97 protein-coding genes and 3 riboswitches (1 of these 100 cut by a window edge) are annotated in these 115343 nt (G+C 48.9%); of the genes, 68 read left to right on the top strand and 29 right to left on the bottom strand.

The features are described 5' to 3' along the window. From GQF01_RS18570 to GQF01_RS18490, 17 genes are all read left to right on the top strand, one after another. Positions 1–608: the 3' portion of an NADH:flavin oxidoreductase gene (locus tag GQF01_RS18570; protein WP_161408201.1), read on the top strand. The gene continues 496 nt to the left of window position 1, outside the view; the window shows 608 of its 1104 coding nt (coding positions 497–1104); its start codon lies beyond the left edge, outside the window; its stop codon occupies positions 606–608. A gap of 48 nt (positions 609–656) precedes the next feature. Continuing rightward, positions 657–1229, top strand: a complete 573-nt coding sequence (locus GQF01_RS18565) for a TetR/AcrR family transcriptional regulator (RefSeq protein ID WP_161408200.1) — start codon at positions 657–659, stop codon at positions 1227–1229. 86 nt (positions 1230–1315) lie between these two features. After that, positions 1316–1906, top strand: a complete 591-nt coding sequence (locus GQF01_RS18560) for a TetR family transcriptional regulator (RefSeq protein ID WP_161408199.1) — start codon at positions 1316–1318, stop codon at positions 1904–1906. Positions 1907–2072: 166 nt separating this feature from the next. Further along, on the top strand, positions 2073–2813 hold the full coding sequence (locus tag GQF01_RS18555) for an SDR family oxidoreductase (protein ID WP_161408198.1): 741 nt from the start codon (positions 2073–2075) through the stop codon (positions 2811–2813). A 110-nt stretch (positions 2814–2923) separates the two neighbouring features. Next, positions 2924–3442, top strand: a complete 519-nt coding sequence (locus tag GQF01_RS18550) for a TetR/AcrR family transcriptional regulator (protein WP_161408197.1) — start codon at positions 2924–2926, stop codon at positions 3440–3442. Between the two features lie 186 nt (positions 3443–3628). Then, a complete protein-coding gene (locus GQF01_RS18545) occupies positions 3629–4801 on the top strand; it encodes a mandelate racemase/muconate lactonizing enzyme family protein (RefSeq protein WP_161408196.1) in 1173 nt (390 codons plus the stop codon). 40 nt (positions 4802–4841) lie between these two features. Beyond that, complete coding sequence (locus GQF01_RS18540) at positions 4842–5885, top strand: zinc-dependent alcohol dehydrogenase (protein ID WP_161408195.1); 1044 nt, start codon at positions 4842–4844, stop codon at positions 5883–5885. Next, on the top strand, positions 5882–6649 hold the full coding sequence (locus GQF01_RS18535) for an SDR family NAD(P)-dependent oxidoreductase (RefSeq protein ID WP_161408194.1): 768 nt from the start codon (positions 5882–5884) through the stop codon (positions 6647–6649). Before GQF01_RS18540 ends, GQF01_RS18535 begins: the two co-directional genes overlap by 4 nt. Positions 6650–6669: 20 nt before the next feature. After that, positions 6670–7659, top strand: coding sequence for a sugar phosphate isomerase/epimerase family protein (locus GQF01_RS18530; protein ID WP_161408193.1), 990 nt, complete (start codon positions 6670–6672; stop codon positions 7657–7659). Between the two features lie 22 nt (positions 7660–7681). After that, positions 7682–8491 carry an SDR family NAD(P)-dependent oxidoreductase gene (locus GQF01_RS18525; protein WP_161408192.1) on the top strand — a complete coding sequence of 270 codons (810 nt, stop codon included), beginning with the start codon at positions 7682–7684 and terminating at the stop codon, positions 8489–8491. A 19-nt stretch (positions 8492–8510) separates the two neighbouring features. Beyond that, entirely contained in the window at positions 8511–9284 is a 774-nt protein-coding gene (locus tag GQF01_RS18520; protein ID WP_161408191.1) for an SDR family NAD(P)-dependent oxidoreductase, read from the top strand. Between the two features lie 31 nt (positions 9285–9315). After that, positions 9316–10638 (top strand): alpha-galactosidase, encoded by a 1323-nt coding sequence (gene melA / locus GQF01_RS18515; RefSeq protein WP_161408190.1) that lies wholly within the window; start codon positions 9316–9318, stop codon positions 10636–10638. Positions 10639–10799: 161 nt separating this feature from the next. Further along, entirely contained in the window at positions 10800–12134 is a 1335-nt protein-coding gene (locus tag GQF01_RS18510) for an ABC transporter substrate-binding protein (RefSeq protein WP_161408189.1), read from the top strand. Positions 12135–12203: 69 nt separating this feature from the next. Next, positions 12204–13139 carry a carbohydrate ABC transporter permease gene (locus GQF01_RS18505; RefSeq protein WP_161408188.1) on the top strand — a complete coding sequence of 312 codons (936 nt, stop codon included), beginning with the start codon at positions 12204–12206 and terminating at the stop codon, positions 13137–13139. Continuing rightward, a complete protein-coding gene (locus GQF01_RS18500; protein ID WP_161408187.1) occupies positions 13136–13954 on the top strand; it encodes a carbohydrate ABC transporter permease in 819 nt (272 codons plus the stop codon). Before GQF01_RS18505 ends, GQF01_RS18500 begins: the two co-directional genes overlap by 4 nt. A gap of 100 nt (positions 13955–14054) precedes the next feature. Next, the gene (locus tag GQF01_RS18495; protein ID WP_161408186.1) at positions 14055–15710 is read left to right on the top strand and encodes a cache domain-containing sensor histidine kinase; all 1656 of its coding nucleotides are present in this window, start codon (positions 14055–14057) and stop codon (positions 15708–15710) included. Then, positions 15707–17215 (top strand): response regulator transcription factor, encoded by a 1509-nt coding sequence (locus GQF01_RS18490; RefSeq protein ID WP_161408185.1) that lies wholly within the window; start codon positions 15707–15709, stop codon positions 17213–17215. The genes GQF01_RS18495 and GQF01_RS18490 overlap by 4 nt, the downstream gene beginning before the upstream one ends. Here the strand turns inward: GQF01_RS18490 and GQF01_RS18485 are convergent, their stop codons facing one another. Further along, positions 17216–18118, bottom strand: coding sequence for a helix-turn-helix transcriptional regulator (locus GQF01_RS18485; protein WP_161408184.1), 903 nt, complete (start codon positions 18116–18118; stop codon positions 17216–17218). Positions 18119–18269: 151 nt separating this feature from the next. Here GQF01_RS18485 and GQF01_RS18480 point away from each other — a divergent pair, with 151 nt between their 5' ends. Then, on the top strand, positions 18270–20096 hold the full coding sequence (locus GQF01_RS18480) for an APC family permease (protein WP_161408183.1): 1827 nt from the start codon (positions 18270–18272) through the stop codon (positions 20094–20096). 293 nt (positions 20097–20389) lie between these two features. On the opposite strand, the gene GQF01_RS18475 is transcribed toward GQF01_RS18480, so the two are convergent. After that, positions 20390–20917, bottom strand: a complete 528-nt coding sequence (locus GQF01_RS18475) for a hypothetical protein (protein ID WP_161408182.1) — start codon at positions 20915–20917, stop codon at positions 20390–20392. Positions 20918–21203: 286 nt separating this feature from the next. After that, positions 21204–21372: riboswitch (cyclic di-AMP (ydaO/yuaA leader) on the top strand. A gap of 119 nt (positions 21373–21491) precedes the next feature. Here GQF01_RS18475 and GQF01_RS18470 point away from each other — a divergent pair. The 10 genes from GQF01_RS18470 (at position 21492) to GQF01_RS18425 (ending at position 33408) form a co-directional block, all read left to right on the top strand. Next, the gene (locus GQF01_RS18470) at positions 21492–21908 is read left to right on the top strand and encodes a hypothetical protein (RefSeq protein ID WP_161408181.1); all 417 of its coding nucleotides are present in this window, start codon (positions 21492–21494) and stop codon (positions 21906–21908) included. Next, entirely contained in the window at positions 21895–22443 is a 549-nt protein-coding gene (locus GQF01_RS18465; RefSeq protein WP_235959919.1) for a hypothetical protein, read from the top strand. The genes GQF01_RS18470 and GQF01_RS18465 overlap by 14 nt, the downstream gene beginning before the upstream one ends. A gap of 156 nt (positions 22444–22599) precedes the next feature. Next, entirely contained in the window at positions 22600–22677 is a 78-nt protein-coding gene (locus GQF01_RS37105) for a potassium-transporting ATPase subunit F (protein WP_145659149.1), read from the top strand. Between the two features lie 47 nt (positions 22678–22724). Next, a complete protein-coding gene (gene kdpA, locus GQF01_RS18455) occupies positions 22725–24395 on the top strand; it encodes a potassium-transporting ATPase subunit KdpA (RefSeq protein WP_161408254.1) in 1671 nt (556 codons plus the stop codon). Between the two features lie 30 nt (positions 24396–24425). Continuing rightward, positions 24426–26468 (top strand): potassium-transporting ATPase subunit KdpB, encoded by a 2043-nt coding sequence (kdpB, locus tag GQF01_RS18450; protein WP_161408180.1) that lies wholly within the window; start codon positions 24426–24428, stop codon positions 26466–26468. A 28-nt stretch (positions 26469–26496) separates the two neighbouring features. Then, complete coding sequence (kdpC, locus tag GQF01_RS18445; protein ID WP_161408179.1) at positions 26497–27060, top strand: potassium-transporting ATPase subunit KdpC; 564 nt, start codon at positions 26497–26499, stop codon at positions 27058–27060. Between the two features lie 73 nt (positions 27061–27133). Beyond that, positions 27134–29434 (top strand): histidine kinase, encoded by a 2301-nt coding sequence (locus GQF01_RS18440; protein ID WP_161408178.1) that lies wholly within the window; start codon positions 27134–27136, stop codon positions 29432–29434. A 7-nt stretch (positions 29435–29441) separates the two neighbouring features. After that, positions 29442–31001, top strand: coding sequence for an ATP-binding protein (locus tag GQF01_RS18435; protein ID WP_161408253.1), 1560 nt, complete (start codon positions 29442–29444; stop codon positions 30999–31001). Beyond that, positions 30967–31662, top strand: a complete 696-nt coding sequence (locus tag GQF01_RS18430) for a response regulator (protein WP_161408177.1) — start codon at positions 30967–30969, stop codon at positions 31660–31662. Before GQF01_RS18435 ends, GQF01_RS18430 begins: the two co-directional genes overlap by 35 nt. Positions 31663–31734: 72 nt before the next feature. Beyond that, entirely contained in the window at positions 31735–33408 is a 1674-nt protein-coding gene (locus GQF01_RS18425; RefSeq protein ID WP_328803480.1) for a ribonuclease J, read from the top strand. Positions 33409–33715: 307 nt separating this feature from the next. On the opposite strand, the gene GQF01_RS18420 is transcribed toward GQF01_RS18425, so the two are convergent. The 3 genes from GQF01_RS18420 to GQF01_RS18410 form a co-directional block, all read right to left on the bottom strand. Beyond that, on the bottom strand, positions 33716–34708 hold the full coding sequence (locus GQF01_RS18420) for a zinc-binding dehydrogenase (RefSeq protein WP_161408175.1): 993 nt from the start codon (positions 34706–34708) through the stop codon (positions 33716–33718). 160 nt (positions 34709–34868) lie between these two features. Continuing rightward, positions 34869–35699, bottom strand: a complete 831-nt coding sequence (locus GQF01_RS18415) for an exopolyphosphatase (protein ID WP_161408174.1) — start codon at positions 35697–35699, stop codon at positions 34869–34871. A 328-nt stretch (positions 35700–36027) separates the two neighbouring features. After that, positions 36028–36717, bottom strand: coding sequence for a response regulator transcription factor (locus tag GQF01_RS18410; RefSeq protein ID WP_328803483.1), 690 nt, complete (start codon positions 36715–36717; stop codon positions 36028–36030). 287 nt (positions 36718–37004) lie between these two features. Between GQF01_RS18410 and GQF01_RS18405 the strand changes: the two genes are divergently transcribed. Then, positions 37005–38303, top strand: coding sequence for an EAL domain-containing protein (locus tag GQF01_RS18405; protein ID WP_161408172.1), 1299 nt, complete (start codon positions 37005–37007; stop codon positions 38301–38303). Positions 38304–38313: 10 nt separating this feature from the next. Further along, a complete protein-coding gene (locus GQF01_RS18400) occupies positions 38314–41553 on the top strand; it encodes a response regulator (protein ID WP_161408171.1) in 3240 nt (1079 codons plus the stop codon). A 58-nt stretch (positions 41554–41611) separates the two neighbouring features. Here GQF01_RS18400 and GQF01_RS18395 read toward each other — a convergent pair whose 3' ends face one another. Next, a complete protein-coding gene (locus GQF01_RS18395) occupies positions 41612–41944 on the bottom strand; it encodes a DUF5658 family protein (RefSeq protein WP_161408170.1) in 333 nt (110 codons plus the stop codon). Positions 41945–42440: 496 nt separating this feature from the next. Then, the gene (locus GQF01_RS18385) at positions 42441–43997 is read right to left on the bottom strand and encodes an ABC-F family ATP-binding cassette domain-containing protein (protein WP_161408168.1); all 1557 of its coding nucleotides are present in this window, start codon (positions 43995–43997) and stop codon (positions 42441–42443) included. A 170-nt stretch (positions 43998–44167) separates the two neighbouring features. Between GQF01_RS18385 and GQF01_RS18380 the strand changes: the two genes are divergently transcribed. Genes GQF01_RS18380 through GQF01_RS18370 form a run of 3 tightly spaced genes read left to right on the top strand, consistent with a single transcriptional unit; the run spans position 44168 to position 47159 of the window. Beyond that, positions 44168–45679: a spore germination protein gene (locus GQF01_RS18380; protein WP_235959916.1), complete on the top strand. Its 1512-nt coding sequence runs from the start codon at positions 44168–44170 to the stop codon at positions 45677–45679. A 30-nt stretch (positions 45680–45709) separates the two neighbouring features. Further along, complete coding sequence (locus GQF01_RS18375; RefSeq protein WP_161408166.1) at positions 45710–46918, top strand: Ger(x)C family spore germination protein; 1209 nt, start codon at positions 45710–45712, stop codon at positions 46916–46918. Positions 46919–46925: 7 nt separating this feature from the next. Further along, positions 46926–47159, top strand: coding sequence for a hypothetical protein (locus tag GQF01_RS18370; protein ID WP_161408165.1), 234 nt, complete (start codon positions 46926–46928; stop codon positions 47157–47159). A 20-nt stretch (positions 47160–47179) separates the two neighbouring features. Here the strand turns inward: GQF01_RS18370 and GQF01_RS18365 are convergent, their stop codons facing one another. The 3 genes from GQF01_RS18365 to GQF01_RS18355 form a co-directional block, all read right to left on the bottom strand. Then, positions 47180–48319, bottom strand: coding sequence for a GerAB/ArcD/ProY family transporter (locus tag GQF01_RS18365; RefSeq protein WP_161408164.1), 1140 nt, complete (start codon positions 48317–48319; stop codon positions 47180–47182). A 112-nt stretch (positions 48320–48431) separates the two neighbouring features. Next, positions 48432–49886 carry a stalk domain-containing protein gene (locus tag GQF01_RS18360; protein WP_161408163.1) on the bottom strand — a complete coding sequence of 485 codons (1455 nt, stop codon included), beginning with the start codon at positions 49884–49886 and terminating at the stop codon, positions 48432–48434. Between the two features lie 131 nt (positions 49887–50017). Further along, positions 50018–50524 carry an SRPBCC domain-containing protein gene (locus GQF01_RS18355; RefSeq protein ID WP_161408162.1) on the bottom strand — a complete coding sequence of 169 codons (507 nt, stop codon included), beginning with the start codon at positions 50522–50524 and terminating at the stop codon, positions 50018–50020. 287 nt (positions 50525–50811) lie between these two features. Here GQF01_RS18355 and GQF01_RS18350 point away from each other — a divergent pair, with 287 nt between their 5' ends. Beyond that, positions 50812–51075, top strand: coding sequence for a hypothetical protein (locus GQF01_RS18350; RefSeq protein WP_161408161.1), 264 nt, complete (start codon positions 50812–50814; stop codon positions 51073–51075). Between the two features lie 284 nt (positions 51076–51359). Here GQF01_RS18350 and GQF01_RS18345 read toward each other — a convergent pair whose 3' ends face one another. Together GQF01_RS18345 and GQF01_RS18340 are read right to left on the bottom strand one after the other, a co-directional pair. Beyond that, positions 51360–52163, bottom strand: coding sequence for a DUF2935 domain-containing protein (locus GQF01_RS18345; protein WP_235959913.1), 804 nt, complete (start codon positions 52161–52163; stop codon positions 51360–51362). A 96-nt stretch (positions 52164–52259) separates the two neighbouring features. Next, positions 52260–53147 carry an AraC family transcriptional regulator gene (locus GQF01_RS18340; RefSeq protein WP_161408159.1) on the bottom strand — a complete coding sequence of 296 codons (888 nt, stop codon included), beginning with the start codon at positions 53145–53147 and terminating at the stop codon, positions 52260–52262. A 121-nt stretch (positions 53148–53268) separates the two neighbouring features. On the opposite strand from GQF01_RS18340, the gene GQF01_RS18335 reads away from it, so the two are divergent. The 3 genes from GQF01_RS18335 (at position 53269) to GQF01_RS18325 (ending at position 56040) form a co-directional block, all read left to right on the top strand. Then, positions 53269–54342, top strand: coding sequence for a Gfo/Idh/MocA family protein (locus tag GQF01_RS18335; protein ID WP_161408158.1), 1074 nt, complete (start codon positions 53269–53271; stop codon positions 54340–54342). A 17-nt stretch (positions 54343–54359) separates the two neighbouring features. Then, positions 54360–55196 carry a sugar phosphate isomerase/epimerase family protein gene (locus tag GQF01_RS18330; RefSeq protein WP_161408157.1) on the top strand — a complete coding sequence of 279 codons (837 nt, stop codon included), beginning with the start codon at positions 54360–54362 and terminating at the stop codon, positions 55194–55196. 559 nt (positions 55197–55755) lie between these two features. Then, positions 55756–56040: a hypothetical protein gene (locus GQF01_RS18325; RefSeq protein WP_161408156.1), complete on the top strand. Its 285-nt coding sequence runs from the start codon at positions 55756–55758 to the stop codon at positions 56038–56040. A 180-nt stretch (positions 56041–56220) separates the two neighbouring features. On the opposite strand, the gene GQF01_RS18315 is transcribed toward GQF01_RS18325, so the two are convergent. Next, positions 56221–58536, bottom strand: coding sequence for a helix-turn-helix domain-containing protein (locus tag GQF01_RS18315; RefSeq protein ID WP_161408154.1), 2316 nt, complete (start codon positions 58534–58536; stop codon positions 56221–56223). A gap of 149 nt (positions 58537–58685) precedes the next feature. Here GQF01_RS18315 and GQF01_RS18310 point away from each other — a divergent pair, with 149 nt between their 5' ends. Then, positions 58686–60203, top strand: a complete 1518-nt coding sequence (locus tag GQF01_RS18310) for an extracellular solute-binding protein (RefSeq protein WP_235959906.1) — start codon at positions 58686–58688, stop codon at positions 60201–60203. Between the two features lie 313 nt (positions 60204–60516). Here the strand turns inward: GQF01_RS18310 and GQF01_RS18305 are convergent, their stop codons facing one another. Further along, the gene (locus GQF01_RS18305) at positions 60517–60675 is read right to left on the bottom strand and encodes a hypothetical protein (protein WP_161408153.1); all 159 of its coding nucleotides are present in this window, start codon (positions 60673–60675) and stop codon (positions 60517–60519) included. 340 nt (positions 60676–61015) lie between these two features. Between GQF01_RS18305 and GQF01_RS18300 the strand changes: the two genes are divergently transcribed. From GQF01_RS18300 to GQF01_RS18275, 6 genes are all read left to right on the top strand, one after another. Then, the gene (locus tag GQF01_RS18300) at positions 61016–62551 is read left to right on the top strand and encodes an extracellular solute-binding protein (RefSeq protein WP_161408152.1); all 1536 of its coding nucleotides are present in this window, start codon (positions 61016–61018) and stop codon (positions 62549–62551) included. A gap of 109 nt (positions 62552–62660) precedes the next feature. After that, on the top strand, positions 62661–63608 hold the full coding sequence (locus GQF01_RS18295) for an ABC transporter permease (protein WP_235959903.1): 948 nt from the start codon (positions 62661–62663) through the stop codon (positions 63606–63608). Positions 63609–63629: 21 nt separating this feature from the next. After that, positions 63630–64505: a carbohydrate ABC transporter permease gene (locus GQF01_RS18290; RefSeq protein WP_161408150.1), complete on the top strand. Its 876-nt coding sequence runs from the start codon at positions 63630–63632 to the stop codon at positions 64503–64505. A 45-nt stretch (positions 64506–64550) separates the two neighbouring features. Further along, positions 64551–65654, top strand: coding sequence for a glycoside hydrolase family 88/105 protein (locus GQF01_RS18285; RefSeq protein WP_161408149.1), 1104 nt, complete (start codon positions 64551–64553; stop codon positions 65652–65654). Between the two features lie 544 nt (positions 65655–66198). Beyond that, positions 66199–66909, top strand: coding sequence for a metallophosphoesterase family protein (locus GQF01_RS18280; RefSeq protein ID WP_161408148.1), 711 nt, complete (start codon positions 66199–66201; stop codon positions 66907–66909). Positions 66910–67061: 152 nt separating this feature from the next. After that, complete coding sequence (locus GQF01_RS18275; protein WP_161408147.1) at positions 67062–67973, top strand: AraC family transcriptional regulator; 912 nt, start codon at positions 67062–67064, stop codon at positions 67971–67973. A gap of 160 nt (positions 67974–68133) precedes the next feature. Here GQF01_RS18275 and GQF01_RS18270 read toward each other — a convergent pair whose 3' ends face one another. The 5 genes from GQF01_RS18270 to GQF01_RS18250 form a co-directional block, all read right to left on the bottom strand. Further along, positions 68134–68901 carry a DODA-type extradiol aromatic ring-opening family dioxygenase gene (locus tag GQF01_RS18270; protein ID WP_161408146.1) on the bottom strand — a complete coding sequence of 256 codons (768 nt, stop codon included), beginning with the start codon at positions 68899–68901 and terminating at the stop codon, positions 68134–68136. A 363-nt stretch (positions 68902–69264) separates the two neighbouring features. Beyond that, positions 69265–69654 carry an ArsR/SmtB family transcription factor gene (locus tag GQF01_RS18265; RefSeq protein ID WP_161408145.1) on the bottom strand — a complete coding sequence of 130 codons (390 nt, stop codon included), beginning with the start codon at positions 69652–69654 and terminating at the stop codon, positions 69265–69267. 1 nt (position 69655) lies between these two features. After that, positions 69656–70078: an SRPBCC family protein gene (locus GQF01_RS18260; RefSeq protein WP_161408144.1), complete on the bottom strand. Its 423-nt coding sequence runs from the start codon at positions 70076–70078 to the stop codon at positions 69656–69658. Between the two features lie 31 nt (positions 70079–70109). Further along, a complete protein-coding gene (locus tag GQF01_RS18255; RefSeq protein ID WP_161408143.1) occupies positions 70110–70490 on the bottom strand; it encodes a hypothetical protein in 381 nt (126 codons plus the stop codon). 137 nt (positions 70491–70627) lie between these two features. Further along, positions 70628–71605, bottom strand: coding sequence for an aldo/keto reductase (locus GQF01_RS18250; RefSeq protein ID WP_161408142.1), 978 nt, complete (start codon positions 71603–71605; stop codon positions 70628–70630). 499 nt (positions 71606–72104) lie between these two features. Here GQF01_RS18250 and GQF01_RS18245 point away from each other — a divergent pair, with 499 nt between their 5' ends. Continuing rightward, positions 72105–73091 (top strand): Gfo/Idh/MocA family protein, encoded by a 987-nt coding sequence (locus GQF01_RS18245; protein WP_161408141.1) that lies wholly within the window; start codon positions 72105–72107, stop codon positions 73089–73091. Positions 73092–73159: 68 nt separating this feature from the next. On the opposite strand, the gene GQF01_RS18240 is transcribed toward GQF01_RS18245, so the two are convergent. Continuing rightward, entirely contained in the window at positions 73160–74518 is a 1359-nt protein-coding gene (locus GQF01_RS18240) for an APC family permease (RefSeq protein WP_202556443.1), read from the bottom strand. A gap of 88 nt (positions 74519–74606) precedes the next feature. After that, positions 74607–74709, bottom strand: a riboswitch (guanidine-I (ykkC/yxkD leader). A gap of 191 nt (positions 74710–74900) precedes the next feature. Further along, positions 74901–75002, top strand: a riboswitch (guanidine-I (ykkC/yxkD leader). Positions 75003–75074: 72 nt separating this feature from the next. Between GQF01_RS18240 and GQF01_RS18235 the strand changes: the two genes are divergently transcribed. The 7 genes from GQF01_RS18235 to GQF01_RS18205 all read left to right on the top strand — a co-directional run bounded on the left by GQF01_RS18235 (position 75075) and on the right by GQF01_RS18205 (position 86318). Continuing rightward, positions 75075–75791 carry an urea amidolyase associated protein UAAP1 gene (locus tag GQF01_RS18235; protein WP_161408140.1) on the top strand — a complete coding sequence of 239 codons (717 nt, stop codon included), beginning with the start codon at positions 75075–75077 and terminating at the stop codon, positions 75789–75791. Between the two features lie 24 nt (positions 75792–75815). After that, complete coding sequence (locus tag GQF01_RS18230) at positions 75816–76466, top strand: urea amidolyase associated protein UAAP2 (RefSeq protein WP_161408139.1); 651 nt, start codon at positions 75816–75818, stop codon at positions 76464–76466. Between the two features lie 23 nt (positions 76467–76489). Beyond that, on the top strand, positions 76490–80110 hold the full coding sequence (uca, locus tag GQF01_RS18225; protein WP_161408138.1) for an urea carboxylase: 3621 nt from the start codon (positions 76490–76492) through the stop codon (positions 80108–80110). Positions 80111–80126: 16 nt separating this feature from the next. Continuing rightward, on the top strand, positions 80127–81959 hold the full coding sequence (gene atzF, locus GQF01_RS18220) for an allophanate hydrolase (RefSeq protein ID WP_161408137.1): 1833 nt from the start codon (positions 80127–80129) through the stop codon (positions 81957–81959). A 328-nt stretch (positions 81960–82287) separates the two neighbouring features. Continuing rightward, entirely contained in the window at positions 82288–82614 is a 327-nt protein-coding gene (locus GQF01_RS18215; RefSeq protein ID WP_202556441.1) for an ArsR/SmtB family transcription factor, read from the top strand. After that, positions 82595–83035, top strand: a complete 441-nt coding sequence (locus GQF01_RS18210; RefSeq protein WP_161408136.1) for an SRPBCC family protein — start codon at positions 82595–82597, stop codon at positions 83033–83035. Before GQF01_RS18215 ends, GQF01_RS18210 begins: the two co-directional genes overlap by 20 nt. Positions 83036–83642: 607 nt before the next feature. Then, complete coding sequence (locus GQF01_RS18205) at positions 83643–86318, top strand: YhgE/Pip domain-containing protein (protein WP_161408135.1); 2676 nt, start codon at positions 83643–83645, stop codon at positions 86316–86318. A 120-nt stretch (positions 86319–86438) separates the two neighbouring features. On the opposite strand, the gene GQF01_RS18200 is transcribed toward GQF01_RS18205, so the two are convergent. Together GQF01_RS18200 and GQF01_RS18195 are read right to left on the bottom strand one after the other, a co-directional pair. After that, entirely contained in the window at positions 86439–86774 is a 336-nt protein-coding gene (locus GQF01_RS18200) for a type II toxin-antitoxin system PemK/MazF family toxin (protein ID WP_161408134.1), read from the bottom strand. Beyond that, on the bottom strand, positions 86771–87040 hold the full coding sequence (locus GQF01_RS18195) for an AbrB/MazE/SpoVT family DNA-binding domain-containing protein (RefSeq protein ID WP_235959900.1): 270 nt from the start codon (positions 87038–87040) through the stop codon (positions 86771–86773). Before GQF01_RS18195 ends, GQF01_RS18200 begins: the two co-directional genes overlap by 4 nt. A 262-nt stretch (positions 87041–87302) precedes the next feature. On the opposite strand from GQF01_RS18195, the gene GQF01_RS18190 reads away from it, so the two are divergent. Then, positions 87303–87983, top strand: a complete 681-nt coding sequence (locus GQF01_RS18190) for a phosphatase PAP2 family protein (protein ID WP_161408132.1) — start codon at positions 87303–87305, stop codon at positions 87981–87983. Beyond that, positions 87980–89161 carry an MGDG synthase family glycosyltransferase gene (locus GQF01_RS18185; RefSeq protein WP_161408131.1) on the top strand — a complete coding sequence of 394 codons (1182 nt, stop codon included), beginning with the start codon at positions 87980–87982 and terminating at the stop codon, positions 89159–89161. The genes GQF01_RS18190 and GQF01_RS18185 overlap by 4 nt, the downstream gene beginning before the upstream one ends. A gap of 191 nt (positions 89162–89352) precedes the next feature. On the opposite strand, the gene GQF01_RS18180 is transcribed toward GQF01_RS18185, so the two are convergent. The 3 genes from GQF01_RS18180 to GQF01_RS18170 form a co-directional block, all read right to left on the bottom strand. Beyond that, complete coding sequence (locus GQF01_RS18180; RefSeq protein ID WP_161408130.1) at positions 89353–90261, bottom strand: ArsR/SmtB family transcription factor; 909 nt, start codon at positions 90259–90261, stop codon at positions 89353–89355. Between the two features lie 165 nt (positions 90262–90426). Next, a complete protein-coding gene (locus GQF01_RS18175; protein ID WP_161408129.1) occupies positions 90427–91437 on the bottom strand; it encodes a LacI family DNA-binding transcriptional regulator in 1011 nt (336 codons plus the stop codon). A gap of 137 nt (positions 91438–91574) precedes the next feature. Next, the gene (locus GQF01_RS18170; protein ID WP_161408128.1) at positions 91575–92165 is read right to left on the bottom strand and encodes an AAA family ATPase; all 591 of its coding nucleotides are present in this window, start codon (positions 92163–92165) and stop codon (positions 91575–91577) included. A gap of 206 nt (positions 92166–92371) precedes the next feature. On the opposite strand from GQF01_RS18170, the gene GQF01_RS18165 reads away from it, so the two are divergent. The 9 genes from GQF01_RS18165 (at position 92372) to GQF01_RS18125 (ending at position 107187) form a co-directional block, all read left to right on the top strand. Next, positions 92372–93523 (top strand): serine hydrolase domain-containing protein, encoded by a 1152-nt coding sequence (locus GQF01_RS18165; protein WP_161408127.1) that lies wholly within the window; start codon positions 92372–92374, stop codon positions 93521–93523. Between the two features lie 57 nt (positions 93524–93580). Then, positions 93581–94291 (top strand): 4'-phosphopantetheinyl transferase family protein, encoded by a 711-nt coding sequence (locus GQF01_RS18160; protein WP_161408126.1) that lies wholly within the window; start codon positions 93581–93583, stop codon positions 94289–94291. A 190-nt stretch (positions 94292–94481) separates the two neighbouring features. Further along, on the top strand, positions 94482–95927 hold the full coding sequence (locus GQF01_RS18155) for a DEAD/DEAH box helicase (protein WP_161408125.1): 1446 nt from the start codon (positions 94482–94484) through the stop codon (positions 95925–95927). Positions 95928–96099: 172 nt separating this feature from the next. Continuing rightward, entirely contained in the window at positions 96100–97044 is a 945-nt protein-coding gene (locus tag GQF01_RS18150; RefSeq protein WP_161408124.1) for a carbohydrate ABC transporter permease, read from the top strand. 20 nt (positions 97045–97064) lie between these two features. Beyond that, the gene (locus GQF01_RS18145; protein ID WP_235959891.1) at positions 97065–97892 is read left to right on the top strand and encodes a carbohydrate ABC transporter permease; all 828 of its coding nucleotides are present in this window, start codon (positions 97065–97067) and stop codon (positions 97890–97892) included. A gap of 123 nt (positions 97893–98015) precedes the next feature. Continuing rightward, on the top strand, positions 98016–99356 hold the full coding sequence (locus GQF01_RS18140) for an ABC transporter substrate-binding protein (protein WP_161408122.1): 1341 nt from the start codon (positions 98016–98018) through the stop codon (positions 99354–99356). A gap of 103 nt (positions 99357–99459) precedes the next feature. Further along, a complete protein-coding gene (locus GQF01_RS18135) occupies positions 99460–101247 on the top strand; it encodes a cache domain-containing sensor histidine kinase (protein ID WP_161408121.1) in 1788 nt (595 codons plus the stop codon). A gap of 2 nt (positions 101248–101249) precedes the next feature. Beyond that, positions 101250–102878: a response regulator transcription factor gene (locus tag GQF01_RS18130; RefSeq protein WP_161408120.1), complete on the top strand. Its 1629-nt coding sequence runs from the start codon at positions 101250–101252 to the stop codon at positions 102876–102878. Between the two features lie 736 nt (positions 102879–103614). Then, entirely contained in the window at positions 103615–107187 is a 3573-nt protein-coding gene (locus tag GQF01_RS18125; protein WP_161408119.1) for an OmpL47-type beta-barrel domain-containing protein, read from the top strand. 309 nt (positions 107188–107496) lie between these two features. On the opposite strand, the gene GQF01_RS18120 is transcribed toward GQF01_RS18125, so the two are convergent. After that, positions 107497–108177, bottom strand: coding sequence for a hypothetical protein (locus GQF01_RS18120; RefSeq protein WP_161408118.1), 681 nt, complete (start codon positions 108175–108177; stop codon positions 107497–107499). Positions 108178–108354: 177 nt separating this feature from the next. Here GQF01_RS18120 and GQF01_RS18115 point away from each other — a divergent pair, with 177 nt between their 5' ends. Further along, entirely contained in the window at positions 108355–109578 is a 1224-nt protein-coding gene (locus tag GQF01_RS18115) for a multidrug effflux MFS transporter (RefSeq protein WP_161408117.1), read from the top strand. Between the two features lie 99 nt (positions 109579–109677). Continuing rightward, entirely contained in the window at positions 109678–110538 is an 861-nt protein-coding gene (locus GQF01_RS18110; protein WP_161408116.1) for a hypothetical protein, read from the top strand. Positions 110539–110616: 78 nt separating this feature from the next. Here the strand turns inward: GQF01_RS18110 and GQF01_RS18105 are convergent, their stop codons facing one another. Beyond that, positions 110617–111228 (bottom strand): DedA family protein, encoded by a 612-nt coding sequence (locus tag GQF01_RS18105; RefSeq protein ID WP_161408115.1) that lies wholly within the window; start codon positions 111226–111228, stop codon positions 110617–110619. Between the two features lie 28 nt (positions 111229–111256). Beyond that, the gene (locus tag GQF01_RS18100; protein ID WP_161408114.1) at positions 111257–112198 is read right to left on the bottom strand and encodes a DNA-3-methyladenine glycosylase family protein; all 942 of its coding nucleotides are present in this window, start codon (positions 112196–112198) and stop codon (positions 111257–111259) included. Between the two features lie 155 nt (positions 112199–112353). Here GQF01_RS18100 and GQF01_RS18095 point away from each other — a divergent pair, with 155 nt between their 5' ends. The 3 genes from GQF01_RS18095 to GQF01_RS18085 are packed head-to-tail and all read left to right on the top strand — an operon-like array spanning position 112354 to position 114337. After that, positions 112354–112896 carry a bifunctional transcriptional activator/DNA repair enzyme AdaA gene (locus GQF01_RS18095; RefSeq protein ID WP_161408113.1) on the top strand — a complete coding sequence of 181 codons (543 nt, stop codon included), beginning with the start codon at positions 112354–112356 and terminating at the stop codon, positions 112894–112896. A 23-nt stretch (positions 112897–112919) separates the two neighbouring features. Further along, entirely contained in the window at positions 112920–113483 is a 564-nt protein-coding gene (locus GQF01_RS18090; RefSeq protein ID WP_161408112.1) for a methylated-DNA--[protein]-cysteine S-methyltransferase, read from the top strand. A 32-nt stretch (positions 113484–113515) separates the two neighbouring features. Then, on the top strand, positions 113516–114337 hold the full coding sequence (locus GQF01_RS18085) for an SPL family radical SAM protein (RefSeq protein WP_161408111.1): 822 nt from the start codon (positions 113516–113518) through the stop codon (positions 114335–114337). A 3-nt stretch (positions 114338–114340) separates the two neighbouring features. On the opposite strand, the gene GQF01_RS18080 is transcribed toward GQF01_RS18085, so the two are convergent. Then, complete coding sequence (locus tag GQF01_RS18080) at positions 114341–115276, bottom strand: helix-turn-helix domain-containing protein (protein ID WP_161408110.1); 936 nt, start codon at positions 115274–115276, stop codon at positions 114341–114343. Positions 115277–115343: the final 67 nt, after the last annotated feature.

The raw sequence follows: 115343 nt of genomic DNA, 5'->3' as shown, positions 1-115343 counted from the left end.
GGCTAGGTTTTGACGGGATTGAGCTGCACGGCGGTCACGGCTACTTGATCGATCAATTTTTCTGGGAAAAAACGAATCATCGGAAGGATCGCTATGGGGGCAACTTCGTTGAGCGGACGCGTTTTGCTGTTGAGATCATCGAAGCCTGTCGTGAGGCGGTTGGACCTGACTTTCCCATCATTCTACGGTTCTCGCAGTGGAAAATAGGTTCGTACGACGCCAAACTGGCAAAATCGCCAGAGGAGCTCGCTCAGTTTCTGGCACCTCTGGTGGAAGCCGGTGTGGATGCATTCGATTGCTCTAGCCGGCATTTCTGGGAGCCCGAGTTCTTCGGCTCAGAGCTGAATCTTGCAGGCTGGACCAGGAAACTGACAGGCAAGCCGACCATCACTGTCGGTTCGGTGGGGCTTGAATCTGAGCCGTTCGATCAGAAAGAGGAGCACGAAATGATCGACAAGTTGCTGGAACGACTTGAGCGCGAGGAATTTGACCTGGCTGCAATTGGCCGTGCCCTCTTGGCAGACCCTGCATGGGCTGTGAAGATTCGCGAAGGTCGGGATCGTGAGCTCATTCCATACACCGCAGATCGTCTGAAGGACCTTATGTAGCGGGCAGCTCGAAATGCTATACTAATCTCTGTATGAAGGGGGTAGCGTATGGCTAGAAACAGAGAGTTTGAAGTTAATGCCGTACTAAGCAAAGCGATGGGCGTTTTCTGGGAAAAAGGCTATGAAAAAACATCCATGCAGGACTTGGTTACGGAAATGGGCGTCCATCGAAGAAGCATCTATGATACCTTTGGGGACAAGCATGATTTGTTTATGAAAGTTATTGACCGGTATGAAGATGTGATCGGTACTTCTATATATCATGCCAATGGGCATACATCGCCGAAGAAAGCGATTAGAGACATTTTTGAACGAGTGATACGTAAAAAAGAAGATAAACCCCGAGGCTGTTTAATGGTCAACACAGCTGTGGAGATGGCTATACATGATGAGGAAGCCGCGGCCAAGGTCAATGAGAGTTTTGCCAAGACGGAAGAACGCTTGCAAGAGCTTGTTGAACTCGGCATCCAGTCAGGAGAAATAGGGGCCAGTCATGATGCGCTGAAGCTTTCACAGTTTCTGAACAATACGCTGCTCGGACTGCGGGTTCTGGTTAAAACGACGGAAGATGCTGAGAAATTGCAGGGGATCGTAGAAACAACGTTATCTATGCTCGATTAGACAAATGACAGAATGCCATAGTTGATACTTTAAGTTTGTTGATTCCATGTGCTATGATGAGAATCATACTTAGGGAGAAGACGGATATGGCTAATGATCAACCCTTAACAAAGGAAGCAATTCTAGAAGCCGCGGAACAAGTTCTGCGACGCTATGGCCCAGAGAAGACATCTGTTGTTGATGTCGCCAAAGCCCTTCAGGTCAGCCACGGGACATTGTATCGACACTTCCCGAGCAAGGTGGCCTTGCGAGAAGCCGTAACCGAGCGCTGGCTGCTTAGGATTGCGAAACCTCTGGAGGAGCTTGCGAGTCAACCGGGTGGCAGTGCGGGTGATCGGCTGCGGACATGGCTCCAAGCGCTGATCCAAAGCAAACGTAAACATGTGATTGAGGAGCCGGAAATGTTCGGTATGTATTCAGCGGTCACCTTGGAAGCCGTGGATATGATCACGGAGCATGTGCAGCATCTCATCACTCAGATGACGGGTATTATCGAGGATGGCGTTAACTCGAAGGAGTTTCGTTCTGATGGTGAACCGGAGGCTATGGCGAGGGCTATTTTCTTCGCTACAACAAGATTCCATCATCCCGCTCATGCCTATGAGTGGTCGTCATCCACGATTGAGCAAGAGTTTGAGTTGGTATGGGAATTAATCCTCTCGGGGATTTGCAAATGACAAGGAGACCTGGCGGTGATTATCCGCTAGGTCTTTTTTTGCGTAGCGAGGCGGCCTCGGGCCCACAACTGACAAATATATAAATTTGTCAGTTGTAATTTGTTATCCCTATGCATATAATAGATTCATAAGCCAAACAATGAACATAACAAGGAGGAATTATCGTATGTCTAACTTATCCGGGAAAGTAGCCATCGTAACAGGAGCATCCAGAGGGATCGGAAGAGAAATAGCCGAGCTTCTAGCCAAACATGGCGCGAAGGTCGTTATTAATTTCGCCAGCAACCCTGCTAAAGCACAAGAGGTGGTGGCGAGCATAAAAGAAAACGGCGGAGAAGCTTTACCCATTCAGGCGGATATGAGCCAAGTGTCCGATATCGAGCTGCTTTTTCAACAAACACTAGCCGCATATGGACAAGTCGATATTCTCGTAAATAACGCTGGCATTATGATCACGAAGCCGCTAGCGGCTATGACGGAAGAAGACTTTGATATACAGTATGCCATCAATGTAAAAGGCCCTTATTTTGCGATCCAGCAGGCGCTTAAGCACATGAATAAAGGAGGCCGCATTATTAATTTCTCAACGTCCGTTATTGGAATGATGTATCCTACCTATAGTGCTTACGCAAGCACGAAGGGAGCTGTAGAACAAATTACGCGCCAGCTCACCAAAGAATTGGGACCGGCAGGCATTACGATCAACACGGTAGCGCCAGGGCCAATAAATACGGAGCTTTTCACCAAAGGTAAGTCAGAGGAACAGATTCAAGCCCCCGCGAATTCGAACGCATTTGGACGCTTGGGAGAACCGGAAGATGTCGCGGATGTGGTGCTGTTCTTGGCTAGCGAAGAATCACGTTGGATAACGGGTCAAACGATTCGGGTTAACGGCGGAATGGTGTAAAAGTAGTAAGTTAAAGTTGTGATCTACAACTATATGGGTTATACTAAAGACTAATTAGTGATTGGCCAATCACTAATTAGTCTTTTTGACATGAAAGGAGGCCGCGACAAATGGTTAAGGGGATAACGTCTTCTGATCGACGCAATGATATTATTAATTCCGCTGTCGAAGTGTTTGCCGAATTTGGTTATTATCGTGCTACAACTGCGCAAGTTGCCGAACGTGCCGCTATCTCACAGCCGTATGTGTATCGCTTCTTCACTAAGGAGTCGCTGCTGGAAGCCGCATTGGAACTTTCATGGCAACGTATCCTCCAAGCTTTTGAGCATGTGAAGGAAACGACTTCGCCAGAGTTTCTGGAGTTCGGTTTCATCCGTGCCTACGAAGAGATTACGCAATCACACAGAAATGAAATTTTGCTGCAGATGCAGGCTCAGACGATCCAGGAAGCACCGATCCGTGCTGTGATGAAGCAGGGGATGAATGATGTGAAGCAGTTCGTGATGCAAGCTTTTGAGCAGGCGGGACTGCAAGAGGCTGAAGAGCGTACGACGATCTTTTTGGCGCGAGGCATGCTGTGCAATGTTTCATTAGCCTTGGATATGCCAGATCTGATGATAAAGAAATAATTTTTTTTCAACATAAGTAATTGATTAATTCATAATTAATCCCAGAGAAGGCTAGCACACCAAGCAACCTTCTTCTTTGGCGTTTATCGGAAAAGTCCAACATGTTTTCTCCTTTAGGCAAATATCCGTGCAATTGGATTTGTTACAATGCATATGAAAGCTTGTAATGTCGGTTACTTCTCTATTATGGAAAGTGAAAGGACAGGTTGCGCAATGATCATTACCAATGTGGAGACATTCATCGTCGGGAACTCGTGGAAAAATTGGCTTTTCGTCAAACTGCATACGAAGGAAGGCCTTTATGGCATCGGTGAAGGAACCCTGAATGGGTTTGCCAAAACGGTAGAAGCGGCGATTCATGAGCTGAAGCACCTGTATATCGGGATGGACGTTCATGATGTGGAAACCATCGCATTAAAAATGACGCGTGATGTGTATTCGGATGGCGGTCAAATCCAGGGCTCAGCACTGGCTGCAATTGAAACCGCTTGCTGGGATATTATCGGCAAAGAGGCGGGACTGCCGCTGTATAAGCTATTGGGCGGCAAATGTCACGAAAAGCTGCGCTGCTACGCCAACGGGTGGTATCGAGGCCCGCGTGATCCGCAAAGCTTTCACGAGAAAGCCAAGGACGTCGTCGCTAGAGGTTATACCGCGTTAAAATTTGATCCTTTTGGCAATGCATGGCGCACTGTAGAAAGGAAGGATTTCCGGATTGGACTTGAGATTGTCGCGGCGGTTCGCGAAGCGGTAGGTCCTGACGTTGATCTCCTCATTGAAGGACATAACCGCTTTAGTGTGCATACAGCTCTTCAATTCGCAGAGGCAATGCTGCCTTATGAGCCTACCTGGTTCGAAGCGCCAGTGCCTCCGCAGCGAATCTCCTCCATGGTCGAGGTGGCCAAGCGGAGTCCCGTGCCCATTGCTTGTGGAGAGGATTACTACAACCGCGAGCAGTTCGCTGAGCTGCTGAAACATGACGCGGTGCATATCATTCAACTGGAGCCGCAATATCTCGGCATCTCCGCTTCGAAGCAAATATGCGGAATGGTACATGCGCATGGTGGTGTTACGGCGCCGCATAGCGCACAAGGTCCAATCTGCTCCGTGGTGTGCGCACATTTGAATATGGCTACGCCGAATTTCTTCATCCATGAAATTTTTGACGAGTTTAATGAGCCGTGGGAAGAGCAGCTGCTTACACCGCCACTCAAAGTTGATCGCGGCTATCTGCTTCCGCCAGAGGGTGCTGGTCTGGGCATAGATCTTAACCTTGAAGAGATTGCGAAGCATCCGTATGATCCAGGCCACTGGCTGCCTTTGTTCAAGCAAGGCTGGGAAAAGCGTGAGAAGCATTGAATGAGCGAAGCGAAGTATGTTGCCAGAAGGAGGTTAGCGCATGAAAGCTTTGGTCTATGAAGGGCCCAGCACCATGCAGATAAGGGAGGTGGCTAAGCCAATCCCTGGGCCGGATGAGGTACTGATTCGTGTGGAGCGGGTGGGCATTTGCGGCTCTGAATTAAGCGGCTACTTGGGACATAATTCGCTCCGTAAACCGCCTCTTATTATGGGGCATGAGTTCTCCGGCGTCGTGGAGGAAGTCGGGAATGGCGGGAACGGCGGGGATGGGAACGAGTCCTCAAGGACACGATTCCGCCGAGGAGATCGCGTGACGGCGAACCCGCTCGTGTCGTGCGGTCGCTGCCGCGCCTGCACGACAGGGGCAGCGCAGCTGTGCCCGGAGCGCCAATTAATTGGGGCGCACCGCCCTGGAGCATTCGCTGAATATGTAGCGATTGCGGAGAAGAACGTGTACCGGCTGGACGATCACGTTTCTTTTGATGAAGGCGCTTTCGCGGAACCATTCGCCTGTGCGGTACATATTTGCAAGCTGCTCAGACCGCTGCCGACAGATCGTCTCCTGATTATGGGAGCGGGGCCAATCGGTCTGCTGGCTCTACAGGCTGCCAAGGTGTACGGCTTGCAGCAGATCGTAGTCGTCGATATCAATGAGCAACGACTCGAGATAGCGAAGGAACTGGGAGCTATAACCGTAACTCGGGTAAGCAGCCTTGTGGATGGGCAGTCCTTCGACGCGGCTATTGATGCTGTCGGCATGGAGTTGACACGCCAAACTTGCGTGGAGTCGGTGCGGCCGGGGGGAAGGGTCATTTTCACAGGTCTGCACGAGGAAGCAAGCCGTCTCCCGATTAATACAATTATTCGCAGCGAGATTCAGATGACGGGGGCTTTCGCCTACCATTCGGATGACTTTGAGACAGCGCTTCAGTGGATTAGCGAAGGTCGCGTCAACTTGTCGCCGTGGACGAAGCTTGCTCCGCTTGAAAGCGGAAGTGCCTGCTTTGAGATGCTTATCAAGAACCCAGGGAAGATCGCGAAGATCCTATTAACGCTAGATGAGAAGGGGGAGTTTGTTCAATGAGCTTGGAGCTATTCAAATTAGATGGCCGTGTTGCTTTAATTACGGGCGGAACACGGGGGCTTGGTTATGTCATGGCTCAGGCGTTGGCAGAAGCCGGGGCTGATGTAATCGTGACGAGCCGTGAGAAGGAGAAAGCGGAAGTTGCTGCGCGCGCGATTGCCGAGTCAACCGGCAGACGGGCGCTCGGCCTAGCTGTGGATGTCACGATAGCCGAGCAGGTTGAGGCGATGGTTGCAGATTCCGTTCAAGCGTTTGGACGGATTGATATTCTGATCAACAATGCCGGTATTAATGTGCGGAAGCCGATTGAGGATTTTGATGAAGCGAGCTGGGATCTCGTTCAGAACACGAACTTAAAAGCGCCATATCTATGCGCCCGCGCCGTCGCCAAAACGATGAAAAGCCAGCGCTACGGCAGGGTCATCAACCTGTCCTCCATGCTGGGCAGCATCGCCCTGCCGGAAAGAGGCGCTTATTGCTCCAGTAAAGGCGGACTCATTCAGCTAACGAAGGTGCTCGCATTGGAATGGGCGCCTTATAACATTACAGTGAATGCCCTTTGTCCTGGGCCGATTGCGACGGAATTGAACACGGTTGTGATGAATAATCCGGAAGCTAACCGCTTTTTTATCGATAATATCGCTTTGGGACGTTGGGGCAGACCTGAGGAGATCATTGGGGCTATTATTTATATGGCATCGGAGGCATCCAGCTTCATGACAGGGGCATCGATGGTTGTTGATGGTGGTTGGACGGCGAGATAGAAGGGAAAAGGTGAGTTCGGATGAAACTTGGTCTTGCTGTATACGGCACTACGTTTATGATGGGCATCCATCCTCGTTCGACACGTCCGCGTATTACGGCGTCTCAATTGCTTGAACAGGCGACCCAGTACGGGCTTCAAGGCATTGAGCTTCCGTTGTCGCTGCTTGAGGGAGAGGATGCAGCTGCGCTAACGCGTCAAGCTAAGGCTAGAGGGCAGTATCTCGTCGTGGCCTCAGGGGGCTATGATCCGAAACCGCTCAAGGAAGCTATTGAAGCTGCTGGGAGACTAGGCGCACCAACTGTCCGTACGGTTGTGGGCGGCGCGGATTTTGGCGGCGATCGACGCAGGATGGCAGGGCGATGGTCGTCATTTTTACAGGAAGTGTTATCAGGGCTGGGAGAGGCTGCAAGAGCCGCAGAGCAGGCAGGTGTCGTGCTGGCGGTGGAGAATCATCAGGATTTGGCTTCCGAGGAGCTGCTCTGGCTCTGTAGGGAGATCGGCTCGCCACACTTCGGCATTACGCTGGATACGGGTAATCCGCTGGCGACGGCGGAGGAACCGGTTGATTTTGCAAGGAAGCTCGGACCGCACCTTAAGCATGTGCACATGAAGGATTATTGGATCTATATGAGTGATGAAGGCTATCGTCTCGTACGTTCTCCGTTAGGCCAAGGCGCCGTAGATTTCGCTGCGCTGCTTCACGTGTTTGATGAATATTGTCCGAAGGTCAATATGTCGATGGAGCTTGGAGCGCTCGAAGCGCGCCACACGAGGGTGCTTTGTGAGGATTACTGGCAGGAATACCCTCAGCGTTCAGCGGCACAGCTTGCCCATCTATTGCGGTTCGCGCAGGGGAATGCCAGACCAACGGGAGATTGGCGTACACCTTTTGAAAAAAATGCCCCGGAAGAAGACATTATCGCCTATGAGCAGCGGCAGTTCCTAACGAGCCTGTCTTATTTGCAAAATTTGCTGCAAGAACGCAACACCGCTTCGCAGACGATGTAACCGAGAAGGGGATGGACGCAGGATGCATATTGATCTATCTGGAAAAGTGGCAATTGTCACTGGTGCAGGTCGGGGGATTGGAAGAGTAATCGCCACGGCGCTTGCTAAGGAAGGCGTGACTACCGTTGTCACTGACATTAACGAGTCGTACTTGGAGGATGTTCAGAAGGAGTTTGATCGCAGCGGATGCAAAGGGAGTACGTACCAATGTGATGTGCGCAACTATGCTCAGATTCAAGAAGTCGTTCAGCATGTCGTGGATACGTATGGTCATATTGATATCTTGGTGAACAATGCGGGGGTTGCTGGAGGAGCACCTGTGGACATCCTTTCGGAAGAGGTCTGGGACCTGAACCTTGATATTAATTTGAAAGGCACTTTTCTGATGTGCAAGGCTGTGGCGCCGATCATGAAGCAGCAAAGATCGGGCCGGATCATGAACGCTGCCTCGTTCGCTGCCATCGTACCGAGCTATGGCAGCGCAGCCTACGCGTCATCCAAAGCCGGCGTGGAACAATTCACCCGAGTGCTGGCGGGAGAGTTAGGCCCGTGGAACATTACGGTGAACTGCTATGCCCCGGGAATGATTCCGACGGATATGAATCATTTCGCCGAGCTTGGGGAGCCGCAGCAGCAACGCTTGCTCGATACGCTGACGCTGCGCCGCTGGGGAGAGAAGGCAGATGTTGCTAATCTAATTTGCTTCCTCGCTTCCGACTATGCCGGCTATATCACCGGTACAATGATGGATATTAGCGGCGGGAAGCTGGCTACGCAAATTCCGCGGATAGCCTATGAGAAAGCGGCTGCCGAGGGTGCTTACGAGTTCTAGCAATTATGGAGGGGATAGGATGAAAGAGACGGCGGGCTTTCAATATGACGGTAAAACGGTGCTGGTCACGGGAGCAGCGAAAGGGATCGGCGCTGCAATTGCCGAGCAGTTCCTGCTGTCCGGGGCGAACGTTGTGATTGCTGATGTAGATGAGCAGGGGGAAGATGTTGCTGCTGCATGGCGGATGGAAGGCCATTCGGCACAATTTTTCCGGTGCGATGTGTCCAAGAGCGCCGAGGTGGAGCGGATGGTGACCTTCGCTGAGACATCGTTCGGGGGCCTAGACATCGTGGTGAACAATGCCGGCATCTTCCCCCGAGCAGACTTATTCCAGACGGATGAAGCGTTCTGGGATCTTGTGATGGGGGTTAACCTCAAGGGAGCCTACTTGACCTGCCAAGCGGCCGTGCCTGGCATGATCCGCAGAGGAGGAGGCAATATCGTCAATATTGGCTCCCTCCACGCAAGGAAGGGATCGCCGGACACGCTTGCCTATTCGATTTCCAAGGGCGGTCTCGTCACGCTGACGCTGAATTTGGCAGGCTCGTTAGCCAAGCACCGCATTCGCGTGAACTGCATACACCCAGGCTGGGTCTCCTCCGATGGGGAGCTGGCTCGTCTGGCTTCGGAGGGTGAGGACGAAAAGTCATTGGAGAAAGCATCCCAGCGGATGCCAATGGGCCGGATGCAAAATGGCAAGGATATTGCGGCTGCGGTACTTTTTATCACATCCGATCAGGCAGGACAAATTACAGGGCAGCAGCTTACGGTTGATGGAGGACTTGGTTTGTAATCCGATTCAATAGTGAGGAGTGAGCGTGAGGATGAAGAAGATTGCTTTTATCGGCGCAGGCAGCTTGGTGTTTACGAAAAATCTGGTTCGAGATTTGCTGACATTTCCCGCATTTGAGGCTTGTACCATTGCCTTGATGGATATTTCAGAGGAACGGCTGGCTTATGCCAAGACAGCGGTTGATAACATCATCGCCGCAGGAGGGTATAAGGCGAAGGTAGAGGCGACGACCGATCGGGAGCAAGCGCTAACCGGGGCGGATGGCGTAGTCTGTACCATCCTAGTCGGCGACTTGGAGGTCTGGCGCACGGATATCGAAATCCCCAAGGCCTACGGCGTCGATATCAATATTGGAGATACCCGAGGTCCGTCGGGTATTTTCCGTTTTTTGCGCACGATTCCAGTGATGCTGGAGCTCTGCAGAGATATTGAGCGTTACTGTCCTGACGCGATCTTCCTGAACTATTCGAATCCGATGGCGATGCTGATTAGAGCGATGCAAAGCGAGAGCAAAGTACAAGTCACTGGCTTGTGCCATAGCGTGCAAGGAACGGCAGCGATGCTTGCCGGTTGGATCGGGGCGCCTATGGAGGAGATTACCTACCGCTGCGCGGGCATTAATCATCAAGCTTTCTATTTGGATTACAAATGGAAAGGCAAGGACGCTTATCCACTCATTCGCGAAGCAGTCATGAAGCGGCCAGAAATCTACAATGAGGAACAGGTCCGTAATGAAATGTTTCTTCATCTGGATTACTACGTGACGGAATCAAGTGGTCATAATTCGGAATATAACGCCTGGTTCCGCAAACGCCCGGATTTGATCGAGAAATACTGCACGCATGGAACAGGCTGGAATCCTGGTCATTACGCAGAAATCATCAACTATGCGGAGAAGCTGCGCGGCGGCTGGCATAAGCAGATGGAAGAGTGGCGGGATAGTCCGATCGATCTGAAGCGCGGCGAGGAGTATGCGTCCTATATCTTCAATGCGACGATTGGTGACGGCACGCTCTTCGAATTTAACGGCAACGTACGGAATATGGGGTATATCGATAATTTGCCGCAAGGCTGCTGTGTGGAGGTCCCTGTTCTAGCCTCCAAAGGACGGTTAAGCCCGATTCACGTTGGGGCGCTTCCGGATCATTTGGCCATTCTTGTTAACACAAGCGCCCGCTGCGAGGAACTGGCGGTTCAAGGGGCTCTCACAGGAGATCCGCGGATGATTTATCATGCAATTTGCTTCGATCCCTTAACATCTGCCGTTCTCAGCCTAGCTGAAATTCAGGAAATGGTTGATCGCATGTTCGCTGCGAATCAAGGGTGGCTCCCTCAATTCAACCACCTCACCTAAGCTGTGATTATGTGCATCCCTCCCATGGAAAATAGCGCTTCCACCGTAGATTTGACACACTTGTAAGCGCAACCAAAATTGATATGATTAAGGTGTGAAACATTTCGTATTCACAGATGGCAAATCATCACTTCAATCATGCAAAGGGAGGATTCGTAAAAATGAAAAAAACATTTTTAAGCGTTGCTGCCATGATGCTCACGATTTCCGTTGTTTTTATGGGCTGTTCCAGCCGGCCAAGCTCGGGAACAACGACGACGGACAGTCCGGCAGCAACTACGAAACCGACAACGACGACGGCGGCCAGTACCCCGGATGCCAAGCCGAGTGGGGATAAGATCAAACTAACGGTGTACAGTACGATCTCCGAGCTGCCGAATCAAGAGATGATGAAGGGCATTGCGGCTGATTTTACAAAAGAAAATCCGAACGTAGCTGTTGAATTCCAATTCCCCGGCGCAGAATACGAGAACATTCTGAAGGTTAAAATGGCGGCAAACGATTTACCGGACGTCTTCGACACGCATGGTTGGGCGATTATCCGTTATGGCAAGTATCTAGCCGATCTGCGCAATGAGCCATGGGCCAAAGATATGACGGACACGATCAAGCCTGTCGTCACGGACAAGGACGGCAAGGTAGAGGCCCTCGTGATGAGCGAAGCCAAAGATGGGATCTCCTATAACGCTGAAATTCTTGAAAAATACAGCATCACACCGCCGAAAACCTTCGACGAACTGATGGCGGCAGCGGATAAAATCAAGACATCCAGTAACGGAGCGGTGACGCCGTTCTTCATGTCTGGTGTGGATAACGGGATGATCGGCGGTTTCTCCGATCTGTACGCCACATCGATGTATATCTCTCCATCGACGAACGATGCCAAGACGCTGCTCGATGGGACGTTTGATTGGAACAAATGGACACCGCTTGCGCAAAAGCTGCAGGATATGAGCAAGAAGGGGTATATCAACAAGGACGTGCTGACGGCCAAATACAGTGATATGCCGCAACTGTTTGCACAAGGCAAGGTAGCCTTCGTATTCGGCGCACCGTCCTTCGCGGACGAAGTGTACAAATACAATAAGGCGGCTAAAATCGGCATTGCTCCACTGACCTCGATGGTTGCTGGAGATAGCCAATCCTTCTCAGGCGGTGAGCGCTATACGATGGGCGCCTGGAAAGACGGCAAACACTTGGCAGAGTCCAAGAAGCTGATTGCATTCTTTGCCAAGCCAGCTAATATGTCCAAAATCGCTAATGCAACTAAGCTGCCTGCAGGCCTAAAAAACATTGAGTCCAAGCATGAATTCTCCGAGTACTACAAACAATTCGAGAATATTCGCGTGTTCCCTTATTTTGACCGTGTGTATCTGCCAAATGGTATGTGGGATGTCATGTGCAAAACTGGCGTTGCCTTGCTCGCGGGAACGGTTTCTCCTCAGCAATTCTCTGACAAAATGAAATCCGAATACTTACGTCTGCGCAATCAGTAGAAGTGAAATTGGGAGGGTGTCAACCACCCTCCTTTTTGCTCTACGATCATGAAGGAGGAAGGTGATCTTATGGCTGAATCAAGGACAGTGCTTGTACAGACCCGTTCCCGCAAAACGGAAACAACCTTTAGTCGCCTCGTGCGCAGCGGTGCTTTGCTGAATTTGCTCTATATTCCGGCGCTTCTTTTGTTTTTCATTTTTATTTTCTATCCATTTTTCAAAGGGATCAAAATTTCATTTACGAATTGGGACGGCTACAATCAAGACTACAAATGGATCGGTTTCAACAATTATACCCGGATGTTCACGGATCCAGAGATCCTCAAGGTTATTCGCAATACGGCGATCTATGGGATTGGCAGTGCTGTTTTTCAAAATGTCATCGGCTTGTTATACGCTCTATTCTTAAATCTGAATATCCGAACCCGAGGACTTGTCCGTACGGTCATTTATTTGCCGGTCATTATTTCCTCCTTGATTATGGGGTATATCTGGTACTTCTTCTTCCAGTATCAAGGCGGAGCTATCAATGACATTATTCTATTGTTTCATGATCAGCCTTCGAATTTGCTGGGGGATCCGAATCTGAATGTGTGGATTATTACGTTCGTCAACACGTATCAGTATTTGGGGATCGCGATGGTGCTCTATTTGGCCGGCTTGCAGTCGATTCCTAGGGATTACTATGAGGCAGCGACGATTGATGGAGCGGGTCCCTTACAGCGCTTTGCGCATGTGACATGGCCGCTTATTGCGCCAGCTTTCACGGTCAGCATGGTACTCAATCTGATTGGCGGTCTTAAATTGTTTGATGTCATCGTCGCATTGACCAACAGCGGTCCAGGCTATGCCTCCGCATCGTTGTCTTCGATTATGTATCTGCTCTATTTTGGACGGGAAGATGCCGGCTATGCCGCTACGATCGGTATTCTGATGTTCATCATGATCTCCATCGTGAGTATTACAGCCTTGCTGTTTCTTAGAAAGAGGGAGGTTAACGCATGAAAAACAAACGGAAAAGTCTGTTCACGCTGCTCTCCCTCGTCATCTGCTTGGCGCACATTTTGCCCTTCTATATTTTGATCACGACATCGCTCAAAGCCTTCGACGATCTAAGCTCCAAATGGATGTTTCCGGGCTATCTATACTTCGATAACTTCCGGGATGCCTGGAAGGAAGCGCATCTGGCGGATGCTTTCCGGAGCAACTTCATCGTGACGGTTATCTCGGTAGTCTTGATCGTCATGATTGGCTCTATTGCGGCTTATCCGCTGGCCCGGCGCCAAACGAGCTGGAACAAATTCATTTATGCGGTTTTCGTATCCGCTTTAATCGTTCCCCCATTGACTATTCTGGTTCCGTTGTATAAATTTATGGTAGATATTGGCGGGATGAATCAGTACTGGGGCATTATTCTATTATTCATTACCTTCAATCTGCCTATGACGATTTTCTTGTACACCGGTTTCATCTCTACGATTCCGCGGGATTTGGATGAAGCGGCGATGATTGATGGAGCGGGCCGGTTTCAGCTCTTCTTCACGGTGATCTTACCGCTGCTGAAGCCTGTGACGGCGACGGTTATTATTTTGTCTGGTGTTGCTGTGTGGAACGACTACCAATTCTCGATCTTTTTCTTGCAAAAACCAGAGATGCGGACCATCACGGTAGCGCTTTCATCGTTCTTTGGCCAGTACACGAGCAATGTAGGTTGGGTGGCTGCCGGGTCCTTCATGGGCGCGATTCCGATGACGATTGTGTATTTATTTTTGCAGCGCTACTTTGTCTCGGGACTTGCTTCCGGCGCGATCAAAGGATAATCGCTAGGAGGCTGATATCATCAGACAATCGATACGATTCCGGTTATCTCTACTCTTTTTCATTACCATTGTCATCCCGATTGTCGGTATTGTCGTTAAATTGCCCTCTTATTATCTCGATTTAATTAAAGAACAAGAGTCCTCTCTGCTGGAGGGGACTTTAACTGCGCTTACTTTCGATATTCAAACGTATTTGGACGATTTGGAACGAATGACCGTTACTCCTTATTTGAACAATGAAGTGATGCTTGCTTTGAAGTTGAAATCTACCTCTCAGTGGAAGCTTCTAACCCCCTATGAGCAATATGAGGCAGAAGAAGTACTGAATAAAACTCTCCCTAGCTACCTGAAAAATATGCGAAAGGACATACTCGGAACCATTCTTCTACCGATGGATGGTTCTGTTTATATTACGCCGCCTCTGAGTTTCTCTGATCAAGCGGTGAAAGGTTTTCCTTTTAAAGAGCAGGAATGGTATCTCAAGGCGGTGAAGGCTGACGGGAACGTAGCGTTCACTGGCGTACATAAGCAGGATTATCTGAATAACGTGGATAGTGAGGTCTTCTCAGTTACGCGCCTGATCAAGGACCCGGATTCCAGTCGGCCGCTCGGCATTATTATGGCGGATGCCGACACGGTCCTCTTGGATCAGATGATGAAAGGTATTCGGCTGAGCAAGGGGGCGAAGGTGGTCATCCTTGACGATAATCAGCAGTTAATCTATGCGAATCAGCCCATTACAGGCGATATGCAGCACCAAGTTGCCTCGGGAAGCCGAACCGTTAAGGACGTGAAAGATTCCTACTCGGTCGTTCGGGAGACGATCTCCCGCTCGAATTGGGTGATCGCGATCCTATCGCCGGAAGCTTTCATCCAAACCCATCTGAAGCGGGTCTATTGGATTGGTTCCGCTTTTGCAGCGAGTGGCTTGTTGATCGCGTTGATTCTGTATTTTACAGTCTCCCACTGGATTGTTACGCCTTTCAAGCAAATGATTCAAGTGATGAAGCGCGTTCAGCGCGGCGATATGAATACACTTTATCGGGTAAAAGGAAACGATGAAATCTCCCAGCTGGGGAGCAATTTGAATACGATGATCTATAAGCTTGGTGAGCTAATTGATCGGGAATATAAGGCCGTTCTCGGGAAGCGGAACGCGGAGTATCGGGCTTTACAGTCACAAATTCAGCCACATTTCCTCTACAACACGTTAAATGGTTTCATTGGACTCAATCGAACGGGGCAAAGCATGCAGCTGGAGCGGGCTATTCTATCGTTAAGCGGCATGCTGCGCTACACACTAGAGCATAACGATTGGGCGCAGCTGCAGGAGGAAATCGATTTTATCAACAAGTACTGCGGGCTCCAACAGGTTCGTTTCGCGGAGAAGATTCAGGTGCACATCAGCTGCGATCCGGATGCTCTATCGCTCTTAATTCCGAAGCTGCTGCTGCAGCCGATGGTTGAGAATGCCATCATTCATGGCATAGAGCCATGCGATCATTGCTGTGAGTTAAGAATGGACATCCGTATACAATTGATCCCTGGTGAGACGGAAGAAGCCGTAGTGATTCATATTAGCGATAACGGGGTGGGATTTGAGCCAAGCCAGGTACAGGAGGGCTTAGGCATTCGGAATGTCAGGGAGCGGTTGCAGCTGTCTTTCGAGGGAGCATCGATGAGTATTCATAGTGCTAAGGATGAAGGGACTAGTGTTCAAATCCTACTACCTTTAAAGGATGTGATGCGAAGATGAAATTGATCATTGCGGATGATGAGAATCTGATTCGGGCGAGCATTCGCAGCATGGTTCAGGATGTGGAATCCTCCTGGCAGATTGTTGGCGAAGGAGCGAATGGGGAGGAACTCCTGGAGCTGGTCAACGAACATAAGCCGAATGTCGCCATCATTGATATCCGAATGCCCCGGATGAATGGGCTGGAGGCGATGCGTCTGGGCAAAGCGATCTCGCCTTGCACCAAATGGATCATCTTAAGTGGGTTTTCAGATTTTGCCTATGTGCAGGAGGCTCTGCAGCTAGGCGCGTCTGATTATTTGCTGAAGCCGGTTAATCCGCTTGATTTGGAGAGAGCCCTGACGAATACCGCCAAGCACAACAAGGAATTCATCCAAATGCACAACCAACAATTCGAAAATAGTTTATTTGCCCTTTGCAACGGGCTTACGACCTTGAAGTTTGAGGAGCTGGACAGTGTTTATGTGCAAGGCTGGTTTATCGGTGCTGTTTGTATATTTGACACGACCAAAACAGGGAAGTCCTTATCGGATATGACCTGCGCCTTTTATGATGACCTGCGTGAGCGTATGAAAGGTTTGCTCGTTTATGGCATGAATTTCGCCATGGTGTCGCTGCCTGATGGTGAGTGTGCGGTTATTGGTTCTTGGGATCCGCTCAGAGGGTTTGATTGCAGGGAACAAGTGCAGCATTTTTTTGACGAGCTGGCAGGTATTGCTGAACCTTATCGGCAGGATGGTCTAGCAATAACGATTCTACAAACAGGCGAATGCCGCGGCTTCGACCAACTGAATGCCCAGCTTGTGCAGCTTGGGGAATGGAGCCATCTGCGTGTGGTTCACGGCATCGGGCAGCGCATTAGGTATATGGAGCTGGAGGCCGAGGCTCAGGTTCCTGACAGCTCCAAGATCAGCTTGCTTTTCTGCGCGATTAAGCAGCATATGCATTTCAGGGCGTATTTGAATTATCAAACAGCGGTTGGCGAGCTGGAGGGCTTGCTGCTAGCGGGCAAGCGAAGTTCGAGTGCGCAAACGCGGCAGGCCATTCACCTGTATATGGTGCAGGCACTGGGTGTTGGAGGTGCTTATGCGTATGATTCCGCGCGGCCAGAGTCTGAAGTGATCCGGGAGCTGAGGGAAATGGGGGAAAGCAAGCTGCGGGAGATCAAGCCCAGGGAGCCGGTCACAGCTGATCTGATCGAGCAGGTCGTGAAGTATCTCGAGAAGCATTACATGGACGATATCGGGATAGGTTCAATAGCCCAGCAGCTCAATGTATCCGCCAATTATTTAAGCATGCTGTTTAATAAAAAAACAGGTACGCCATTCGTTAAATATTTAACGAATATTCGCATGCTGAGGGCCAAAGAGCTGCTGCTCAATACGAATTTGCAAGTGAAGCAAATCGCAGAGAAGGTTGGCTACTACAGCACGCGGCATTTTACCAAATTATTTGTGGAGAACTGTTCCAGCTATCCGTCGGATTATCGAAAGAGTCATGTCTAGTCAAATGAATTGCGAGAACCTGCGATACTGCTGAGCGGACATCCCTTCCCACTTTTTAAAAATACGACTAAAGTAATGGAAATCATCATAGCCGACTTCCTGCGAGATTCTCTCGATTTTATTATCCGTTTCGCGTAGTAGCCGCTTAGCTTGCTGATGCCGGACGGATTGCAGGTATTTATTAGGGCTCATGCCCAGCATATCTTTAAAAAGCTTACTCATATAGTCTTCATGGACGTTGATGAAAGAGGCCATATCGCCATTGGTCCACTTTTTTCGATAACTCGTTTTGAGTTCATGAGCTAGATGCTGTAAGCTTTCTTGATATTTCGGGTGAAGGGTACGATCGGTCTCGGCTTGGTGCCGGATGAGCAGTGTGAGCATTTGGAGCATCAGCCCCTTGGAAACCATCTCGAAGCCTTGTTTCTGCTCGGTCATTTCATGGATAGTCGCCTCCATCAGCGAAACGACGGCAGGAGGAAGGGAGATGGAGTACCCGTATGGAAACAGAGGTGTCCCGTCGATAGAAGGCATCGCACAAAAACAATCCACGAGCGGATTGCTTTCATCCACAACAATATCCCCTTGCTTCACGCGCAGGTCGCTAAAGAAATCGAAATGAATCCCCAGCAGATGAACATGCGGCGCTGTCAACACTTCGATGGTGTGATACACGTTAGCTGGTATAAGCAGTAGCCTTCCTGCCGGAATCAGCAGCGATCTGCCCTGTAAAGTAGCCAGCAGTTCGCCTTGAATGACATAGAGAAACTGATAATCGTAAATGCGCCGCGCCCATTTGAATTGAGGCGTTCTTTGGTGCAGTTGAGCCCAATGTACGCTGGGTGCCAGCTCGCGATATGTGGCAGGCCGAATCGGAGATCCCTCTTTCAATGTCATCACCATCCAATGGATAGACTAGGTAGATGTTCGGTTCCATTTTATCACAAGGCTTGTTCGACTTTTGTAGAAACTTGGCAGTGTGATTTGTGGTTCTTATTGTATCTCGGAGGGTAATTTAAGGGAGGATGAACTCAAAAAATTTGGCGGTGGTATGATGTTGTCTGCATTGAAAAGGTTACTTATCGGTCAGCCTTTAAAATCAGCCGAATTAGGGGATCAAAAGCTGAATAAAACAAAGGCATTAGCGATCCTGTCTTCCGACGCATTATCATCGGTCGCTTATGGACCTGAACAGATTCTGATTGTGCTTATCACCATAAGCGCCGCGGCCCTGTGGTATTCGGTACCGATCGGTGTCGGTGTGCTCATTCTATTACTCGCTCTCATTTTGTCCTATCGACAAATTATTTTCGCGTATCCCCGTGGGGGCGGAGCATATGTCGTTTCGAAAGAGAATTTGGGTGTGAATGCAGGCCTTCTCGCAGGAGGCTCCTTACTGGTGGATTACATCCTCACGGTGGCGGTCAGCATTTCGGCGGGGACAGACGCCATTACTTCTGCCTTCCCGTCGCTCCATCCCTATAATGTGAACATAGCTACTCTGCTTGTGATCGCGATAACGATCCTGAATCTTAGAGGGATCACCGAGTCAGCTTCGATTCTGGCCTATCCTGTCTATTTATTCATTTTGGCGTTGTTTATATTAATCTGCGTTGGCTTGTATAAAGAGGTGACTGGAACAGTCTCTCCTGAAGTGCATGTTACTATGGGGACGCCGGTTGCCGGAATTACATTGTTCTTGTTATTAAAAGCTTTCGCCTCCGGGAGCTCGGCCTTAACGGGGGTGGAGGCGATCTCCAATGCGATTCCAAACTTCAAAGAGCCAGGTCCGAAAAATGCCTCGAAAACCTTGGCGGCTATGGGATTGCTGCTTGCCATTTTGTTCTCGGGCATCGTGTATTTGGCTTTTGCCTACGGCATCGTTCCCAAAGCTCAGGAAACGGTAGTCTCACAGATTGCCTCCTATACATTTGGGAGGAACTACATGTACTATATCATCCAAGGCACCACCGCGATGATTCTTGTGCTTGCTGCGAATACCGGATATTCGGCCTTTCCTTTACTTGCTGTTAATTTGGCCAGGGACAAATACATCGCTAGAATGTTTACGATCAGAGGGGATCGATTGGGGTATTCGAACGGGATCATTTTCCTGGCGATTATGTCGATCATTCTGATTATAACGTTTAAAGGCCGGACGGAGCACCTCATTCCGCTGTATGCCGTTGGTGTATTTATTCCCTTTACGCTCGCGCAAACAGGGATGCTGGTGAAGTGGGTACGCGAAAAACCCAAAGGCTGGATCGTCAAACTAACGATCAATTTGATTGGCGCATTGATTAGTTTCACCGTCATGCTGATCTTTTTTATCACGAAGCTGGGGCAGGTATGGCCTGTGTTTATTTTCCTCCCCTTGATTGTCTATACGTTCCATAAAATCAAAAAGCACTACGAGGCTGTCGGAGAGCAGCTCCGAATCACGACATGTGAGCCTTCCGTGGAAATCAAAGGCAATGTGATGATCATACCTGTCGCGGGAATTACACATGTCGTGGAAAATTCCATGAATTATGCCAAATCGCTGGCGCCAGATCAGATTATTGCTGTATATGTGGCGTTTGATCGGGAGGCGGAGAAGCAGTTCCAAGAGAAATGGGAGTGTTGGCAGCCGGATGTGCGGTTAGTGACGCTGCATTCTCACTACCGAAGCATCATCCAACCGTTGACGAAATTCATCGACACCGTGGAACATAAGGCGAATGAGTCGAACTACCGGGTAACGGTCTTAATTCCGCAGTTCATTCCCAAACGAAACTGGCAGCACATTCTCCATAATCAGTCCAGCTTGCTGATCCGCGCGTTTCTGTTGTACAGGCGGGATCTGATCGTGACGACGGTGCCGTATCATTTGAAGAAGTAGAAGCTAATAAAAGTACAGGAATCGGCGGTAATGCGCCATTTCTGTACTTTTTGCATGTAGTGGGAAAAACTCCCTTTAATTCATGGGGATTCTGGCTCGGAATACATAATAACTGGAAAAATTCCAGTTAATTTACTCTTTAACCCTGATTATAAGCTCAATCGCCAACATTAACGGGAGGAATTCCATGTATTCCTGGCTGTAGCTGTGTTACACCACTATTTAGCGGAGTATTTCCAGTTAATCTACAGAGGAGCCCTCCAAAGTTCAAAAAAGGCCGCCCCCTCGGTCATTTAATGACTTTCGTGATAGCTCCGTGCCTTTATGGTTCTTCCAAGGTGGTGCTCTCGTTGCACCCGTCGGATAAACGCTTGAAGTTCCTGCTCGGTTTCACACACAGCCGCGTGCTCTAACCAAAGGAAAAACTTTTTTTTACATATGGCAGAAGCATGCAGCGGGAAGCTATCTCTCGATTTGATCACATATAAGCCAGAGGGAACGTCCTTCCAGGGCGCTGTGAAATTCAAGCGGATAGAAAGCCTCGATCGCTTCTCCCAATCTTGCTCCTTTTGTTTATTTCGTATAGACCTGTACATGTTCATAATCACGTAATGCTCGGAGATCTCGGTCCACTTGGTATATCCAGCTTGCTGCGCTTTGTGAATAACTTCCGATTTCTCCTTACAGAACCAGTACCCGACAATAACAGGGAAACGGTTAGCTTCTTCTAGCCATAAGACACCGAACCACTCGTAAGTTAAAGCGATTGGGTTTAACACTTCGGGGATTAACCCCAAATAATAACGGGTAGCGGAAGCCATCGTCATTTCTCCTTTGTACGTAAGACCTGACAGAAATAATGTGTGTGTGTTCTGCTCCTTAATTGTAAGGCTGAGAGTGATAAAAATGGGGTAAATAAAAGTGGGGTAACCCATAAAAAAACGATAAAAATGGCGTAAATGGAAGGAAAACGAAGCTTGGGTAGGGATAATGAATGCTTTATTTCATTGAAAGCGCACCCATTGATCATTATGCCGAAAATGAGATCGCGGTACGTTTTACAGGCTGAGCTCCAGGGCGTAAGATTCAGATCATCAACTTCACAGCAAGTTGAAAACGCTGAGTCCCCGCAAGGGGAACGGGGGAACCAATAGAGGACGGCTCTAGAGCAACGTCTTCGTGGGGTGAATCCAAGGCAAGCTCCAGCTTGCCAAGGTAGGGTGCTTCCAAGCCCGAATCCGACAGCTAACCTCGTAAGCGGATTGGGAGAGAGCCAACGTTCTATCGTGCTAATCACAGCTTGTATCTACAAGCTGCCATGAAGCCCGAGAGCAGAGATTCTCTGCTCGCAGGCTTCTTTTTGTTGTCCAAAAATTGAGGAGAGTGAATCTACCAATGGTTCCCGAATGCAAGATTACCCGAATTGAATGCTATCGCTTTGATGATGAGTTATCCGACAAATTACTGCCTGGACATGGCCGCGACTGCTTATGCGGCATACTTTCGATCTCAACAAGTCTGGGGACGAGTGGTTTAGGAGATTATGAAATTCCGTGCGGCAACCTGAAGGGGGATCTCGTTCAATGGGCTGTTGTCTTTCAGAAGCTCAAAGGGCTTTCCCTTGAGGACGGTTTGGAATACGTTCATCAGAAGAAAGAGGCATGGGGGGAAACGAGGACTCATGTTATAGAGTCTGCATTAACGGACTTGTCAGATAAGCTTCAACATAGATCTATAGGCAAAAAAGAGCTGGATATTCTATCGAATCGTTCCTATATCTTTGACCATTCAGAGGCTTATGTCTCTTTCTAAGCAGGCATTTTTATGCTTTTTTTATATGCACGCTATAGATTCTTTACCTCATTTTTATGCAGTTCGGCGTTACAATGAGTCAGGAAAGGAAGCGATGAAAGTCATGCAAAGCGATTTGCTGCTAATAGCTGCGCCGACGAAAGCCGGTGAGGACTTTATGAAACAAATAAAGTTGAGTGGCTTCCCTTTTATTGCATTAACCAACAATAAGATGGAAAAACTCAAGCTAGAGGGGCAGGGAGTGAAAAAAATCATCCAAGTGGATACATCGGTACCGGGTTCATCTACACCCATCATCCCCGATTATCCAATCGGAAACATTATTTTGTTCGAAGAGAGCCTAACGTTATGCTGCCGCTATATTCAGATATGCCGCAGCTGGACATCGGGGTCCATGTATGTGATTACCCAAAGCGTAAATCCTAGATTGATTTATAAAGGGTTAGGCGCTGACTACGTTATTTATTCTAAAAATGGTGATGTGAAGTTCCTTTTATCCACTTTATTACAAACAAATAAATTAGGTACTGTCTGATTTGAAGGAGGTGCGCTATGTACAACGATGTGACTATGATTTTATTAATGGCATTAACCTTCCTGGGGTTCTGGGGATTTATGAAATTTTGTGAAAAAGCGTAAACATATGCTTTCGATGCAAGTTTTTGAATGAAAACTTATAGGAGGCAACCAAATGATTGTGATTGGACTAATTGCGGTAGCTATCATGGTGTATCTCGGTTTTGTTTTAGTGAAGCCGGAGAAATTCTAATGGATAAATATGAACTTAAGTAAGCAGGGGGAGAACCTACTATGGGTATGGGATTGTTACAAGTAGTCATTACACTGGTGGTTATCATGCTTTTGGTGAAGCCAGTGGGTAGTTACTTGGTGAAAGTATTTAGCAGTGAAAAGAGTGGCCTGGACCGTGTGTTTGGTCCCTTCGAGCGTGTGTCCTATCGCCTAATGGGTGTTAAAGAAGAAGAAGCGATGGGTTGGAAAAAGTACTTAGGAGCTGTATTAATCGTCAACTTTGTCATGATGATCCTGATGTACGCCGTGTTCCGGCTTCAAAAGTATCTACCACTTAATCCCGATGGGATTGGTAATGTATCGCCAACTATTGCTTTCAATACAGCAATTTCCTTTATTACGAATACGAACTGGCAAGCTTACAGTGGTGAAAACACAATGTCCTATCTATCTCAAATAGTAGGGCTAACGTTCCCGATGTTTACGTCGGCGGCAACCGGCTTCGCCGTGGCTGTAGCTTTTATCCGCGGACTTGTTGGCCGTCAAGACAATCTTGGAAACTTCTACGTAGATATGACAAGAGCGATTACTCGCGTATTTCTGCCGCTTAGCTTCATTGTTGCTTTAGTTCTAGTTTTTCAAGGTGTACCTCAGACTTTGCTGGGAGCTGCTCAAGCGACAACGATTGAAGGGGCCGAACAAACGATTACTCGCGGCTTGGTCGCTTCATTTGAATCGATTAAGCACATTGGCACCAACGGTGGTGGCTGGTTCGGGACGAATGCAGCGCATCCTTTTGAAAATCCAACGCCGTTTACCAATATGATCCATATCATTTGTATGATGCTGCTTCCTACATCACTGGTGTACGCATTCGGATTAATGATTAAAAACAAAAAGCAAGGCTGGACCGTCTTCGCTGCTATGGGAATCATCTTCCTGGTCATGCTTTCTACGATATTCTACGCGGAGTACAAAGGTATTTCTGCTGTAGATGCGCTTGGTGTGCATGGCAATATGGAAGGCAAGGAAGTTCGCTTCGGATTATCCGAAACAGCGCTTTTCACAACCGTTACTACGGCGGCTACAACAGGCTCTGTTAACGCGATGCATGAGTCGCTTACACCGCTAGGAAGCATTGTTCCTTTTGCGGAAATGATGTTGAATAACGTTTTTGGTGGCAAAGGGGTCGGCCTGTTAAACGGGTTGCTTTATCTCATCTTGTCCGTATTCATTTGTGGACTAATGGTTGGACGAACGCCAGAATTTATGGGCAAAAAAATTGAAGGCAAAGAAGTGAAGCTGGCTGCGATTGCGATTCTGACACATCCGCTCATTATTCTAGCACCAACAGCTTGGGCGCTCATTCGCCCTGAATCGGTCACTTCCATAGCGAATCAAGGCATGCATGGTCTATCTGAAGTCCTCTACGCGTTCACCTCAGGTGCGGCTAATAACGGATCTGCCTTCGGTGGATTGAGCGCTGGAACGAACTTCTATGCGATGAGTATTGGTTTGGTTATGCTAGTAGGTCGGTACATCTCGATCATCGCCATGATTGCTATAGCAGGTTCACTCGCAACCAAACGTGTAGTACCTGTTACAACAGGGACACTTCGGACGAATACGCCTCTATTTATGGGGATTTTGATCATGATTATTTTAGTTATCGGTGCTCTAACGTTCTTCCCGGCGCTGGCATTGGGACCGATTGCTGAACATTTGGCAGCGCGTTAAGGATAGACGTAATAGAGAGGGAGGATTTACATGGCAGTGGAACGTAAAAAAACATTATCAAAAGAAATTGTCAATCAAGCTATCGTGGATTCATTCAAGAAACTGAATCCAGCGGTAATGATTAAGAATCCGGTTATGTTCGTGGTTGAGGTAGGAACCGTCATAACCTTGCTGTTATCACTTGCTCCTGATCTATTTGGCTCGACAGAAGTAGGCAGGGCTTATAATATCGCGGTCTTTCTCATTTTGCTCTTCACACTGCTTTTCGCTAACTTTGCGGAAGCGCTGGCGGAAGGGCGAGGTAAAGCTCAGGCTGATTCGTTGCGGAAAACGAAGTCTGATACGAAGGCTCGTCTGGTTCAAAAAGACGGCTCCTATAAGGAAGTGTCCTCCACGACACTGCGTAAGGGCGATGTCGTTCGCATTGAAATCGGTGAGATCATCCCTTCCGATGGGGAAATCATTGAAGGCTTAGCCTCCATTGATGAGTCGGCTATTACAGGTGAGTCTGCTCCTGTTATTAAAGAAGCGGGTGGCGACTTTTCCTCGGTAACTGGCGGTACCCGGGTAGCGTCTGACTATATCGTTGTCAAAGTGACGACTGATCCCGGCGAGTCTTTCTTAGACCGCATGATTGCGCTCGTTGAAGGTGCCAAACGGCAAAAAACGCCGAACGAAATCGCGTTAACGACACTGCTTGCTGTATTGACGCTGATCTTCCTGATCGTCATTATGACGATGGTGCCGATGGCACAGTATTTAAATGTTAAATTAGAGATTTCCACGCTGATCGCTCTGCTGGTTTGTCTCATTCCGACAACAATCGGCGGCCTCTTATCCGCAATCGGTATTGCCGGTATGGACCGTGTAACGCAGTTTAATGTTCTGGCGATGTCTGGTAAGGCGGTTGAAGCTGCAGGCGACATTGATACGATGATTTTGGATAAAACGGGGACCATTACATTCGGGAATCGGATGGCGTCCGAATTCGTTCCTGTAAATGGTGTAACGGCCAAAGACGTCACGTTTGCTTCCCTGCAAGCTTCAGTCAAAGATGAAACACCAGAAGGACGCTCCATTGTAGAGCTTGCCAATAAACTTGGCGAATCATGGCAAACGAGTGCGTACGAAGGTGCGGAAGTTGTCGAGTTCACGGCTGAGACACGTATGTCAGGGCTTAATCTCGTCGGAGGCTCCAAAGTTCGTAAAGGCGCGGTTGACGCGATCAAAAAATATGTAACAGCTTTAGGCGGCAAAATTCCTAATGATTTAGAGACAATTACGAACCGAATTGCTAAGGCCGGAGGCACTCCGCTCGCAGTGGCGATTAATGAGCGAATATATGGTGTTATTTACCTCAAAGATACGGTAAAACCTGGCTTGAAGGAGCGCTTTGCCGAGCTGCGTGCAATGGGTATCAAAACCGTGATGTGTACAGGGGATAACCCACTGACAGCTGCAACGATCGCTCTTGAAGCGGGCGTAGACGAGTTTATTGCAGAGGCGAAACCGGAAGATAAAATTGCTGCGATTAAAAAGGAACAGCAAGAAGGCAAGCTCGTAGCGATGACAGGCGACGGAACGAACGATGCGCCTGCACTGGCACAAGCGGACGTAGGTTTGGCGATGAATTCAGGTACGATGGCTGCGAAGGAAGCTGCCAACATGATCGATCTGGATTCGGATCCAACGAAACTGCTTTCTGTTATTTCCATCGGGAAACAGCTGCTGATCACGCGTGGAGCTTTAACGACGTTCTCCATCGCAAATGATATCGCTAAATACTTCGCGATTATTCCTGCGATGTTTATCCTAGCTATGCCGCAGCTGCAGGCCTTGAATATTATGAATCTGGCATCGCCGGAATCAGCTATTCTATCTGCTTTAATTTTCAATGCCATTATCATTCCGCTGCTGATTCCAATAGCGATGAAGGGCGTTAAATATCGCGCGATGTCAGCGGATCGATTATTGTCTCGCAATGTGCTGCTGTATGGTATTGGTGGTGTGGTCGTACCTTTCATTGGGATTAAAATCATTGATATGGTACTTCACGGACTGAATATCGTTTAAAGAGAAAGAGAAACGAGGAGATAGCGTCATGAAATCGGTTTTCGTAGCAATTCGTGTATCTATATTGTTCATGATCGTTTGCGGGCTCATCTATCCGCTTGTTACGACAGGTGTAGCTCAAGTCTTATTCCCCAAGCAAGCGGATGGAAGTCTGATCGAATCCGGCGGAACGGTCATTGGCTCGGAATTACTGGCTCAAGGCTTCGAGTCCCCTAAGTTGTTTCATCCGAGGGTATCTACAGCCAAGTATGATCCGACAGCTTCCTCAGGCTCCAATACGGCGGTAGCTTCAAGCGATTATGCGGCTTCGTTGGCCGAAAAGATTGATGATTTGAAGAAGGAAAATCCAAGCTTAACCGATATTCCTGCTGATTTAGTCACGATGTCTGGCTCGGGCTTCGATCCGGATTTGTCACCGGAAGGGGCTAAGGCACAAGTGCCTAGAATCAGTAAAGAAACGGGAATTGCAGAGAACGTGCTTAACGGTCTCGTTGATCAGTTTACAAAAAGCAGACAGCTCGGTTTTCTCGGTGAGCCAAGGGTGAATGTAACTGAACTGAATATAGAGCTGCTAAAACAAGTGAAGTTGTAAGTAGCAGGCAACCACTCTCGATAGGTCGAGAGTGGTTTCTGCGTCATTTTGAGGAGAAAGGAGTGGTGCTGGATTGGACGGTTTCAAAAGAAAAACGCCGGAAGAGATTCTATTATCCATCTCCAAATTACATCGTGGAAGCCTGAAAATATATATCGGTGCGGTCAGCGGCTCAGGAAAGACGTACCATATGCTGCGGGAAGGGCATAATCTGAGGCAGCAGGGGATTGACGTGGTCATCTGCGCAGTATCAACCCTGCAAAGGCCAGAAACCGTGGAACAATTAGGAGATTTGGAGAGAGTGCCGAGCATTCATTGGATGAAAGACGGCGTTGAGCAAAAAGATTTAAATCTGGACGCATTAATGGAGAGAAATCCCGAGGTTGTCCTCGTAGACGGGCTGGCCCATCTTAATCGACCAGATGCCCGGTTCCCTAAGCGCTTAGATGATATTAAATTTCTACTCGCCAATAATATTAGTGTGATTACCACTGTGAATGTGTATGAGCTGGCTGCCACGAGGGATGTTGCTCATAAGTTAACAGGTATTGAAGTGGGCCATTGTGTGCCCTCAGATACGCTGGAGCTGGCTGATGAGGTTCGATTAATTGATGCAACGCCCGAAATGATTCTTAATCGACTGGAAGAAGGCCATCTCAAGGGGAATAAAGATTCTGCGCTATTCAAGCGAGGTAACTTAGGCGTACTAAGAGAACTGGCCTTGCGTCTTGTTGCAGAGGACGTGAATGACTCCCTGGAAGCGCATCGTGAGCAGATGGGGATTCTAGGTCCGTCAGGGGCGACAGAGCGCATTCTCGTAACTGCCCAATATCATTGGAATGGCTCCATTTATGTGCGGAGAGGTCAACAGATTGCCAAGCGATTGAACGGTGATCTTCATGTTGTGACACTGCGTAAATTCAATAAACCGCTCTCGAAGGAAGCGGCTGCTTTTCGAAGGTCCATCATGAAGCTTGTTGAAAAAGTAGGCGGCAAATTCGAGGAGCTGCCGCTGCGAATGCGCCGTTGTATTCCTAAGGCTTTAGTTAGTTATGCCATTCATCATAAAGTTACTCGTATTGTCTTAGGGCATTCCAAACAAAGCAAGTGGCAAACTTTTTGGCAAGGGTCTGTGATCAATGGCATTTTGAAAAGAGTCAAGAATATCGATGTGTTTCTGGTTGCTGATCGTGCCTCTCGGGATGGGGAGCGCATTCTTCCTACTCATATGCAAGTGTCGAAGGAGCCGTACAAATATAAGCGTCTTAGCAATCAAGAAGTCCAAGCAAAAATTGAAAAAATCAAACGAGGGAGGTTCAAAGTCTATATTGGAGCCGCCCCAGGCGTAGGGAAAACGTACACTATGCTGCGCGAAGGCAATGATTTGCTCAAAAAGGGCATTGATGTGAAAATCGGGTTGCTTGAAACGCACGGAAGAAAGGGCACGATCGAACAGATTGGAGAACTAACCATTATGCCGCGGGCAGAAATTGCCTATCAAGGTGTAAAGCTTGAGGAAATGGATACGGAAGCTATTATAAAAGCGCGGCCTGAAGTCATTCTGGTGGATGAATTAGCCCATTCGAATGTACCTGGAAGTAAATATAAAAAAAGGTATGAAGATGTGCTGGATATCTTGGAAGCAGGCATATCCGTCATTGCAACGGTAAATGTACAGCATTTGGAGAGCTTAAATGACGCCGTGGAGCAAATTACGGGCATTCGGGTTCGTGAAACGGTGCCGGACAGTATTCTTCGGGCAGCCGATGAAGTGCAGCTAATTGATGTGGCTCCTGAAGCCCTACAGCTTCGTATGAGGGAAGGCAGGATTTATGCCATGGTCAAGGTAGATCAAGCGTTGAATAACTTTTTTAAAACTGGCAATCTGATCGCTCTCCGGGAGTTAGCCTTGCGTGAAATTGCTGATGATGTAGATGAGCGGTTGGAATCTATGGAACGCAAGAGCTCGCTCCGCGGTCCATGGCGGAGAAAAGAAGTGATTTACGTCTGTATCACGGAAATATCACAAGCTGACCGCTTAATTCGCCGGGGATTTCGCATCGCGCACAGGCTTAAAGCGACTTGGTATGTAAGCTTTATAGACGTGGGGAACGCAGAGCAGTGGAAGTCTAAGCTAGAAACTTTAGAGAGGCTTACGGTTAGGCTTGGTGGCGAGTTTGTGTATCAAGAAGTGATGAGTCGCAAAGCCATCCCAGCCATGTTCGCATCTCAAGCAAGCTTGGCAGGGGCTACGCAAATTATTGTGTGGAAAGATACCACAGTCAAAAAGCTGCTGCCGCTAGCTTCCCAGATGGATGTGTTAATTGTAGCTGATTATGATTTGTGGCAATCCGCAGGAAATAAGGTAAAATGAGAGTATGATGAACAAAACAAATGGTTGGATCAGCTGGAAGTCATACGTGATTACAGCTCTTTTTATTGTCGTCGTGACCTTGGTTTTACAAGTTCTTGGTGACTTTTTAGGCTTGGTGAACATTTCTCTTTTCTACTTGCTTCCTGTCCTTTTCAGCGCTGTGCGCTGGGGAAGGGGACCTTCCTTTTTTGCTGCAGCAATGGGCGTCTTATCCTTAGATTTCTTATTTGTCCCTCCTGTGTTTAGTCTCACAGTTGCGGATTTACGCTATTTGATCTCATTTCTTGTCTTTATTTCGGTTGCCGCCCTTACAGCAAGCTTGGCTTCGAAGCTTCGCAATCAGATCCATCAAGCTCAGCAGAAAGAAGCGAGTACGGCTGCACTGTATGCGCTAAGCCGCAAGATTACAGCGATTTCGGATTTAGAGGTACTGCTTAATCAAATCGTGCTGCATGTCTCGGAAGCATTGAATGCAAAAGCTGCGATTCTATTGCCGAATCCGGGCGGGGAACAGCAAGTAGAAGCCTATTCCAAGGACGGGAGTGAGTGGGCGACAGATGAATCCCACTTGTCTATCGCAGCTTGGGTTTACAATCATCATGCGAGCGCAGGGCGTGGCACACATTCGTTGAGGGAGTCGTCTACGCTTTACGTCCCCTTCGAAACAGATCGTCAAGTACACGGTGTATTAGCTGTGTATGTCGGGGACCGATCGTTAGAAGAGATGCCGGAGCTTATACGTATCATCGAAGCGCTCTCGGATTTGGTTGCTGTAGCGATTTCTCGCGTCAAGCTGGCTAATGAAGCGAAAGTCGCGCAGCTGACGGCCGAGTCTGAGAAGCTGCGGACCGCGCTGCTGGATTCGCTCTCTCACGAGCTGCGAACGCCGCTAGCTACGATCATAGGCTCTGTGACGGGGCTGCTGGAGAGCGAGGCTGTATTTAGCCCTGAAGACCGACGCGAGCTGCTGCTGACTATTCGTGAGGGTTCAACACGGATGAATAGGCTGGTCGGCAACTTGCTCGGCATGGTTCGGATTGAGAGCGGCATGCTCCGGTTAAATAAGCAATGGTGCGGGATCGAGGATGTCGTAGGCGTTGCACTTTCTCAGCTGAAGGATGCTTTGCTGAATAGAAAGGTGAGCATTCGACTTGCGCCTGATCTTCCCTCCGTCCCGCTGGATGATGTGCTGATTGAACAAGTACTTATTAATGTAATCAGCAATGCCATCAAGTATTCGCCGGAAGGAAGTGAAATCGTCATTGAAGCGGCTCAGCGCCGAGAAATGCTTGAATTGACGATTAAGGATGAAGGCGCAGGCATTGCGGCAGGTGACTTGGATCGTATATTCGAAAAGTTCTATAGGGGACAATTAACCAAACATATTCCCGGAACAGGACTCGGGCTCGCGATCTGCAAAAGCATCGTAGAAGCCCATGGCGGGCAAATCACAGCACACAGAAATGAACCCAAAGGAACGGCTATTCATATTAGTTTGCCATTACAATTCGCTGAGAAACAGGGGGATAAGCATGACAGCAACTGGGGCGAAAATTTTAATTATTGATGATGAAGCGCAAATTCGCAAGCTGTTGCGAGTTACGTTGAATGCGCATGGCTTCGATGTGACGGAGGCCGCTACGGGGCAGGAAGGCTTATTGCAGGCTACGATGGTTCGGCCAGACCTCATCGTGCTGGACCTCGGCTTGCCTGATATGACAGGGATGGAAGTGCTAAAGCATATTCGTGAGTGGTCGCAGGTGCCGATCATTATTCTAACGGCCCAAGATCAGGAGCAGGATAAGGTGGCTGCCTTAGACCGGGGAGCCGATGATTATGTGACGAAGCCGTTTGGCATGGGAGAATTCATGGCTCGTATGCGGGTCGCTTTACGCCATATCGCTAAGACACAAGATGAACCGGTGCTGAAACTAGGGGATTTGGTTATTGATTTATCCCAGCGGGTCGTTGAACTTCAGGGGGAGAAACTCAAGCTGACGCCTACCGAGTATGATTTGCTAAAAGTGCTTGCCCTCAATGCCGGTCGCGTAATGACGCATCGTCAATTGCTCAAGCAAGTATGGGGCGGTTCACAGTATGAATCCGACAGTCAATATCTGAGGGTATATGTCGGCCATTTGCGGAAGAAAATCGAAGAAGATTCGACAAGACCCCGCTATATTTTGACAGAGCCAGGCATTGGATACCGCTTTGCTTGGCAGGAATAGCACCATCTTGCATAGCCTTACACCACTTGTGGGAAATTAACGCAAATGAAAGTGACACAGGGGGTAAGTAAGGTGACCAAGCTGGACGCGCAATTATCGGTCTTCTCCTTAGGCGGCATTAATGAAATCGGCAAAAACATGTATGTCGTCGAATATGCAAATGACATCATCGTGATTGACTGCGGCTCTAAATTCCCGGATGAAACACTGCTTGGCGTGGATCTTATCGTGCCTGATATTACCTATTTGCTTGAAAATAGCGATAGGGTCCGTGCTCTGGTCATTACGCATGGGCACGAGGATCATATCGGGGGTATTCCCTACATACGCAAACAAATCAATGTACCCATCTATGCAACGCGCCTAACGCTGGGGCTCATCCAAGTGAAGCTGAGAGAGGCTGGTTTGCTAGCCAATACCAAGCTTATCGAGATCACCTCCGATTCCAAGATTGCGCTTGGGGGCATCACGTCCACTTTTTTCAAAACCAATCACAGCATCCCTGATTGTCTTGGGGTTGTTTTTCATACGCCCGAGGGAGCGGTTGTCCATACGGGAGATTTCAAATTCGACCTTACACCGGTCAATAATCAGTATCCGGATATTCATAAAATGGCGGACATTGGCTCGAAGGGAGTCATGCTTCTTCTATCTGAGAGCACGAATGCGGAGCGTCCGGGGTATACACCTTCGGAAAGCCAGGTTGGGAAGCATATCGAAGAGGCCTTTCATAAAGCGAAGCAAAAAGTGTTCATCGCCACCTTCGCCTCCAATGTCCATAGGCTTCAGCAGGTAATCGATGCCGCGCAAGCGACGAATCGCAGGTTAGCCTTGCTGGGCCGCAGTATGGTCAATGTCGTGAGAATCGCCTCCGAGCTAGGCTATTTGACGCTCCCTGATGGGATGCTGGTGGAGGCGGCAGAGATCGGCAGCCTGGCATCCGATCGGGTTGCCATTCTCTGCACGGGCAGCCAGGGAGAGCCAATGGCCGCTTTATCGCGGCTATCCCGCTCGAACTACAGGAATGTAGAGATCCATCGGGGCGACACGGTCATCCTATCCTCATCGCCGATTCCGGGGAATGAGCGCAATGTCTCCAAGACGGTAGACCATTTATTTAGCCTTGGGGCGGAGGTTATTTACGGCTCAAGCTCAGTGACGGGCATGCATGTTTCTGGCCATGGCAGTCAGGAAGAGCTCAAATTAATGCTGACGCTCATGAAACCGAAGTATTTCATTCCGATTCATGGCGAATATCGGATGCTTCATCAGCACCGCATTCTGGCGGAGTCTGTTGGCGTCGAGCCTGCGAACATTTTCATACTGAACAATGGCGATGTGGTAGATATCAAAGAAGCAGCTGCGACGCAAAGCCGCAAAGTCACGGCGGGCAATACACTCGTTGACGGTTTGGGCGATGTCGGGAATGTTGTTTTGCGTGACCGGAAGCAGCTTTCGGAGGATGGGATCCTTATCGTGTTTCTTCTTCTCAGCAAAACGGATGGCAAAATTCTATCAGGACCCGATATTATCTCGCGAGGATTCGTCTATGTGCGTGAGTCGGAGGATCTCATAGATCGAGCGAGCATTCTGGCCGCAGATACGGTGAACAGGCTGCAATCGGGGCAGGAGCCGCTTAACCAATGGAATGTGCTGAAGATGAATGTGAAGGAAGTGCTGGGGCGTTTCTTTTATGAGAAAACGGGCCGGAGACCCGTGATTCTTACGATTATTACGGAGATCTAGTAGACCCAATACCCAGGGAAATGAAGAGGAACTACGGTCCGCTATTTCACTGCCAATGTGGCATTGCGCTAGGCAGTAGGAACTACGTTCCTCTATTCCGGCCAGTTTGCCAGAAAACCTATGGTTTCTGGGCAAATAAGCGCCTGTAGTTCCGCCCGGAAGATGAAATTAGTAGATTTCATCTAAATAACGGACCGTAGTTCCTCATACGGCCGTGGCGGTCTCTCTCAGCGAGGTCTCTCTCAGCAAAAAAGACTGTCCCTCAAGTAGTTTGCGCTACTTGGAGGACAGTCTTTGTTTTATTCACCTATACAGGCAGCAGCAGTACTTTGCCTGAGGTCATGTTGGCCGCGTATTGCTCTATGGCATCCACCGTCTGACGGAGCGAGAAGGTTTGGCTAATCTCGGTCTGGATCTGCGATCCGACCGATTTCTTCATGGAGCCTTGCAGCGAGAGCAGCTCAAAGATGGATTGGGTCTTCACCCAGTCGGACGCCCAGAAGCCCGTGATCCGCTTCCGGCGGAAAACAAGATCATCTGCGTTGATCGTTGTTGTGCTTCCTCCCAGCAGGCCGTATTGAAACAGCGTGGAACCGTCCGGCAGCGCTGAAAGCACGGTACCTGTCAGGTCCCCACCTACGGCGTCGAAGCATACGGTAGCTCCAAGGTCATGAGTCTTCCGTTTGAGTTCGTCTGCGAAGGCTGGAGAGCTGCTGTTCACGATATGCTGCCCGCCTATCTCTCTAAGGAGCTGCGCATGCTCATCTTTGCGCACAACACTTATGACGGCTAGGCCGTTCTCCTTGCCTAGTTGTACTAGAATTCTGCCGAGTGCGCTGGCTCCGGCCGTTTGCACGATCGCTTTGGACTTGTGCTGCTTCGCGATCTTCACCATCGCCATGGCGCTTGCCGGATTGACGAAGAAGACAGCACCTTGCTCGTCCGTTACGTGGTCGGGCAGAACCATGCAAGTCATCGCACTTGCTTTGGTATATTCCGACCAGGAGCCGTAAACCTCGGATACGAAGGCAACACGTTTGCCCTTCAGCATGCGGGCTACGAGGCTATTGCCCGTTGCAATGACCGTTCCGCACCCTTCCATTCCGCCGACTGATGGCAATGCGCGTTTAATGCCATAATTACCGGAAAGAAATAAGATGTCCGCGGGGTTAATAGAGGCTGCATGCACCTTGATGAGTACTTCGTTACTGTCTATCTGGGGAATGACCGTTTCGCCGAATTCAATGCCCGAAACCCCGTTGTATGTCTTGATCAGCGCTGCTTTCATCGTTTGTGCCATATGTGAGGACCCACCAATCAGTAGATGAAATTATGATTAACTAATGTACACTGTATTATATAATACGCGGTGAGTTGGTAGGTTTTGATAACATCAAATTTTCACTAAGATTTGGTCAAAAGGGTGCCTTAGGGCACCCTTTTGGTGACATGCTGCACGATTATAATTGATTCATAAAGCCGTGGGTGATATTCAGGTCGGAAGGCATAAATTTGCTGGTGCCTGATTTAATCAGCCCGGCAAGGACGACACAATTCGAGGCGATGGCACCGCGCATCCATTTTGGATCGAAGGGGGAATTGTTTTCTAAAGCCGAAAGCTCTAGCAGAGCCAGTTGGCGTGCGAGTTTGGTGAAATCGCTTCTTGAGCAGTAGATATCCTGTTCAAGCTCGATCTGGAAATGGCGCAGATAGGACTTCTCACCGCCCGTATAAGCGAATTGCCCCAGCGATGCGGGTAAGCGGGAGGAGAGCCATTTGATGCATGTAGTAATCTGCCTCTGATGGGGTTCTCCAAGTAACTGAAATTCCTGATTCAAATCCGAAATACCGAAAGGAATGAGATAAGGAGCCTCGCACTCCTTCGTAATAATCTGAATCCTGCTGCTTCCAACATTGATGACGTCAAGATAGCTAGGGATATCCGATTCGCTAATTGCTCTTCGCAGCAGTTCCGCTTCTTCCTTCTGGCTGATCGTCCGATAAGCGATCCGCAGATTTCGGCAGATCTCCTCCATATGCCCAGAGAGACGCGGCGACTGCCGCATGGCTTCCGTCCCGAAGGCCTCAACGTTACTAGGAGGCGCACCCTCTACGTAGGAGCCTTGTGTGGACAGCAAAGACTTAAGCTGGTCTTCAATCGATGGCAGGTTGACTTCGCTCTCCAAGAGCTCCCATGTAAGAACATCCACTTGCTCGATGCCAATTTCTGATTTCTTGAATACCTTGGCGCTATGACTGCCCAAATCCAAAATTAATTTATCACTATTCATAAGAGTTCACCTGTTTGTCCCTTTAGTAATGGTTATCGAACTGTGAATCCCTGTCTAGTTAAGTGCCATTTGATGTATATATGATTTTTTCTTATAAATAAAGGCCTCAGAAGTCCAATAATAAATGATTAATGTTTTCTATGTCAACCAATTTATGTTAAAAATATGGAAAAAGTTTCTTGGATATCATATTACAACAGATTGCATGGTTATCCGACAAAATGGGGCAAGACGAAGGGAACTACAGGAGGCTATTTGTACGATATCCGAGAATTAAAGAAAAGACCACCCCTCGGGTCATTTCTGACCCTTGAGACGGCCTCTTCATTTATAAAACAAATTTATAGCCTACACCCCAGACCGTCTTTATGTATTTGGGTTCTTTGGGGTTGACTTCAATTTTCCTTCGTAAATTCGTAATATGTACATCGATAGCACGATCGTTGACATAGGAGTCGAAGCCACGCAAAGCGTTAATCAGATCCTCCCGGCGATACACACGTTCAGGGTGCTCGTACAGCAGCCGAATGAGCTCGAATTCGGAGAATGTCATGTCGACGGGTTCGCCTCGCACATAGAGCGTTCTTTTTTCCGAATTAATGTTCAAATCAACAGGCGGTACGGAAACAACTTGCTGGACAAGCGGATCTTCATGTGGATGGGCTTGTTTGAAGCGACGCAGAAGTGCTTGTATGCGGGCCTTCATCTCGTGCATGCTAAAAGGCTTGCATAAGTAATCGTCAGCTCCTACTGTAAACGCTTCAACTTTTTCGCTGACTTTGGAATTAGAAGAGATGATAATAATGGGAACGGGCGTTAAGCCCCGCAAGGAGTTGCATAAATCTGTGCCTTCAAAATCAGGAAGCATGAGGTCCAAAAGAATAAGATCCGGTTCAAATTCGCGAAGTGCGGCAAGGCCTTCCTGACCATTATGAGCTCTAAGAACTAAGAAGTTCTCTTCGGTCAGATACATACAGACCATTTCGCCGATAATATCATCGTCCTCGATTAAAAGCACCCTGTCCAATTATAAACTCCCCCAAACTAAGTTTAGTTTCTAATGCCTTTCATGGATGAACAGAGGGATCAAAAGTCCTAACAAATTACCTACTCAACCTATTATAAGGTGTCGAAATTTAAGAGTAAATCGCTCTCATACACTTTTTATCGGGAAATTGTTAGCAAATTGTTAGCGAAAAGGGATTAGAAAAACGTACCATTTAGGTAAGTTACCTAATAAGTGGAAAGTACAATAGGAGTTAATACGTTTTTTTGTGGAAATTGCTTGTGGGGGGTGTAAATGAAGTGGGTCTTTTGAATAGGTATGGAGTCCTGATTGTTAGTGATTCTAATGAGGTAAGAGAGAGGCTGCTGCCCATCTTTCAGAGAGATGAACAGTTCATCATAACAGGCACTGCGAAGCACGGAAATGCCGCAATGGGCTGCATCCTTGCTGGGAGACCGGATTTGGTGATCATCGATTTGGCGATGGCCGACATGGCAGGCATTATGGCGTTTCAACTCATTATGAATCATCGTCCAGTTCCTATTATAGTGCTTAGTACGCATACATCCGAAGGTACCATGCAGACCATTCAGGCTATGAGGATGGGCGCTGCGGATTATTTTCATATAGAAATGCTTGCAGGGCAAATGTCCCACGAAACGATGACGACCTATTTCCTGGAACGCTGTAAAATGGCGATAGTAAAAGGCATTCAAAGGGTGTACGAGTTTCCTGTTAAATCCGTAGAAATTGTGGAAACTACGCTCTCTGGCTCGCTGCAGTCGAAGCATGACCAATTTCAAAGACGAATGGATATAGAATTTCATTTGCGCAAAGCGATTACGAATGAGGAGTTTCATCTCGTTTATCAGCCCGTCGTTGACGTGTATACGAACCGGATTGTCGGTCTTGAGAGCTTAATTCGTTGGGACAATGCGTCATTGGGGCAAGTGCCTCCTTGCGATTTTATCCCAGTAGCGGAAGAAAGCGGCCTGATTCATGAGATCGGAGAATGGGTGCTAAGAGAGGCTTGCACACAGAGTATGAAATGGCAGGAAGCAGGGCTTCCCCATTTATTCATGGCTGTTAATCTGTCCAGACGTCAGTTCAATGATAGCGGGCTTAGCGCGATGATCCAGAAGATTTTAGAGGAAACAGGCTTACAGCCGAAGTATTTGGAGCTTGAAATTACAGAGAGCATGAGTATGGATGTCAATCTGGCCGCAGATGCACTCAGTCAGCTGAAGAAGCTTGGCGTGCGCGTCGCGATGGATGACTTTGGCACCGGATATAGTTCGCTAGGCTATTTAAAGGATTTTCCAATCGATAAGTTGAAGATAGATCAGTCCTTTATTAAGGGTTTGAAACATCGGGAAGTGAATGCGGCTATCGTGAATACCGTGATTACGATGGCCAAAAACTTAAACCTGCTCGTAGTGGCCGAGGGTCTGGAGACCGAAGAGGAGCTTCAAGTATTAAGGGACTGCGGCTGTCGTTTCGTGCAGGGCTATTATTTCAGCAAGCCGGTTCTGGCGGAGAGCATTGAGCACATGCTGAACGCGGATACGCGAAACAAACCAAACAGGATCGTTATTTAAGTATAGGCTGGTGATTGTTCTGCTGCGTGAGTTGATTACCAATTTTTCAATTATTACCGTGTTTGTTCTATTCGTTGAGCAATTCTTCATTATGACGAAATTGGATCAGAAACCAACGTGGTACTACAAAGTTTATGTGGGTCTCACCCATGGCATCCTAGTTATCATTCTCGTTTTTTTTGGCATGACGGTTGATGGCCAGATAGGTCTTAATTTCCGAGGCGTAGGTTTTCTTCTCGCCGCATATTTGGGAGGATATCCCTCGATCCTTATCACCTTTTTTATCCTATCGATATGGCGTTTCACGCTAGATAACTCGATCCAGCTGCCGCTGCTATTTATTGGATTGGCAGCCGTTCTAGGAACCAACTTTACGATTTCGAAAATGCGCACCTACTGGTCCAAATGGTTATTCGGGGGAGCGTTCTTATATGTGTTCTACTATGGAATGGTTTGGGCTGTGTACCGTACACCGCTTCAACTGATATGGACATACCTCATCTACCAAATGGTGTGTGTGGTGGTTGTGGCCTGTTTTCTTGGTTATCTGATCCGCAACCGGGAGTACAAGCTGCAGATTCGGCAGGTGGAACAGGAACTCATTGATATGCTGCGCTTACAGCCGGGTTATACGTTTAAATTTCACAGGCACCGGGACCATTTTGTATATATATTGATTGAAGGTCAATTACTTTATCAGCTAGGTTTGAGACCCAGTCAGTTTATCGGGAAAAAAACGCACGAAGTCAATGAATTAGGAACCAAGTTCATGGACTTTCTACAGCAATATTATGAACAGGCATGGAAAGGGGAACGAGTCACTTATGAATACGACTGCCAAGGCTTTACGATCCTCGTTTCCTTGCAGCCTATCTTTAAATTTGGCGCGGTTAGCGAAGTAATTGGATCAGCGGTGGATGTGTCAGAGCATCGTGCTGCTCAGTTGAGAGCTAGGGTCAGAGACGAGCAGTTCCGGACTTTGGTGGAAAATTCTGAGGATTTCATTCTCAGGTTTCGATTGGATGGAAGCGTTGCCTCTGCCAATTATAAAATGTATCAAACGTACCAACTGACACCTGAACAGGTAAAAGGCAAGCAATTGAGCGATGTGATTCAGATGGACAACCCCCCGAAGTGGGAACGGTCCTTCACACAGGCGATCATTAACGGCAAGACGGAGCAATTCGCTATTAATTTCTTACTGCCGGATGGCGCTGAGCATGCTTACAATGTTACTTTATCCCCCCTGTTCAATGAGAAAAGAACAGAAATCATTGGGGTTACCGGCACGGTCCACGATATTACAGATCTTAAGAAGCGCGAAGAGGCTGATGAGTCCAACCGGGCCAAAAGTCAATTCCTGGCGAGGATGAGTCACGAAATTCGCACACCGCTTAATGGCATTTTAGGGCTGTCGCTTCTGCTGCAGCGAACCGAATTAACACCGCTGCAGAAGGATTATTTGAGCAAAATGGACGCCTCTTCGAGTGTCCTGCTCGCGACGATTAACGATATATTGGATTTCTCGAAGATTGAGGCGGGCAAATTAATTTTGGAGAAGGTAGACTTCTCCTTGGAAGAGTCGCTCCAAAGGGTCGCCGATCTGGCTAGCGTATCGCTGGGCAACAAACGAATCGAGATTTTGTTGGATACGTCAGAGGATTTGCCTGACATCGTCAGCGGGGACTCCTTTCGATTAGAACAAGTACTTATTAATTTATCGAATAATGCCATCAAATTTACGGAAGAGGGTCATATCCGGCTTCAAGTGCAGCTTGAGGAGTACGCAGAGGAAGGCGTGATTCTATCTTTTGCTGTGGAGGATACGGGGATAGGCATCTCTAAGGAACAGCTGTCACAGCTATTCCTGCCGTTCTCGCAAGCGGATACATCCACTAGCCGGAGGTACGGAGGCACAGGCCTCGGGCTCGTTATCTGCCAGCATCTCGTGCAGTCCATGGGAGGCGTGCTGAGGGTTGAGACGAGGCTAGGCGCAGGCAGCCGCTTTTACTTTAGTCTGTTGTTCGGGCGAAATAAGCAGATGGAAGAAGACATGTACCTTCAATTTAGGCAGCGTCTGCTGCTTCAAGAAAACAAGCGTGTGCTAGTTGCCGAGGATCATCCCATTGCTGCGCAGCATGTTTCCGGGCTGCTAGACTCCTTCCAGCTGCAGGCGACGACGGTCCTGGAGGTATCTGATTTACTAGCTGCGCTGGAACAAGGAGAGGGAGGATCAGGCCAATCGGCTTTCCGCTACATACTCTTGGATATGCAGATGGATCCCATGCAGCATCAGGCGATCTGGCAGCGTGTGCTGAATGCGGTAGACCGCTCCCGAACTCATGTCATCGCGCTTACGACGCTGGAAGGCAGAGAAGAAATGAGCGAGCTCCCTGAAGTATTGAAGGCTGACGCTGTTCTGGTAAAACCGGTAAGCAGGTTGTCGCTGCGGAAGGTTTTGCAGGTTCTGAGTGGGCAGAAGCCTGATCCCAACAGGTGTAATAGCAGTAAGGAGTCATCTATGGCAGAGGGAACACTTTTGCAGTCCAAGGGGCACATTCTGGTAGCTGAAGACAACGAGATCAATCAATTGGTGATCACGCAGCTTCTACAGCAGCTCGGCTATGAAGTTGTCATCGCGCAGAATGGCTATGAGGTTCTGGAACGAGTAGGGCAGCACGCCTGGAAGCTTATTCTCATGGATATACATATGCCGGAGATGGATGGCTATGAGGCAACGCAAAAGCTAAGGCAGCTAAAGCCCATGCAGCGAATTCCGATCATCGCGCTTACTGCAAACGGATTCGTGAAAGACCCGATGCAAATGCTGAAGCTAGGACTCAATGGCATCTTGGTTAAACCCGTGAATGAGAAGCAGCTGTCTGATATGCTGGAGAAGTGGCAGGACTTGCAATGGCTAATGCACATTAAGGGCATAGATACGGAGCGAGTGCTGCGGAATATAGATCAGAAAATCCACATCTTTCAATACATGATTGAGAAGTTTAAACAAGACTATGCTTGTTTCACGGAGAATCTGCTGCCCCCTTTCATCCATCAAGAAGATGCTGTTGCTCGGCGTATGGTGCATACACTGAAAGGAGTGGCCGCGAATTTTTATGCGGAGTCCTTGTTAGCGGCTGTCTTGGTGCTTGAGAAAGAGATGGAGTGTGAAATCAATCTGGATGCCTGTAAGGAAGGGATTGTCCGGGTGCAGCTGGAGATCGATCAAATTATAGCGACCATCTAGGAGATGAAATGAAAGAGGAACCTGGCAGAAAGTTATTGCTAGGTTCTTTGCGCTGCTGCTAGTTGGTAGCAAGATAGGTAAGCCCGTACGATAACCAGACGAAGTGATAGGCATTGACGGCTCCATAGATAATGACCGTGAGGGACAGACAGGGTCTGACCCAAGTGCGTTTCCGAATATAAGGGTAGAAGGCCATAAGCAGCACAGGAAGAATGAGTTTAAGGAAGTAATAACCAGCGACATGCCATTCATATACGCTTCGTATCAGAGGATTCAGTTCTTCGATAAAAGACAGATGCAGGCCAATGTCTGTGAATAAGGCGTCACATAAGCATAATATGAACAGCCAAAGAAGTAGTTTGCTTTGAAGAAAATGGCGGATGACAGGCATAGAGTCCTCGCTTTCGTCGCAGGAATGAATAAGCACGATTCACATTAATGATACACTTTGTATCAAGTGAAAGCAACCGGAGCTGCTGCGTTGCTCTAGGAAAAATGCGCAAAATCAAGCGGAGAGCGGAGGAGGAATTCCGTCTGAGGACTGATTATCAAGCGAGTGATCTCTTTTACAATGAATGCGAGCAGCAATGAACGGTTACGGAGAGAGGGTGAGGATGCTGCGAAATTGGTTGGTTAGGCGAAGGCATTCGATCTCCTCGAGTTGGTATAATACGATACATATCGCGTTGATCCTTGGGTGGGGTGCTTTCCTTCGCCAAGTTTTTATTCAACTGCGCTATATGCAAATATGGATGCAAGGCCGATCTTGGCCGGTTAAACCGGGTAAGTGGAAGTGGCAGCGGCACATTCGGAGAAAGAGCTTCAAAAAAAAGGCCATCATCAAGTAGAGAAATCTACTCGATGATGGCCCTTTCGTCTTTCTATACTTAGAACACTTTCGTTGTCCAAGACTCGCAATTCCAAGTTTCTGTCACAACATCACGGTAGAATTCCGGTTCGTGGGAAATCAGGATGATGCTGCCCTTGTAGGCTTGGAGTGCACGTTTCAGCTCATCCTTAGCGTCTACATCCAAGTGGTTGGTTGGCTCATCGAGCACGAGCAGGTTCGTTTCGCGGTTGATCAGCTTGCAGAGACGGACTTTAGCCTTCTCGCCGCCGCTGAGCACTACAATTTTACTCTCAATATGCTTCGTAGTGAGACCGCATTTGGCCAGCGCTGCGCGCACTTCAAATTGCGTGAATGAGGGGAACTCATTCCATATTTCTTCGATACAAGTGTTGTTGTTGGAATCTTTGATTTCCTGTTGGAAGTAACCAATTTGCTGGTGATCGCCCTTTTGAACAGAGCCGGAAACAGGCTGGATTTCGCCCAGAATACTCCGCAGCAAAGTCGTTTTCCCGATCCCATTGGCACCGACCAGCGCAATCTTCTGACCACGTTCCATACGCAGGTTAAGCGGTCTGGACAGCGGCTGATCGTAGCCGATAACAAGATCTGTTGTTTCAAAAATGAGCTTGCCTGACGTGCGGCCCTCTTTGAAATTAAACTGCGGCTTCGGTTTCTCCTTCGCCAGCTCAATGACGTCCATCTTGTCGAGTTTCTTTTGTCTGGACATCGCCATATTCCGTGTCGCGACGCTTGCTTTGTTGCGGGCTACGAAATCTTTCAACTCGGAAATTTCTTGTTGTTGACGTTTGTAAGCAGATTCAAGCTGCTGTTTTCTCATTTCGTGTACTTGCTGGAAGTGATCATAATCGCCAACATAGCGGTTCAAAGCTTGATTCTCCATGTGGTAAATCAAGTTGATCACACTGTTCAGGAACGGAATGTCATGCGAGATTAGAATGAAGGCATTCTCATACTCTTGCAAATAACGCTTCAACCATTCGATGTGCTGCTCATCCAAATAGTTGGTAGGCTCATCGAGAAGCAAGATGTCCGGTTTCTCCAGCAAAAGCTTCGCGAGAAGCACTTTCGTCCGCTGACCACCGCTCAAATCGTTAACATCCTTCTCTAAGCCAATATCGGTGAGGCCAAGTCCGCGAGCGGTTTCCTCGATTTTGGCATCGATCATGTAAAAGTCTTGATTCGTCAACGTATCCTGAATCGTACCGACATCCTCTAACATCTGTTCAAGCTCTTCTGGCGTCACGTCGCCCATTCGGCCGTACATGTCATTCATTTCTTGTTCCATGTCGAACAGATATTGGAAGGCTCCCTTCAGGACATCGCGGATGCTCATGCCTTTGTTCAGAACAGCATGTTGATCCAGGTAGCCAACGCGCATGCGCTTGGACCATTCAACCTTCCCATCATCCGGCTGTAGCTTGCCCGTAATGATGTTCATGAAGGTAGATTTACCTTCCCCGTTAGCACCGATGAGTCCGATGTGCTCCCCTTTGAGCAGGCGGAACGAGACGTCATTGAAGATGGCGCGGTCTCCAAAGCCGTGACTTAATCTTTCTACATTTAATATGCTCATGAAATGACACCTTTTCTTTTAAACTTTTTCTCGTTTTATTATAAGCGTTATGGGATAGAAAACTCAATGAATTAGCAAGCAAAAATGTGACATCGATTGCGATACATAATGCATCCAGAATAAGGGAACGGTACCAGTAGCGAAACCACAAACAGGGTGATCCTATGTCTATGACTGCCGTTTCAACGCTAAGCCCCCATCTGTCTGAAAATATAGCGCAGATTGTCGAAATTCTGGGGGAAAGCAGCGACATTATTATTAGAGAGCTCGGCATCGGATTATCGGGCGAGCAGCCAACCGCCATTGTTTTCACAGATGGATTGGCTGACCCCACTTCCATTCATGAATTATTAGAATCTCTTATGCAATTCTCAGGGGACTTTCGGAACTCGGATGGCAGTATGATAACGGATATTCCAGGTGCACTGGAACGCTATATTATTCCATTAGGCGGAGTGAGGACAACTGAGCTGATGGAGCATCTTTGCGATGCGATTCTATCCGGGGATACGGCGATATTACTGGATAACTGCCAGTTAGCGCTAATCGTCAGCACAAGGGGATGGGAGTCACGCGGAATTACAGAATCCAACGTGGAAGCTGTCGTCCGGGGGCCTCGTGAGAGCTTTACAGAAACACTGCGCACGAATACATCGCTTATCCGTCGAAGAATTAAGCATCCTTCCCTTCGGATGGAAGCTCTCCGCGTCGGTCGGATCTCCAAAACAGATGTCGCTTTCATGTATATCAAAGGGATTGCGAATGACAAAGTCGTGGACGAAGTCAGGAGTCGCATGCAGCGGATTGATATAGATGCCATTATGGATACGGGTCAAATTGAAGAATTGATCCAAGATGAAGCGTTCAGTCCTTTTCCAACCATCTATAACACGGAACGTCCGGATACGATTGCTGCCGGCATGTTGGAGGGACGAATAGCTATTCTAGTGGACGGTTCTCCATTTGTTCTATTAGTCCCCGTTATCTTTGCTCAATTCCTGCAGTCCGCAGAAGATTACTACCAACGATCAGACTTTGGCGCCATACGTATGCTGCGTTATGTTGCCATGCTGATATCACTCTTGACTCCTTCGGTCTATATTGCAGTAACAACCTATCATCAAGAGATGCTTCCGACTACGCTGCTGCTCAGTCTTGCAACGCAGCGGGAAGGAGTTCCATTTCCGGCGTTTATCGAAGCGCTATTAATGGAAACAGCGTTTGAGATTCTGCGGGAAGCCGGTATTCGAATGCCGAGAATGATTGGCTCCGCGATTTCCATTGTAGGGGCTCTGGTGCTTGGAGAAGCGGCTGTTCAGGCAGGCTTGGTATCAGCGGCAATGGTCATCGTTGTTTCGATCACGGCCATTGCAAGCTTTGTCATGCCAGCATATTCCATCAGTATTCCTATTCGCCTATTGCGTTACTTGTTAATGTTCATTGCGGCTTCCTTTGGCATCTATGGCATCTTTCTAGGTTGTATGTGTATCTTGTTCCATTTGTGCAGCCTTCGCTCCTTCGGAGTTCCCTACATGTCCCCTTTTGGCCCTTTTCATGCTTCGGATCAAAGGGATGCGATATTTCGCTTGCCGATCTGGGCCATGCACCGTCGGCCATCGTTAATCAGTAAAGGAAATCAGACTCGGATTATGGACAGCACGCCCAGGAAGCCGGTAGATTAGCTCGAATGAGAAGAAGGGAGGGATTTCCTGATGCGCAAGATGATACAGGTTACCCTCTTAATCATCCTCCTTATAAGCATAACGACCGGCTGTTGGAACCGACGGGAATTGAATCAGCTGTCTTTTGTGATGGCACTTGGCATCGATAAACATGATAACCAAATTGAATTAAGCGCCCAGGTGGCGAATGTCGGCGAAATCGGGATGGGACCATCCACGGAAGGCGGGACATCCGTCTCGAATTTCCATGTTGTATCTCCTAACATATACGAAGGACTTCGCAAGATGACGAGCCTTGCCCCAAGGGAGTTATACCTTTCCCATTTGCGGATGCTTGTGATTAGTGAGGAACTGGCAAGAGAAGGGGTAAGGGATGTCTTAGATTTCTTTATGCGGAATGAGCAAATGCGTCCTGATTATTTCGTTGCGATTGCTAGAGATGTACAGGCGAAAGAGGTATTAAGCACTCTGACCCCAACGGAGAAAATTCCAGCGAATAAACTGTATTCTTCCTTAAAAACCTCCCAGAACCTTTGGGCGCCTACACTTGCCGTGCATGTGGATGAATTTGTTGCTAACTTGGTTGCTCTGGGTAAAGAGCCTGTCTTGACGGGGCTTAAAACCAACGGTCCAATTGCTGTCTCTAATAAAGAAAATAAACTGAAGATGTCGGATGCTCCTGTTGGCCTGATTTTTACCCAGATAGGTGTCTTTCGCGGGGATCGATTAGTTGGCTGGCTAAATGAGCAAGAAAGCAAAGGATACAATTACATAAGCGGAAATGTGAAAAGCACAGTTGGACATGTGGCATTGCCTGATGGGGGAGAAGCGGCCATCCACATTTTGAGAACAAAATCCAAAGTAACAGCCCTCATGAAGGAGGGAAAACCGGTATTTACCATCAATTTGCAATTGGAAGGGGATGTCGGTGAGGTAGAGGGCAGCATTGATTTAACAAAATCAGAATCTATCTATCTGTTGGAGCAGGCTATGGAGAAAAAGTTAAAGGAAGGCATGGAGGTCGCCGTTTCCAAAGCGCAAAAGCTTGAATCGGACATTTTCGGATTCGGAGAAATCCTGCACAGATCGGATCCCGGTACTTGGAAACAGATGCAATCGGATTGGCCAAGTTATTTTGTGAAATCAGAGACGATGTTTCAAGTGGATGCCAAACTGCGCCGAACAGGGAAAGTAAGCAGTTCTTTCATTGAAGAATTAAAGAAAAAGACAAAGGAGTAGTTGACCCATGGCACTTCTTCCTTTCATCATCCTGGCGATTGCTGCTATCGTGTTCATTGAAGTCCCCAGAATGCTGAGAAAGCATCAGAAGAAGGAATTGTGGTCGTTTTCTGTGCTGCTTGCATTCGGAACAGTACTTTGTACAGCAAAGGCTTTGGGCGTGCATCTGCAAAGCCCGTTAGCCTTCATAACATATGTGTTCAAGCCTATGGGCGAAATTCTGCAGAAGATGATGAGTTGATGGATGAGCTAGAGCCAGGATTAGGTCTCTGGCTTTTTTGATGATTTCGGCATGCGGCGCAGCTTGGCGATCAGCAGCATGAGCAGTGGAAGCAGAAGGGTGACGGTGAATGCGTAGGCCGGCCAAACTTGGTTAGTGAAAGTGAAGGAATAAGGGATATTGGGGATCAAAACATTAGCCAAAGGGACAGTAATGACGCCAAGTGGGAGCACAAGCGGGCGATATTCTTTTAAACCTAGTATTTGGGCTAAAATGAGGGTCGTTATATAAAAGTTGAGTACCGTATAAAAATATTGCGTTACAAACCAGATAATGGCAACAATCGCCTCGACGCGCTGCAGGAAATCGCCAATATTGATTTTTTGCGCCATATCATAAGTCGGATAGATACTCGCCAGAGCTAAGGGGACGCCTAATACAGCAATATTAGCAATCGTGACGATCCATATCACGGCTGCGCCAATAAGCGTTCCTAGATAATAGGCTTTCTTCGCTTTGCCGACATGTTTGGCATATGGCAGAAGCATAAGAAAGTTAAAAACAGCCGTGAGCGGAAAGCTGAGAAACTGGACACCGCCTCTGATGGTGGGCTTAATGCCTTCATCCATAATGGGAAGGAAATGAATGAGTTTCATCTGCGGGATCAGCATCAAAATGACGAGAAATAGAAACAACAAGGTCCACGGAAACAGAATTTCACCGACACGGCTAATCGTTTCGAGTCCTAGGATGACACTGAAGGTCACCATAATAATCGTTATGGAGATGATGACTTCTATAGGTGTATTGGACAGCATTCTTGTCGCGAGAAAATCGCTGATTCCCCACACAGGATATAAGGTGCTGATATATACAAAAGATAGAACTAGTAAGGCTGCCAATTTTCCGAAAAAACGACCAAAAATCTGTTCGCTGTACTGAGCAAAATTAAGGTTAGGAAATAGTCCGCCGAGAGTGCTATAGAGAAAGATCAGGAGCATGCCTGCGAGCAAGCCGATGATGATCGATAGCCAGGCGTCTTGTTTGGCAAGAACAATGAGTTGGGATGGCGAGTAAATAATGGCGTTTCCTATCGTGTACAGGCATAAAATGACGCCGAATTGTCTGCTTGATATTTGGCCTTTTTCCAACATATGAAACTTCCCTCGATTCGGCAGCATCTCGTTGATCTTTCCTATTTTTGCCTGATTGGTGCTGATTAAACGTAATCGGGAATGAAAAGACCTGAAGGCTGTTTGCCTTCAGGTCTTTTGGGGTTATTAGCGTCCGTCATTATGGCAGGCGAACGGATGCCCTGTACAAGCTGCTGTTCCAGTCCACTTTGCTGTTCAGCGACTCCGCGACGAGGCGGAGCGGGACATACATGCGGCTGTCCTCCATGATCTGGAGCGGGACAGGCACGGAGACAGATTTGCCGTTCACTGTCGCTGTGGAGCTCCCGTCCTTCAGCTTCATCGTAACGCCTGCGCTCGTGATCGTGGCCGTTCTTGTCGCGGCATCCCACTGAAAACCGGCATTCATCGCGGTGATGAAGGGACGGATGGGAACAACGGTCGTCTCTTTGACGATGAAGCCGCTATAGTCATAGACAGGCTGCCCGTTGATGTCGATCTGCACCTTCGGCTTGTCCAGCTTCCGCACGACGAGCGCGTTGCTCAGCTCGCGGCCGGGATAGGTCAGCATGGTGCCATTGGCATACAGACCGGAGCTGGAGCCGCCGTCCATGTTCATGGCTTCCTTCAGCCCAAGCTGAAGGGTGATGGCGGCGAGCTGGGTAAGCGTTGCGCTCGGCACGGTGCCCATCACGAGACGGTCAGACCCGTCGATGCCGATGAAGCTGCGTGCCGCGGAAGATTGCGTCACCTTCGGGTCAGAGAAGCCATCTCGTTTAACATCGAGATCGACAGCGCCGCCACTGACCAGCTTCGGCCCGACTCCGATCGCCGCCAGCCACGACTTGGCGTTCAATGAGCTGCCGCCTTCGCCTTTGGCCAGCAGTTCCTTCGTGACTCGATCGCCGACGTCTAGATTCGGCAGGACGTACTGCCGGTTGTTGGCGCTGTTGCCGACAAACAGAACGTAACCGCCGGCAGGAACCTGCACGGAATCGTTCGTGATGCGGGTGATGAGTCCATCCTCGATGACGACTTTGGTCCCGTTCGGGAAACCGATCCAGCTGCCGAAGTCCGGGGTATACCAGATCACCTGATCGGTGCTGTCCGCGCCGTAATACTTGTTAACCCCCCAAGGGTTAATGGTGTAAGTCCCGTTTCCTTCGCTGACGCGTACGGCGATGTCGAGGTCCACGAACTGAATATCTGGCACTTTATCCCGATTCAGAATAAAGGTTTGATTTTCACCGGTGTGAAGAGCTTCACCAGCTTGCACCATCGTTCCATTCGGGTAGCGGATATAGGGATTAGCCTCATAGGCGTTGAAAAATGTGCCGTTAATCGCGGCAACGGCTCCTTCGCGCTCTGCGATCGCTTGTAAAGGAGCGTCATGGCCAACGCCTCCGTCAGCCAAGGCAGGAGCAAGCTCTAGGGTCGGATCAGTCAAGTCGACCGTAACGACACTTACGTTGAAGGATTTGCCCTGGGCGGTTACCTGCTTGGTTACGGCGTTCACCGAAGGGGAGTATAGCGCAGACGCCGGTGTAGCGCCGGCAAAAAGTGCGGCCGTCAGCAAAAGCGCGGCACCGGGTTTCATCATTTTATGGCGAAGCATGAGGTAGTCTCCTTTGGGTTCAGTCGAATGCTGCCGAAAAATATTCAGCTTCCTATATTATTCGGTTGGACTGGGTGGTTTTGTGACGTTAAAAGAAAAGCACCGGCTCTGGTGAGCCGGTGCTTAGGGTGTTAAGCAAGCTTCGTCAAGTACTCGTCGAGTTGACGGAAAGTACCTTCAAATCCTTGTTCCATGTTCTCGATCATGGAAGCGTAGAAAGCAGCTTCTTCTTCGGTTGGGTTCACAGGGCCGCCGCTAGTCGTGACAATCGTTTGGCCATCTTGCTCTTCGAAGGCTACGATATTCAAAATTTCAAGCGGGAAAACAGGGCTGAACGGAGCACGAATGGTGTTCGCTTCCGCATCGGAGAACGAGTTCGTGTAGACGAGCTTGTCCGGAGGGGAAACTTCGCTATAAACGAATTTGCCCCACATTTGAAAGCCATCAGGGGATTTCATGCTGAAGTGGAACATGCCGCCTGGGCGAACATCACATGTAGCTACATCCAGCTGCATGCCTGTCGGTCCCCACCAGTGCATCAGATGTTCGGGCTTCGTCCAGCATGCGAAAACGAGCTCGCGGGGAGCATTGAACGTACGTGTAATAACTAATGAGCGGGAGTTTGTAGTTTCGGACATGGGTGAGTACCTCCAAAGTTATAATAGAATTAATTTGTAAGAGTAAAACAAAAGCAGATTGGGTGTTCTTCCACCTTAAAGCGGGACCCGCGGCAGTCTTGTGGCTACAGCGTTAAGGCTTGTCATCCCTCTCTCAGGGGACAGCCATGCAAGCACGCATCGTCGAATCCTTGCTCTAAATATACTTTACTAGGAATATTCCTGTCAAGGAATATATAAAGACAGGTGCATACGGAGATTGGAGTAGTATTGCCTGATGGGTGGCGGTTTATTTCGGATATGATTGTGTGGCTGTCTGGATGCGTGGATGGATTGGTGGTTGGATACGTGCGTGTGTGGATGAACGGATGAGGGGTGGATGTGTGGAAGGAAGGAAGAATGGAAGAATGGAAGAATGGAAGAATGGAAGAATGGATGGATGGATGCGTGCGTATGTGGATGAACGGATGATGAGTGGATGTGTGGAAGGAAGGAAGAATGGATGGATGACAGATGGATGCGTGCGAACGTGCGTGGATGAACGGATGATGGGTGGATGCGTGGCTGAATGAATGGATAAATGGATGACGGATGGGTAACGCCCGAACGTGGGAGGAACTACAGGGCCTTATCTAAGCCAGATGAGCCTGTTTTTGCAGTTTGGGGGAACTACAGGGTGTTATTTTGGGACAAAAGCCGCCATATGGCTTGGATATGGAGGAATAGAGGACTGTAGTTCCCGCTAATCGCGATAAATGGCAGGTTGCTAGGAAATAAAGGACCACAGTTCCCCTTCATTCAAAAAGGCCGCCAAGGAAAGGTATCCCTACCTTCCGTTGCGGCCTTAACTCTTATTTCAGGCCCCGGCCTGTTTCCCCGTGAGCGCCACTTCAAAAGCATCAATGATGAACAGAAACCTCTCAGCCTCCCGAAACACGTGATCCGCGAGGAGGGGATGGATGATGCTTTTGATCTTGCAAGCCTCGATTAAATCCCTGGCCGTCTTCTTGAAGTCGCGGAGCGAAACGACGGAAACGCGGTTCTGATCCAGGAATTGATCCAGAAGCGGCTCTGTCTGCGACTGCGGCCGCATGCCGCTGAGGTCGATCGCTTGAAATAACAGCTGATCAAAATCGTGGCTGAAATTGCGGGCTTGCTCGACTAGTTGACGCTCTGACGGGTCAAGCAGATGTCCGATGAACTTGGCATGATCCGCCATAATGCGAAGAAAGAAAACATTTTCATGAATAATCGCGTCGGGTAATGGATCCAGTCTTCCGGTGTTTAATTCCTCTAGCCGATTCCTGAAATAGTTGGCTTCACGGCTCGTATGATCGACGAGTAGAGGGAAGTTATTGCCCCCAGGCAGCTTACACTGAATGATCAGGCCAAGAACTTTCCTTTTAAAAGCCCAAATGTGCGTTGCAGCTGTGTGTGCTTCTAGGTTAAAACGCTGAATCTGCGCGGGATCAGTCGCTTCGTTATACGAATGGGCTTTACCTTCAATTTGCTCGAAAATGCTATAGAATTGATTAGCTTCCTGAATGAGTTGTGTATCTTCACAGCGAAAACCAAGCTTTAGAAAAAGGGAATGTTCCTTCATGATTCGGGACCAAAACCGCACTTCTTCCAAAGAACGTGCAACAAACTCATTGGACAAGATTAGCACTCTCCTCGTAGTGAAATATACTATGTTAAGTATAATCGCCTGGAGGAAGAGATAGACCATTCCTGGGCTAACTGGGACTGCCCTTGCTTACGTTACCCGGCGATGATGCTCCGCCTTGCGATAATCTTTGGGCACGATGCCTTTGCTTTCCCGGAAAATGCGGGAGAATGTTTTGTACGAGCCATATCCAACCTCTAGCGCAATCTCCGTCACACTCATCTCCGTAGACACGAGCAGGCTGCAGGCATGACGCAACCGCAGGTCGTGCAGGAAGTGGACGAAGGTCTGTCCAGTCGTCTGTTTAATTACCTCGGAGATCCGGGAAGCGCTCATCGCGAACTTCGAAGCAAGGTCCGATAAGGCCAGCTCCTCCTGATAATTGCGGTGAATGTGATGAATGATAGGCCAAACCGAGTGATGCGTCTTCGCACCCTGTAGCGGGATCGCTTCCGCTTCTATAAGCGGGGCATGCTTTAAGCGATGGCGGTCGAAGCGGATGAGAATTTCCTTAAGCTTGCCTTTTAAAAGCGTCTGTCTGTATCGTTCGGTACCATTGTATTCCTGATACATCTCCTCAAGGAGAGCGAGCATCATTTGCTGATCCTGTCCGTGCAGTTGGACATAAGCCGGCAAGGCTGTCATCTCACCTAGAAGCCCTGACAGACCGGGATCACTCCCCGACTCCATCAACAGGTCCATGCTGAACATGCAGTTATACAAGACAAGCTTCTGGCCTGGGTCCGTGAAAATCTCATGCACCTGATAGGGCAGCACGAACGTGAAGGTGCCTGTCCTCATCTCATGATTGACATCATTAATGCTTTCTGACCCCGTGCCTTCAATGACGTAGGACAACTCGAGGAAATCGTGGCGATGTGCGCGAAAGCCGTGCCCCAGCGTATTTTTGCTGATATGAAAAGGGAAGGAGGAGTGCATGTTTGGGTACGTTTTCAAATAGTCGGGAAAATACGTCATACTCAGCTAATCTCCTTCGAAGAAATGGGACGTTTTCCGAAATATAGGTGCGTTTTTCTACTGTCTTTATTTTATCATAAAAGCAGGTCGTAGAGGATGTACATATGAGGAGGAACATAGCGTGGGGAGCAGTAAAATTAGAATAGGTATTATTGGTGCTGGTAACATCGGCGGCGTGCATATACGCGAGTTTTCTAAATTGGCAGATTCCTGTGAAATTACGGGGATTACAGACGCCTACTTACCACTGGCGCAAGCAAAAGCTCAAGAATACGGTATTGGTTTCGTAGCAGCAAGCCCGGAAGAGCTTATTCAAAGCGACAATGTAGATGCTGTCATTATTGGTGTGCCTAACCAACATCATGCTTCCCTTGCTATTCAAGCTATTAAAGCCGGCAAGCACGTGCTGATTGAGAAACCAATGGGGATTAATGCTGAAGCAGCTAAGCAGATCTTGAAAGCCAGCGAAGCTACGGACAAAGTGGTTATGATCGGTCACCAAATGCGCTGGGAAGCTGTACCGCAGTTGATCAAGGAGCAGGTTGAAGCTGGTGAGCTAGGCAAAATCTACACAGCCAAAACAGGCTGGTTCCGCCGCAAAGGCATTCCAGGCTGGGGTACATGGTTTACGAAAATGGACGAATCGGGCGGAGGCCCGTTGATTGATATTGGGGTTCACATGCTGGATCTTGCGCTCTATCTGATGGGTAATCCGAAGCCGGTTTCTGTCTTTGGTGCTACTTATGCGGAGTTCGGTCCTCGCAAAAAGGGGATTGGCACGTGGGGGACGCCAAATTGGAACGGCACGTATGATGTGGAAGATTTGGCTACGGCACTCATCCGGATGGAAGACGGCAGCACGTTGACACTGGAAGTGAGCTGGGCGGTTCATATGGATACGGACAATACGCCATTCATCCATCTGATGGGCTCTGAAGGCGGCGCAAGTTACAAGGGAGCATCCGGTAAGCTTCTAACTGAGAAGTTCAATCGGGCTATCGAGACGGATTTGAAAAAGCCTGAGAATGATGAAGGGGAGCGTCTGCGTCTAAGCAGACATTTCCTATCGTGCATTCGCGAAGGCAAACAGCCGATTACATCCGCTTTATCCGGCTTTACGAACAATTTAATTCTTGATGCCATCTATGAATCTTCCCGGACAGGGAATGAAGTTAAACTAAACTGGGACATCTAATTCGGGAGGGAAACACGATGCTTAGAGGGTTAACGGGAGCAGGACTTGGCAAGCTGGAAAGCACGGAGCAATTCATTGAGTTAGCGGCAAAATACGGCTTTGAAGCTGTCGATATCGACGCGCTTGCTCTAGTGGAAAACCACAGCATAGACGGAGCACGCGAGCTGCTGGCTAAACATGGCCTCGTGGTGGGTTCCATCGGTCTGCCAGTGGAATGGCGCGGGTCCGAGGAGCGCTTCCGCGCTGATCTGCCGAAGCTGACTCAAGCAGCCGCAGCAGCAGCAGCGCTTGGCTGTACGAGTTGCTGCACGTATGTTCTGCCATCGACGGATCTGAATGCTGCGCATTTCATGGCGCTGGCTACGCGCAGATTGCGCACTTGCGCGCAAATTCTTGGCGCATACGGCATCCGTCTTGGTCTAGAGTTCGTGGGGCCGCATCATCTGCGCACACGCTGGAATCATCCGTTCATCTGGACGGTCGAGGAGACGCTGGATTGGATTGATGCGATCGGCGAGAGCAACGTGGGTTTGCTGTACGATTCGTACCACTGGTACACGAACGGTTTAACGGCAGCTGACATCGAGAAGCTGCGCCCTGAGCAGATCGTCCATGTCCACATCAACGACGCACCGGACGTTCCGGTGGAGGATGTGCTGGATAATGGACGTGTGTACCCAGGCGAAGGAGTGATCGACTTGGCGGGCTTCCTGCAAGCTTTGGTGAAGATCGGCTATAAAGGCGCTGTTTCGCAGGAGATTTTGACGGCTACGCCTCCTACGGACTCCCCGGAGAGATTGGTACAGCGCTCCAAAGCGGGCTTTGACAAAGTGTATGCGGCGGCGGGACTGTAAGCTGTTGTGTGGCGGTAGATTGAGGTAAGCGAGACGGCAGACTCGGGTCGCCGGGCTTTCGGCCCAGCGGCCTCCCGGCCGGTCGCCCTTGGCCCCTGGACGCCCAGGTCCCGGGACCTCCGGTCTCTCGGACGCCCGGACCCCCAGCGAGTCAGGCCGGTTTAACTGGAAAAACTACCGCTAATTGTACGGGAGATTAGGGTTTAATTGAAATAACGGGAAATTGTCCATCTAATTTCGGAGGAAATGCCTTCATTTGCCCCGAACATGGCGGAATAACAGGAGAATTTCCAGTTAAATGAAGATGGAATGGAAATAACTTGAATTTAACTGGAGAAATTCCAGTTATTCTTCATGCAGAGTGAGCCGGAGGACTCCATGTCCTCGGCTCATTTCGCATTTTCAGGCTAGCAGTCTCACGAAATGCCAGGAAGTTTGCCATTCGACAAAGGTTCCTATGAGCCATCCGCACAGTCCGACAACATTTTCAGGCATTCTCGTTTACTATGTTCCTGTTCTACTAAATATGCCTATATAAATATGAAAAGGAGATAAGATCATGCAAATTAAAAAGAAGGATGACATTGGCTTGATTTTGGACAACTTTTCGTCGTATGCGAAGTGGGATCCTTCGGGCCAGAAACTATACCTTGTGTTCGCTGATAACAAGCGTGGGGGGCAGTGGACGCTGATGAACTACAACGATGAGCGTTTCAGTGTACATGGGCGTGGTACAGACTATTTGGATGAAAAAGAAGCGTTCTTTGAAGAACGTAACAGCGTTGTTTCGTTCTTATGGAACAACCGTGCCGCTCTTAAGGCAGCCGTCGATCCAAGCGAGTAGAATGCTGGACAACCAGCTAGCTCAACCTAGTTTAAAGAAGAGGCAAAAGCCTCCGGAACCACCAACGATAGCTTGGTGGTTCCGGAGGCTTTTGGCGTTTGCTGCAGTTTGGAGTCCGGTACTGCTTGGCGTTCCTGCAGTTTAGAGCCCATTACTGCTTGCGTTCGCAGCAGTGTGGCGCTAAGGAGCGACGCCTTCCTTTTGCTTATCACGGTATTGCCCCGGGGTAATCCCCTCTTGCTTGCGGAAGGAGCGGATGAAGTTTTGCGAATTGTTATAGCGCAGCTTGGACGAGATATCCTTGATCGGCATATCGGTTTCGAGCAGCCACTTCTTCGCCATGTTGAATCGGTAGGCCGATAAATAATCGCTGAAGGAGCAGTTCGTCTCTTTGCGGAAAATACTGCTTAGATAATTCGCATTGTAATGCAGTCTGGAAGCGCAGTCCTCTAGCGTCAGGTCGGTATCGTAATATTTTTGCACAAGATCGATAATTTTCTCAGAAATATTGTGATACTGCGCATCCTGACGATCGCGGTAGATACGAATCAGCGGGTGGATGACCTCTGTCCAGAACCAGTCTTCGATCTCTGCAGTCATATGCAGATTGAGCAGCTCCTCGAAGAGCGAGCCCTTGTTCGGGTGAATCTGATTCAAAGAGATGCCGGATTCCTGCATCACCATCAGCAGGTTGTTGAGCAGCCGAGCCAGCGGAATCTGATATTCCTGCGGCGAGAGCGGAGCAGCGAATACGGCTCGCAGGAGCTGTCGCAGCAGCTCTTTGGACTTGTCCTTTTCGGCAACTTTGATTGCGTCCATTAATTCATTTTCGAGCGGCTTCGGATAATTTAGATTCAAGAAATGTTTGCCCGAGTTAATATTTTCGTACTGAATGATGATGCCTTCGCCAAGCTTGATGCGATGCTTCAGAGCTTCCAGCCCTTCTTTGTAGGCGATCGACATTTGCGAAAAAGCATGGATGGGAAGACTCATCCCAATGCTGACATGCAGATTCAGATAGCTAAAAATATGCTGCTGCATCTGCTCCGTCAAGGCATACACCTTATTGCGGAAAGCGGCAGCTTCGCTGTCTGGACTTCCAATCAAGGTCACCACGGTCTGATCAATTATGACTGGGGCAAGCCGCTGATCGGAAGGAATGAGCTCCTCAATCATATTGTGTGCGGCAAAAAGGAGTAGTTCCATATCTCTTTTTTCATAACGCGTATTGTCGATGGAGTCGATCTGCAGCGTAATGACGGACATTGTTTTCCACTCGTCAACATGCTTCGTGTAGCCGAATTGGGCTAATTTATCGGGCAGCTCGCTCGTTTTGATATGACCCTGAAAAGCTTTGATCAAGAAGAAGGTCCGCACCTGGCCAATATGCTGATGAACCTCTCTTTCCAGCTGGGACTTGGATTGGAATAACGTATGGACATGCTCGCTGATCATCTGGAACTCGTTGGCCTTCCGTTTCTGATTGACGGTAACGAGGCCACCAATTTGATTGAGCAGGAGCTGGATGGGTGAGTACATTTTGCGTGAACCGAGCCAAGCGAGCAGCATGGATAGCAGCAGCATTAGAATGCAGACGTAGATGGTGTAGACCCCAATTTTGCGCGATTCTGTGGTCAAGCTGTCGATGGAGGTTAGGGATAAATAAGTCCAATTATTCAAGTTCGAGTGCAGGTAGCTCACGGAATAACGCTTCTCGTTGATATCTGCCGTGAATTGACCCGTTGGCGCAGTTAGCTGGCTTAGATCTTTCAGGCCGGCCTCAGTGATGGATTTACCGATCAGGCTCGCATCCGGGTGCATAAGAATTTGGTTGTGCTCGTCCATGATCAAAATATCTTCAAGGTGCTTAGTATCGCTTTGAATCAAATCTTGCAGGGAACAGGCAGGGATGTTCGCCATCGCCAAGCCGTATTTCTCCAGACCGGTGGTTGGCAGCTTTTTGACCAGTGAGATACTGTAATCGCAGGTTACGCTCCGAGCATTTTCCTCGGTAAAAAACCACTTCGACGGGTTCATAATCCACGTGCTGTTCTCCTGCGTATTCATCAGGTTGAGCAATTTATCGTAAAAAGGGTAGCCGTCAAAACGGTACAGTCCCGAATTCTTAATCATCCAGTTCTCACGGGCATTGATCAAGATGACATCTTCCAGCTTCGTGTCAAAAGACTGCATATACCGAATCTCGCTGCGCAGATCGTCATACATCATGAAATCGTTTACAGTTAACGGCATGTCCATTGCTTTTTTGAGCACGGTGGAGTTAATGACCTGATTAAGTGTATGGTTGACAGTCGTTAATTTCTGCTCTACATTGGAGTTGATTTGGGTGATTAACTGCATTTTTCCTTCGTTTACATTTTTTTGGATCTCATTCGACGAGGTTATGAAGGCAAAAGCGCCGATAAAAATAACCGGGAGCGTGCTGAGCAAGAACCCGAACATGGTCATTTTGCTGAGAAAACTTAAATTGGGCATCGCAGCCAACACCTTATCTTAGGATGATCATTTCTGTATCTATGTATTGTAGTCAAGTCTGTCGTTAAGAGCAATAATCATCTGTCTGGCGGATAATCATTTTCTTTGATTATGACCGCAAAACGCTGCTGCAGCAAGGGGGAGGGCTCATGAACACACAGGTAATCATGGAAAATTTTAAGCGCAGTCGATTCTTTGTCATTGGGCTATTGACGGTAGTTTTGATCAGTGGTTGCACGAGAGGAAGCACTACGGGAGCCAGTGAGGCGAGCAGTGATCGCCCTGTCATTTCGATTATGGCACCGCTTCATTTTCCGCATCCGCCCATCCCCGAGCTCGTTCAGGAGATCGAAAAGCTTACGAATACGAAGCTGGAATTGAATTGGGTTCCGGATGGCATATACACCGATAAAATGAACACAGCCCTCACCACGAACTCGCTGAAAAAAGCGACCTATGTGAAATATACGGATTACATGTTGATGAAAAATTCGATCCGTTCCGGCGCCTTTTGGGATATCGGACCTTACTTGGAAGCTTATCCGAATCTGAAGCAGTTGAATAAGGAGATTTTGGGACAGGCAGCTGTCGATGGCAAAATCTATGGTTTGTATACGGAGCGTCCCTCAGCCCGGCAAGGCATTATTATTCGCGAGGACTGGCTGAACAACGTGAAGCTGGCTAAGCCAACGACGGTGGAGGAGCTTTATCAAGTGTTAAAGGCCTTCACGTATGACGATCCCGATCGCGACGGCAAGGAGGATACCATCGGGCTGACGGACCGCAATGACTTGGTATTCGGCGCTTTCAAAACGCTCAGCTCCTATTTCGGCACGCCGAATAACTGGGGCGTTGCAGATGGGAAGCTGGTGCCGGAGTTCGAGACACAGGCGTATGTGGACACGATGGACTTCATGCGAAAGTTGTATGACGAAAAACTCATTAATTCGGATTTCGCGGTTACCAGTAAAGAAGTGCAGCGCGATAAGCTGATTAGGGGCATCGCTGGCGTCTATATCGGCAGCATGCAGGATGTGCAGCGGCTTTCGGACGAGGTGCAGCTTGTGAATCCTTCGGCCACATTCACGCTCGTGAATCATATCGAAGGTACCAAGGGGTTCCGGATCTGGTCGATTCCGAACTACAGTGCGCTGTACCTTTTTTCCAAAAAAGCGATTCGCACGGAGGCGGAATTGAAGCAGATGCTGCAATTTTTTGACCGGTCGATGGATAAAGATGTCGCCAACCTGATGAAGTATGGGTTGGAAGGGCGTCATTACACCACTATTGGGGACAAAGTCCAGCTGCTGGAGGAGACGTCCAAGCTTCGCGTGAACGAAGTGAATGCGCTGTATGCGCTTATGATCGCGGACTTGAACAATCCGCAGGTGAAGCAAGTCGCTGAGAGCGAGTCCCTGTCACAGCTGGCAGATAAGCTCAGCATGGACAACGAGAAGTATGTCGTCAAGGACCCGACATTAGGGTTGGAGTCGAAAACCTACGACGAGCGTGGCGTGGAGTTGTACAAAATCGTCTCCGACGCGACGTACAACTATATGCTTGGGAAGCTCGACAAGGCCGCATTTGCGCAGGAGATTGAGCGCTGGAAGCGGGGCGGCGGCGACCAGATTATTGCCGAATATAATGAGGCATATTCGAAGAAGTGAGTGATTGCGTGAGGTCTGGCGGGGTTGCGCCAGACCATTAGGTGCTAACGTGATGAGAAAGCGCTGCCGGTTGGAGTTAGCGTTGTTAAACAAGCTTAACTTCGGGGTGGGAGTTCCTCTCACTCCCAATCGTTTCTCAACCAACCCCACAAACTGCAAAAAGTGCAGCAAATTTTCTCGTCTTGCCGATTCTAGAGACGAACATGTAAAAAGTACATGTAATTCATTAACTTTTATCTAAAACAAGTGAAAATCGCCAATTTTGCTGTACTTTTTGCATGATTGGAGGTGAAATCATTGATTACCGCCGAATTTACTGCACTTTTTGCAGGATTTGTTTACAACAAACGTCCGTCTTCTCTCCTGTTTCTCTCTTATTAGTCCCAGCCCCTGCATCACCCAAGCGCCCCACAGCCACATCCAACTTAATCCGCCATATCCCGAACCAGATCCTCCCAATCCAGCTACTCACACACCCATACCGCATCACCGAGTGCCCCCACTCCACATCCAGCTATCTCAACTCCATCCCGCACCTATATCCATCCAGGCATAGGAGTGGGAAATGGAGGCATCTACATCCATCCAGGCATAGGAGTGGGAAATAGAGGCACCTACATCCATCTAGTCGCTAGTCTACCAGGGCGTCCCCATTCACCACCGGCCAATAATCATCTCCCTCGCCAATAATCATCATCTCACATCTCTAGATGAACGAGGCCGAAATGAGTAAATGATTATTTCGGTACCTGCGTAAGACCTTGTAACGTGGAACTTGTAGCAAACAAACAATTCACGGAGGTCTAACAAATATGAAGAGAAATTTAGTCTCGATTCCGCTCGGCATTCTGCTCGTATCCAGCTTTGCACTTGCAGCTTGCTCCGATGGAGGCAAGGCCACTCCAGCAGCTACGACGGCTGTAGCCGGTACAACAGCACCGAAAGCAACGGCCGACACCACACCAGCATCGATCACGATTATGGCGCCACTGAACACAGCCCAAACGCCACCCGATACGATCATCAAAGAACTCGAAAAATTAACGAATACAAAGCTGACCTATCAATTTTTCCCGGCGGATACGTATGAGGAGAAGCTGAATACAACCTTCGCGACCGGCGCATTGCCGCAAGTGACGTACTTGAAAAACCAAGCGACTTTCATTCAGATGAAATCCGCCATCCGCGACGGTCAATTCTGGGAAATTGGTCCGCTGCTCAAAGATTTCCCGAACTTAAGCAAGCTGAAGTCCACAACCAATGACAATACCAAAGTAGACGGTAAGCTGTACACGCTGTACCGTGGCGTCGATATCGCTCGCCAAGGCCTCATTTATCGTAAGGACTGGGCCGATAAGCTGGGCTTGAAGCCGCCGGCAAACATGGATGAGCTGTACGCGATGGCGAAGGCATTTACAGAGAAAGATCCTGACGGCAACGGCAAAAAAGACACCATCGGCCTAACAGACCGTAATGATCTCATCTACGGGGCTTTCAAAACAGCAGCGACGTGGTTGGGCGTTCCGAACAACTGGGGCGTGAAAGACGGTAAGCTGCAGCCGGAGTTCATGTTCCCTGAGTACGTGAAGTCGATGGATTACTTCAAGAAGCTGCGCGATGAAGGTCTAATCAATAAAGATTTCGCAGCAACAAGTAAAACAGATCAACAAAAGCTGTTCACGAACGGCACTGCAGGCATGTACATCGGAGCGATGACAGACGTTTCGACCCTGAACAAGGATCTGGTCAAAAACGTGCCAACAGCCGTTGTAGACGTACACAGCATGGTGGCTGGACCTGACGGAAAATTTGCTGCATGGGCACTTCCAGGGTATGCGAACGTTGTGTTATTTCCTAAATCCGCGATCAAAAACGAAGCTGAGCTAAGAAAAGTATTGGCCTTCTTCGACAAAATGATGACACCTGAAGTAGCAAACTTGGCAAACTGGGGAATCAAAGATGCCAACTACAGTGTAGTTGACGGCAAAGCGAAAAAGCTGGATGAAGAGAAATGGACACGCGAAGTAAAGCCATTCACTGATGCAGCAATCGGCGATGAAGATACGTCAGGAAGATTGCTCGGAATTCCATCCATTCCTGCTCAAGGCAAAGCGGATGAGCTGAAAATCGCGAATCTGAAATTCGCTGTGCAAGACCCAGTAGCAGCACTTGATTCCAAAACAAACTTGGAAAAAGGCGTTCAACTCCAAGATGTCATTAAAGATGCGACGAACAAATACATCTACGGCAACATTGATAAAGCCGGATTCGACAAAGCGGTCGAGGACTGGAAAAACCGTGGAGGCAACAAAATCATCGAAGAATACAACGCACTATACAAAAAATAATCCGTGGAACAGGGATGAAGAAAATCATACTGGTTTCTAGGCGGGGAGGCTGCTGGTCATCAGGAGCAGTCTTCTCGTTTTTATGAAACATCGGGAAAGGAAGAGAATGATGCAGGACGTACATGCTGTGCCCGTGGTGGAAAGGAAACAGAGCAGCGAACTAGGCAGGCGGCTATGGAGGAACAAATGGATTTATATCATGCTGCTGCCGGGTATTTTGTATTTTATCGTGTTTAAATATGTCCCGATGTACGGATTGATCATCTCGTTCCAGAACTATAAGCCTTTCAAAGGGGTTAGCGGGAGCGAATGGGTAGGTTTCGAGCATTTTCAGCGGTTGTTTACAGAACCTGACTTCTTAAATATTTTGAGTAATACGTTAATTTTATTCGTGATGAACATCCTGTTTTACTTCCCCATCCCGATTATTATGGCTTTGATGCTAAATGAGGTGAGAGGGGAATTTTTTAAGAAAACGTTTCAGACGATCGTCTATTTGCCTCACTTTATGTCTTGGGTCATCATCGTTTCGATCTCTTTCGTTATGTTGACGATGGACGGCGGGATTATTAACGACATTATTGAATATTTTGGCTTTGAGAAAATCAACTTCCTGTTGGCTCCGGAATGGTTTAGACCGATGTACATTCTTCAAGTCATCTGGCGGGAAGCCGGCTGGGGGACGATCATTTATCTGGCGGCGATTGCCTCTATTGATCCAGGATTATACGAGGCAGCACGTATGGACGGTGCAGGACGGTTGCGCCAAATGTGGCACATAACGCTTCCAGCTTTGCGCAGTGTCATTATTGTTTTGCTAATTTTGAAAATTGGTGCGGTTCTCGAACTCGGTTTTGAACATGTGTATTTGCTGCTTAACTCTATGAACCGAAATGTTGCGGAGATCATTGATACTTATGTATATACAGCTGGTTTAAAACAAGGCCAATTCAGCTACAGCGCAGCAATCGGATTGTTCAAATCGTTCATCGGGCTTGTTCTGGTCATGATTGTCAACCGCATTGCGAAGAAGATGGGCGAAGAAGGCGTGTACTAAGAAAGGCAGGAGGGCTGCATCATGGTAGAAGATAGAACGTTAGCTGGGCGAATGTTTAGCATCATTAACTATTTGGTCTTAACGATTATTGGCTTGATTACAGTGATTCCCTTTGTGCATGTCGTGGCAGGTTCCTTTACGACCAGCGCAGAGATGGCAGCGAAGAAGTTCGTCATTATTCCGACAGACTGGAGCATTGAGGCGTACCGGTTTATTTTTTCGACAAATACGATTTTCAAAGCGATGGGTGTTTCCATTTGGACGACAGTGCTCGGAACGCTAATCTCCATGTTCATCACAGCCCTTATGGCGTATGGCTTGTCTCGCAGAGATGTGGATGGCCGCAAAGTGATCATGTTCATGGTTGTTTTCACGATGTTGTTCCACGGTGGTTTAGTGCCAACGTTCCTGGTTGTAAAAGAGTTAGGGATGATCGACTCGTATATGGCCTTGATTTTACCGTCGGCAGTTTCAGCGTTTAACTTGATTATCTTGAAAAACTTTTTCCAAAACATCCCGGAAGGGCTGGAAGAGTCGGCGAAAATCGATGGGTGCAGTGACTTCGGCATTTTGTTCCGCATTGTATTGCCTCTGTCGATGCCCGCGATTGCAACGATTTCTCTCTTCTATGCCGTGACGTATTGGAATACCTATCTGAGCGCAATTCTCTATCTGAACGAGAGTGCTATGTGGCCAATTCAAGTACTTCTGAGACAAATTGTCGTTCTCGCAAGCGGAATGGATCACAGCGTGGATCTCGACAGCGTGACGCCGCCTCCGGCTCAGTCGATCAAGATGGCGGTTATCGTCGTAGCGACTTTACCGATTCTGGTTGTTTATCCATTTTTGCAAAAACACTTTGCCAAAGGCGCGATGATCGGTTCCATTAAAGGGTAACCGAAGGATACCAAATCCATATGGGAAGAGAGAGGGACACTAACTATGACTGATCGTTATGCAAAATCACCGATGGAATGGGCGCGAGCTGCGTGCGATTCCATTATGAGCCAGTATACACCGATGGAGCTGCCGCCTGCAGGACGTTGGCACTATCATCAGGGTGTGTTTTTATGCGGGATGGAAATGCTTTGGGAAGCTGAAAAGGACGCTCGCTATGATGCCTACATTCAGGCTTATGTCGACGGCTTGATTGACGATAATGGCAATCTGTACTTCGCTCGCGATGAGCTGGATGCGGTGCAAGCTGGGCTTTTGTTGTTCCGTTTGGAGGAGAAGACTGGACGCAGTAAATACCGGCTCGCTGCTGACAAGCTGAGAAACCTGCTAAACACGATCAACCTAACGTCAGAGGGCGGGTACTGGCACAAAGACAAATATGCCTATAATATGTGGCTCGACGGTTTGTATATGGCGGGTGTTTTCTCGCTGAAATATGCGAATGCTTACGGCGAGCTCACCTTGCGCGATACGGTGCTGCATCAAGAAGGACTGATGCGCAAATACATGAAAGACGACGCAACAGGACTGCTCTACCATGCTTGGGACGAAAGCCGCAAGATGCCTTGGGCAAACGCCGAAACCGGCTGTTCACCGGAATTTTGGGGCCGTTCGCTTGGCTGGTACGGTCTGGCCGTTGCTCAGTTTCTGGATGAGCTTCCTGCCGATGAGCCGAGGCGTGAGGTTCTGGTCGACTCCCTGCGTGAGTTCGTTCATGCCTTGATTCGTTACCAGGATGCAGAGACGGGACTGTGGTATCAAGTCGTGGACAAGGGCGATCAGCCGGACAACTGGTTGGAATCCTCCTGTACAAGTCTGTTCGTCTACACAATTGCCAAGGCAGTTAAGCACGGCGTTGTTGGCGCGGAGTGTGCGGCAGCAGCAGTGAAGGGCTATGAGGGCTTGATCCGCACGCTGAAATTCGATGACCAGGAGCGAGTAATTCTGCCTCTAATCTGCATCGGTACGTCAGCCGGAGATTACGAAAACTACGTAACACGTCCAACGAGTGAGAACGATCTGCATGGCGTAGGGGCTTTTGTCATGGCTTGTGTTGAGGTAGAGTCTCTCGTTAAGCAGACCGTATAATTTGTGCAGTTGATGAAACAGGCGTAAGAACAGAGCAGCATCTGTTACTCGTCTGTTTTTTCTTTCTCCATTATTTAAACGCATATATTTTAATCATTAGATAAAAGGAGAATTGTGACTTGAACAAAAGGCGTTTAGTTTCATGATGCTTCCTGCCGCGCTTGCTGCAGAAGCTGCAATTTATGAATGGATAAGGCGCCCGTGAGGGCGTCTTTTTTCTTTCTATTGGATGAAATCCAATAGAAAGACCATGTGGAGGGCGGTATTATCCATTCCATTGGATGAATTCCAATGAGACAGGCGAATTCGATGCCAAATAACCGGATTTCACCGGGTACTGTTGGATTTCATCCAACAAAACGCGAGAAACACGTCTCAAATGGGTGTTCCCATTGGAATCCATCCAATGAAACGTACAGGTCGGACGCTTATCCAGGTCCTCTTTTTGATATCTTCACCGCCTCAGACAGGTAATCATTATGATAAAATAGAATAATAGAAAGACTCATAGGGGAATGAAGCATGACATCAGGGGGTACAGTAGATGAAAAGAACGTTAGTCGTAAGTGATATACATGGTTGCGTTGAGGAATTCAAACAATTACTAGTTAAGGTCAATTTCAATGCTGAGGAAGACCAACTTGTCCTGCTGGGAGACTACGTGGACCGCGGTCCAGACAGTCGGGGAACAGTAGAGTATGTCATGCAGTTAGTGCGTGAAGCGGGAGCCATTGCGCTCAAAGGCAATCATGATCAGCGGTTCGTAGAAGTACTAAGCGAAGTGGATCCTTTGACGGAGATGAAGTTTTTCGAACATGGCGGGATCCAAACGTTCCAAAGCTTCTGCGGTCAGAGCAATCTGGATATCAAGCAATCCAAAGAGCGGATACTAGGCAAATGCCTTGATCACATAACCTTTCTAAACAACCTTCCACTTTATTACGAGGATGAGGGACATATTTATGTGCATGCCGGGCTGAATCCCGCATTCGTTGACTGGAAAACGCAGCCGGAGCGGGACTTCATGTGGATTCGTGCTCCTTTTGTTCAACAGCCTACCGTTGTGAAGAAGACAGTCATTTTCGGCCACACGCCAGCCAAAGATATTCATGGCAAAGCGGATGTATGGTTTGACCGCGACAAAATCGGGATTGATGGCGGCTGCCCCTACGGCTTTCAACTCAATTGTTTGGAAATCAAAGGGGAAAACCAGTACACGACTTATTCCGTCCCCTCAAGAGGCAGTTGGAAATAGTTGCTGTACAGCAGCTTCTTATAGGATCTCAGCATAGGATCGCAGCTTTGAAATGCCGGATTCGTCCTCGGCCCCCTTTTAGCAAGAAAGATCAAGAAGCAAGGCGTTTAATCACGTACACTGTGGATAGCAGCTGGAGGGGGCAATGAACGATGAGCACTGATTACGATACGCAAATTCAGGCGACATTGGACTATATTGAAGACCACCTGGCGGAGCCTATGTCCGTGGAGGGGCTTGCTCGTGTTGCCTGTTTCTCTGAATTTCATTTTCATAGGGTTTTTCAGAGTATGGTGGGAGAAGCGGTGATGGAGTATGTTCGGAAAAGAAGACTGGCAAGAGCCGCCTACCGAATCGCGCATACGGATCAAAAGCTGATCGATATCGCCCTCGACCATGGGTTTAAGTCCCATGAGAACTTCACTCGGGCATTTAAAAAGGTGTTTGAGCGAACCCCGCTCGCGTATCGGAAACAAGGTATAGTGACACCGTTATATGCCAAAGCGAATGTGCTGCAAAGGAAAATTAATCCCAATCCCTATTTAGGAGGCATATGCATGGACTATCAATTGAGAACGAAACCGGCTTTTAAACTAATTGGGTACGAACTGAAGACGACCTGCAAGGAGGGTCAGAATCACCGAGACATTCCTGTTTTTTGGAACACGTATCTGCAAGAGAATAAGGGAAGCCGCATAGGTAATCGCGTACACACGGATTCGCCGGTTGAGCTTGGCCTTTGTACGGATTTTAATATGGAGACTGGGGAATTAACCTATTTGATCGGGATGGAAGCTACAAGCTTCGAGGGTGTGCCTGCTGACTTGGTGTGCCGTGAGTTTCCTGAGGCTAGATATGCTGTATTTTCGACGCCAAAAGTTACCCCCGATCAATTCGTGACATCGATTCAGAGCACATGGAAGTCTATCTTTGAGGAATGGTTCCCTCATTCCGGGTTGGAGCATGCTGGCGGTGTGGAGTTTGAGTGGTATGATGAGCGCTGCCATGCTGACAAGCATGATCAGATTCAGATCGACATCTACATTCCAGTAAAAGAAAAATAACAGCTTGTAAACAAAATAGCCATCATTTGTAACCAAAATGCAATCTTGTTTTCATCTGGGATTAAGGTTCGGGACCTATAATGAAATTCGACCCCCTTTTAATATATATATACTTAAGACCCGCAGCCCGTTGCTGTGGGTCTCTTTTTGTCTACGCTTTTTAAAAGGATACGGATAGATAGCTCAGCGAGCCGACTTCATAGCTGCGGTGAATGATTTGAGGCGTACGAGCTGGGTCACCGCTCCCCATCGCGATATAAAGCGGGATGAAATGCTCCGGCCGCGGTACAGCCATGCGCGCATTAGGGGCTTCCGCAGCGTAGTTGAACAACACGTTCAGGTTCTGAACTTCTATGTTCTGTACGAGCCAATCGTCAAAAGCGACTGCCCAAGCATCCGGCTCGGTCGCTTCCCAGTTGAGCGCACGCAGATTGTGCACGGTGGCGCCGCTGCCGATAATCAGGATATCCTCCTGATCGAGACCGCGCAGCGCTTCCCCAATGCGGTACTGCTCAGCTGGCGGCAGGTAGGGGTTCACGGACACTTGTATCACCGGGCAGATGGGTGTAGGGAACATGCGCAGCAGAGGTACCCATGAGCCGTGATCAAGTCCGCGCTGGGCATCGAGGTTCACCTGGATGCCTTTTGTTTGGAAGCGTTCGGCCAGCTGGCCGGCAATCGCTTTGCTGCCTTTTGCCGGGTACTTAATCTGGAACAGCTCCTTCGGAAAGCCGCCGAAATCATAGATGGTTTCGTAGACATCGTCGGTGGATGAGATGGTAAGGACCTCTGTTTCCCAGTGGGCTGTAAAAATAACGATGGCTTTGGGTGAAACCTTTTTGCCATAGTCCAGAAGAAATTCGGTACAAGCTGTATCTTGGATAGCCATCATAGGGGATCCATGCCCTACAAATATAGGTGAAATCATCGTCATCGCTCCTTATAGTTACATTTGATAACCTAGTTACTTTATGTAACCTATATTACGCCACTATAACTCGCTGGTCAAGTAAGTTATTTACTTTTTGTAAGTTAGTAGTGAGGGCCTTCAGGAGTTTAGCATGCCCCGGAATGATGGATTACAAAAGGGCAACCAGCTTGCTTGCGTGCACTCGTTTGCTCCCAAATGGCTGAGAGATCCGTGGCTTGTGCCCATTACGTTGCACAAAGTGCAACATAGTGAGGTGAGCGGGGCTAGTTAGTGCTTCTATGTTGCACAATGTGCAACGTTGACCGCAACTCGCCGCCTAAACAAACCAAAAAACCTGGCCCAAATCAGCCAGGTTTTCCTCTAATCTTGTTTGGTCGGTGTCGGATCCACCAATCCCAGTGCAGCAAACGGGTTGCCGCCGCCATCCTCGTCGTCAGACTCCACGAACCTTTTGAGTGCGTTTAATTTGTTTTCCCAATAACGCTCATAATAGGAAAGCCAGCGTTTGAGTTCCATCAGAGGTTCTGCCTCCAACCTGTAGCGGGTTTCGCGGCCGACCTTTCGCTCTTTCACCAGGCCTGCATCGGCAAGGATGCGCAGATGCTTGGACACCGCGGTGCGGCTCATCGGGAAATGACCGGAAATCACGGTCACTGGGAGTTCCTGCTCACGAAGCAGCTGCAGCACCTGACGGCGCGTCGGATCGGCTATCGCTTGAAACACATCATGTTTCTGCGAGGGGGCTGACATCTTAAGCCTCGACGTAAGCTGTAAGTCTCATCGCGATACCTGTCCAGCCGTTTGCCATCATCTCGCGAACAACGGAATGAGGTTGGCCAAATTCCGTAACCTTGTCCACATCCCAACCAGCGTGAATGAGGGTGAATTCTGTTTTGCCATCCACATCTTTTAATTCAAATGTAAGCGACCAGTCTTTGCCCCATACAAAAGAGAGACGGTTAGGCGGCGTAACGTCCGTCACTTTGCAAGGAGAATTGCCGAAAGGTCCGGCTTCCAAGTGAAACTCATATCCGGCTTCCGGCTTGAAGTTATTCGGCATGAACCAAGCCGCGATGCCTTCGGAAGTTGCAACGGCATCCCATACTTTTTGAATCGGCGCGTTAAAAACGACGGTTTGTACGATATCTGATAATGTGTTTGCTTGATTGCTCATTTTGAGATTCCTCCAATGAATGGTGTGTTTGTTAGGATTTGCTCTTCACTTTATTTAGATGACGGAAGCGGAGTGCGGACCATTTATCGTCCACGGCCACATTGCTAACCGCGCGGTACTCGGAAATGCCTGAAACCAAGGTAAATAGGCTATCACGGTTAATGTTCGTCTTGACCTTCGAGCTTTGCTTCGGATAGGTGATCCAGAACAGAGCGTCGTCTTTGAGATACTGGATCGCTTTGGGCGTCCATTCTTCAACTTCAGCCGCATCATGAACAAAAAGCTGAACGAAATCATAAGTCCCACTCGGCTCCCCAGACTCTTCAATACCGAGCTTATAGCCTTCGGGCGCATGTAGTACGAGAGCTCGTCCTTGCTTATAGCGCAGCTTTTTAAGTAATTCTTCTTGCATGGCTTGCGCCTTCCTTTCCTTACTCTAAATGCGAAACCAAAAGGTTTCATATTGGATTATACGAAACCCTTTGGTTTCATGTCAAGTGGAACAAAAAAAGCGGCAACTCTCTAAGAGAGCAGCCGCTGCAACATCTATTACCAAGCGTAAGCTTCCGGAGCCGCTTTGCCAGGGCCAGGGAAGATTTCGTCCAACTTCTTCAAAGTCTCTTCGCTAAGTGAAACTTCAGGTACACGCAAGGAATCCTGAAGCTGCTCGATTGTTCTTGGTCCGATAATCGGCGAAGTAACAGCTGAATGCGATAGCACCCAAGCTAAGGCAACAACGTCTTCTTTCTCATCGATCTCTTTACAGAGAGCTGAGAATTGCTCCAATTGGCTCCGATGCTTCTCAACCCGTTCAGACGAACGTGTACTGCGGGCACCTGTGCCTGCCAAGGCATTGCGACCGAGCAAGCCGCCGGCTAGCGGACTCCATGGAATGACGCCAAGACCGAGTTTTTCCGCAGCTGGAAGCACTTCGAGTTCAGGCAATCTGGCAAGCAGATTGTATAGATGCTGCTCAGAGACTAAGCCTAGGAAGTGGCGGGCTTTGGCTTCAGCTTGGGCACAGGCAATATGCCACCCTGCAAAGTTGCTAGAGCCAATATAGTCGACAGTGCCTTGGTTAACAGCGGATTCGAATACGCCCCACAGCTCATCCCACGACACGTTGCGGTCAATATGATGCATTTGGTAAAGCTCAATGTGGTCGGTTTGCAGTCTTTTGAGGGAAGCATCCAGATGACGTCTGATTTTGTAAGCAGATAATCCGCGCTCCGAATTAGGTCCATCGTTGGCGTCATTCATATCGCCATAGGCTTTGGTCGCAAGAATAACTTTCTCTCTGCGGCCTCCGCCTTGTTTGAACCAGCGGCCGATAATTTCTTCCGTCCAGCCTCTTCTTTCAACGCCTCCATACACATTAGCTGTATCGAAAAAATTGATTCCCGCATCCAATGCGGCATCCATAATTTTAAAAGCTTCTTTTTCTTCAGTTTCCGGTCCAAAGTTCATTGTTCCTAGACATAATTGACTGACCTTTAAGCCGGATTTCCCTAAATATGAATACTTCATGATTCATCCTCCCACATTCCTCTTGATATTAGTAAGCACTAAATATTGAAGATTTGTACGTCGTGATGATAGATTCTATTTTATAGAAGTTTCTACGTCTGTGAAAGTAGTGAAGTTTATTACAGTTGATGAGTTATAAGTAACTTTCTATAGATTAAGTTACTTACTAACCATTACAAATCCTTCTCGTGCCTTTATCAACTATCCCAAATCAGGTATAGTAAAAAGAACAAATTGGTGGAACCTGCCACATCGCCAACATTCGCGTGGAGATGTGGAACTATGGTCCGCTATTTCAGCAAGAGTCGTCAAAATAGCCCATCAGACGGAACTGCAGGGTCTTATTTGCCCGCAAACCTCCCCAATTCCGTCAAAAACGTCGAAATAGAGGCCCACAGTTCCCCGCGACTGGCGAAAAACAACTTTTCCAGCAAATAGAGGCCCGCTGTTCCCTCTGACTAGCCAACCTAAGCCAAAACCTACTTACAAAGGAGCCACTATGATACGTTTTGCAGTAATAGGAACAAATTGGATCACGGAAGAGTTCATTCACGCAGCCCGCGAGACGGTAGAATTCGCATTAACAGCCGTGTACTCACGCACGGAAGAGAAGGCAGCGGAATTCGCTAATAAATTCGAGGTCGCTCACCGTTTTACAGACTTGGACGCTTTAGTGCAAAGCGAAACGTTCGACGCCGTCTATATCGCGAGCCCGAACTCGCTTCATGCCCAGTACGCAGTTCACTGCATGAATCACGGGAAGCATGTCCTTTGCGAGAAGCCGGCAGCATCCAATACCGCTGAGCTGTCCGCGATGATTGATGCTGCGCGCAGCAATAAGGTTGTATTCATGGAGGCGCTCAAGTCTACGCTGATGCCGAATTTCAAAGCGATCCAAGAGAATCTGCACAAGCTTGGACCTATCCGCCGTTATTTTGCAGGCTACTGCCAATATTCCTCGCGGTATGACGCCTATAAGCAGGGAACGGTGCTGAATGCGTTCAATCCCATTTTCTCCAATGGGTCCCTGATGGATCTTGGCGTGTACTGCATTTATCCGTTGGCGGTGCTGTTCGGAACCCCAGATCGTGTGCAAGCAAGCGGCATGCTGCTGGAATCCGGTGTCGACGGTGAAGGCAGTCTGCTGCTGAGCTACAAAGAGATGGACGCGGTGATTATGCATTCCAAAATCGCAAGCTCCTATTTGCCGACAGAAATCCAAGGCGAGCACGCAACGATGGTTATTGATAAAATCAATCAGCCAGAGAAAGTCGAAATCCGTTACCGTAACGGCTCAGTAGAGAATCTGACACGCGAGCAGAGCGCTAGAACGATGCGTTATGAAGCAGAAGAGTTCATCCGCCTGATTCAAAGCGGAGCGCTTCAGTCCGAGACGAACTCACATGCCAATTCCAGCATCGCGATGGCTATTATGGATGAAGCTAGGAAACAAATGGGACTTGTATTCCCAGCAGACCGCAAATAAACATCAAATAAACGGCAAATAAAAAACCGAGCGATGATCAGGAGAAGATCCTGAGTTCGCTCGGTTTTTTATTTGATAGAACCGGAAGTACGCATGGGTTTACTTGGTATAGCCCTGGGAGTGAGTACGGGGCCAGCCGACTCAGAGCTAACTTTTTTCCGAATCAGATGATACACAATCCCGATAACGAGCCAGACACCGCCCATCCATAAGGCGTCTCGGTCAAGCAGCGAAAGCAGATAGCCAATGAAGCCTGCTCCGACCAAGGGAAGAACAAGATACAAGAAGGTTTGCTTCACAGAGCGTTGGTTTTCTTTGATGTACTTTTGCGCGATGACTGAGATATTTACGAAGAAGAAGGCTGTAAGCGCCCCGAAATTCACGAATTTGACCGCATTGTCCAGGGAGATCACGAGGGCCAGCAGGGAGACGCAGCTCACGATCACGATGTTGATTACTGGTGTATTGAACTTCGGATGAAGGTAGGCGAATACCCGTTTAGGCAAGATAGTATCGCGCCCCATGACAAAGAGAAGGCGGGAAACACTCGTTACAGACGATAGGCCTTGTGTAAAAATAGCGAGAATGAGCACTGTGATGAACACAGAACTGAGTGCGGCCCCGCCAACAAGCTTGACGATCTCGAAGCCAGCCGAATCTACATTTACGAAGGTTAGGTGTGGATAAATCAGCTGAGTCAAAACAGAGGGCACTAAGTAAAGAACACTCGCTGTAAGGATGATAATCATGATGGCCCGAGGAATTGTTTTCTCGGAATTTACCGTTTCTTCCGACATGGTTGTGACCGTGTCAAAGCCCAGGAAGGAGAAACAAATAATGGAAGCACCAGCTAGGATTGTGGAGAACGGCACGTCTGTTTGCAGGAATAATCCCATCGGATGAACGTCCCCCGTCAAATTGCGGAATAGAAAGAAACAGAACACGCCAATAAACAAGATTTGAATCCAAACGAACAATTTGCTGATATTTGCTGAAAATTTAATGCCGATCACATTGACGATCCCAAGGATGATATTCAGTCCGATGATCCAGACATAAGCCGGGATAGACGGAAATTGTGCATGCAGATAGATGCCGAAGGTGAGACAAGCGATGATTGGGGAGAAGAAATAGTCCAGTAGAAGTGCCCAACCAACGAGGAAGCCGAGGTATGGGTGGATGCTTTTTTTCGTATAGGTGTAGGCGGAACCTGATGTGGGGAACGATTTGGACATGACGCCATAGCTGTAAGCTGTGAAGAAGATCGCGATAAAAGCAAGCAAGTACGCCTGCGTCAGCATGCCATGGGCATTCTCGTAAGCTATCCCATAGATGGAGAAATAAATCATAGGCGTCATCCAAGCAAGCCCCATATAGACGACTTGATACAGGCTTAAGGATTTCCGTAGTTGGACTTCTTTTGTCATGATGATACACTCCCTTATCGTTGTTGCTGTGGTCGATCGTCAGGGGCTGGTATGCAAAAAAGCCAAGGAGATATCTAATGAACAGATATCCTCCCGGGCTTTTGTCCCTCCGTGAACACAGGGTGAGCTGTGCGTTTTCTCTTGGACCAGACCGTGGCTTGAGCCATCGCGGAACCCTAGAAAACTTTGTATGTCATGAATCATAACTTATAAGTTAAAAAGTAACCGGATTTCTTCTTGGATGTTAACTATATGTCTTTTGTGTAAGTTAATATAACACATTGTAAAGCGTATGAGAAGTATTTTGCATGAAAAAGGTAAAATTGCTAGAAGTTATTGACACATTCCTTGGTCAATGTTATGTTTAATAACACAAACGAATACGATTGTTTACTAGGGTTCCGCCGGCACACCACCGGGCTGGTCCGAGAGTAAACCGCTTCTATGATGAGGAGCGACACGGAAGGATAAAAACCTGGGAGATATCACCAAGACGAATTGCGTCTTGTGATGTCTCCCTTTTTGTTTAACAAGAATTCAGGAGGAGATGGCTACGATGGCAAATGTGTGGAACAAGACAATAGGCCCGGGAGGCAAGTGGTCTGGTGTAATTGGCAAAGGGAAATTGATCCGATTTACAGCTCAAGAGGCGGGGGCGAATGTGTCCATCCAATTGTTCCACGCGCGGGACTTGACGGAGCGCTACAATATGCCGGATACGCTGAAGGCGCAGTACACGGCCCATCTGACGCGCGGACATGTGCTGATGAGTGACAATGGAAGAGTGCTCGCAAGCATCGTGGAAGACAGCATTGGTTGGCATGATCCTCTGAGCGGATACACAAGCCGTGCGGCAACGGACGCCAAATATGGGGCCACCCATTATCAGGAGCTGCGCAATGAGTGGCTGCGGAGCGGGCAGGAGAACTTCGCTGTGGAACTTGTTCGTAATGGACTTAGCATGCGGGATATGATGCCTGTCCTCAACCTATTCTCGAAGGTGTTTTGTGATGAGCAGGGCGATATGCACTTCAGTCTTACGCATTGTCCGGCAGGTGCAACAGTGACGCTTCGGACAGAGTTAGATACATTGCTTGTTCTTTCTAATACACCAAATCCTCTTGATCCTAGAACCACTTATCCATCGGTGCCTGTTAACATCGAGGTGCTGCAGGCTGATCCTATAGGCGTGGATGACTTTTGCGTGAATTATCGTTCGGAGAATCGCCGGGCTTTTGAAAATACATGGGAATACCACGCATTGCTTAGTTAATTTAAACACGGAGGAGGAACGGATATGGCGGTATTTAATCGTGTGGAAAGCCCTCGCATAGCCGAGGAGGCCATATATAGCGAAGTCATTCAAGCAGGGGACGGTTGGATGCGCGAGCTGAAGCCGGGTCAAGTACTGAGAATTGTTGATTTGGAGGGGAATCAGGCGGCGGACACCTTATTTTATGATGCTGAAAATCCTGAGGATCACTACAGCGCTGTGGCGACGATTGCTGGTCAAGGCAACATTTATTTGAGCACAGGCTCAGTACTGCGTGCTGAGTCCGGCAAGGAGCTGCTCCGAATCGTAGCGGATACATGCGGGCGGCATGACACCGTTGGCGGTTCCTGTTCGGCTCAAAGCAACACAGTAAGATACTCGCACGACAAGCTGTCGATGCACAACTGCCGAGATACCTTCATGCTGCAGCTTGCACAGCACGAGGGGGCGTATACGAAGCGGGATTTGGCGCCGAATATCAACTTTTTTATGAATGTGCCGGTTACAGAAGATGGTGGATTGAAGTTCGATGATGGTGTCTCCGGACCGGGCTGCTATGTGGAAGTTCAATCGACGGGCAGCTCCATGGTGCTGATTAGCAACTGCCCGCAGCTCAATAATCCTTGTAATGCCTACAATCCAACGCCGATTCAGGTGCTAATTTGGGATAAATAGAAATTCAAAGGGGTGTGGATACGATGTTTACAAAAGTACTTATCGCTAATCGTGGTGCCATCGCTGTACGCATTGAGCGCACATTGCGCAAGCTCGGGGTGGCATCGGTTGCTGTTTATACAGGAGCAGATCAAGATAGCCTGCATGTGGATGGAGCGGATGAAGCTGTTCTGATCGGCGAGGGGCCGGCGAAGGAAAGCTATTTGAATACAGAGTTGATTCTGAAAACAGCGCTGGAAACGGGTGCTGAGGCGATACATCCTGGCTACGGCTTTCTCAGTGAAAATGCTGATTTCGCACGTGCTTGTCGCGATCATGGCTTAGTATTCATCGGACCTACACCGGAGCAAATGGAAATGTTCGGACTCAAGCACTCGGCACGCGAAATAGCGGAAAGAGCTGGTGTGCCTATGCTGCCGGGAACGCCGCTTATCACAGAGCTTGAAACTGCGCTTACAGAAGCTGCGCGGATTGGTTACCCGGTTATTCTCAAAAGCACAGCAGGAGGCGGCGGCATCGGCATGCGCGTCTGTGCGGACGAGGCGGCGTTATTGGCTGCTTATGATGGTGTGCGCCATTTGGCAGAGACAAATTTCAAAAACGGCGGCATGTTCCTTGAAAAATATATCGCCAGAGCGCGCCATGTCGAGGTGCAAATTTTCGGTAACAACTTCGGGGAAGTTGTTACGCTCGGTGAGCGCGATTGTTCGATCCAACGCCGCAATCAGAAGGTCATCGAAGAGAGCCCGGCTCCGAATCTATCGGACGATGTGCGCGAGGCGATGTTTGCTTCGGCTAAGCGTTTGGCAGCAGAAGTCGGCTACCGCAGCGCAGGGACGGTGGAATATTTGTATGACCCGGAAACGTGCGAGTTCTACTTCCTGGAAGTGAACACGAGACTTCAGGTCGAACATGGCGTTACGGAGGAAGTGCTGGGGGTTGATCTTGTCGAGTGGATGGTGCGCGAAGCGGCAAACGAGTTGACGGACATCCAATCGCTCATTCGCAAGCCGATCGGTCACAGTATGCAAGCGCGGATTTACGCAGAGGATTGCCTGCAGCAGTTCCGTCCGAGCGCGGGGCAGTTGGATCGGGCTGTATTTTCGGCTGGTGCACGGAATGAAACATGGGTGAGGGATGGCTTAACGGTTACTACCTTATACGATCCGATGCTGGCTAAAATCATTGTCCACGGCACAGACCGTCTAGATGCCATCCAGAAATTGATCGAGGCGCTGTCTGAGACGCGTATGTACGGAATTACTACGAATCTGCAATATTTGCAGGCGTTATTGCAAGAACAAGATTGCGTAGACGGGAACGTCTTCACGCAGCTATTGAATACCTTCGAGCCCGTTGAACGGGCGCTGGAAGTCGTAGATGGCGGCATCCAAACGACGGTACAGGACTTCCCTGGGCGGATCAGCCACTGGGACGTGGGCGTGCCGCCTTGCGGGCCAATGGATCCGTTCTCGTTCCGGATCGGTAACAAGCTGCTCGGCAATGCGGATGATGCCCCCGGACTTGAAATGACACTGCGCGGAGGTTCCTACAAGTTCCGCAGTGATCTGTGGTTCTGCGTTACTGGTGCAGATATGCAGGCGGAGCTGGATGGGGAAGCCGTCGTGCTCTATAAGCCGGTATTTGCGGCTCGTGGGCAAGTGCTGAGCTTCGGCGAGGCGAAAGAAGGGATGCGGGCTTATCTGTTGGTCAGCGGAGGTTTCGATATGCCGAAAATTCTTGGCAGCTCCTCGACATTCACGCTGGGCGGCTTCGGCGGACACGGCGGTCGCGCACTGCGTACAGGCGATGTGCTTGGCGTGAACGCAGGCGGCAGCCCTGTACAAGAGGCAGCTGAGCTTGCTGTGCAGCATCGTCCGGAAATGACACGGGAATGGACGATTGGCGTCATTCCTGGACCGCATTGTACAGGAGAATTCCTGCGAGCGGAGTACTTGGAGCAGTTGACAGAAACAAGCTGGGAAGTGCATTTTAACTCATCAAGAACTGGTGTTCGATTGAAGGGGCCAGCTCCGCTGTGGACGCGTGAAGATGGCGGCGAAGCGGGACTTCATCCTTCCAATATTCACGATAACGCCTACGCCATAGGTACGTTGGATTTAACAGGGGATATGCCCATCTTGCTTGGTCCGGATGGTCCTAGTCTCGGCGGATTCGTTTGTCCGGTAACAACGGCTTCGGCAGAGTTCTGGAAGCTCGGTCAGCTGCATCCTGGTGATTCGATCCGGTTCCACCTGCTGACACTTTCGGAAGCGGGAGGTTTGCGAGAGCGGCAAGAAAATAATTTGCAAGCGATCGGTGAGGGAGATTTTGAGCGGATTACCCTTGAGGCACTTCCTACTGTGAATAAGGAGATTACGCCGGAGTATCCGCGTCTGTTCCACGAAACAGCTAATCGCAGATTCCCAATCACCATTCGCTGCTGCGGCGATCAAAATTTGCTCGTAGAATACGGTGAGCTTGAACTGGATTTGCTGCTTCGCTTCCAAGTGCAGGCTTTGATGCAAGCGATTGTGGAGAGTGGCTCGATTCCAGTGCTCGATCTAACGCCTGGCATTCGTTCCTTGCAAATCCATATTGATCCGACCCAAATCACCGTGAGTGAGGCATGCGCCAAAGTTGTGGAAATCGACGCAGCGCTGCCTCCGCTTGAAGAATTCCGTGTGCCATCGCGTATTGTGCGCTTGCCGCTTTCGTGGGATGATCCGGCGACTCAGCTGGCGATTCAGCGCTATCAACAAGGGGTCCGGCCTGACGCTCCATGGTGTCCGAGTAATCTAGAATTCATCCAGCGTATTAATGGATTAGATTCGATTGATGATGTGAAAAAGATTGTTTTTGACGCCAATTACTTGGTGCTTGGCTTGGGTGACGTGTATTTGGGTGCCCCTGTCGCTACACCGGTTGACCCTCGTCACCGCTTAGTGACGACAAAATATAATCCAGCACGCACGTGGACACCGGAAAATGCCGTCGGTATTGGCGGAGCCTATATGTGTGTGTATGGGATGGAAGGTCCAGGCGGCTATCAATTCGTCGGGCGTACGATTCAGATGTGGAACCGACTGCGCTCAACGGAGAGCTTTAAGGCGGGTAAGCCGTGGTTGCTGAGATTTTTTGACCAAATTCAGTTTTATGAAGTGAGTGCTGAGGAACTGCTCCAGCTCCGTGAAGACTTCCCGCGTGGCCGTTATGAAGCGGATATTCAGGAGACGACCTTTGATTTAGGCGAATACCTGCAATTCCTGGGTTCTATAGAAGAAAGCGCAGCAACGTTCCGCAAGCAGCAGCAAATCGCGTTCAACGAAGAGCGGGAGAGCTGGAAAGCGAAAGGTTTAGCGGAGTACGTATCTGAACAAGAAACGGCAAGTGAACAACCTGAAGATGAACTGCCGGCAGGTACAGTCGCTGTGCGCGGAATTATGCCGGGGAGCGTGTGGAAAGTGCTTGTTTCACCAGGCGAGCAAGTGAAGAAGGGCGATCAATTAGCTATTCTCGAAAGTATGAAAATGGAGTTCCCTCAGCACGCTCCTTGCGATGGTTATGTTTCAATGATTCAAGTGAAGCCAGGGGATCAAGTTCATGCAGGGCAGCTCATTCTTGGAATTGCCCAATCTGCTTAAGGAGAGGTGTTTGTAGATGACAAAGATTAGGGAGAATGGCGTTCTTAGGGAGCTTCCTCTAGAACTTACGGTTTCTTGGCTGCAGGATAAATATGCTAAAGAAGAATTGACACCGCAAGAGGTTATTGCGTCTATTGTAAAGCGCGCAGCGGACGACGCGGAAATGAACCTCTGGATTACGCCGCCTTCTATGGCGCTCATTCAGCCGTATTTGGACGGATTGGCTGAGTTGAATCCGGCGGATGCGCCGCTGTGGGGGGTTCCCTTTGCGATCAAGGATAACATTGATCTGGCTGGGGTGCCGACGACGGCAGGCTGCGAGGCGTATGCCTATACGCCCTCGGAGCACGCAGGCGTCGTGGAAAGATTAATTGCCGCAGGAGCGATCCCGGTCGGCAAAACGAATTTGGATCAATTCGCGACAGGACTCGTCGGCGCGAGAAGCCCTTACGGTGACGCGCACAACGCGCTGCGTCCGGAACTGATCAGCGGCGGCTCGAGCTCAGGCTCCGCCGTTGCTGTGGCTCGCGGCCAAGCGGCTTTCTCGCTTGGCACGGACACAGCAGGCTCTGGCCGCGTGCCGGCTGCGCTGAACAGACTGGTTGGCTACAAGCCGAGTCTCGGCGCATGGCCAACCAAAGGAGTCGTACCAGCCTGTGCGAGTTTAGACTGTGTAACCGTCTTTGCGCACAGCTTGGATGACGCACTTGCTGTAGATAGCGCTGCGCGTGGTCTTCACGGCGATGATCCGTGGTCGCGCAGCGTGAGTCGAGGCGCGTCTCAGCTTCCGCAGACGTTATTGCTGCCGGACGGCCCGCTTGGGTTCTATGGGCCTTATGCCGCGGAGTATGAAGCGGCATGGGAAAGAGCCGTGGAACAATTAAAAGAGCTGAAACTCCCTATCGCTTACGTAGATGTTACGATGTTCTCCCAAGCTGCGGCAATTCTATACGAAGGGCCGTGGGTCGCTGAGCGCTGGGCAGCTTTGGGTAGTTTTATTGAGGCGAATCCGGGGATTGCTTATCCCGTGACAGAACAGATTCTCCGTTCCGGCTCTGCGGCGGAATACGACGCCGCATCGGTGTTCCAGGCGATGCATAAGCTGCAGCGCTTCAAGCTGGAAGCGCGCAAGCTGCTGCAAGGCGCGGTGCTTGTTATGCCAACTTGCGGGGGCACATGGACCCGCGAGCAGGTGCTCGCTGACCCGATTCAGACGAATCGGGAGATGGGGCGCTACACCAATCATTGCAATTTGCTGGATTGGTGTGCGGTTGCTGTGCCGGCGGGCGATGCGGCTCCGCTGACGCCTTTTGGCATCACCCTCTTCGGGATCGCCGAAGAGGAGAGCTTGATCTGCGGCGCAGCCGAGCTGATCTTGGCTGGGGCGAGCGCGGCAAGCGAGGCTGCTAGCGCGAGCGAAGGCGCATCGGTGTCCGCCGATAGCGGAGCAAGTGCAGCGGCAGCGCAGGCTACGACGCTCGTCGCGGTCTGCGGCTTACACATGCGTGGCTACCCGCTGGAGAAGCAGATGCTAGGCTGTGGAGCGCGGTTCATCCGTGAGGATGAGACCGCAGCGAAGTACAGCCTCGTGAAGCTGCCGACCACGCCGGCGAAGCCGGGGCTCGTGAAGCAGGAGCAGGGCGGCGCAGCGATCGCCCTGGAGGTTTGGGAAATGCCGCTGGAGGCATTCGGCGGCTTTGCGGCAGCGATCCCAGCTCCGCTGGGGATCGGTAAGGTTGAGCTCCGGGACGGCACGGAGGTCCCGGGTTTTGTTTGTGAGGCTTACGCGGCAGCAGGCGCGGAAGATGTGACGGCGCTTGGCGGCTGGCGCCAAGTGGTGCCGCTGTAAGGCTGGTGAGCTCGGGAGGGATTAGTCATCTATCGGACTCAGGTGCTGTTAATAACTGTGAAGTTGCCTGTAACAGCGACAAAATGAATAACGTCATCTCAGTCCGATAGCACCTCAATTATCGCTGTTATTGGCATAATAACGGCTGCTGAGTCCGCTACGAATGGTGGCTACTTGAAGTGTTGATGTTACAGCGGCTAAAAAGCCCCTTCATACGAAGGGGCTTTTTGTCGTAGCTGCATGGCTTGTTTACCTTGATTCCATTTATTCATTAAAGCACGCACTTAATTAAGTTGACACTTAATTAAGTGCGTGCTAAATTATTAATATGATCGATAAAGCCATTCAAGCGATAACGGAACCAAGGCGTCGAGATATTTTACATCTCGTCCGTGATGAGGAGCTGACCTCTAGCGCCATTGCTTCGCATTTTGATATTTCAGCACCGGCAATTTCACAGCATCTCAAGGTTCTTGAAGAAGCTGGGCTCGTCGTTGTTCGGCGGGCAGGCACCAAACGATTTTATGGGATTAGGAGGGAAGGGTTCGCCGAGTTGATGCAATACATTGAGAGCTTCTGGGATCATAGCTTGCTGCGCCTGAAAGAAGCGGCAGAAGAAGAGGAGAGAAGAAAACATGGAAACAATGAACAATAACGAGGCAATTAAAAAGGAAATTTTTATCGCATGCCGCCCAGAGACCTTGTTTTCGTTTTTTACGGATCCGGATAAATTAGTTCGTTGGATGGGACAAAACGTTCTGCTAGACCCTAGCATTGGGGGCAAATTTCGTATCGATTTGAACGGCAGTGACGTTGCGATGGGTGAGTACAAAGAGATTACTCCCAACGAGAAAGTAGTTATGACATGGGGATGGGAGCGCTCCAAGGCTGTCCCTCCAGGTTCCAGTACAGTTGAATTTAAACTGACGCCTAAGGATAATGGCACTCTTTTAGAGTTCACGCACTATGACCTTCCTGCAGCAGAAATTGCTGATCATGTAAAAGGTTGGACGCATTTTCTGCCACGTATTCAGTTGGCAGCCGAGGGCGTCTCGTCATCTGAACATGCTAAGTGACATGTACATAAATTCTTTAGCGGCGCGCATGGACTATGCGCGCTTTTCATGTTTCTTAATGAAGCAAGATGACCTAGCTCGGAAGTCCCTCCCTCTTTTTCAAACACTGGTATGCTTTTTTACACCCGCACGGCACCACTTCCCGTGATTTGCCCTGAACTTGTCCCGCGTTTTGCCTGAGTTTGTCCTATGCATCGCCCAGCATATCCGCCCTGCTTTCCTCTGGAGCTTCCCCCCTCATTTACTCCCGCTCTAGGCCACTCACTCTGTCCCTCGCGCCGTCCCTTTGCCATACCGCCTATCACCCAGCGCCGCACTCATCCACTTTTCCTCCTTCCGTGTTCACCGCCACCCAGCGCCTGCCCTCCCTCTTTTTCAGCATTATTTACACCTTAAAATCACTTATCCACAAAATTACCCACAGTATCAACATGTCCACAAATCATGCTGTGCATAAGGCTTGACGCATTCTGTGCACATATCCACAGATTAAGTTATCCACATGGGAGTAGTTGCTGAAATGCCATGTATTTGGTACTATTTTGAATGCGTAGGAGACTGTCAGGTTACATTAATAACCAAATGCGAATGGATAGGCGGGGTAAGGATGAAGAAGATTTTCAGCATCTATCGGACGGATCTAATCAACTTGTGGAGGGTGCCCACAGGTCTGTTTCTCATGATCGCGCTTGCCATTCTGCCGTCTGTGTATGCTTGGATTAACCTAGAGGCGATGTGGGATCCTTATGCCAATACCTCGGGAATCAAAATCGCGGTAACAAGCAACGATCAAGGGGCAAAGATTGAGGATAAAACCATTAACATCGGAAACGAGGTTGTGGATAATTTAAAAGAAAATCATACGCTGGGCTGGACTTTTGTGGATGAAGAAACGGCGCTGAATGGTGTAGAACGCGGTGATTATTACGCGAGCTTAATTATTCCCGAGGACTTCTCACGAAAAATTACGAGTATTGTGGATGGCACGATGGAGAAGCCCGAAATCATTTATACCGTGAATGAGAAAATCAATGCTGTCGCGCCCAAAATTACAAGCAAAGGTGCGTCCAATGTCACTCAGCAGATCAGTGAGAATTTTATCAAGACAGTAAGCAGCTCGATTCTGACTCGAATGAAGGAAATCGGCATTGATATTGAAAAAGAGTTGCCCACGATTCGCAATATGGAGTCCAAAATATTGGAGCTGGAGAATCGACTGCCCGAAATTGCGACGATGGGCGAAAAAGCGATTGAACTAGAGCAGAAGCTGCCTGAGCTCAAAGAAAAAGGGCAAAAGATCGTTCAGCTTGAAGAGAAAATCCCGGAGATTAACCAAGCGGCGGATACGGTTTTGAAGATTGAAGAACGCTGGCCGCAGATTCAGGCGGTTGCGCAGGAAGTGCTGCTTATTCAACAGAAGCTGCCTGAGATTCAGAAGGCTGCGAGTCGTGTGGCGGAGCTGGATCAGAATTTCGGCAAAGTGGAGGAGGTGCTGAATACCGCAATTGATAAATCGCGCAATGCCGATGAAATCGTGAGTGCTGCCCTGAACACGCTGCCGAAAATTGACGCGATTGCGACACAGGGAGCTGCTTTCGCTGATGCGCTCACGAGTTTTTTACAAAAGAATGAGGCTGCTTTCCAAACTGTAATCCCCGTGGTGAAGCAAAATCTGACCCTACTGCAACAAACGGCGGATGCTGCCACGCAGCTTACTGGGGTGCTGCAGGATGTAAACCTCGACCCGCAGAAAGCATTGGCGGCTATAGCTCTTCTGTCTGAACGCGTCACGTCCGGCGCAGCTGTGCTGGATAACACGATTGATGTGTTCACTCGTTTGAACACGAATGTACCTAATAGCCCGTTCACGGATACCATCTCTAAGTTGACGGGTCTTCAAACGAATATGGCTAATCAAATTCAAGCCCTGAATAAGCTGCAAAGCGCTATCGGGCGCGGCGAGAAGCCGGCTAAAGACATCGTGAATAACTTGAACACGTTGTCCAAAGAAGCAAGTGCTGCGCTAGGCAGCATTCTCGCTAGATATGATTCGGAGATTGTGCCGAATATGACCAAAGCCCTGGCGCAAACCCAGTCCATCGCCCAGAATGCAGGAGGCGCGCTTCAAACATTGAAGACGCAGCTTCCTAATATCAAAGCGATTCTGACGGATGCGCAGGATGGCATTCATTATGCTCAGACGCAGCTGGATACCCTGCAGAAGGAGCTTCCGGACATCCGGGCGAAGGTACACGAAGCATCATCGACGCTTCAAAGCAAGCTGGATGCGTTCACCAGCGGCATCAATGAGGCGGCTCCTTTCATCCGCAATGACTTGCCGCGGGTTGAGCAGAAGCTGCATACGGCAGCGGATTTTATACGCAACGACTTGCCGGCGGCGGAGGAGGAGATCCGCAAAGTAGCGGATCTGTACCAGACCAAGCTGCCCGAAGTGGAGGATGCCGTTCATCTAGCGGCTAATCTTGTGCGCAGCGATCTGCCGGCCTTCGAAGAGGCTGTCCACAAGGCGGCGGACCAGATACGCAAAGTTCAAGGAAGCGGCAGCGTCGAGGAGGTGCTTCGCCTTCTTCAGAATGACATACAGAAGCAAAGTGATTTTCTCTCTAATCCGGTGCTGATCAAAGAGGACAAAAGATTTCCCATTCCGAACTACGGATCGGCGATGTCGCCTTTTTACACAACGCTTTCGTTGTGGGTAGGGGCGATGCTGCTTGTCTCTCTCATGAGAGTAGATGTGGATAACTTGGATGGTATATATAAGACGCATCATATTTATTTTGGACGAATGATGATCTTCCTGACTGTTGGGTTGTTTCAAGCGCTAATTGTCACCATTGGGGATATTTTTATTTTGGGAACGTATGTTGTGGATAAGATTTGGTTTGTTATTTTTGCGCTGCTTATCAGCATTGTGTTCATTACAATCACGTATACATTGGTCTCGGTATTTGGCAATATCGGCAAAGGTATCGCGATTATTTTTCTAGTGCTGCAATTCTCGAGCTCGGGAGGGACATTCCCGGTGAGCACAGCTTCCACGTTTTTTCAAAAGGTGAATCCGTTCGTGCCGTTTACTTATGCGGTTGGGGTGCTGCGCGAGGCTGTAGGCGGGATGCTGTTTTGGGTAGTGCTGGAGGATGTTATCTTTCTGTTGATGTTTATTGTGGTGTGTTATTTAGTGGCGTTAGCTCTGAAAAAGCCGCTCAGCGGCTATACGAAGCGTGTAGCCGAAAAGGCAAAGCAGACGAAGCTGATTTCTTGAACATATTTCCTCGGATACTGAGTGCATGCTTATATGGGGGAGTACGGTTTACGAAGTGGAGAAAAGGAAAGAATGGATAACAAGAGACGCGATGACCTGAGGCGGTGCCTTGGGTTTTTGTTATGCCAAAATGGAGCGAGTATTGCGAAGGATCTCTTTCATAGGAGCGGAATCGACAGGGAGGCTGCCAACAATTTTAATTTTACGTTTTCTTACATCTAAACTTTTCATCTGATCTGTGAGAACGACGCCTGAGAAGGGAAGATTGTCTGGTAGTGTTACCTCAAAAGGGTAGTCTTTTGACTGGCTGGTAATAGGACATACAAGTGCAAAACCCGTAAGTGCATTGAATTCAAATTCGGAAAGTACGATAGCGGGACGGCGTCCAGCTTGCTCTCGCCCTGCTTGCGGGTCGAAATCCAGCCAAACCAGATCGCCGCGTGATGGTGTGGTCAAATTAATTCGTCTCCTTCAATCCCAAGATCCACTTCTTCATGCCGCGGTGATTCGGGTTTTATTTTTGAAAGCAGCATTTTCATGTGAGCCTTTAACTCAGCGTTTGATTCATCCGGCTCGGCCGAAGGACGAAGGAGAATTTCGTTGTCTGATGTCAGGATGATCTGAAGTTCCGCGCCATCTTTCAGGTTAAGCTGTTTTAAGAACTGGTTCGGAATTCGGATAGCGCTGCTGTTGCCCCACTTGCTGACTGTGACTGTCGTCATTAGAAACTGCTCCTCTCCCTTTTTATGAGTCAATTATAGCTCACCCCCAGTACCATGTATATACATATAATATACATTTGATTAGCTTTTGATACTTAGTTGGGCTGATGGGATGCAGTTAGGATACAGTCACCTAGAACTTAGCCTTTAGTCTAGGTTTTATCAAGACCTTTGGCTAAGTAAAGACAGTACCTTAGAGCGTTTAGAAGAAATAGCTTCTCCTTTATTATGAAGATAACGTTAAGGAGAGCGAGGAATTTGTGTGAGATTATCGTCGTGGTGGTCCTATTGCTTGGCTTGCAGCGCATTGCTGCTGATCCCGTTGGTGGGTCTTATCTATATTCATCTGAATCAAGCTGACGGAATAGCTTACAATTTGGTGACTGATTTGGATCGGCAAATCCCGTTTCTGAAAGGTTTTGTCGTACCGTATCTATCGTGGTATGGATTTCTACTTGTCGGCTTCCTGTACTTGGTGTACAAAGATCGTCGCAATTACTATATAACGCTAGTGGAATTCGTGATAGGCTTGTTGATTTGTTATGGTGTGTATGCCATTTATCAAACTACTGTACCTCGGCCGGAGCTAACCGGTAACGACGATTGGCTGCTGCGGATGGTGGAGTGGGTGTACCGGTCAGATCAACCATTTAACTGTTTTCCAAGCACGCATGTACTGACCTCCTATCTGATGATGAGAGCTTATCTGCGTACGAATCAAATCGCGACACACTACAAAATCATCGTAACCGCCATGTCGCTGCTCATCATTGTATCCACACAGTTTGTGAAACAGCATGTCCTGCTCGATATCGTAGGAGCTGTTCTTGTGGCGGAAGGTGTTGTTTATGCCTTGGATCGTGTGCGAAGAGGCTGGTTTACGGAATCACGCATCAAAGTACGGGCACAGCAAAGCAATCTCGAAGGGGGATTAAGACAATGAAACGCAGAGATAAACTATTGATTCTGACAGGCAGTTTAGGGGATGGACATAATAAAGCGGCTCAGGCGATCCTAGAAGCTACGAGATTGCATAAGCCTAACGTAGATGTGAAGGTTGTCGATTTTCTGGAGTGGACGCATCCATACTTGCATGGTGTGGGCAAATACTGTTATATGCAGTGGGTGAAGAGCCTGCCTTCCGTATATGGCTATTTGTATCGCAAGACGCGTGATGATAATACGTTTTCCCATATGTTTAAAAAAATGAAGTCATTCAACACGGATCGAATGCTAGCGCTGCTGTATGAAGAGGAGCCGACAGAGGTTGTATGTACGTTCCCTGGGGCTGCGGCGGCGATGTCATATTTAAAATGCAATGGACTCACAACGGTGCCAACCGTTACGGTAATGACAGATTATACGGATCATAGCTATTGGATTCATCCGGGAACGGATCGTTATCTGGTTGGTGCTGAGCACGTGAAGCAAGCGCTGCTTCGATACGGTGTTCCGGAGCAGCATGTCGTTGTTACGGGGATTCCGATTCGGAAACCGTTCACACAGGTGTATGATCGGGCAGAGCTGCGAGATCAGCATGGTTTGGACCGTGAGATGCCGACTGTGCTGGTAATGGGCGGCGGGCATGGCTTGATCGGCAAGCAGTTCAAGTCCGTGCTGCAGTCGGATGAGCTGGCAGAGGCGGTGCAGTTCGTTTTTGTCTGCGGACGAAATGAGAAGCTCAAACAGCTCCTCGAAGAGGAACTGGGCGGCGAGAAAACGCGGCATCGCGTGAAGGTGACAGGGTTCGTGGACCATGTCCATGAGCTGATGGCTCTATCGGACCTGATCATCACGAAGCCTGGAGGTCTCACCATCTCAGAAGCGATGGCGCTTGAGCTTCCCATGATGTTGTATAAGCCGATTCCTGGCCAGGAGCAGGAAAACGCTGCATACCTGGTCAGCCTAGGGGCTGCGATCGAAGTGAAAAATGCACTTGAGCTGAAAAGCCAGCTGCTAGAAGTGATCGCCAATCAATCCCTTTTATCGAAGCTGAAAGAGAACGTGAAGCAGAGTCAACAACATCAAGGTGCCCAGCACATGCTTCGTGCGATTTTTGAAACCCACCATCATTTCATCCCGATGGCTGACGGCATGCGTTTTGCCTATGCCAACGTCTAAAATGACTGGTGTCTCCCTCTTTTTACCTTGCAAAAACGCCTATTTTTCGCTAAAAAATGCACGGTTTTTATACTTGTCAAGTTTGATGTCAATAAGCATAATGAGGCAGGGAGATCAACTTCTATGCGATTTATTTATGTATTTAGCTTGACATGATATTAAATTGTAAAGGTCTGTTGGCTTCCGTAGAGCTATTTGTCCTCGTGCATGGAGACGATGATATCCTGTGCGTAGTTGCCAAAGCTTTTACCGAATAAGGTGATGCCACCACAGTTGGGAGAGCTCTCCAAGGATGCGATGCGGAATTGAATGTCTTTGCCGAAGGCGACGGATAGATCTTGGATCGTGGTATCGGATATTTTGGTGCCGTCCAGATAGGAGCCAGTGGGGCTGACCGTAATCACCTTAAGCAGGCCGTGCTGCGTATTGCTGCTGCTCCACCAATCAGGCGATAGGACACCTCGCTGCGAACCGAAATCACCTGGGCTCGTCCAGTTCCCAAGGGGGATGTCGTTGATGTAGAACGAGATATCCGAAGGCCAATTCTCGTTGAATCCCGGCGCTTCGGAGCAAATTTCGAAGGAGATTTCGAGTGTGCGCAGCTTTTGATTGCTGTGCAGGAAATTAGGGATGCGGTACTCCACAAAGCCGCTGGCAAACCACAGAATTCCTGCATGGACATGTCCTGGATCGGCGAAATAACGCGGATCATCGAGCACGCCGATAAGCTGGGTCGGAGACGCAAGCCCGCAAGTTGGCTTAACCTCGAAGGAGGTGTACTGGCCGATCGGGATGGCAACCGTGTTCGTAGGAAGGTCGACTTGCTTCTTTGGTTTGAACTGCAGGACGGCTTGATCTATTTTCAAATGGCATATTTTCTGAGTGCCGCGGATACCAGTTGTGTTCTCGGAGGTGACGATGCCAGCTTGCTCAAGCTTCTGAATATGTTTCGTTACGATTGCTGAAGAAATATCAAGCTTCTGAGAGAGCTGTTTGATGTTGAGCGGCTCTTGTCCAAGCAGCTCGATCATTTTTACGCGCGTTTCGGAGGAAAAGCATTCGAGAAAGGCCATATTTTTGGTGGAGACTTCAATTTGCATAAAAGGAACCTCAATCTTTAATTTTTATGTTTATTGTATAACTTGTAGGTTAATTTAACAAGTTGACATGACAAAAAAACGCCCCAGAGCCAAGCGGCTCAAGGACGTTCTTCGTCATTTACTAATATATCATCTTCAGCTGCGATGAGGTACTCCTAATCCCGTTCATGCTTTGCCACATGAATCCCGCTCAATCAATTCTCCGTAAATTGATATTTTAGAAGGGACGCCACCTTTTTCGATCCTGCGAAGCAGCAGATCAACGGCTTCAAAGGCTAGCTGTTCCCGCTGCACATGCATGGTGGTGAGACGTGGCCTGACCATCTGCGCGGCTTCAATATCGTCAAAGCCGACGACGGACATAACGTTCGGCACGTGATAGCCTTTGGCAGTCAAATGCTGGATCAGCGAAATGGCAATCCGGTCGTTAGCACAAAACCAAGCGGTTGGCCTTACGGAGAGACCGCTCATTGTATCCATGAAGGAAGCTAACTCATCCTCAGGCGCTTCGGGCTTATTCGAACCAATGAGGCAGAAGGTTTTGTCAATCGCTAATCCTGCATCGGACATGGCATTGGTGAATCCGAACCAGCGCTCACGGAAGCTTTTGGACATGCTCCCCGCCCCTATGAAACCAATTTGCCGGTGACCTTTGCGGATTAAATAGCTGACGATGCTGCAGGCACCTTCCGCATTCGCTGTCACAACGGAATCGAGCTGCAGGTCATCATAGCAATGATCCACCGTGACAATGGGTGTTTCGAGTTCCTTAAGCTTACGAACGTAAGCAGGGTTGAAGACGCCAATGACAAGTATGCCACTAAACGCGATCTCATGATAGAGGTCAGGTAAGATCAACAAGCGTTCCATGTCTTTCGTCACCCCGCTAATGATCGCGGTATAGCCGTTCTCTTTGGCTCTTTTCTCAATCGACCAGAAAACTTCGTAGTAGAAATTCTTGTCGTTCTGGATGTATTCAGGAAATAAGACGAGCAGGTGATTCTGCTTCTTCCTCGTCTTGGATTCCGTTCGGTACTTTAGCTGCTGAGCGGCTTCAAACACGCGAGAACGCAGCTCTTCGCTGACGCCGGCTTTGTGATTAAGGGCCAGAGAGACAGCGTTTTTGGAAATGCCGAGCAGATTGGCTATATCTTGCATGGAGGTTTTCGAGCTCATTTAGCTAAACACTCCTTTAAGCGGAAAGTGAATTATTTATAAATTGTAAAGCTTTAGTGGTATAAAAGTAAAGCTATACTTTCCAATTTTGTAACTTTACAAAATAAATTGTCAATTTGTGTTGTCAATGCATGGCATCAATGCTTTTCGCCGATGAATTTTTCAAGTGTTTCCAACTTCTCAGAAGTAAGTGGCCCAGAATTGTCGAGATAGAGAATGGAGGATGGATCAACCGACCATCGAATTTCACCTCGACGCAAGGAGGGACTGAATTGTTCCCAATTGTCCAATTTCCACACGTCCAGTGCGGAGCCTCTAGTGCTAATGCGCGAGTGGTAAGCTTCATCAGATGGAAGGTAGACGTATACAGCCTTAACCACTACATTCTCCGTATTCGCGTTGATAGCAGCTAGTTCTTGGTCCAGCCACAACGGATCGCCGATTTCCCGGGTAAAAGGCCCGATAACGATGGCGTCAAGGTCTAATGTCAGATTCTCGAGAGCGGCATCCATGGTGATGCGGTATCCGAGATCACGACAGTGCTGCTTGTAAAAAGGGGAATCCCGATCCTCGGGGTCTTTCCCGGCCAGCGTCATCATCGCTACGGCTGCGGGACGCAGCAAAGTATCCATGTCGAGAAAGGCGCCGCCGTGTTTACTGGCATAGGCTTTGGCTAGCGTTGTTTTGCCTGCCCCTGCAGGTCCTATGAAGAAGATGAGTTTGCGCATGTTAACCTCCAATATGAAACCCATGACGGGAAAATAGTTACGAATATTGTAACATAAGCGGGTTATTCCTTTACTTTTTCATCTAAAGTTCAGGTTTTATTAATCTTTTATTAAGGTTCACGTCACATTTGCTTCATAATTGCATAGTAAGCTATTAGAAAGAGAGAGGGTTAAAACCACACTGGAAGATGGAAGGATAGATAGAGATGTCCGGAACCCAACACAACACGTTACAATCGGGTAACAATACCATATCGCCATTCCAAATGAATGACAAAGCATCAACCGAATATTGGCCAACAGCGGGGTGGAGAACGAGCACGCCAGAGGCGCAGGGGATGTTCTCAGGCACGTTAGCTAAAATGTTAGAAGTGTTCGGCAACCAACAGGTACATAGCATCGCGGTAGTGCGCAATGGTCATCTGGTTGCTGAAGCGTACAATCAAACTACACAAGCAGACACGCCTCAAGATATTAAATCTGTTACCAAGAGCATTACCTCTGCATTGGTTGGCATTGCTTTGTCAGAGCGTAAGTTGATTAGTTTGGATCAGAGGATGGCTGATTTTTTTCCTGAACTTGCGAGTGATCCATTAAAGTCCAAAATGACGATTAAACATTTGCTAAGCATGACCTCAGGCATGGCTTGGGATAATACAAATGAAGACTCCTCAACGGAGATGATGTATTCATCAGACTGGGTGCAGTACATCTTGGACCGCCCGGGATATGTGGAGCCAGGGTCCTTGTTTAATTATAGTAACGGTGATGCGCATCTGTTGTCGGCTTTATTGCACAAGGTGACAGGTGAGTCTATGTTCGACTACGCCAAGTCGCGTTTGTTTGGGCCCTTGGGCATAACGGACGTGAACTGGGATGATGATACGCAAGGGCGGACGATTGGCGCTTGGGCAATGGCTTTGACATTGCGGGATATGGCCAAGATTGGCTATCTATATATGAAGCAAGGCCAATGGGAGGATCAAACGATTATCCCCAAAACATGGATTCGCGATTCGGTGCAAGCGCGGACTACCCTCAATTACAGCAACGGAACAAAAGGGGGCTACGGTCTCTTTTGGTGGTCAAAGACGCTGCCTAAGGGAATCGTAAGGGGGAGCAAGAAGCAATACGATATTTACTATGCCTCGGGATCAGCGGGGAGACGCATTTTCGTTGTTCCAGAGCTTGAACTGATCGTGGCTATGACAGCAAATTCGCCTGATGTGGATATGCCTGAATATTTACTGCTGCATGTGCTGCAAGCGATTCGTTCTGATAAACCTCTCTCGGAAAATCAGGAGAACTTTGCGAAGCTAGAGCAAGCTGTGAAAGCTTTTAAGCTGATAGAGGAGTAAATCCTAGACGCACAGAGACTCAAACGGGTAAGATAATGGTAACCTATTTATAAAGAGGTGTTACCGATAGCGCGATTATATGTTCTGCCCCTGGAGCTGGATCTTGACACTGTTGCTCCGCTTACGGAACTCCTAAGCTATACGAGCGAAGAAAAGCGGGCGAAGCTGCAGAGATTTCTCCGTAAAGAAGACGTGCTAAGGGGAATCTGGGCCGATCTGCTCGTGCGTAAAGTTATTATGGCCGATCTTCATCTGGTGAATTCTCAAATCCGGTTTATCCATAACGAGTACGGGAAACCGCGGCTGCACGGCGTTGCGGACTATCATTTCAACCTATCACATTCGGGAAAATGGGTTGGATGTCTGGTAGATAGTCAACCAGTTGGTCTAGATGTGGAACATATTCAACCCTTCGATGAGGCTATAGCGCGCTCGTTTTTTGCTGAAGAGGAATATCGCTTCATTCGGGAGGCTCCCACCCACCTTGGGAAGCAGTCTCGATTTTATCAGGTATGGTCGGCAAAGGAGAGCTATATCAAAGCGCTGGGGAAGGGACTCTCGCTGAAGCTGGATAGTTTTTCTGTTCTATCGGATGACGGCGTTGAGGGAAGAAAGTGGATTGGCGGAGAGGCTTGGCAGCTCCGGTTATGCGACATCGATAAGGACTATACCATAGTCGCCTGCTATAAGCCTGATTCGGCTTGGCAAGGTACGGAAAAGGTGGAGCCCCGTCATATTGTTCAATATCTAAGGTCTGTCAATTGTTGACAGGGAGAATAGTCAGAGATATTCATTTTAACCATGAGCTAGCGCTAGAGTCAGCGCAAATTCATGGTTTTTTTTAATTGAATTTACCCATTTGAGGAAATATAGCAAGTAGCGCTGCATTCATTTCTTTTGGTTTTTTTGGTAAGATAGTTACATTTGGCAGTTCTCTACAATGAAGGGGAGTTATTTAGTGGCATTAAGAAGTTTTACGGATTATCGATTGAGCGAGGATATCGTTCGGGCCCTGCAGAGTCTAGGTTATGAGCAGCCAACTGATGTACAACACGAAGTGATTCCGATTGCGCTTCAGGAGAAGGATCTCACGGTGAAGTCGCGTACGGGAAGCGGGAAGACAGCGGCTTTCGGAATCCCGATTTGTGAGCTGGTAGAATGGGAAGAGAATCGGCCGCAGGCGCTAATTCTGACACCGACGCGAGAACTTGCAGATCAGGTGAAGCAGGATATCACGAACATCGGCCGGTTCAAGCGGATTAAAGCGGTGGCCCTATACGGCAAACAGCCTTTTGCCAAACAGAAGCTGGAGCTTCACCAGAAGTGTCACGTCGTTGTCGGTACACCGGGACGTGTACTGGATCATATTCAGAAGGGCACGCTGGATTTGGAGAAGGTCAAGATGCTCGTCATCGATGAAGCGGATGAGATGCTGCGGATGGGCTTCATTGAGCAGGTGGGAGCGATCATTGATGAGGTTCGCGAGGACCGCATGACGATGCTGTTCTCGGCAACACTCCCGCAGGACGTGGAACAATTATGTCATCAATATATGCAGAACCCGATAGATATTGAAATTCAAACGCCGGAAGCGGCGAAGGTCCAGATTGAACACGCGCTGATAACCGTGAAAGAAACAGAGAAGTTTAATGTGCTTAAGGATGTCTTCGTGACAGAGAATCCTGACAATTGCATCATTTTCTGCAGAACGCAAGAACATGTAGATGATGTCTTCCAGGAGCTGGATCAGCTTGAGTATCCGTGCGACAAAATCCACGGCGGCATGGTGCAGGACGATCGATTCCTGGTGATGAATGCCTTCAAAAGAGGGGAGTTCCGTTTCCTGGTGGCTACGGATGTCGCGGCACGAGGCATAGATGTGGAGGATATCACTCACGTCATTAACTATGACCTGCCGCTGGAGAAGGAAAGTTATGTTCACCGGATTGGAAGAACGGGCCGAGCAGGGAAGACAGGCAAAGCCATCACATTCGTTACTCCGAATGAGATGAGACATGTAGCTGAGATCGAAGAATATATTGGCTTCGAGATCCCGCGCCATGATGCTCCCACAGAGGAGGCAATCGCGGAGAGTTTGCCAGCTTTCGAACGGAAAATGCAAGCGACGCCGGTCATTAAGAGAGATAGAAGCGATCAGTTAAACAAGGGCATCATGAAGCTCTATTTTAACGGCGGCAAGAAGAAGAAGATCAGAGCGGTAGACTTCGTTGGGACATTAGCGAAGATTGAAGGCGTGACGGCAGAGGATATCGGCATTATTACGATCCAGGATAACGTTTCGTATGTAGATATTCTGAACGGCAAAGGGCCGCTGGTGCTCAGAATCATGAAGAACACAACGATCAAGGGGAAACTCCTGAAGGTGCATGAAGCAAATAAGTAAGAGGAGTATATCCGATAGGCCTGAGGGCTTAGCGGATTTTTTTTGTGCTGAGGAGGTTGCAGGGTACATGGAAGGTTAAAATTTTACTCAAACGAGTAAATTATTTGACTTACCAGGGTCTGCCCTCGCAAGGTAGACTATAGAAAACACAACACATGGGGTGAATAATCATATGGCTAACAATACACATACACATGCGAGCACCCTTTCAAATGCGAAAGTGAAACGCAGAAGTTCGATGGCGCAAATACGTGAGGATCTGATCGGATATGCGTTCGTTGCTCCAATGGTACTCGGACTATTCGTCTTTACTTTATTTCCAATTATTGCGTCCTTCTTCCTCAGTTTCACGGATTGGAACTTTGTTGCCGGATTTTCAAAAGTGAAATTTCTCGGCTTAGATAACTTTATCAAGCTTGTGCACGATTCTGTCTTCTTATTATCCCTGAAGAACAACATGATTCTAATGATCGTCGTTCCTTTAACTCTCGTATTCTCGCTTCTTCTAGCGGTTGTCATTGATAAAAAAATCTATTTAAAAGATTTCTTCAAGGTTGTTTACTTTATTCCTTACATTTCTAGCGTTGTTGCCGTAGCGATCGTGTTCCAGGTGTTATTTCACCCAACGTACGGTCCAATTAACCAAGTTTTGATGGATCTAGGCTTTGCGAATCCGCCGAAATGGCTGGCTGACCCGGATGTTGCCTTGTACTGCGTCATGGGACTTATGGTTTGGATCAGTATCGGGTATAACATGATTATTTTCATGGCTGGCTTGCAGTCCATTCCCAAAGATCTCTATGAGGCCGCGGATATTGACGGAGCGTCCAAGTTCAGACAGCTTATGAGCATCACGGTACCTCTTTTATCACCAACAACATTCTTCCTGCTAGTAACGGGGATTATCGGTACCTTTAAAGCATTTGACGTTATCTCCGTCCTAACTGGCGGTGGACCAGCAAATTCGACGACAGTCGTCGTATATCGTCTATACGAAACAGCCTTTGTTAACCTGCAATCCGGTTATGCCTCAGCTATGGCAATTGTACTTCTGCTGCTTGTACTGCTGATTACACTTGTACAATGGCTTGGTCAGCGTAGATGGGTGAACTACTAAAGAGAAGGAGGAATACCACTATGGACAAGAATCAAAAGTTGAAAAAAACTCTCCTTACATTAGTCATGCTTGTCGTTGGCATACTATTCATGTCACCATTCCTATGGATGATCTCCGCTTCCATGAAGCCGGAAGCCGACGTGTTCGCCTATCCGATACAGTGGATCCCGCAGCATTGGAATGTAATTGAAAACTATAAAGCGGTTTGGGAAACCAAATTCTCGCTATACTATTGGAATTCTATTAAAGTTTCCGTATTAACAACGGCATTATCCGTTTTACTTTCTTCTATGGCTGCTTATGCCTTTTCAAAAATCAAATTCCGCGGTCGGGGCGCGCTTTTCGTGCTAATCCTGGCGATATATATGATTCCCAGCCAAGCCATTCTCGTTCCGCAGTTCCTGCTCTTCCGTTGGATCGGGTTGTTCGACAGTCACTTTGGTTTAATTCTATTAGGTTCTTTCAGTGTTCTCGGAACATTCATGCTTCGTCAGTTCTATCTAGGTATTCATGATGAGTACATGGAGTCAGCTCGGATTGACGGTGCGGGTCATATCAGAATTTTCTGGTCCATCTGTACGCCGCTTGTGCGTCCAGCCATTGCTACGTATGCGATTCTGCGTTTCATCTGGACATGGAACGATTACCAGAACCCGTTGATTTTCCTTAGAACCAAAGATTTATTCACGCTTCCGCTAGGCATCCGGTCTTTCGCTGACTTGAACGGTGAGTTCTACTCGCTAATCATGGCTGCATCGGTATCAGCTATCGTTCCGCTTCTGATCATTTTCATCATTGGTCAAAAACAGGTTATCGAAGGCATTTCGATGGGCGGCGTGAAGGGATAATCCAAAAAGTCAAAATATGAGTGCATGAGGTTAAAATAGTGCCTCGTGTGCTCACTGTAAGTTTGATACGATCGATCATGTAAAGGTTTTCAACCAAATCAGAGCTCACTTGGAGGGTTTCCTATGAAAAAGAGTTTACTAGTATTAAGCGGTGTGCTTGCTATCAGTGCTGCACTTGCAGGCTGTGGTAATAAAGGTGAAAAACCTGCTGCTGATAGCGGTGCTGCGGGCGGAACGAAAGCTCCTGTTACTATTAAAGTCCAAGGTTGGTACACGGAAGCACAAGGGAACTGGAATGCAACTGTTGATGCATACAACAAGTCGCACCCGAACGTAAAAGTCGTGTATGAAAGCATGTCCGAGAAAGGCGATTCCCAAGAAGGCATGAAAAAGCTTGACCTTCTAGCTGCTTCAGGCGAGCAAATGGACGTTGTGATGTATTCCAGCGCATCTGATTTCGCTCAACGTGTAGGCGCAGGAATCTTGGAACCGCTTGATGATTACTTGAAAAAAGATAACATTGTTGTAAAAGACGAATATAAACTTGATCCTGTAGTAAATGGTAAATACTATGCGCTGCCAGGTAAAATGATTGAATGGTTCGTCCTCTTGAACAAGGACAAGCTCGATGAAGCGAAGCTTCCTGTTCCAACAGAATGGACATGGGATCAATATGCGGAATACGCTAAGAAGTTGACCAAAGGTGAAGGGGCTTCTAAAGCCTACGGTTCCTACTTCCATAACTGGAAAGACTACGCGCTGCTTGGTCTGAACAATGATATGGAGAACCCGTACTTGGTGAAATCCGATGGTACGCAAAACATCGACAATCCGAAAGTTCGTTATTCCCTTGACCTGAGAAACAAAATGGAGAATGTAGATAAAACATCCGTTCCTTACTTTGAAGTTGTATCGCAAAAAATGGCTTACCGTGATGTGTTCTACGGCGGTAAAACAGCTATGCTAGCAACTGGTAACTGGATGGTTGGTGAGCTTTCCCTGAATGCGAAATTCAAAACCGTTTTTGCTCCATATCCGAAATTTGACGCCAAAGATCCAAACGGTCTGACAGAAGTAGGCGCTGACTTCATGGGTGTAGCTGCGAACTCCAAAAATAAACAAGCAGCCTATGATTTCGTGAAATGGTACACAACAGAAGGTATTCAAACGCAAGGTCTCTTCTTCTCCGCATGGAAAAAAGCTGATGTTGAGAAAAACGTTGATGCGATTTTGAAAAGCGGCAAACCAGATCAAGTTGCTATGATCGATAAAGAATCCTTGCTTGCTACTTTGAAAGTTAACAAAGCAACGAAACTAGTTGTTCCTCCAACTTACGCGCTGCAACAAGAGAAAGAATACTTGACGCAAGTTGAGCTGTTCTTGACAGGCAAACAAGATTTGGAGAAAACAATCCAAACAGCGAAAACAAAAATTGAAGATATCCGTAAGAGCAATGCGAAGTAAGAAGTAACGAATTGCGCAAGATTATTGCTATAATGAAAAGAGGAGGCCTTGGGCTCCTCTTTTTCCCATTTCCAAAGGTGTATTCGAAAGGCAGGAGAACGCAGTGCCGGGTTGGCTTCGCAGGTTATCTTTACGCAATAAATTGGTGCTGACGATACTGGTTTGTCTCGTTCTGCCATCCGTTGTATCCATGAACGTCTCCTCCCTGTTTACAAGGGATGCGGTAAGATCACAGGTGACTGATTCCTCGCGCGAATCGAATCGGATCGTAAGTCAAATTGTGAATGCCCAGATCAAAAATATGATTTATGTCATGAACTTCATTCAGTTTGACGAGGAGTTGCAGCCTTCCATTCGGGAATTAGGCAGAGCCAATGAGGGCACGGATAAGGGAGATGTTTTGCAATATAAACAGACGATAACGAAAAAAATGTCAACGGTTATCGATTCCTTCGGCAATCTGAGTGTGACGGTATTGCTGCCCAACAAGGAGTATGTAGCCTCCTATACGACTTTTTCTTTTAATCCGACGGATTTTATGAAAAAAAGCTGGTTTAGCGCCGTTGAACAAGTATCCGGCTACAATGTTTTGTGGATCGGGTCTGAGCCCAATTACAGCGAATTGACGAATCAGCCGTACCTGCTGTCTGCAGCCAAGCCGCTTCGCAAGAACGATGTCACATATGGATATGTGATTGTGGGGCTGGATCCCCGCTTGCTGCAAGAGCTTTTCAATCAGTATCACAATAATGAATCTATGGCGATTATTGATCAACAGGGACGCATTCTGGTCGATAAAGATTCCTCAACCATCGGTACGATTTTCCCTTACTTCGATCAGATTCCCAAGGAGGATGGATCCTCTTTCGTGAAGGTGGCGGGAGAAGATTATATTCTGCTCAGCAGCCATGTGACGCCGGAGTGGCAGCTAGTTAATATGAGTCCTTATAAAGCAGCTGCGCATAAGATTGAGTCTTTTCGGAAAACAGATTTTCTAATTCAACTATTTTTCTTGGTCCTATTTGCCGTTACTTTACTATATATGGTGCGTACGCTCACCAAACCGATTGCGCGGCTTGTCCAAACCGTTGTCCGGATTGAATCCGGTCAGCTCGGCGAACGCTCCAACATTAGCGGTGTGGATGAAGTGGGGCGGCTTGGGTATGTGTTTGACCGCATGATTGACCGTATCGAGCTGATGCTTGAGGAAAACCGCCGCGAGCAGGAGCTCAAGCGCATGGCGGAGTTAGCGATGCTGCAGGCGCAAATCAATCCGCATTTTCTGTTTAATGTGCTGAATTCCATCCGTTTGAAAATTATGATGAAGGGGGATTCCGAGAACGCGGAATTAATCTCTTCCCTCTCGTCGCTCTTGCGGATGACCATTAACCGGAATAACGAATATATCCCACTGCATGAGGAGATTGAGATTATCGAACATTATGTTCGACTTCTTAATTCGAGGCACGGGGATCGGGTGAACCTGCGTATTTCGGCAGCTTCCGACACGCTCCTGATTGAGATCCCTCGGTTTCTGCTGCAACCGCTCATCGAAAATGCCTATATTCATGGGCTAAAAAGCAAACCTGGAGAAATTACGATTGCCTCCAGGATCTGTGAGGATGGGCGGCTTCAGCTTGAGGTAAGGGATTCGGGTATCGGTATGACACTAGAGCGTTTGGAAGAGCTTCGCTCCCATCTGGTGACGCTGCCTATGAAGCATCACCAGGCTTCCCGAAGCCCTTCCTTGTCTGGTATCGGTTTGCAAAATGTATTAGAGCGCCTTCGCATCATCTACGGCCATCGATTCGATTATGAAATCGGAAGCGGGCCAGATCAGGGAACGCAGATTGTCCTGCGCTTTCCGCAGCAGACAGGAAAAGAGGGCTAAGCATGTATACAGTCATAATTGTCGATGATGATTTACCTGTACTTGAATTTTTGAGCTCAGCGATCAAATGGGAAGAACTGGGGTTCCGTTTGGCAGGAGCCTTCGAGAACCCGCTCGATGCTCTGGAAGCTGGACGGCGTTCCAAAACCGATGTGCTGATCAGCGATATCGGTATGCCGGAAATGAACGGCTTAGATTTGATCAGATCGCTCCGTGAGGAGGACCCTCATATCAAGGCGGTTATTCTCTCTTGTCACGATGATTTCCACTTTGCACAAAAAGCGATGAAGCTTTCCGTGAGTGAGTATATTCTGAAAGAGACGATGAATATAAGCAACATTTCTGAGGTCCTAGGCAGACTGAAGGAGCAGCTTGATGCCGAGGATCACGTGCAATCCAAAAGCCGTAAGCTCGAGCGGGAGGCCGCGCTGCGCCGCGGCTCTTCCAAGCGCCATTTTATCCGGAGTACGGTCAATGAGCCGTTGTTTGATTCGGTGGAGTGGAGCCAGCAAGCGGAAGGGTTCGGCCTTCGCCTTGGACAGCACGGGGTGCTGCCGGTGTTCGGGTATGCCAACCGGGTGAAGGAGGCGAATCAGCGCTTCCAATCCAAAGATTTATTCGATTATACGATTCAGAATATCATTGAAGAGCTGCTCGTCGATCAGAAAGAAATCACATTGTTCACCTATGATACGGGCGAAATTATATTGCTGTTCCCTCAATATGGCAGCATGCATGTGAATAACAGCCAGAAGGTCGAGCAGACGCTGCGTCATTTGCAAGCCTGTTTGCAGCAATATGCGAAGGTGGCGTTCTCTTTCATAACGGGAAGTCCAGCGAAGGATGTACGTTCCTTGAAGGAGCAGCTGAAGCGCATGGTAGAAGGACGGAGCTCGCGGTTCTACTTGCCGGAAAGCTCTGTCATGAAGCTGGAGCATGTGCGGGAAGTGTTCGGAGATGGGGGATTGCTGCTTGCAGAGTATGCCCAGACGCTGGATGAGTTTCGAAGTGTGGTGTTCGATGAAAGGTCCGATTTAATCGATATGTACGTCTCGAAGTGGATTGATTTCATCCAGTACCATCGGTTTCGGCCCATGGAAGTGAAGGAGTGGCTGCTGAAGATGATTCTCGACGTGCGAATGCGGCTCAAATCGCTGCAGCATTACCAGTCGACGTTTTCATCTGAGCTTTTGCATCATGATGTGCATGAACTATCGTCTGTACGGGAGCTGGAATTGTGGCTGAAGGATTACCTGCAGCAAGCGATTCAATGGGCTGGGCAGGTGTACCGCGAGTCGCACAACCGTGAGATTCTGGAGTGTCAGCGGTTCGTTTATAATCATTTGCATATGAAAATATCACTGGAAGACGCGGCGGTCCATCTGCACCTTCATCCCAGTTATTTGAGTCGGCTCTTCAAGAAAGAGACCGGTGAGAATTTCGTGGAGTATGTGACGCGAATGAAGATGGAGAAGGCGAAGGAGCTGCTAGAAATCACGGATAAAACCGTGGAACAAATCGCCGACATGCTCGGCTACGAGAATAAAAACTATTTCGGGAAGCTGTTCAAGGCGCACACCGGGACGGTGCCGAATGCTTTCCGTGGGCAGACCAAGGGGGCACAGTCTTAACCGGATAACATACACAACCTGACGGATTAGACGCCGTCGGGTTTTTTGTTAGCTGCTTTTCGTATCCCACCTCACCTCACCTACCTCGCGCGACATCCGATACTCCTAGCCCTCCCACCTCAGCGTATGATATCCCTCACCTCATCCAACACCATATAGCCAACCTCCACCTCATCCAACACACTATAGCCAACCCGCCACCTCATCCAACACCATATAGCCAACCTCCGCCTCACCCAACACCATATAGCCTACCTTCACCTCACCCAACCCAATATAGCCAACCCCGACCTCTCCGGCCAAAAACAAATTTATAAAACTAGCGAGAATCTCGCTAAGCCTTCACTGAGGGAACTGGAGTCCGCTATTTGGTGGAAAACGAGCTATTTTCTTTCTTGAGGGGAACTACAGGGCTCTATCTCGGCACTATGGCTTAATTATCTGGTGAAATCGGTGAAATAGCGGACCACAGTTCTCCACACAGACGGAAAATGTGCCTTTTCAAAGGAATAACGGCCTGTAGTTCCCCAATTAGCAGATCGGAAGAACGATCAACTAGGGTGCAAGACGACCATTTGGCAGAAACAACACCTAGAACAGAAAAACGTCAATGCCGTTGTCAGCTAACACGAATTTCCTAATGTTTACAAAAAAAATGCACTATCCCTTTTTGAACCATGGTAAAATAAGGGGCGGTACAAGGCTTGTCACATAGATGATAAGGGAGGAATTTGTAATGGGTAAGAGAGCGGGATGGAAAGCAAAAGCGATAAAAGCGGCGCTGGCCTTAACGGTAGCGCTACCTCTACAAGTGCTGGCTACAAGCAGCTGGCAGGCGGTAATGGCGGAAGGGCCAAATGATCCGGCTCCATTCATTGAAGCGAAGGTAGTCAACGGAAATGCAGGGAAGAAGGTACTGTTCGATAACACGCATGAACAAACCGCTGGTGCAGCGGATTGGGTGATCGACGGTGCTTTTTCTGATTTTGGGAACGCGTTAGCGAATAACGGCTACTACGTCAAAGAATTACGTAAAACAACACCCATCACACTCAGTGATTTGAGCGGTTATGACGTTTTTGTCGTAGCTGAGTCTAATGTTCCTTATAAAACGAGCGAGCAAGCAGCTCTGGCGCAGTATGTGCAGGGCGGCGGAAGTATCTTCTTCATTGGAGATCACTACAATGCGGACCGCAACAAGAACCGTTGGGACGGTTCGGAAGTATTCAACGGCTATCGTCGTGGCGCGTGGACGAATCCAGCCAGCGGCATGAGCGCCGAAGAAAGCTCCTCAGCAGCTATGCAGGATGTAGCCAGTTCGGACTGGTTAGCAACGCAATTCGGTTTACGCTTCCGCTATAACGCTTTAGGTGATATTAATGCGAACCAAATCGTGTCGCCACAGCAGTCGTTCGGTATTACTACAGGCGTTTCAAGCGTAGCCATGCATGCGGGATCAACACTGGCGATCATCGATCCGACCAAGGCCAAAGGAATTGCGTACTTACCGCAAACGAATGAGGCTTGGGCAAATGCAGTCGATCAAGGTGTATATAACGGAGGCGGCGTGGCGGAAGGCCCGTTCGTCGCTATAGCTAAGTCAGGCGCAGGTAAAGCTGCATTCATCGGCGATTCCTCACCAGTGGAGGATGCGACGCCGAAGTATTTGCGTGAAGATACAGGTGCGAAAAAGACGACTTATGACGGTTTCAAAGAAGTGGACGACGGCGTCCTGCTGGTTAATATGGTGAATTGGCTTGCGAAAAAGGAAAGCTACACTAGCTTGTCGGAAGTAAGCGGCTTGCAGTTGGATCAGCCGACAGCGCTGCTGCCATTCGAAGCGCCAGCTGCCTCCACGGAGCCACAGCCAGAACCTTGGGCGGCACCGAATGCCGGCTACAAATGGTACGACCGCAGCACTTTCAAAGCGGGCTCCTACGGCGGACCTGCAGCGACGGCGAGTGCAGCTTACAGCTTCGTGCATCAAGCAACGCTGCCGAATGCAGTGGACTTCCCACTGCGCGTTGTAGTGGATAACCTGCCCCCGTCCACGACGGTTACGGGGTTCAACGTAGGGATTTATTTGGTTAGCGGCGGCACGCAAATTGCAATGGTTCAGAATGCTGATGGCACATGGCCTACAGCCTACGGATATAGTACACAGTTCAGTGTGACCTCGGATATCAATGGTCATGCAACGAAGGATTTGTTGGTTCGCGTTAAGCCTGGAACAACGGCTGCGGCGAATTTACGCCTGCGTCAAGCTTCTACGAACCTGAAAACCGAGGGCGTTACCCTAGGCAACGTACCAGCTGAGTCTTTACCGGAAGAGCAAAACCCAATCCCAGCGAAAATCGATATCTCTGATGCTCGGAGTAAAGCAGCTGGCACATTGGTGACTGTGGAAGGTGTCGTTACGACAGAACCGGGTGCTTTTGGCGGCCAGGCCTTCTACCTGCAGGATGAAACAGGCGGAATCTACGTGTTCCAAAGTCTGAGCGGTTTTCATCAAGGAGATAAAGTGAAAGTTACAGCATCTACGGCTGTATTCAATACAGAGCTGGAGCTAGCGGACCCAGTTGCCATCGAAAAAACAGGCGTTGCAGCACTTCCAGCGCCAATAGCTGCGACAGCAGTGACGAATGACAATCAAGGGCAATTGATTGAGCTTAGCGATGTTACCGTGAGCAATATCATCAGCGCTACGCCGGCAGGTTCTTTTGAATTTGATGCAGTCAAAGGTTCAGTGAGCAATCACATCCGTGTTGATGTAAGAACGGGTTTGACACTGAGTTCGTTCCCTTACCAAGCGGGACAAACGGTGAGCATTAAGGGTGTCGCTGCTATTTTCAAAGGCGTATTCCAATTGAAGCCAAGAGGTTTAAGCGACTTCACAGTGACAGCTGATACAGCAGCGCCTGTTACGACTGCGAGCTTATCTAGCTCTGCGAACAGTGAGGGCTGGTATAAGGAAGATGTGACCGTATCTTTGTCGGCAGTGGATGACAGTGCGGGCGATGTAACAACGAAGATCAGCTTAAACGGCGGTGCTGAGGTTCCTTATGAGGCGCCAGTCGTGATTCAAACGGAAGGCACGAATACGATTGCGTATTCTTCCACAGATGCAGCAGGAAATGCGGAAGCTGCGAAATCCTTGCAAGTAAAGCTGGATAAAACCGCTCCAGCAGCCGTGTTAACGCAGTCTGGTCACGCGGTTGGGGATGTTACAGATGCGGATACATTAACATTTGTGTTAGCTAGTACAGATGCACTTTCAGGCGTAGCCGAGCAGACGTTGCTGCTAGATGATGCGGTAATCAACAGCGGTCAATCCATTGCAGCCGGCAGCCTAACACAAGGGGCACACACAGTAGGCTATCGTATTGTCGATGCTGCGGGTAATGCGGCGCAAGCGAATGTACCTTTTAATGTGAACGCGAAAGTAACGCTCAGCCAAGCAACGCTTTCGGCTAATGCGACTTCACTCAAACCGGGTGAAACAACAACGACGCATGTAGTGGGTGTTTTGAGCAATGGGGCGGCTGCTGATCTTAGCGGTGCTGTAATTGTTTATAGCACAAGTAATGGAGCGGTAGCGACCATTGATGCACAAGGTAAAGTGAGCGCGGTGGCAGAAGGTACTGCGCAGTTAACAGCAGCTGTTACATTAAATGGAACAACCGTGCATACGGGTGCTGCAACGATCACCGTTGTGAAGCCGTTGTCCTTAGGGGCGCCAGGCAAGCCGGTGTTGTCAGACAATAGTGGTCAAGCGACTGGTTTGAAAGACGGTAACTACACAGTGACAATGAATATGTGGTGGGGCAATAACGGCTCTGTTTTCAAATTGTACGAAAATGGTGATCTCATTCAGACGCAATCGCTGACAGACGCATCACCGGCTGCCCAAACGGCCAAAGTAGAAGTAAAAGGCAAAGCCAATGGCACTTATACGTATACAAGTGAACTTATTAATTCCTTTGGAACAACAACAAGCGCTCCGTTGGTCGTGAAAATTACGGATGCAGCGCCTGGCAAGCCGGTCCTTTCCCAAGACAATTGGGATGGAGATGGCAGCTACAAGGTATCGATGAACATGTGGTGGGGAACGAATGCGACGGAGTATCGTCTGTACGAAAATGGTGTGCTGATCGAAACGAAGGCGTTAACCGCAGCTTCGCCTAGCGCTCAAAGCGCGGTGAGCACGATCGCGGGTCGCGCTGTCGGCGTGTACGAATATCGCTGCGAGTTGGTCAATGCGGGTGGCGTTACTTCCAGTGAGAAGCTGACTGTGAAAGTAACGAAGTAAGCAGTTATTGAGATCGAGCCTCTAACACCCCGAGGGTGTTGGGGGCTCTTTTGTTCAGCGGGCTCTGCTGGACATTGGCCTGCGGAATTTACCTGCAGAAAGTGCAGCAAATTATTGGATTTGCAGGTTTGTGAAGAGTAATCATGTAAAAGGTACATCAAATTCGCGTGTTTTAGATATAAAGTGGCTAGAAACGCGGAATTTACTGTACTTTTTACATGTCGCCTCCTGAAAACGTGGGTATACGCCGATTTACATGTACTTTTTGCATGATTTAGCTTGTGCGAAGAGGCGTTTGGGCGTCATCTGCTAGTCTAGATAGTCCAAAATCCCGCGAACGAGGCCATATTGAACGATTTTGCCATTTGGGGTGCGGCTGATCGGCTGCAGCCAACCTTTTTTGCATAGGGATTGGAGCATCCTTAAGGCCGTTCTATGGTTGATCTCAAAATGCCATTCAACATCTTTGGGGCGAAGAGGTCGTGCTAACTGATGGAGTAGGCGAATGACCTCTTTTTCAGACAGATGGGCTCGATGAACAGGAGAGGGGGCAGATTGGAAACGGCTGAGCAGCATGCGAATCAAGGTCATACATAACTCGGGTCGGTGAGCCACGTCATCATAAGCGAATGAGATGACACGGAAGCCAAGTGCTTGGAGGAAGGTTTCGCGGTTTAGTTCTTCGCAGTATCGTTTGAGATCCATATCTTGCACATGGGGGCCGAAGCCCTTGATTTCCCAAATGAACTTGAGCTCTCCCGGCAGGTAGGCGAAGTCGCCGAAGTAAGAGCGTCCTCTCCAATCCAAAATTTCATACTCTGGGTGCAAAAGATCGAAATGTCCGTGCATAGGGAACCACACATTTTCCAAAAACAATGTTTCCGCATGCAGATGTCCGCGTTCGAGTCGTGCCTTGCGTTCTCCTGTTCTTCGAGCGGCGTGGGAGGCAATGAAAGCTTGATGTTGTTCATGAAAAAGGAAAGAATTCATAGCGCAGTCTCCTATTCGTATTCATAAAAAAACGCCCCTGATTCATCATAAAGGATGAATAGGGACGTTCTTCGTCTATGTGTCATTATAGCGGCTATTGGCCCCAAAAACCACACTAGACAAAATCTAAGCACAATGTTAGCTTAATTGAACTACTAAACGAAAGTTGTGATCAAGATGTCCAACCAACTGGCTTCCCAAGCCGGCCTGTCCGCAGGCCGCTACAGCCGATTATGGATCGTGCTCGTACTCGGTTCACTGGCGTCCTTCGGGCCGCTCTCGCTGGATATGTATCTGCCAGCGCTGCCGGATCTGGCCAGCGATCTCCACACCAGCACCTCACTAGCGCAAATGAGTCTCACCGCCTGCATGCTGGGTCTGTCCATCGGCCAGCTCATCGCAGGATCTGTAAGCGATGTGCGCGGTAGGCGCACGCCACTGCTGATCGGATTGATCCTCTATGCGATCTCTTCGATCCTGTGCATGTTCGCGCCATCCATTGGCGTTTTCCTAGGCTTGCGATTCGTGCAAGGCTTGGCGGGCGCAGCAGGGATCGTCATTTCCCGGGCGATTGTTCGGGATATGTATGAAGGCGTGGAGCTGACGAAATTTATTGCGCTGCTCATGCTGGTTAACGGGGCTGCGCCCATTCTTGCCCCAATCGCTGGAGGGCAGATCTTGCAGTTCACATCATGGCGCGGCGTGTTCCTCGTTCTAGGTGCCATTGGCGTATTGATGCTCCTAGCCGCAACATGGGGCCTGAAGGAAACGCATCCGGTGGATCGCCGTTCCAAGGGCGGACTCGCCAATACGCTGCGCACATTCCGCGGCCTTCTCACAGACCGCATGTTCATGGGCTATGCGCTAACACAAGGGCTCGTCTTTGCCGGTATGTTCGCGTATATTTCCGGCTCGCCGTTCGTGCTGCAGGAGATTTACGGGGTTTCCCCGCAAATATTCAGTGTTTGCTTCGCAGTGAACGGGCTTGGCGTCATCCTAGCCGGCCAGGTGACTGGCAAGCTCGCAGGCAAAATAAGCGATCATCGCTTGCTGGCCGGTGGGCTTGCTATGGCAGCTTTCGGTGGCATGCTGCTGCTCGCCGCCGTTCTGATCGGGACAGGGCTTCCAGCCATCCTTGTCGCGTTTTTCTTCATCGTTTCCAGCGTAGGCCCTGTCTCCATCGCTACTTCTTCACTCGCTTTGCAGAGTCAAGGGAAAACGGCGGGGAGTGCAGCAGCGCTGCTGGGACTGCTTTCTTTTATCATCGGTGGCCTGATTGCTCCGCTTGTTGGTCTCGGGGGCAGCCACACCGCAGTTCCGCTTGGCATCATTATTGCTGTGATGGAGATAGGGGCAATTCTCTGTTTCGTAGGAATGACGAGGGGCAGAAAGACGGCGTAAACTTTTTTGGTGAACGAGCGGCCGCTTCTCATTTTTTTCACAATTACCCTGTATACTGAAGCCAATTAGACCAATTCATGAAAAAGGTGGAGTTACAGGATGAAGCTCATTCACAGGAAAGTGCTGGTCGGAACGCTCTCAGCAGGACTACTTATTGGCGGTGGCCTCGTGCTTCAGCATAACCAGGTATTCGCCGATGAGACGGGTACAGTGTCGCCTGCACCTCAGAAGGACAAAGTTAAGGATAGCCATCATAGAGATTTTCGCGGAGGAGTACATAACCAAGGTCACGGGCCAGTCAAAGGCGGATTTGAATTCGGCAAAGGAGGCTCTTTCGATTTCGCTGCTATTCTTGGGATTGATCAAGCCGTGTTGAAAGATGAGATCAAGCAAGGCAAAACATGGGTGCAAATCGCCCAAGAGAAAGCGAATCTAACGGAAGAGGCACTTCTAGCCAAAATAACGGAAGCCGAGACGAAGAAAATCGATGACGCACTCGCAGCCGGAAAATTGAAGCAGGAGCAGGCCGATAAGATGAAATCGGGTCTAGCGGATCGCTTGAAAAAAATGGTGGAGTCGAAACCGAATGTTATGGATTTCAAAGGTGATTTCAAAGGCGTACAACCACGTGGCGGCATGATGCCTGGCGGTATGTTCGGTAACAACGCTGAAATCGCAACGATCCTCGGAATCACGGAAGACGAGCTTGCTGCGCAGCGCAAAGCAGGGAAGTCTCTTGCCGACATCGCCCAGGATAAAGGCATCACAGAAGATCAACTGATTACCAAGCTGAAAGACAATTTAACGGATGAGCTGAAAAGTTTCGTGGAACGCAAAGGCGGAGTGCCCCCGATGAAACCGGGTCAGGGTCATGAAGGTTTTAAATTCAAAGGAAAGCCTGGTCATCCAGGAGCGCCAGAACGGGTAGCGGCACCAGAGCCACCAGCAACACCACAATAAATGGAATAAAGGTTGCCTCTATCGATCTCTGTGACCGATGGGGCAACCTTTTTTGAGCCTTATAACGCCTAATGTCCTTTAAATCCCCGTCTTCAAGCGGTTCCGCCATTTGAACAAAAGGATCCCTGCCAGCACTGCACACGCACCAATCATCGCATAAATCAAGAATTGCTCTACCCACATGAACATCGCCTGCCACTGTTCGCCGAACAGATAGCCAATGCTAAAAAAAACGACGACCCATAAGGCAGAACCTGTAAAAGCATACATCGCAAAAACACGGAATGGAATGCGAATGATGCCTACAAAGTAGAAGATAAACTGCCTAATCCCGGGTAAAAAGAAGCTGAAGAGCAGCACTTTATTGCCAAACTTCTCATAATAGCTCCGTGTCTTGTCCAAATGGTGGGGTTTGAGAAACAGCAGCTTGCCATAACGTTCGATAATCGGCGTCCCCAGCTTGTATCCAATTAGGTAGGTGATCGTCATGCCGATGACCGATCCGACCCAGGCAGATAGCATGGCCGGCGCCCATCGCAGCACGCCTTTATATGATAAATACCCTGTATAGGTCATGGTTGTGTTGCCAGGAGGGATCGGAAGGGCGATGACGTCAAGCGGCAGCCCAAGCAGCAGGACCAAGTAACCGTACTGAGCAAATAGATGTTCAATTAACCCTAGAAATTTCACTGTGAGTTCGCTCCTTCTTTCTCAAGCTCTAGTAGAGGACACGCCATAAATAAAAGGTAGCATAAGCCTCCCAGCCTTTCCAACCTTCAGCCAGCTGGCGAATATAGGGAAGTGTCGGCTTCTCGTCCAAACCTAGCATATGCTTCAGCGCGTTGTGCAAACCAACATCCGCAATCGGGAAGGCGGCGGTATTGCGCAAGCAGCGCATAAGGACATAATTGGCCGTCCATGGGCCGATGCCACGAATGCTCAGCAGTTCATTCTCCATCGCAGCAAAATCGTTCATCTCCAGCAGCTGCTCTTTGACCAGCCTGCCATCCGCCATCATCTGGGCAACGCCGATTAAGTACTCGGCCTTTTTACCCGTGAATTGCAGGGCTGTCAAAGCTTCTGGTGCTAACTCGGCAATCCGCTCAGGCGCAGGGAACGCCCAATAGGTATGTCCTTCCCAGTCTAGCCGGGTACCGAAGGTTTCTACGAGACGCCTTTTGAGTGTATAGGCAAAAGTCAGATTGATCTGCTGTCCCATAATGCCCCAGCTCATCGCCTCAAAAAGATCAGGAATCCCCAGCAGACGAAGTCCATAAAAGTCCTGAGTGACTTGGTTCAGCAGCATGTCGTGAACAGCTAGTTCGTAGAAGGAAGTAAGGTCTGTGCTGAGATCAAACCACTCCCACACATAACGTGCGACGTTTTCAAGAAGGCTTGGAGTCACGGGAGTATCTTCGCTAGATAAAATGCGAATGCGAAGCTGTAAGTTATCCTCACTGTTGACAGCGATCAGCACTCGGTTATCCCCAATAAGAAGCAGCTTATAAATAGCGGAGTTATCCACATGGAATAGACATTCATTGGTGGAGCGGGTCAAATAGCCCAGATTTTGCTCATAGCGAAAAGGTTCAGGCAGCGGCAGTGTAAAAGAGCTTGTTTGCTCGTTCCATAGTAGAAGTGAAGAGTCAAAAGACGGCATAAGTCATTTCTCCTGTAATCAGTTAGTTGGGCTTCTTCTATTATCCCTGAAGGTGGCTTTCGTAATCTTGCTTTCTCATCTCGCATCCCTTACAAGAGAGCACCCGTTTGGGTATACTGAGCTAGTAGAGAAAAGGCATTGAGAGGAGCGAAGCCATGCAAGACAGGTACTGGCAAGCGATTGTCGCGAATGATGCGAGTTATGATGGCACGTTTTATTATGCGGTCAAGACAACAGGTATCTTCTGCAGGCCTTCCTGCAAATCGAGGGTGCCGAAGCGGGAAAATGTCCGGGTTTTTCATGATCGTCAGACAGCGGTTGAAGAGCATTTCCGTCCTTGTAAAAGATGCAGGCCAGACGGCTTGCGGCTGCCGGATGAAGAGTGGATCGAGCTGATAGCCGATCATATCAAGGAAAGTTACGCTGAGCCGATTACGCTATCGGTACTGGCCGAGCAGTTCTATGCCAGCGTATATCATTTGCAAAGGACGTTCAAACGGGTGAAGGGCATTACACCTCTCACTTACCTTCAACAACAACGAATTGAAGCAGCCAAGCGGCTTTTAATAGAAACCAATAGTCCTGTGAATGTAATCGGTGCGCAAGTAGGGATTGCGAATGCTGCTCATTTTGCTACTGTGTTCCAGAAAAAGACAGGTGTCACGCCATCGGAATTTCGGCAATCATCCACTATCTAACCATAACCGAGGAGGGTTCTTGGATGCAAACAATAGAAGCAAAGACAGCGGCTAAATCCATTTATTGGGGTGCAGCGCGTTTATTGGATAATAACTTTTTGATCGCGGCGACAGATGATGGACTGATCTACCTGCAGTATCAAGCGGGTGATGCGGAGCAAGGTGTAGTTAATGAAGAAGCATGGTCTGAACTAACCAAATGGGCTGAAAATCGTTTCCCTGCTTATAGCTGGATGGAGAATAAGGCTGCATTAGAGCTCTATGTGCAGCAGCTTGAAGAGTATCTGCAAGGCTTACGCAAAACGTTCACGCTGCCACTTGATCTGCGTGGGACTGATTTTCAACAAGCGGTATGGCAGGCATTACATGAAATACCGCATGGTGAAACGGTAAGTTACTCACAGATCGCTCAGAAGCTGGACAAAACTAACGCAGTAAGAGCTGTCGGTACAGCCATTGGCGCAAACCCGGTTCTCATCGTGGTGCCGTGTCACCGCGTACTCGGGAAAAATGGCGCATTAACCGGTTATCGTGGCGGACTGGCCAATAAAGAGAAACTGCTGGTTTTGGAGAAGGTTGGTTTGTAAGCAGAAGAAATGGAAAGGGAGGAGGGAGGCGTATGCAGATTGAGGTGAACCACAAGCTGGCGAAGACGCTGCTCACGAAAGCCAGCGGCTTTCTGGAGGGATATTCCCATACGCTGAATCCTTACACGGGATGCGCTTTTGCGTGCTCCTACTGCTACGTGAGACAGATGCCGGTGGCCCTATTCCGGACGGAGACCTGGGGCTCCTGGGTCGACGTGAAGGACAATGCCGCCGCTCTTCTGGAGCAAGAACTGGCCAAAGCAAAGCGTAAAGGCCAGGTCACGATCTTCATGTCCTCGGCGACGGACCCGTACCAGCCGAGCGAGCATAAGGAGCGGATCACCCGCTCGCTCCTGGAGGTGATGTCCGTGCAGCAGCCGGACTTCTTGTTCGTTCAGACCCGCAGCCCGCTCGTGAAGCGGGACGCGGACTTGTTAGCGCTGCTCGGCGACCGGGTCCGAGTCAGCATGACGGTAGAGACGGACCGCGAGGATGTCCGCCGAGCGTTCACCCCGGCCGCGCCGCCGATACAGGCGCGGCTAGCGGCCCTTCGCGAGCTCGCCGCTCGCGGCATTCCCGTGCAGGCCACGATAGCGCCAGCGCTGCCGAGCTCGGAGCAGTTCGCCGAGCGGCTCTCGGGCATCGTGGAGCGGGTGTGCATCGACGATTACTTCATGGGCGATGGCAGTGGGGGCCGGCGCACGGCACGCATCGGCGTGCGCGCGATCTATGACGCGCTGGGGCTTTCGGACTGGTACAGTCCGGATGCGTACAAGCGCGTGCACGAACAGCTCCTGCGGCATTTTCCGCAGGAGCGTGTGCTTGTCAGCCAGCAAGGCTTCTTGCCTGGCTGATGGTTAATCCGCTTGCGCCAGGAGGGGGGCGACCCCCGTTTGGCTGCGCATGCGTTGTTTGAATTCTTTGGGCGAGCATTGGTTATGCCGCTTGAACAGCTTGTAGAACTGCGCCATATTGAGGATGCCAACCTCGAAACTTACCTCCATCATGCTGAGGTCGCCTGTTAGCAGGAGACGCTCGGCTTTTTTGATGCGCTTGTAATTCACGTAATCCACGAAGGATATCCCCATCACTTTTTTGAAATACTTAATAAAGTAATGATAGCTTAAATTGAGCAAGGAGCAGACGTCTTCAACCGTGATTCGTTCACCAAGGTGCTTATCGATATAATCAAGCGCAGGGCGCAAGCGAGCGATACCTGACTCCTCAGCATGCGCAGACAGATCACGGCTGTCATTGCGCAACATAAGCAGCAGCAGGTTCTTGATCGCTGCGCTGATGGCAAGCTCGTAACCAATTTTGCGGGATTGCGACTCTTCGAAAATCTGTAGAATAAGCTCATAAGCGGCTTGCTTCACAGCTGGATTACTTCGGAAGAGCTCGTTGAACTGCTCAAGCGGATGAGTCAGCTCCGAGAAGCAATGCAGGTAAGGCATCGTACTTAGGTCAAAATGCTGCTTGAGATCAATTTGGAATACGATCTGCCGCAAGGCGCCGGCGGAGTATTTGTACGTCCGATGGGGCTGGGAGGAACCCAGAACAATCACATCTCCAGCGGATAAAACCGTATGTTCATGCTTGGTTTGAATGGCCAGAAGTCCTTCCGTGACGACGAGGAATTCAACCTGCTTATGCGAATGCCAGAGCCAAGGCGTTGGAAAACCAAAGTGAGCGGAATCGGAGCCGAGCTCCCATATTTTTAGGAAAAGCAGCGGGTTCTGATAAATGACTTCTTCGTTGACGATTTCGGACGAAAGACTATGTGTGAGTTCCATGGTTACGTATACCTCGCTCTAGGGTAGGACATTTTTGAATATGTAAATCGAAGTTTCAGGTAAGGTC

It is taken from the genome of Paenibacillus silvestris, assembly GCF_009882985.1.
Taxonomy (GTDB): Bacteria; Bacillota; Bacilli; order Paenibacillales; family NBRC-103111; genus Paenibacillus_E; species Paenibacillus_E silvestris.
Note: the sequence above shows the minus strand (reverse complement) of the source record. Positions and strands in the feature narration are given on the sequence as shown.

Bases quoted from the DNA above. Each gene is read 5' to 3' on its own strand.
- GQF01_RS18210 (WP_161408136.1), top strand. From the start codon at position 82,595: ATGGAAACAATGAACAATAACGAGGCAATTAAAAAGGAAATTTTTATC.
- GQF01_RS18415 (WP_161408174.1), bottom strand. From the start codon at position 35,699: ATGAATAGTGATAAATTAATTTTGGATTTGGGCAGTCATAGCGCCAAG.
- GQF01_RS18325 (WP_161408156.1), top strand. From the start codon at position 55,756: ATGCAAATTAAAAAGAAGGATGACATTGGCTTGATTTTGGACAACTTT.
- GQF01_RS18280 (WP_161408148.1), top strand. From the start codon at position 66,199: ATGAAAAGAACGTTAGTCGTAAGTGATATACATGGTTGCGTTGAGGAA.
- GQF01_RS18170 (WP_161408128.1), bottom strand. From the start codon at position 92,165: ATGCGCAAACTCATCTTCTTCATAGGACCTGCAGGGGCAGGCAAAACA.
- GQF01_RS18230 (WP_161408139.1), top strand. From the start codon at position 75,816: ATGGCGGTATTTAATCGTGTGGAAAGCCCTCGCATAGCCGAGGAGGCC.
- GQF01_RS18290 (WP_161408150.1), top strand. From the start codon at position 63,630: ATGGTAGAAGATAGAACGTTAGCTGGGCGAATGTTTAGCATCATTAAC.
- atzF (WP_161408137.1), top strand. From the start codon at position 80,127: ATGACAAAGATTAGGGAGAATGGCGTTCTTAGGGAGCTTCCTCTAGAA.
- GQF01_RS18245 (WP_161408141.1), top strand. From the start codon at position 72,105: ATGATACGTTTTGCAGTAATAGGAACAAATTGGATCACGGAAGAGTTC.
- GQF01_RS18475 (WP_161408182.1), bottom strand. From the start codon at position 20,917: ATGGCTTCCGCTACCCGTTATTATTTGGGGTTAATCCCCGAAGTGTTA.
- GQF01_RS18340 (WP_161408159.1), bottom strand. From the start codon at position 53,147: ATGACGTATTTTCCCGACTATTTGAAAACGTACCCAAACATGCACTCC.
- GQF01_RS18120 (WP_161408118.1), bottom strand. From the start codon at position 108,177: ATGAATTCTTTCCTTTTTCATGAACAACATCAAGCTTTCATTGCCTCC.
- GQF01_RS18085 (WP_161408111.1), top strand. From the start codon at position 113,516: ATGCAGATTGAGGTGAACCACAAGCTGGCGAAGACGCTGCTCACGAAA.
- GQF01_RS18535 (WP_161408194.1), top strand. From the start codon at position 5,882: ATGAGCTTGGAGCTATTCAAATTAGATGGCCGTGTTGCTTTAATTACG.
- GQF01_RS18380 (WP_235959916.1), top strand. From the start codon at position 44,168: ATGACTGCCGTTTCAACGCTAAGCCCCCATCTGTCTGAAAATATAGCG.
- GQF01_RS18435 (WP_161408253.1), top strand. From the start codon at position 29,442: ATGAACAAAACAAATGGTTGGATCAGCTGGAAGTCATACGTGATTACA.
- GQF01_RS18180 (WP_161408130.1), bottom strand. From the start codon at position 90,261: ATGCAAATTGAAGTCTCCACCAAAAATATGGCCTTTCTCGAATGCTTT.
- GQF01_RS18395 (WP_161408170.1), bottom strand. From the start codon at position 41,944: ATGCCTGTCATCCGCCATTTTCTTCAAAGCAAACTACTTCTTTGGCTG.
- GQF01_RS18250 (WP_161408142.1), bottom strand. From the start codon at position 71,605: ATGAAGTATTCATATTTAGGGAAATCCGGCTTAAAGGTCAGTCAATTA.
- GQF01_RS18520 (WP_161408191.1), top strand. From the start codon at position 8,511: ATGAAAGAGACGGCGGGCTTTCAATATGACGGTAAAACGGTGCTGGTC.
- GQF01_RS18175 (WP_161408129.1), bottom strand. From the start codon at position 91,437: ATGAGCTCGAAAACCTCCATGCAAGATATAGCCAATCTGCTCGGCATT.
- uca (WP_161408138.1), top strand. From the start codon at position 76,490: ATGTTTACAAAAGTACTTATCGCTAATCGTGGTGCCATCGCTGTACGC.
- GQF01_RS18110 (WP_161408116.1), top strand. From the start codon at position 109,678: ATGAAGCTCATTCACAGGAAAGTGCTGGTCGGAACGCTCTCAGCAGGA.
- GQF01_RS18195 (WP_235959900.1), bottom strand. From the start codon at position 87,040: ATGACGACAGTCACAGTCAGCAAGTGGGGCAACAGCAGCGCTATCCGA.
- GQF01_RS18355 (WP_161408162.1), bottom strand. From the start codon at position 50,524: ATGTCCGAAACTACAAACTCCCGCTCATTAGTTATTACACGTACGTTC.
- GQF01_RS18530 (WP_161408193.1), top strand. From the start codon at position 6,670: ATGAAACTTGGTCTTGCTGTATACGGCACTACGTTTATGATGGGCATC.
- GQF01_RS18545 (WP_161408196.1), top strand. From the start codon at position 3,629: ATGGAAAGTGAAAGGACAGGTTGCGCAATGATCATTACCAATGTGGAG.
- GQF01_RS18255 (WP_161408143.1), bottom strand. From the start codon at position 70,490: ATGCAAGAAGAATTACTTAAAAAGCTGCGCTATAAGCAAGGACGAGCT.
- GQF01_RS18525 (WP_161408192.1), top strand. From the start codon at position 7,682: ATGCATATTGATCTATCTGGAAAAGTGGCAATTGTCACTGGTGCAGGT.
- GQF01_RS18370 (WP_161408165.1), top strand. From the start codon at position 46,926: ATGGCACTTCTTCCTTTCATCATCCTGGCGATTGCTGCTATCGTGTTC.
- GQF01_RS18145 (WP_235959891.1), top strand. From the start codon at position 97,065: ATGGACAAGAATCAAAAGTTGAAAAAAACTCTCCTTACATTAGTCATG.
- GQF01_RS18285 (WP_161408149.1), top strand. From the start codon at position 64,551: ATGACTGATCGTTATGCAAAATCACCGATGGAATGGGCGCGAGCTGCG.
- GQF01_RS18215 (WP_202556441.1), top strand. From the start codon at position 82,288: ATGATCGATAAAGCCATTCAAGCGATAACGGAACCAAGGCGTCGAGAT.
- GQF01_RS18300 (WP_161408152.1), top strand. From the start codon at position 61,016: ATGAAGAGAAATTTAGTCTCGATTCCGCTCGGCATTCTGCTCGTATCC.
- kdpB (WP_161408180.1), top strand. From the start codon at position 24,426: ATGGCAGTGGAACGTAAAAAAACATTATCAAAAGAAATTGTCAATCAA.
- GQF01_RS18095 (WP_161408113.1), top strand. From the start codon at position 112,354: ATGCAAGACAGGTACTGGCAAGCGATTGTCGCGAATGATGCGAGTTAT.
- GQF01_RS18485 (WP_161408184.1), bottom strand. From the start codon at position 18,118: ATGGTGATGACATTGAAAGAGGGATCTCCGATTCGGCCTGCCACATAT.
- GQF01_RS18330 (WP_161408157.1), top strand. From the start codon at position 54,360: ATGCTTAGAGGGTTAACGGGAGCAGGACTTGGCAAGCTGGAAAGCACG.
- GQF01_RS37105 (WP_145659149.1), top strand. From the start codon at position 22,600: ATGATTGTGATTGGACTAATTGCGGTAGCTATCATGGTGTATCTCGGT.
- GQF01_RS18555 (WP_161408198.1), top strand. From the start codon at position 2,073: ATGTCTAACTTATCCGGGAAAGTAGCCATCGTAACAGGAGCATCCAGA.
- GQF01_RS18205 (WP_161408135.1), top strand. From the start codon at position 83,643: ATGAAGAAGATTTTCAGCATCTATCGGACGGATCTAATCAACTTGTGG.
- GQF01_RS18270 (WP_161408146.1), bottom strand. From the start codon at position 68,901: ATGATTTCACCTATATTTGTAGGGCATGGATCCCCTATGATGGCTATC.
- GQF01_RS18490 (WP_161408185.1), top strand. From the start codon at position 15,707: ATGAAATTGATCATTGCGGATGATGAGAATCTGATTCGGGCGAGCATT.
- GQF01_RS18385 (WP_161408168.1), bottom strand. From the start codon at position 43,997: ATGAGCATATTAAATGTAGAAAGATTAAGTCACGGCTTTGGAGACCGC.
- GQF01_RS18090 (WP_161408112.1), top strand. From the start codon at position 112,920: ATGCAAACAATAGAAGCAAAGACAGCGGCTAAATCCATTTATTGGGGT.
- GQF01_RS18365 (WP_161408164.1), bottom strand. From the start codon at position 48,319: ATGCTGCCGAATCGAGGGAAGTTTCATATGTTGGAAAAAGGCCAAATA.
- kdpC (WP_161408179.1), top strand. From the start codon at position 26,497: ATGAAATCGGTTTTCGTAGCAATTCGTGTATCTATATTGTTCATGATC.
- GQF01_RS18375 (WP_161408166.1), top strand. From the start codon at position 45,710: ATGCGCAAGATGATACAGGTTACCCTCTTAATCATCCTCCTTATAAGC.
- GQF01_RS18125 (WP_161408119.1), top strand. From the start codon at position 103,615: ATGGGTAAGAGAGCGGGATGGAAAGCAAAAGCGATAAAAGCGGCGCTG.
- GQF01_RS18550 (WP_161408197.1), top strand. From the start codon at position 2,924: ATGGTTAAGGGGATAACGTCTTCTGATCGACGCAATGATATTATTAAT.
- GQF01_RS18560 (WP_161408199.1), top strand. From the start codon at position 1,316: ATGGCTAATGATCAACCCTTAACAAAGGAAGCAATTCTAGAAGCCGCG.
- GQF01_RS18130 (WP_161408120.1), top strand. From the start codon at position 101,250: ATGTATACAGTCATAATTGTCGATGATGATTTACCTGTACTTGAATTT.
- GQF01_RS18315 (WP_161408154.1), bottom strand. From the start codon at position 58,536: ATGCCCAATTTAAGTTTTCTCAGCAAAATGACCATGTTCGGGTTCTTG.
- GQF01_RS18260 (WP_161408144.1), bottom strand. From the start codon at position 70,078: ATGAGCAATCAAGCAAACACATTATCAGATATCGTACAAACCGTCGTT.
- GQF01_RS18185 (WP_161408131.1), top strand. From the start codon at position 87,980: ATGAAACGCAGAGATAAACTATTGATTCTGACAGGCAGTTTAGGGGAT.
- kdpA (WP_161408254.1), top strand. From the start codon at position 22,725: ATGGGATTGTTACAAGTAGTCATTACACTGGTGGTTATCATGCTTTTG.
- melA (WP_161408190.1), top strand. From the start codon at position 9,316: ATGAAGAAGATTGCTTTTATCGGCGCAGGCAGCTTGGTGTTTACGAAA.
- GQF01_RS18165 (WP_161408127.1), top strand. From the start codon at position 92,372: ATGTCCGGAACCCAACACAACACGTTACAATCGGGTAACAATACCATA.
- GQF01_RS18465 (WP_235959919.1), top strand. From the start codon at position 21,895: ATGTCTCTTTCTAAGCAGGCATTTTTATGCTTTTTTTATATGCACGCT.
- GQF01_RS18310 (WP_235959906.1), top strand. From the start codon at position 58,686: ATGAACACACAGGTAATCATGGAAAATTTTAAGCGCAGTCGATTCTTT.
- GQF01_RS18420 (WP_161408175.1), bottom strand. From the start codon at position 34,708: ATGGCACAAACGATGAAAGCAGCGCTGATCAAGACATACAACGGGGTT.
- GQF01_RS18115 (WP_161408117.1), top strand. From the start codon at position 108,355: ATGTCCAACCAACTGGCTTCCCAAGCCGGCCTGTCCGCAGGCCGCTAC.
- GQF01_RS18240 (WP_202556443.1), bottom strand. From the start codon at position 74,518: ATGACAAAAGAAGTCCAACTACGGAAATCCTTAAGCCTGTATCAAGTC.
- GQF01_RS18430 (WP_161408177.1), top strand. From the start codon at position 30,967: ATGACAGCAACTGGGGCGAAAATTTTAATTATTGATGATGAAGCGCAA.
- GQF01_RS18140 (WP_161408122.1), top strand. From the start codon at position 98,016: ATGAAAAAGAGTTTACTAGTATTAAGCGGTGTGCTTGCTATCAGTGCT.
- GQF01_RS18275 (WP_161408147.1), top strand. From the start codon at position 67,062: ATGAGCACTGATTACGATACGCAAATTCAGGCGACATTGGACTATATT.
- GQF01_RS18540 (WP_161408195.1), top strand. From the start codon at position 4,842: ATGAAAGCTTTGGTCTATGAAGGGCCCAGCACCATGCAGATAAGGGAG.
- GQF01_RS18100 (WP_161408114.1), bottom strand. From the start codon at position 112,198: ATGCCGTCTTTTGACTCTTCACTTCTACTATGGAACGAGCAAACAAGC.
- GQF01_RS18150 (WP_161408124.1), top strand. From the start codon at position 96,100: ATGGCTAACAATACACATACACATGCGAGCACCCTTTCAAATGCGAAA.
- GQF01_RS18505 (WP_161408188.1), top strand. From the start codon at position 12,204: ATGGCTGAATCAAGGACAGTGCTTGTACAGACCCGTTCCCGCAAAACG.
- GQF01_RS18295 (WP_235959903.1), top strand. From the start codon at position 62,661: ATGCAGGACGTACATGCTGTGCCCGTGGTGGAAAGGAAACAGAGCAGC.
- GQF01_RS18360 (WP_161408163.1), bottom strand. From the start codon at position 49,886: ATGCTTCGCCATAAAATGATGAAACCCGGTGCCGCGCTTTTGCTGACG.
- GQF01_RS18265 (WP_161408145.1), bottom strand. From the start codon at position 69,654: ATGTCAGCCCCCTCGCAGAAACATGATGTGTTTCAAGCGATAGCCGAT.
- GQF01_RS18470 (WP_161408181.1), top strand. From the start codon at position 21,492: ATGGTTCCCGAATGCAAGATTACCCGAATTGAATGCTATCGCTTTGAT.
- GQF01_RS18565 (WP_161408200.1), top strand. From the start codon at position 657: ATGGCTAGAAACAGAGAGTTTGAAGTTAATGCCGTACTAAGCAAAGCG.
- GQF01_RS18080 (WP_161408110.1), bottom strand. From the start codon at position 115,276: ATGGAACTCACACATAGTCTTTCGTCCGAAATCGTCAACGAAGAAGTC.
- GQF01_RS18500 (WP_161408187.1), top strand. From the start codon at position 13,136: ATGAAAAACAAACGGAAAAGTCTGTTCACGCTGCTCTCCCTCGTCATC.
- GQF01_RS18235 (WP_161408140.1), top strand. From the start codon at position 75,075: ATGGCAAATGTGTGGAACAAGACAATAGGCCCGGGAGGCAAGTGGTCT.
- GQF01_RS18510 (WP_161408189.1), top strand. From the start codon at position 10,800: ATGAAAAAAACATTTTTAAGCGTTGCTGCCATGATGCTCACGATTTCC.
- GQF01_RS18480 (WP_161408183.1), top strand. From the start codon at position 18,270: ATGTTGTCTGCATTGAAAAGGTTACTTATCGGTCAGCCTTTAAAATCA.